The sequence below is a fragment of the Vibrio sp. Y51_MX_L26 genome, from assembly GCF_024181935.1.
Lineage (GTDB): Bacteria > Pseudomonadota > Gammaproteobacteria > Enterobacterales > Vibrionaceae > Vibrio > Vibrio diabolicus.
Genome location: NZ_JAMZAS010000001.1, coordinates 824,399 through 939,741 on the forward strand (window position 1 = coordinate 824,399; position 115,343 = coordinate 939,741).

Consider the following 115,343-nt stretch of genomic DNA (forward strand, 5'->3'; position numbering starts at 1 on the left):
GCTAACTCGCTGTAGTGCTGAGGAAGCACCCCCTGCTCACCCGTTAGGCCTATTAAATTGGTTTCAATTGCTAGCTTGTGGCTATCAATATGTTTTAGATCGCAAAGCTGCGCATTTTCAAAACCTAACGATGGATTGACCTTTAAGTTTAGTTTTTCATGCTTCGGTAGAGCATCTGTCCCTATTTGTGCCTCGGCTTGCAAGATCTCGTGTTCGATAAGGTGAATTGCTTCAAACAACGAATGTTGCTTTAGATCTCGATAAAATTGCTCCGCGATCATAGCAACACCTTATCGCCAGTTAATGCAGGCCATAAGTGGAAGGGTTTTCCCGTTGACTTAAGTCTTATTTCTAGCTGCGTAAAAATGTTAATTTCAGCATATTGTGCAAAGTAAACGGATAAAACACTACCTAGGAGGAAGATTTGCTCTTTAGGTAAAATTTGATCAGAAACCGTCAAAATGATTTTTATACCGTGCGCAAAACCAACTTTACCTTTCTGACTGACTCTGCCGGTAGTCGGCTCGAACTCTAACTTCGCTAAAGCATCAATTACCGCTTTCGTTTCTGCGGTCCCAGAAAATGCATAGAGATTCAGAGTTTGCTTCAAAGTTGTTAATCCATCTTCTTCGGTAAAGTGGTTTAAAGTTAGAAGCTTAGTTAACTGCCATCGTGTACTTTCATCCATTTCTGGCCGGAGGGTTTCTGATATAGAAACTAAACAACGAACTGACTCGAAGTTGTCATTTACTTCCGGCAAAGAGACTTTTGGAAGACCACCTCCAAATGGAAGCTTCTGCGCTAAATTACGATTGCAGCACTCAGCTTCAACGTACATTAACCAGTTTTCTCGGCTCTCTGGACTGAACAATTGATGCCTTTTATCAACAAAAGAAATGTAAGTTTCCCTGCCCGGTTCATCGTATCCACCAGCCCAATTTTTATCCTCACGTCTCATCAACCAATAAATTTCACTCGCGTTCATATAATGCGTGTGCTCACCAGCGTGATAACATGGCAGGTTGTGATACGTTTTGTTCCAGTTTCTCAACGTTACGTCAGAGATAGAGACAACCTCGTTACTCTCGGCTTCCTGGTATTGCGGTGATAAGTGGTAATCGTACTCGGTTGGTAGAATACGCTTTGGCTCCATAACACTTTTAAATAAGTTTACGACTGGCACACAACCAACCATCAAGCTCTCTTCATCCACTTGCTTAGGAAGCCAATCATCATTGGTATCAAAGTAAAAATACAGCTCAACTTGCTCTCCAAGAGCTAGTTCTGATAATCCGAGTTCAGTGATATCAAAGAACATGAACTTCTCAGGAAAGTGCAGATACTCAACAAGTAATCTTGCTCCCGAAAAGCTTCTCTTACTGTATGGAACAACCTTCTCATCTTCTGAAAATCCCACTTCAATAAGATGCCTTTTCGTTAAAGAACGAACTTCTTTGCCACCCGCAACGACAGATAAACCAATTAGATTTTGAAATAGCATTTGGTAAAGTTTAAACGTCAACTGAGATTGCCCGTTTAAATAAAAGCGCAACCGTTCTAATCCCATGTCACTCAGAGATGTCTCTTCATCTTGGGCGGTGAGCTGGATTTTCAAAACTGAATGAGCATGGCTTTCCCATTGGGAGCCCACCGATTTAAGCGGTGCATTTTTGAAAGCACCAGAGGTCACATCAACAGGGTACATTCTGACCGGATAACAGGTTCTAAACTCGCATTCGTGGTATCCAGGAGCACCGATAACGACTCGCTCACCTTCTTCTACGTCAAAAAAAGAGGAAGTGGAGCTAGAGCAGTTCATCTTAATGACGGACATTGATGGAATTGGTGCGTGAAAATCCGGATATAACTGCCCCATCAAAGATTCAGTGAACTGAGGATAACTATTGTCTAAACTTTGTCTAATCCTTGCCGTTAGAAATGCACAGCCTTCTAGCAATCTTTCTACATGTGGATCGTCAACCTGCTCCTCACTGATACGGAGTCTCGCAGCGATCTTAGGATACTGCTCCCCAAACTCTTGTCCTTTGTGACGTAAATAAGCTAACTCGCGATTATAGTATTTGAGAAACTCTTCACTCATTTCGCTCTACTCAGTTTCATACCTAAATTTACCGGCTCTACTTCAGAATTGAATCGCACTTCATGAATGCTGTTATCAATTAAGCAAGTGGCGCTGATTTGTAACCTCAACACCCTATCAATAGCGTTTTTCTCGTCCGAAATCTGGACATAAGGATTCCTTAACCTCGGCTCGAACTCTTTAATTGCATCATGAACAATGTCACAGAGCTGATTCTGCCCCTCTTGGCTGCTATAAGGCATCGAGGAAAAATCTGGCAGACCATAATTCAATATTGAGTAGCGAACCTCTAAAAGGTCATCAGGAATGTTTTTCCATCCGATACGACTATTTAACATAGACTCCAGATCTCTAAGCAAGCTGTTCAACATCTGTTGTTGGCTCGTAGGGAAATCTTTTTCATCTCTAGTTGAAGGATCACTATCCATCAATTTGTCCAGCAGAGAAACGGTTAATGACATGTTCTTGTTACGCTATTTGTTTCGATTCTAACAATGTAGTCAAGTCACAGATTGGGAGGGCTGAATCACCAACTAGCCAACATTTTTGGCCTAAACCCACGAAGGATTCTTGCTCACCAAGCTGCTTCCAATCCGTTTCTCGACCTAGCTTTTGTGCGTCAGTTTCTGAGTCAACATAGGTCAATGGCATATGACCTTCTCCTTCGCCAAGTCCGTCAATATCAAACTCTACAGGTCGCCAAATACTTTCTAATAAAGAGGTAGGTGCTTTTATTTCTAGCGCTTGAATGCTAGAAATTGGAACAAGAAAATAGTTACCCGCGGTGGAAAGCAGTTCAATGTAACCACCTAAACGATCATCAATATCCCTAGCATCTTCATAGTTTGTACCGTTTATGTTAAAGCCTTTAATAGTACGATGCTCTTCAATGCTATGCGCTAGGTGTGACGCTTCTGCATAGTCTTGATTTTTGAGAGCGAGGTTAAAGCGAACAAGCTCTTTAGTGAATTCCTCGTCACCTAATACCTTGGCACTAGCCGCACCGTCGATAAAATCTTTTCTAGCCTGGGCCGCTTTCACTAAATGTCGCAACTGACTTGCACCAGGTAGATACTCAGGAAACAATTTGATCGATTGCATAAGTTGCTCATCCGCACGCTCGAAGTCTCCATCAATGCAAAGCAGCTCAATGAACGAGCTTCTCAAGCTTGCATCTTTAGGCGCCGCTTTAATTTCATCAATTAATAGCTCTAGAGCTTGTTGCAATTGGCCTTGGGACAAAGCATTTTTCCATTGGGTCATTGTTATTTCCTTACACCAAGTGCTCTGGTGATAATTCAGTAATTAATTTAATGCTAGATACCATTTGATCGAGCTGGAAGTGCGGTCGCAAATGGATAACAGAGTAATAGTGTCCTGGAGTTTCTCTTTTCTCTCGAACCGTAATTTTCGCTTCATTTAAGGGATACTTCGCCCTAAGTTCATCAGATGCTTCATCCGACGCGGTAGTGTACTGATGCAACCATCGTTGAAAGTCTCGCTCTAGGCTTTCTGCATCTTGATACCCACCAATCTTGTCACGCCCCATAACCTTGAGATAATGTGCAACTCGCGACACACACAACGTGTATTGCAACATCGACGTGAGCTTTGCATTCGTTGAAATGTGTTTTTCTGCATATTGCTTAGGCTTGTAGAGAGATACATTCGAGGTCATCCCTACCATATCGGTTTCAGGTACAGGAGAAATAGAAATGAAACCGCATTCAGACAACTCTTGTTCTTTTCTCTCAGAGATCTTTAAGTTTAAAGGACATCTTTCACGGTCATTCTTGCCATTAACACGCATTTTGTTCCTAGTAGGAGCGACGATAATGCCCTGACTATAATCCCCTTGCTTAATGCCTCGCATGTGCGTAAACCACCCATGCTCCTGAAACGCTCTAATTGATACGGCCGCAAAACAATACGCACTACTCCCCCATAGCAAATCGCGATTAGAGTCGTAGACATGCTCTTGAAAGTCGAACTGATCGTTGCGTGAACCATCACTTTTATATGGCTGACGGAATAAAACATTCGGCGCAGTCAGGCCAATAAATTTGGTATCATCGTTGTCTCTCAAACTGCGCCATTTTGCGTAATCTGCCTGTTCAAATTGGGCCGCAATATCTCTTATCGCAGAGAGCTGTGAAAAACTGTCAACACCAAACATCTCCGGCGATGCTGACATAATGAACGGGCTGAATGCTGCCGCTGCAGACTGAGAGATCTTGCTGAGCACAGACAGATCTCTATCAAAATAATTTTTACTCGCATCACAACGAAGTTGATAATCGCCAACTACCACGCCAAAGGGTTCTCCCCCGGCCATGCCATATTCATTTTGATAGAGCAGCTTAAATAGTGCTGATTGGTCAAACTCGATGGCTTTTAGTGCATCTTTACTGACTTCATTCCATGTTGCCGCCAACACCTTGACTTTGACGGAGTCTGATGAGCGAGTGTCGACCTGTTCGCATAAATACCTCACGCCGATCCAACCTCTTTCGAGTTGTTGAAACTCAGGATGATGTATCATTTCGTTTAATTGAGATTCTAATAGCTCATCAATTCGGTTTATCGTGTTCATCACACTATGACGAAAACTGTCCAAATCTCTTGAACGCGTACCTTCTAGCCAAATTCGAGCTGCCTCTACAAGATCAGAAGATTCATTGAATCGAGTCAACCAAGGGCTATCAAGCTCAGCATGGCCTCCTGTGCTGAATTCATGCTTTAGCTTACTGGGATCGCGAAAGTTAAGTGACACTGCTATTTCCATCTAGAACATAACGATTTGGTATGGCTGGCCTTACGACCAGCCAATTCATTTCTTATCCACCCGACTGAGGGATCTTTGCAACAAGTCGCAAAGATGTCGTCAATTCTTCCATTTGCAGCCAAGGCTTAAGCCATGCTACAGCATTGTAAGAACCTGGTGCGCCAGGGATTTCCTTAACCTGGACACGAGCATCTGCTAGAGGGTATTTCGCTCGGATCTCTTGACCACCACCCTCTGAAGCATTTACATAGCCTAGAATCCAGCGGTTCAACCAAGACTCAACGTCTTCTGCTTCCATAAAGCTACCGATTTTATCTCGAGCCATTACCTTCAAATAATGCGCAAAACGAGATGTCGCCATCATGTAAGGTAGACGTGCTGAAATCGCCGCATTAGCCGTTGCTTCTGGAGATTCGTGGTTCGCCGGTTTTTGACAGGTTTGCGCACCAAAGAAAACCGCATAGTTGGTGTTTTTGTAGTGACAAAGCGGTAAGAAACCAAGTTTACCCAGCTCTGCCTCACGTCGGTCGGTAATACCAATCTCTGTTGGACACTTCATATCAGGATCGCCATCATCACTCATGAAGAAATGTGTTGGCAAATTATCCACTCGACCACCACCTTCTGCACCACGGATAGCTGTACAGAATCCATATTTTGAGAAGGCGTCTGTTAACTTAACACCAAGAACGTACGAAGAGTTCATCCAACAGTAGTCATTATGCTCAGCATTGACAGCAATACCTGACACTGGATCTACTTCGAACTCTTCAAATCCAAATTCCTCAACTGGAGCAGTGGCTTGTCCGTATGGTAAACGAGCCAGAACTTTCGGCATAGTCAGGCTAACAAACCGTGAATCAGCACTCTCACGGAACGAACGCCATTGAGCGTATTCTAGCGACTCAAAGACCTTGTCTAGATCGCGTGGTTTTGACAGTTCAGTCCACTCATCAAAACCAAATAGTGCTGGTGAGGCCGCGGACAAGAATGGGGAGAAGCCTGAAGCGGCTACATTTGACATTAGGCGCAGCGACTCAATATCCTCTGGGTGGTTGGTAAACTCATAGTCACCAATTAATGCACCATAAGGTTCACCACCTGCACTGCCAAACTCAGACTCGTAAACTTTCTTAAAGATCTGGCTTTGGTCAAATTCAACCGCTTTACTCAAGTCTTTATGTAACTCTTTCTTAGTCATACTCATCATGCGAATTTTCAGAGTAGAGCTCGTCTCTGAGTTCATCACTAGATAATTTAAACCACGCCAAGAACCTTCAAGTTTCTGTAATTCAGGATGATGCATTACTTCAGACAACTGATCAGAAATCTGTTTATCAAGTAAATTAATCGCTTCACGAAAAGTTACCGTTAGGTTTTTGTTCCAAGTAACCGTCCCTTTCATCGCTTCTTCAGTGAGCGTTTTAATTAGCTCTTCAGCACGAGAGGCTTCTGTCTGCTTAGTTGCACCAATAGCTTGATCTAAAAATGAAGTTGTTTGTTCATTAACAGTTGGATCTAACTGCTTTTCAGCTTCAGTCGTCATTATTCCGCTCCTTCAGTACTGTCTGACTTCGCTTTCTTGCCAAGATCTAACTCGCCCGCAAGTTTTGCCAGATTGTCTGTGTTGTTCAAAACATCCTCTAAGATGTTTTCAAGCTCTTCAGAACGGTCAACTTTTGTCATCAAATCACGCAGTTTATTACGCGTTTCCATCAGTTGGCGCAGTGGATCAACTTGATTTACGATCGCAGCGGGCTCAAAGTCTTGCATTGATTTAAAGTTCAAATCCACCTCAAACTGTGAATCGTCGTTCGCAAGCTTGTTCGCAACTTTGAACTTAACCGATGGGTTCATCTTTTTGAGCACATCATCGAAGTTGTCTCGATCGATCTGAATAAAACGGCGGTCTTTCAATGGCTTCAACGCTTCAGTGTTTTGACCAGCGAAGTCACCCATTACACCTACAACAAAAGGTAGCTCTTTCTTAAGAGTTGTACCTTCAGTTTCAACATCATAGGTAATGTGGACACGAGGCTTCCGTACTCGTGACAGTTTCGAGTGGATACTCGTCATACCATTCTCCCTTTATTAATTTTCATTTTGTTCTGCTATGCCAACCAAACGGAAGTAGCTTTTCTTTGCATCTCCGTCGGAGATAAGTTCCGCCAGTAACTCCGGCAGAGGCATTCCACACCAACGAATGATCTGTTCGATGGAGTAAGAAACTGGTGAGTGAGGCTCACTCTCTCTGAAGAAATCAGCCACTTGCTGCAATTGTCTAATCGCCTGCTCTCGTGATTTCATGTTTGTCGCTAATAGTGCATCAGAACTTTGTGAACTCACTTGTTGTTCCGAAGAAGAAGATTCATCCACCTCCTCCAGTTCTTCAAACACAGCTTGTGGTTGATTAAAACGCTCTCCAAGGAGATGCTTTAATGCCGAGTGTATTGATTCAAGCCTTTTTGATATATAAGAGCTAGGAGTAACATCACCTACCGCTTCATCTAATCGCTGACTGAATTCATTAAATGACTCTGTGGCGAACTCCAGATCAGCGATTAGCTCACGATAAAAGGCATCAGAGGTAGATTTAACTGTAGTTGTAATATCAGATAGCTCTGTAGCGCCAAGATCGACTCGATTTCGGCGCTTATCTTCATCTAAACGCTCCAACTCAATAGCTTGCTGATATTCCCAGTAGGCATACGCTTGCTCAACGCCTACGTCAGTAAGCGGGATACAAGCAATAGGGAAAATAAGTGTTCCTTCGCTATCGATACCATTGAGGCCAGTAATCGCCGATATTCTTGTTTCAATGCCATCCTCATCAGGCATTGGATAGAGATCATCCCAAAACTTCTCGATGAACTCGGTTGCGAGTTTGTACCCAACGCCCATACCGCGAAAACCATACAATCGAGTTAGAGCCTCTATAAGCCAAGCCACAAACTCTAAATCTTTAGATTGATTCGTAAGTATCTCTGGTACTTCTTCTATAAATACCCGCCATAAGTTACTGTGGGTATAAATACTTTCTTCTTCTATAAGTGCATTGCGCTCTGCATTTCGCGCAGCCATACGCTGATCTTTTAATCGGTAATAAGCGGACTGTGGCGATACATCTTCTCTAGGATCAACACCTGTGGGATTCTCTTGAGATATAGGAGCCAACGCTTGTTCATACCAATCGAACATCTCACTATTCATAAGACCTCCCTCTAAGAAAAACGGGGATCGTCGCGTCTTCTCTCGTTACTGCTTCAAATTCTGTCTGCGCTTGGCGAACTTTGACTAACGCACAAGTAACGTTATCACTTGCACCTCTCACTAACGCCGAATGCATGAGCGCTAATCCTGCTTGATTTACTGAGTCCGCATACAATGTCCGGTGAATTTCATCACTCGTTAATTCTTTAGAAAGCCCATCACTACACAGAAGAAATTGATCTCCGTCAGCCAACTGCCCCGAAACTTGATCAATAGTGATACTCTCATCTACCCCAACAGCTCTGGTAATAACATTTGCGAGAGGATGTGACTCAGCATCTTCAAATGCCAATAACCCTTGATCGACTAAATCCATAACTTGACTATGATCGCGTGTTTTTTGAGAAAAATGACCATTTCTAAGCTGGTAAATTCGGCTATCACCGACCCAAAGACAGTGGTAATACCCGTCCTGGATAAACAACAAAACGAGAGTTGTTCCCATCGTTTTACCGTCTAAGTGATTTTGTGCGTATTGATAAATTTCTAAATTCGCGGCTTGAACCACACTCCGGATATCATCGATATTGGTATTTGGGACATCCTGCATATGGCGCGCGATTCTATCCACTAGCATCTGGCTTGCTATGTCGCCAGCACTATGCCCACCCATTCCATCGGCTACAACCCAAATATGCTGCTCTGTCATATCTAAAAGAGCATCCTCGTTATAAGGGCGTACTTTTCCTGCGTGCGATTTAGCAAAGGTAAAATAGTTCCAATTCATTCTTCTATCCTACCAATTCCACTTTTTCCAACCGCCATCAAGCATGGCAGAAAATTGACCAATAGAAGGGAAACCGCTGGTCATAAACATACATGGTTCAACTAGAGTCGAGCCTTCAGTCCACCAAAAGCATGGCTTACTCAATTTTTCTTTAATGAGGTAATTCAAAAGTGCGCTTTGATCTGCTCCACCTTGATCATGAAAAATCGTAGATATTTGGCTTTGATAAAGAAACTTAAGAGGCCGCACTTCACTTTTTACATTCGCCACTAAATCGTTTTTTTCTTGCATGCTCTTATGCCAAACATCAAATACAAAGTCGTCCTCAAGTACTGCTAGGGCAAGAGATGCACTGTCCTCGGTCCAAGCTTTGTCCTCCCAATATTGCGCAGCTTCACCTTTTACGGCACGAGCTATAGTAAAGAAAAAGTATCTACCGCATGCATCTACACTAGGAATCATGCTACCAATGTATGTCGAGTCTTCTAAGTAACTAACATCCAGAGCAAAGTGCCACACAGGCGCGGTTAAAAAGTGCTCATTCCAACTTTCACCCAATTGTTCTCTGCTGACTGCAATAACAGCCTGCTGCCAGTCATGCCAGCGCTCTGAAAAATCTTGTGATAAGCCATCTTTCACAAAGTCTCCTTTTGCAGGCATTTTACCGATATAACCCCAGGCTGATGTTACAAGGTTCGTGGACATCTGAACCTCTCCATTTCATTTGACCAAAACGGATTAATGGCACTAGACGGAATAAGCTCTAGTTGCACCTTATTTCCCTTTAAATCAATCATAACTATGTTGTCTTTACGCGATTCTGGTCTTGCTTTAAGTGATTGATCTAACAGTTTGAATATGCCCCACTCACCTTCATAAGTATGGGCAATCTCACGTTTAGATTCTGGTGGTGTGAACACTATTCGAGTCTGGTCTTGACCCGCAGGCCAGCTCAAGGATTTAGCTCGTGCTGGTCCATGCTTATAAACCAAATCTTGCTTACCTAACTCTAGAACAAACCGAGTAATGTGCTGATCCAGATACACTGGTTTCATACCGAACTCTACGCGCAATGAATTATCAGATTCAAAGAAAGACTGCCTGATACGCTTCGCTCTTTGAAAGACCATCAGCGTTTCTGGACGAACTCCAATTTCCTTTTCTAATCGCCAACGACTTTTCGACGTATCGACAAACGGTTCAAGATACTCTTGGAAGAATGAGTCAAGCGTACCTCCATAACCAAAGAAACGTTTGAAGTCCTTCAGCCTTACTTCTCTGCTCGCATTTGGCTCGAATGGGTATCTACCCGCAATAGTCCGCTGATAAGGGCGCACCACTTGCGTAACCCAAAGCTGATTTAGATGATCTTTCGACCCGCTCTCCGCAAACTTAACTGACTCTTGAGAAAGTTCACCTAGCCATTGATTAAATGGCCTAGGCAAAAGTTCTTTAGCGCGAGCAAAGGAAGCAGCCACATCTTGTGTAACGGTCCCATCTAAAATACTTTTGTAAGCAATTTTCTGATTATTACCTGAGCTTGATAAATCGCTTAAATACGAGCGCAAGTTAACCATAGCTTGTTGAATATCATCAAAGTCTTGTTCGCCGAGACGTAAGATCTCAGAAAAATGAGATTCGACTTCTTTACCTGGCAGTGCAACATTGAAACCATTTTCTTCAGGCAAGTACATGTCTAGTCTATCTGCCGTATTCGAAAATTTAACTTTGGCAACCTTACCTGCGACTTCAGAAGTGGCCTTCTGATTTTCTGACAATGATACTTTCGACAAACCAACTTCTTTTTGGATTGCCCTCAACAACGATTCGATTGGCCTTTCAACTCCAGATAGAACTCTAGCTTGTTCTGTTGCAAGCTCTAGGCTCGGAGCCTGCTTAAGTTGAATATCTTCGATCAGAGTTTTCCATTCATTCACATAATCTTGATAGTATCGAGATTGGACTCCTTGAATAGCGCTATCTTGATCAATTTCATGAGCCTTAAGATCGTCACCATAAACCCAGTTCTCTTCCATTAGGCTTTTTACTGTACGGTTGATCTGAATCTGAAAAATGCTATGAAAGCCATTATACGTATAAAAGCCCGAAATGCCTTGTGATAACGGCTTTCCACTCGCTCGTTCAAACTGCTCAAGCCCTTTAGGCCCCAAGACATCAGTCAAACGAAATGAAGGAACATGACTCTTCGAAAATTGTATCTTCATTCGCTGATAAGCACGTTCTGGTAGAGACATTTGTGTCAAAACCTCGCGAGCATTAGTCACGGCAGCAGTATTATAAGAAAAGCCTTGTCCATTATTCTCTAATAAATTTTGAGTGTGCTGTAACAGACCTATTCTTAAGTCTATATTTAGTTCACCCGGATATTGACGTTCAAAATAGAAGTTAAACCAAGCCAACACTTCATCTTGTTGGTATTTGTCTGGATTAAACAACATCAAATAAGTTTTCAACGTTTCATACAAATACTCTCGATGCTGTTGATTACTTTCCATTTCCGTCACCAAGCTATCAAGAAGCAAGGGAGCGTAATATTGGGTCAACGCATCAGAATATGCATTGTTTGCCGCCTGTGAGACTTTATCTCCTTGATAGAGACCAAACCTTTTTACGGAATCAGCATCGCCGTAGTTGCTTTGCTTTCCTAGAGGAAGCGTCATCAATCGGTCTAATGTCTCTACGGCTGAGATAATATCCGCCTCAAAATCTAGGCTCTCAGCACCAATCATTGCTTCAATATGGCCGGCTTGCTCATTGGTATCGACAATCAACTGAGAATTCCACTTGTAGCTCATAAGCCAAAGTGCAGACGCACCTAACAGTAGAGAAGCACAGCCAATGTAAACACCTCGGCGCATCCATCCTGACTGCTTTTGATAGTGACGATTAACCGTTCCTAACAGTTGTTCCTTGAAAATAACCTTATCAAACAAGTTCTTCACGAAATAACTATGAGACCCTGTTGGGCTCTTTGCTAGAGCGAGGCGATTTAGTCCAAGTCCATTGGTCGATTCATTCATTAACTTATCGACTGGTAAGCCTTCTTGGACCGAGCTCAACATAAACACACCACGAATCAAGGCTGGCTCTTCAAAACTATTTTGTGCAAATATTTCCGCTAAAAATTCATCAAGGTTAGCTTGCAATACCCTTAGCTGTTTAGGAAACTCAAAAATAAGTGCTCGCTTCTCTAAATCATCTTCAGTTTCAAGGATTCTCAGCATTCGCGCATCAAGGCGCTCCAACATGCCATGAAATTCTTTATTGAATAAAGAAATAACCCCTCTTTCATCAGCCACTTCACGCGGAAACATGAAACCGAACAATTCCTCACGCTCTTCCTTACTTAGATCAGAGAAGAACTCATTGAAACCCGCAACTAAATCCATTTTGGTCAGTAGTACGTAAATAGGAAATTGCATCCCTAACTGATTCTTCAGTTCTTGAAGGCGCGACTTGATAGCTCGAGCATGAAGGCTTCGCTCGGTTCTTGTCTGCGACATCACACTGGCTAAACTGATCGTGACAATTGCACCATTAATTGGCCTTTGCGTTCTATATTTTTTCAACAACCCTAAGAAGCCGTGCCATGCTTTAGAGTCGACTTTTTCTTGACTGTCTTGTGTCGTGTATCGACCGGCCGTATCAATCAGAACGGCTTTATTTGCAAACCACCAATCACAATGACGAGTTCCACCGACACCAGCAATAGAGTCAGAACCAAGGCTATCCGCTAACGGAAACTCTAGCCCTGACTGCTTTAACACTGTTGTTTTCCCTGTCCCTGGAGGGCCGATCAACACATACCAAGGCAAGTCATATAAGCTTCGCTTTCCTTTATGTGTTTTCGTTACTACTTTGACAGCTTGCTCAATACGCTCGCGCATTAAGTCAATTTCACTCGCCGCTTCTTTATCTGATTGACTATCAACCTCAAGTAACGTTTGAATACTTTCGTCTTCTTTAACTTTTTGCTTGTGCTGCTTAGTCACGTTGAATAAAGCCCAGACAAACACCAGCACCAAAATCGTGACGAGTCGTTGGAAGTCGCTCTTTAGTGGCTCATATCCCGCTATCGTGATAAGTGGACCAACAACCCAAATAAAAATTGAACAAGCAGCGACACCGATAAGACCGAGAAACCACCTTTGAGTAAATATTCTGCCAATTTCTTTAATACGCATCTCTATCTACCTGTTATTAATTCGCGACAAGGAGGTCGATTTCAATTCGACGGTTAATAGCTCGGTTTTCGTCACTATTGTTTTCAACCAATGGTCTTGCATCACCCAGCCCTTCTGGTATGACTCGACCTTCTAGTGCGCTATTCGAGATAAGTTGTTCAGACATAGCAGTAGCTCGAGCTAATGATAGATGCCAGTTCGAAGGATATTTACTCGTGAAAATTGGCCTATCATCGGTATGACCTGTCACAATGATCTTGCCTTGGGTCGACTCCAACGTTCTAGCGAGTTTAGAAATTACGGGTTGGATATACGCAACAACATCAGCACTACCTGATTCAAATAGATCTTGCGACTTTAACGAAATTCTTACCCTGTCTTGCAACGGCTCGACGTTAATTAGCCCCTTCCCGATCTCAGTTGCCAGATACATAGAGATCCTTTCTGCAATTGGCGCTGATTTTGATTCTGACGTTGTATCTTGATTAAGCTGTTGCGGTTGAACCAAATTGACTAATTGAGAAAAGGTGCGGTTGGAAGCCTTGTTTAGCTCATAGCTAAAATACATAAATATACAAACCAATAATGCAGCCGTTACGGAGCACACAACCCAGAGAGGAGCTCTGTCGGAAGCCTTAGAGCCATTCAAAATGTGTTGTTCGATACTATTGCTTAGCTCTTGAGGTATCCCTCTTCCGTAAGACTTAAGAATAGCGATAATCTGCCTTCTCAGTTTTCGGTGAGACTCCAGTCCGTTTTTTTCCAAACGATATTGGCCGAGAAACCCAAGCGATAGGCACACGTACATCAATTCAAGCAAATCTAAATTTGTATCTGGTTGCGCCATGCACTTATCAAGGTACTTAAAGAACGCTTCCCCACCCTGGCTGCTGGCATAGAAAGAACTAAGCAATGAGTCATGGCTCCAAAATGAATGCCCCCCCCAATTAGTATTGAGCACCGCTTCATCTAACGAGCAACACAAACAGTAACGAGCCGTATCAATAGTGTCCAAATCAACGTCGTGGTGACGTAGTCGGTTCTCATAATCTCTAAGTTTTTGTGCCAACGTCTCTTTTAGAAACAACGGGTCAGAATGAGTCGCTGTCGCTCGAATTTGACCAATAATGGATAAAAGACCATTCGCTTCTGCCAATAAAGGGTTGTTCCCATAAGCAACCACTGAATCGTTATTCACCAATTCAGGACTTTTTGAGATAACTACCGTATTATCTGCTGACTTTTCTGATTGTGGTTTCGGTGCGGGCGCTCTTCCACCCGGTGTTGGTTTTACGATCGTTTGTTCCATACTGAGCACACCTATTGACTAATACTCCACAGCTCAAGGTCAGCATTCGGAAAATGCCCCGATAAATGCAGCGCAATACCACCACTGTCTTTCAGCCTCATCCAAAACGGGCCTTTCTTGACTACTTCGAAGTAGACATAACCCGTTTGGTAAGGGATCTGCCTCGGTACTACACTCAATGGCGCTACGTTTATTCCATTAATCTGATTGTTGATCAGATCACGAATCTGCTCCGCTGGTCCAAACTTGAGCTGCGCCGGGACTAAACGTCTGATTTCATCTGTTGTCGTATCAGCTTTGACCGCAAGCACAAACTGGCATGATTCAAGTAAACGCTTATCTGGAAGTGGCGTCACTTGAATTCCATATTGTCGTGGCTCCAAAGGAAGTTTGCTTGCTGTTTGATCAAGGACAACGCTCAGATATTGACTCAGAACTTGATTCAATTCGCTATAAACACTTGATACATCTAAGTGATCGTATGTAAGTAAGCTTGGCATCCTCTTAGTTTTGTCAGAAAACGTAGCTAATTCACCAATATAACCTTTCAGGGTCGTCGCTAATTCCAATGGATGTAGCCTGTCTAGGTCACTAAAGTGCTTTAACATCGCCTCATACCTGTTCAACATTTGTAGCATGATGAAATCAACAGCAGATGCAGATGCGGCTTTGCCCTTAATCAATCGCTGCGCAATAACGTCGGCACGCATCTTTGTCATCGCAATAACGTTACGCAAGTAAGCCGACATAACTTTGTCGCTAAGTAAATTGATAAGCGGTGGAACATACGAATCGTCTAGTATTACTTCGCCTTCTGCCGTTACCTCTTTTATTTTCAATATCGGTAACTCAACATAACCCGCTAATTTGTCATTGCTGGCTTTCAGTTCCAGGTTTAGGGCTGCGACTTGAATCGTTTCTTCATCCTGCCCAGTGAGATTATCTATAACGTCAACGTCTTTAAGTACATAACGAGAAACGATCGCCTCACTTACATCAGAAACATTTTTACCTTTGACATTTGAAAGGGGAAGAGTGATTTTTACTAACGTATTTTCTACGTCTTTATCAATAAATAAAGGCACAACCGAATCGCTGGCTGTTAAGGTATTAACCAGAGTCATATCTGGCAAAACTGCCTCAAAGTGATCTAATTCAATCAGACCATCTTTTAATGCATGTTCTTTTACTCGACATTTCCAAACCCCCCAATTATAAGCCCCACCAAACTGATGTAAGCCTTTGAATTCTTGAGAGGTTGCGCGTTCATGTTGTTGAAAGTGCTGGGGACGTAAAAACATCCCTTCGCACCAAGCCGTCTTGGAGTATTGCGTCATTTATAATTAGCCAACTAAACGTTATTTTACGACCAAAGACAGATCTTCTAACAGAATTTGATAGGTGTTGTAACCGGTCTTATCCACTTCAATGACTTGTCGCCAATTTGAATTTTCAATATCTCGAAACGCTGCGACAATGCCTAAGTATTCAGTCTTTGGAGACATACTTGCCTGATATGTTTCTTTCTGACCTGGAGTTAATGATATTTCATATTTATTCACTAAATCAGGGCCTAAGACTTTTTCACTTTCTTCATAAATTGAAAAAAAATCCTGACTTTCAAAAAGGGTATTTGATGTTAATTCAAAAACATACACGACTACAGGGGATGGCCTACCATTGGAGTCAGGATTAATATTGTGATTTGCTGTTATTTCTAAATCTGAATATGGGTCAACAACTAAATTGGCTGCTGAGCATCCAAATAAAACCATTGAAATTAATAACAAAATGTACTGATAAACTCTTTTCATCACCCTATTTCCTAGCTTTTATTTTTTAATGCTAACTCATAGTGTTTAGCGAAATCTTCTAAATAAAATGGAGATTCTTTATTGATAATGTCATCGGATAGCTTTTCATGAATATCCTCAAACCGCTTCCAACTTTGAGCATATTTTCTTGCTGGAATAACCTTATTAATAACCGTGTCTTTAGCTAAAGCTTCTGAGTATATCGACGTAGGCTCAACAAGCGACATAACACTTGAAACCGTACCCTCAACACCTTTCATTAACGCTTGTTCATGATTTTCTATATCACTAAACGCTTCTTTAATGGCTGCACTTGGTTTTAGGAAACTTGCAGTTTGACGGTTATATAAGTTATGAATTGCATCTTCTAAATTCGCAGAGAACTTCAGAGGATTATTTTCTGACTTCCGAAACGCAGTATGACTTAGTCGATTTGTTTGTTTAAATACCGCTCGATTGTGCAGCGTTTCCATTAAACCAACTAACATCAAAGAAAATGATTCCCCCAGTTGTTCAAACCATTGCTCTCTGTTATCGCTGGGAATCATCGTTGGATCAATACCCGCCCCTTTAATGAACGCCGCAAGCTCGCTCCCTTTACTATCAAATTTGGGAGTTGATTGACGTTCTAGCTGTCGTGGGGTTTCCGGTACAGGTGTAGGATCTACACTCTGTTTTTCTGGTTTGGGGATATCAATAAAATCATCGACTAAGCCAATATCTAGTTGAAAGTCCGAAGGAACACTCTCATTCAAAAGCTCACTGGCACTAAGGCCGAGGTCTACAAACTCTGCTTCAGATGAACTCGAGAATGCTTCAGGTTCTGAACTGGAACGAAAGTTACTTTCCTGATTATTGAATGCCTCAGTGCTCGTTTGAATACTTACTGAAATTTGGTAATCCCCTAAACTAACCGTATCGTCGTCACTTAGTGCAATCTCATTTCCTTGGCCCACAGGTGTCACAGCGTTATTAACAAACGTGCCATTAGTTGATAAGTCTTTTATCAAGTATTTATCACCAAACTTGATGAGCTCTCCGTGAGTTCCGGATACTACTCTTTCAGGGTCTGGCAGTGTCCAATCACATTGCTCAGACCGACCAAACGTAACTTTGGCATGCTCATCACTTGATTCAAACACAAACTCACTCTCAATCTCTGGAGTAAATTTGTGAAAACTTGTTATGGTTAAAACCAACTTCATGTAAACCTCGCCAAAGACCTGCTAAATATTATTTTTAATTTTATTATTAGTCACTTTCTTATTAACAGTAAGATTAATAAAAACCTTAAACCTGCCATTGAAAATCATGCACGGAATAATGAATCATTTTTTTATCAAAGCAATCACGTAATGTTCAACAATTTTAATTATCCAACCAAGTTCAAATTTTTGACACTTAGACTTTCATCAATAAAAAAACGAATGTTAGTTTGGCCGCGAAATTCTAACATAATGACTTTTCATTGAGCAGAAAGGTATATATTCCCCCATCATTTATACGGAGTTCTTGTGATGGAAGACAGCAATAAAAACAATTCTATAAATAATAAAGATAGCGGAGACAAAACTAAAATTGTAAAGACTCAAAAACGAGACAATGCAATTCAATCAAATAAAGTTGCTAGCAATGAAGGCTCCGTTCAAAATAAAAATGAAACAAATACAAAACTGTCTCAAAAAGAAAACACTCCGTTAGTTAATAAGAAAACAAACAATAAAAATAACACATCAAATAATGACAAAGATGTTATTAATGAGAATTTAATAGGCACAACTGTCAAAAATCGATATGAAATCGAGTCGGTTCTTGGCCATGGCGGACTTTGTGATGTTTATTTGGCTAAAGATAAGATATTAGAATCTTCAGGTTCAGAAACCCCTTACGTAGCATTAAAGATTTTACAAAAAGAGTTTGCATCTCAACCAGAGACTGCACGCATGTTGATACGTGAAGCTCAGCAAACACAAAGATTAAGTCACCCTAATATTATTAGGGTTTTTGATTTTGGTGTCGATGGCGAAATATATTTCTTAGTGATGGAATATATTAATGGGGAAACATTAGAGAATTTAATACAACGATCTAGGCCGCATGGGCTGAAGTTTAATGCAACTTTATCGATTCTAAATCAGGTACTTGACGCCCTGTCTTACGCCCATTCACTTGGTGTCGTGCATGCCGATTTAAAGCCCGCTAACGTCATTTTAACGTCTGAAGGTAATGTTAAATTACTCGACTTTGGTGTATCTAAAACTCATCAATTAAAGCAAGATCAATACGCAGCTAAACGTAAATCCGAAAATGTGGAGACTCTTGGTTATACTCCAAACTACGCATCGCTCAACTTGTTGTCGGGTAAAGAGCCAAACTTAAGCGACGATATGTTTGCGCTATTTTGTATTGCTTACGAGTTATTGAGTTGCAAGCATCCTTATTCAAGAACTCCTGTCAATGAAGCTCTCAAAAAGAAAATGAAGGTCTCGAAACCTGCTAATATGCCAGCATCTAAGTGGCCTATCTTTGCACGCGTTTTTTCAACTGGCATCATCCCCAAAGACCTTACCCCAGAGCAGTTAAAACAAAAGTTGAACATGCGATATTGGCCTATCGTTAGCGGTGTAGCTGCAAGCGTACTATTGGTTACCGGAATCGTATTTGGCTATCAACAACAACAAGAAACCATCTCTGATTTAGAAATAGCTATTAACAAGCAAAATGATCAGATTAATGGGCAGGAATGGTTGCTTGATACACCGCCAGAAAAAAGCTTGTCACTGATTAATAGTGAGAAAAACTTACACCCGGTGATTAAAGCTGGCTTACTACGACAGCACAAGAGCTACCTTCTAAGTGAGTTTGAATCTGAGATTGATCAGGTTCTGAATTCTGATGCTAACAACTATCCAAATTATGATGAAATCGAGTCTGTACTAAACAAAGCAAAAGCCTACTACCCTGACTCACATAAAATTGAAGTTCTGGCGTTAGATATTCAATCAAGCAAGCACTCCACATTGCTTTCGATAGCGAGACAAATCAATAGCCAACTGGAAAAGTCTCGATACAGTAAAGAAGAAGACAGTAAGTCCATCTATGAACTGAAAGATGAGTTAAATCAAATTCATCAGGATTACCCATTTACACCAAGCTCATTATCTAGCGATGTTTTTGGTAAACACCTAACTGAAGCACTCAAAAATAAAGATGCTGCAGCACTTGTTGCGCTAATTAAGGTTGGGAATACTTTCTTCTCAAACGTTGAAGAGCATCAAGACAACTTAAAAATAAGCAACGCGATGAAAGATGCAGTTCTCGAAATGAAACTGTATGAGACCGCGCTAGACTCTAACGATCCTCTACCATTTCCGGACGAGGCTGCTCGAATTTTGTTCCAAGAGGAATTTGAAAACTTCTATTACCGCCTAGAAAAGGCAAGAACAACAACTCACCTCGATAACTTAGTGAAAGATGTTGATCAATTTTCGAAGAACTTTCCTATCGGTTTTCAAGATATTAACGATTTGAGATTCAAAACTGCAGATAAATACCTGCGCTTCTCCGACATACTACTCAATAAGAGAAGGACCACAAGCGCAAGACGTGCAATGAAGAAGGCGAACGAGTTAATGAGGCAGGTAGAACAGGACTCCAAGCAAAGCTAATTGTACAAAAGGGGCGCAAGGCCCCTTTTTTGCGTCAATCTACTTGCCATTATGCAACTAGGTTGCTAGCTTGTATTTGTACTCGATTAGGAGAGTTGACCTTGACTGAAGGAATAGTCAAAGTTGGCGAGCGCTTGGCTTACTTGTTTGATGATTGCTTTAAACCAGGTAGACAAGACTGTTCCCAACCCAGCATTTTATTTGTAACCCACTATCACGTAACTTGTGTTGCCACGACACGAGTGCAAAATGCTTTGCACAAAAGATTAGATCATAGACACTTGTATATAAGTCAAAGTGTACCGAACAATAACTTTGTTTTTATGAGTCTAGCTCAAGTGATAAGCACACTGTTCAGCGCTCAACTCCCCCCACTTCAACGTTCCTATCCGATACATTTTTCTACCTCGCGGTTAGTCAGAGGTAAACATGATTAATTTTGATGTTCTCAATAAATACATGGAGAACGACGTAGATCTTATCGTCACCGTTTTTTCCACATACTTAGAAGACCACGCCAATGACATACAGCGTATCAATGAGTTATACGCAAACAAATGTTGGCCGGAACTCTACTTATTGGCTCACAGTCTAAAGGGCATTCTAGAAAGCTTTGGTGAAGAAACCGCTGTCATTGTTTTCACAAAAATAGAAGCAGAAACAAGAAACGATAACGAGCCAGATAGCTCAGATATAGCTATAGTTACTAAAGAGCTAGCTGCCATTAATCAACAAATCTTTGCTTACTTGAAGAATATGCAATAAAACAAATTAAGGCTTAACTGGGGGAAATATGGCAATGAACAATAGCAATTTCAAGGAGCTGATTGAGTCTCTCAAAGACTTAACGCCAACTCAAAAGAGGTACTTGCTTAGTCGTACAAAGATGGCGTTAGATGATGAGAGCAATATGCTAAACATCAGTGATATACTGACACCAGAAGAGTTGGAAGCATTATTGTCGCCTGCACCAACCACAAATACAAAATAACAATAACATACAACGTAACCGTCAGATTAACGCTAGGGACCAGGTGGGGTGAATAGATCTTGCTTGGTTGTTAGTTTTTCGCCGTTCCTCTTCACTAAAACAAACGTGTTTTTTCCAATCTCTTTTTCTAACTTGAACTGATCAGATAATTGAGCGACTAACATCAGTCCACGACCTGAAGCAGACCAACTATCATCATCCATTAAGTTAGGAGCCTCAATCTGTTTATTTTTATGTTGGTTGAATGTCATTTCATTGATTGACGCTCCGTAGTCAGAAACCCTAAGTTCAATGAAATCTGACATTGGGTCACATCTAACCCTACACTCCACGTCTATCGGCTTACCTTCAATTTCACTGTAAGAATGGATGTAAGCATTGTTCATAAGCTCAACAACACAAAGCTCCAACGACTGAGCCGTACTTAACGATACTTGATTATCCATTAAAAACTTAGCAACCTCTTTGCTCGCACTTCGAGAGCGAGTAAGGGATCCACCGTAAGTTCGTTTAAACTCGCTCTGGAACATTCTTTTCCTTTATCCCTAGGCTATCAGCCACGCCACCTTACTTGTAAAAGACTCGCATCATCATCAAACTCATCTTTGTTCTGCCAAGATTGTACTTGTTCAAAGACACATCTAGCCTGCACTTCTGCTTCTAATTGCGAAGTACAAACAGCTTTTATACTTGATGCCAACCTTTGTACTGAAAACATCGCCTCGCCTCGCCTCGCTTCTATCAAACCATCCGAATAAAGCCATACTACATCCCCCTCACTCAGAATAATTTGATTACCAACGTACTCCATCGGCTGCAAAGCGCCAATCATAAAGTTGTCTTCACCCGCCAGCTCTGTAGTTTCGGTGCTCGCTCGCCAAACAAGGAACTTAGGATGACCAGCAGTACAATAGCGAAGTTGTCCTGATTCTGTATTAAGAATGGCATAAACCATGGTGAAATAAAGCTGACTGTTCCTAGTTTGCTGATACCGTCGGTTTAGCCGATCAATAACGGCTGCTGGTTCACTGATACAGTAGTCGCCATCTCTTAGCTCCATGGTTATCGAATCAGGTCCCAGATTTTGAGATAACGTCTGTTGGATAGAAAAAGCCATCAAAGCAGACGAAACACCATGACCTGAAACATCGAAAACATAAAATGCGACATGTTGTTCATCAAGCTCAAAATACCCCAACATGTCACCACCAATCTGGGAGCACGGTTTGTAGGCGTAACTAAATTGCATGTTCTGGATAGACGACTCCGCTGGGAGTAGTTGCTCCATCAGGTGACTAGCAGACTGTAAATCTTGATGGATCATTCGATAGGCTGCATCTAACTCTTTATTTCTCTCAACGAGTTTGTTGTGCAGTTCTAAAGTACGAAACCCCGCACGGATTCTGGCCTGAAGCTCCTCTACAGACGTTTTCTTATCCACAAAGTCATCTGCGCCAGCATCGATGCCTTTCACGATCGAGCTCTGGTCATTTCTAGAGGACAATAAAACAAAGAAAATGTAACGTTCGCTAACTTGCGATTTTAATTGCCGACACAGCTCAATACCATTAATGCCAGGCATCATTAAGTCACTCAGTACAAACTGAATATCTTTGCGATAAGTCAGCACTTCAAGTGCGGATTGTCCGTCTTCAACAGCAATAACTTCATATCCCTGCTTTTCTAATGCACTGCTGATATAAAGTAGTACTGTTTTACTGTCATCGACCAAAAGAATGGATTTCATTCGCCTCCTTAAGACGGTAGTCGGGCACGCTAACGCAGAACACTAGTCACTGATTGCTCATTTCTAAAACGACTATAATCTTCAGCTAATAACTGGTGTTGATATCGAGTGTAAGAAAGCGCCTCATTGGAGATTAATATCTGATGCTCTTTCTCTATTAACTGACTTTGCAGTTTTTCAATCTGTTCATTCTGCTGTGTGTTATTGAGATACAGCGCGACGAGACCAAAGACCGAAACCATTAAAAGAGCAATAAGAACATTATTGATAGTTTTAACTTGAATACGCATGACCTCTCCTTGTCTATTAATAGACTTCCCACTATGAAAAGAACGTCTACAGACTAAGAGCGCTAGGCTCTAAAACGCATTGAAGCCCATTGAGGTTGTTTTTCCAATTATAGGCGATAGGAGACAAAATAAGAAAAAAGCTGAAGAATTTGAATATCCTTGTGAATTCGAAAGGCAATAGCAGCGAGCAATGATCTACTCGCTGCTGGTACATCAACTTAGAAATGCAGGCCGAGCTGAAACTTGCTCATACCAACGCGCAATGTTTGGTGCAGTAGTAAGCACATCGATTTCTAGGCCTTTAATTGCAAAACCAATCAAAATAAAGCCTGTAATATCGACGATAGTAAAATGGTCAGCGGCAATGAACTCGCTTTCACCAAGTCGCTTATCTAACAACGGTAAAAACTCTTGCACGCGTTGCTTGGACTCTTCACCCCACTCTTTAACACAACGCTCTCTATCTTCATAGATAGCTGTGATGTTTCTAAATGCTTGAAAAGCAGCATACAGACCTTGAAACTCCACCACGCGATGCCACATTTCCACTTGCGCGCGCTCAAGTTGGTTTGCCCCAAACAGAGCTAAATTATTTTCAAACGCTTCATCCAGATAACGACAAATTGCGACGCTCTCACAAATCGTCGTGCCATCTTCAAGCTCAAGCAATGGCACTTTTCCATTGACGCTTTTTTTCTTGAAATCTTCCGCTAGATTTTCGCCGTCACGCACATTTAAAGCGATGCGTTCAACATCGCCACCAATTTCCTTTAAAAAAATGCTAACTCGCTTACAACTTGGAGTTATCGAGGTTTCGTAGAGCTTCATTTTATATCCTTTCTTCTTTTTCTAACCGATTGGTTAGGATATACTGTAGCCAGTTTATAAACGATCAGTCAAGAACTTCATTTCCCAAAAGTTGTTCAATAAGTTTAGGAGTGGTTTGAGAAAAACCGCTCAGGTAGGTACGCATATGGCAAGAAAAGCCAACTTCGATCGAGAAGAAAAACTATTAGTCGCTATGGACGTTTTTTGGCGCAAAGGTTTCGCTAATACATCCATTTCTGATCTCACCGACGAGTTGAACATTAACCGCTTCAGTCTTTACAACACCTACGGTGATAAGCAGCAGCTTTACTACGAAGCACTGGATGCTTATCTAAAAAAAGTCTCGTTGCCCTCACTCACCGACTTAGAGAAAGACGGCGCATCCCTGCCAGAACTTGAGTCTTTCCTTAAGTCCTTTGCAGAGCTGCAACGCAAGCGAAGTTGTGGGTGTTTTATTCAAAATGCGTTGATTGAGCACGCTGGTGAAGACGATGACGTACTGCGCAAAGGGCATTTTTTGTTTGACCATCTTATCGACATCATTGCGGATGCGCTGACTAATGCGCAGAAAGAAACCTTAGTGCCGAAAACGCTGAAACCAGAAGAACTCGCTCGTTTTGTTCTCAACAACATGCAAGGTATGCGCGTACTTGGCAAAGCCAAACGCTATGCCGACTTGGATACGGCGCTTTCCTGCTTACTGGTTTTGATTAGGAAGTAATATGTCGATTGAAGTGATAGCAGTACGTCTTACCAAAGGCATGGACTTAAAGCTGAGCCTAGCGAAATTGGTCGAGCAGCATCGTATCAAAGCAGGCTCGATTGCTTCATGCGTTGGTTGTGTCTCTCACCTCAACCTTCGTTTGGCAGGTGCAGAGAGTACGTTAACCAAACAAGAGCCATTTGAAATCGTCTCTGTGATGGGAACACTAACGCCTGAACATCAACACGTTCATCTCTCAGCGTCTGATCGTGAAGGACGAGTCTGGGGCGGGCATTTAATGGAAGGCACAGTGATTGATACTACCGCAGAATTGATCATCCATTCTTACTCAAAACTTGAGTTTACCAGAGCGATGGACGACTCGACTGGCTATACCGAACTGCAAGTGAATCCTTCCAAATAGTAAAAAGCTCCAGAGCCATACTGTGCTGTCTCTGGAACTTTATTCGCTTATCGCTTACGCTAAGAATTTACTCATATCGAGCAAGCTAATTTCGAGGATCATTCTTCGACTAAGTAACAAACCTGATTATCGTCGACCGTTATTTGCCACGTTTTTAGACAGTGCGCTTCGTCTTCCAAACATTGCCCACTCTTTAAACTGAAGTGTTGTTTGTATAGAGGCGATGCAACACACATCTCACCATCGATATCACCGACAATCCCTCGACTCATCACATAAGCCTTACCAATTGGGTCCCAATCCTGAACAGCGTAAACACCGCTATCAGGAATGTAGAATAACGCGACGTGCTCGCCTTCAATCAATACAGTGGCACCGATAAACGGCATTAGGTCATCAAGCTGACACAGTTTCACTTTGGTTAAAGCTGCCATTTATACCTCCTGTTTCACCGGAATACGCTGACCGCGCACACGTTGGTACGGCAAGACTTTGCTGCCCGACGTGCTGTTCAAGAAAGGACGGAAGCGTTGCAGTTTCTGAGGATTATCCAGTGTACTCTTCCACTCACATTGATAGGTATCTACGACTCGCGCCATTTGTTCATCCAAAGAGTCACATAAGTTGAGAGAGTCATCCAGAATCACTTGTTTAAGGTAATCTAGGCCCCCTTCCATGTTCTCCATCCACACCGACGTGCGCTGCAAGCGATCTGCAGTGCTGACGTAGAACATCAATACTCGGTCGATCATGGTGATCAACTCTGATTTAGATAAGTCGGATGCAAACAAATCAGCGTGTCTTGGTCTCATGCCGCCATTACCGCAAACGTATAGATTCCAGCCGTTTTCAGTGGCGATCACCCCAATGTCTTTACTTTGCGCTTCTGCACACTCACGAGTACAGCCCGATACGGCAAACTTAAGCTTATGGGGCGCTCGCAATCCTTTGTAGCGGTTCTCTAACTCAATGGCTAATCCGACCGAGTCATCAACACCATAACGACACCAAGTAGAACCCACGCACGATTTCACGGTGCGCACCGATTTACCGTAGGCGTGCCCTGTTTCAAAACCAGCATCAATTAAGGTTTGCCAGATTTCAGGAAGCTGTTCTAACTGCGCGCCAAATAAATCCACGCGCTGACCGCCAGTGATCTTGGTGTACAGATCGTATTGCTGAGCGACTTCACCAAGTACGATGAGTTTGTCTGGTGTAATTTCGCCCCCCGGAACACGAGGTACAATCGAGTAAGAGCCGTCTTTTTGCAGGTTAGCCATAAAGGCATCGTTAGAATCTTGCAGAGATTGATGCTGTGGCTCCATGATGTGTTCATTCCACAAAGAAGCAAACACAGATGCTGCTGTCGGCTTACAGATATCACACCCATGCCCTTTGCCATGCAGTGCGATTAAGGTGTCGAAGTCTTTGATCTGTTCCACTTGGCAAATATGGAACATCTCTTGGCGACTTAACTCAAAGTGCTCACAAAGGTGGTTGTTAACCTCTACCCCCATGGCTGCCAATTGCGTATCCAATACCGACTTCACCATATTGCTACAGCCACCACAGCCAGTACCGGCTTTGGTGCTAGTTTTAAGGTCCGTCAGGTTGGTAGTGCCAGCTTGAATCTCGGCAACTAAGTCGCCTTTTGTGACGTTGTGACAAGAACAGATGATGGCACTGTCTGGCATCTCTCCGTCCAGCATTCCGGTATCAAACAGCAGGTTCGCCGCGTGGTCTGGCAGGACCGTTTTGTTCAAATAACACTGTAAGAGCGCATCGTAGTCGCTGTTGTCACCAACGAGAATCGCACCGAGCAATTGGGTGCCGCTCGCATCAACCACCAGCTTTTTGTAGATGCCTGCAACCGCATCTTGCAATACCATTTCTTGTGCGCCTTCGGTTTGCATTTGTGCATCGCCGATAGACGCCACATCCACCCCAAGTAGTTTGAGCTTGGTGCTCATGTCCGCACCTTTAAAACCTTCACTCGGCATTCCAGTCAAGACATCGGCAGTGGTTCTCGCCATGGTGTAACCGGGAGCGACCAAACCAAAGATCTTCTGCTCCCACAACGCACATTCGCCAATCGCGTAAATATTCTCATCGCTGGTTTGGCATTGGTTATTAATCACAATGCCGCCTCGCTCGCCGACTTCTAGCTCAGCCAACCTTGCCAACTCATCTTGAGGGCGAATCCCTGCGGAAAAGACAATCACATCCACTTCGAGAGGATCTTTGTCTTTAAACACCATACGATGCTTAGCCGTTTCACCATCGCAGATTCGCTCCGTCCCCGTTGAGGTATGCACGGTTAGCCCTAGCGCTTCAATCTTCTCTTTTAGCACTAAGCCAGCACCATCGTCTAACTGCACGGGCATCAGGCGGGGTGCAAATTCAATAACGTGAGTTTCTAACCCCAATAGTTTGAGTGCGTTTGCCGCTTCTAAACCCAACAAGCCACCACCAATCACTGCGCCTGTTCTTGCGCCTTCACATGCCTTCTTGATTTGTGAAAGGTCATCAAGCGTGCGGTAGACAAACACGTTGTCGCGGTCTTTACCTTCAATTGGCGGCACAAATGGATACGAACCGGTCGCGAACACGAGTTGGTCGTAACCCAGCACATCTTCACCATCAAGCAGAATGCGCTTTTGCTCTCTGTCGATGCCTGTTACTTGGCTGCCAAGTACGAGTTGGATGCCATGCAGGTCGTACCATTCTTGGTTACTCAGCATCAAATCATCATGAGACTTACCCGCAAACAAAGAGGACAACTGTACACGGTCATACGCGATAAAACGCTCTGCACCAATCACGGTAATTCGGTTCTCCAAATGCGCGTTTTTCTGCACTAACTGCTCGACGAGGTGTTGCCCGACCATACCGTTACCTACCACAACAATGTGGCTCAATGCGTTCTTTACTGGGATCGTTAAAGAACTGTTCATCGCTGCCTCCTTATGCCGTTTGCGCTGCAGTTTTGGGTTTGTCTTCTTTCGAAGCAGGAATCTCGACTTTGGATTGCTTCTCGTAAAGGAACTTCAACACCGCTTGTCGACACTTCTGATACTGCGCATCATCTGCCAGTGCGACACGCTCGCGAGGACGCGGTAGATTCACTTCTAACACTTCGCCTATGGTTGCTGCCGGTCCGTTGGTCATCATCACGATTTTGTCGGATAGCAGCACCGCTTCATCCACGTCGTGGGTAATCATTATCACGGTATTGTTTAGCTCGGCTTGAATCTTCATCAGTGCATCCTGCAAATGCGCACGAGTTAGCGCATCCAACGCACCAAATGGTTCATCCATCAATAAAACCTTTGGTTGAAGTGCCAGTGCTCTCGCAATGCCGACTCGCTGCTTCATACCCCCAGAGATTTCATCCGGCTTTTTGTGCGCGGCATGCTGCATTTGAATCAACTCTAAATAGTGATTCACTTGCTCCTGAATCCACGCTTTGCCCTTTTTACCAGCAATTTGCTTTACTGCGAGCTCAACGTTTTGATATACGGTGAGCCAAGGCAATAATGAATGGTTTTGGAACACCACTGCGCGGTCAGGCCCCGGCCCTGCCACCTCTCGCCCATCGACGATCACGCCGCCGTCTGTTGGCATGTGCAGACCCGCAACTAAGTTCAATACCGTTGATTTTCCGCAACCAGAGTGGCCAATCAGCGATACAAACTCGCCTTTATTGATTTGTAAATCGACGTTCTTCAGCGCGATGAACTCGCCATCTGGCGTTGGGAATCGCATCCCTAAACGCGTTAGATCTAATAATGCTTTTTCCATGATCTTTTCCCTTATCTCAACGCTTGTTGTTTATTCCAAGACAGCCACTTTTGAATTTGCAGCATGCCTCTATCGAGCATCAAACCGATAAAGCCAATGGTGATGACCGCGACCATGATGCGACCCAATGATGCCGAGCTGCCGTTCTGGAATTCATCCCAAACGAACTTGCCTAACCCTGGGTTCTGAGCGAGCATTTCTGCCGCAATCAATACCATCCAAGCGATACCTAAAGAGAGACGTAAACCTGTGAAGATCATTGGAATGGCAGAAGGTAAAACGATGGTGCGAATGTGCTGCCACCACGAAAGTTGAAGCACTTTACTCACGTTGATTAAGTCTTTATCAACGCTCGTTACACCCACTGCGGTGTTAATCAGCGTCGGCCATAAGCTACACAGCGCCACAGTGATTAGAGAGTTAATGAACGACTTAGCAAACATCGGGTCATCACTCACATAGGTGGCACTTACAACCATGGTAACGATAGGCAGCCAAGCCAAAGGTGATACAGGCTTGAGCAATTGAATGATTGGGTTGAACGCTTGATACAGCCCTTGATTAAGACCAAGCACGATGCCAAGTGGAATCGCGATAACCGTCGCCAGCAGAAAGCCCGCTGTCACAGTCACTAAGCTCGTCACGATTTGGTCGAAGAACGTCGGCTTACCTGTGTAAGGACGAATCTTCACTTCCGCGTCTGGATTCTTGGCTAACTTCGCAGCATTTCGTTTTTCCTGGCGTTCGATAAACGCTTGTTCTTTTTCTCGCTCTTGCCAATGGTCATCGACAAGGTTGCTGAACTGCTGAAAAGTTTGCACAGGTCCCGGTAGCGTACCTAATGAAGTTTGCACTTCTCTCGCTGCTAAGTGCCACATTGCCAAAAAGATCAGCAAGCCAATGACGGGCAAAAGCACCAACCGACTTCGGTTCACTACCTGCTTAGCAGGAAACAGGGAAATGACATTACTAGACATACTCACTCCTAAGAAATTTACATCCTTGTTATTGCGGGCAGACTCACCTGCCCGCTGTATTTTTTGTAGGACTGCTCATCCTAAACTTTGTCTTTTCCTTTAAGCCCGATAGAGAACTTCTCTAGATATTTATTTGGCTCGCGACCGTCATAAACGATGTTGTCGATAAAGTGTGTTTGTGGCGCACGGAAACCATCTTCAGCACTGAAATCTGGGAAGTCTTTTTTGCTCAACACACCATCTTCAATTAGCGCTTGAGCCGCTTGTTGGTAGATATCTGGACGGTAAACCTCTTTTGCCACATCCATGTACCAATCATCGGATTTCTCGCTTGAGATCTGTCCCCAGCGACGCATTTGGGTCAGGTACCAAATCGCATCGCTGTAATACGGATACGTGGCGTTATGACGGAAGAACACGTTGAAGTCTGGCACGTCTCGTTTGTCGCCTTTCTCGTATTCAAACGTGCCGGTCATTGAGTTGGCGATAACTTCGGCATCGGCTCCGACGTACTCGCTCTTTGATAGCATCTTCACTGCTTCTTGGCGGTTGGCATTGTCGTTTTCATCCAACCAATGTGCCGCTCGAATCAAGGCTTTCACTACGCGAATGTGCGTGTTTGGATACTTCTCAGCCCAAGCTTTAGAAACACCAAATACTTTCTCTGGGTTGTTCTTCCAGATCTCGTAATCGGTCACGACGGGCGTACCAATGCCTTTGAATACTGCTTGTTGGTTCCATGGTTCGCCGACGCAGTAGCCTTTGATCGTGCCCGCTTCCATCGTCGCTGGCATTTGTGGTGGCGGTGTAACACTCAAAAGAACGTCAGCATCCAATTGGCCACTGTTATCGCCTGAGTCTGGTGCGTAAAAGCCAGGATGAATCCCACCTGCCGCTAACCAGTATCGCAACTCGTAGTTGTGCGTCGATACTGGGAACACCATACCCATGTTGAACGGTTTGCCTTTATCCAGATAGCTGTCGACCACAGGCTTCAGTGCATCCGCTTTGATTGGGTGAACAGGTTTGCCATCTAGTTGTTTTGGAATGTACTGCTTCATCTGTTCCCAAGTATCATTGGAAACCGTGATTGCATTACCGTTCAAATCCATACTGAACGCGGTAATCACTTCTGCTTTTGTGCCGACACCAATCGTTGCGCCCAATGGCTGACCAGCAAGCATGTGCGCGCCAGCAAGCTCACCATCGATGACTCGGTCTAATAGCACCTTCCAGTTTGCTTGTGCTTCTAAAGTGACGTATAAGCCTTCGTCTTCAAAAAAGCCTTTCTCATAAGCAACCGCCAGCGGTGCCATATCGGTTAACTTAATAAAACCAAACTTCAGGTCTTCAATTTCTGGCTCCCCCAACTCTGCATTTACGCTGGTTGTGATGAATACCGATAACGAAATTGCTGACACTTTCAGCATCGAACTCCATTTCATTGGTTTGCTCCCATAAAAAAAGCGCCACTACTCCGAAGAGCAGTAGCGCCGTTGCTAAGTCTACAATTACCGCCGTTGATAATTGAGATAAGCGATTCAACAATAAACCCGTTTTAACTAATCCAAGTACTGTGCCAACTTATTTTCTACTTTAAATACAGCACATTAGAGTCTACCCTCGTAACCAAGCAACTGTTTTTGCTTGCTGTTAGTGCAACACGCACCACGGTAGAATTTCTGCCATAACCCCAAAGTAGTAGAGAAGTTAATCCATTAACTGCAATGCCGTAATCAGATTCTTCGCCACTTGTGAGAGCGTTTGGCTCGATTGCATGGCTGAATTTCTAAGCGCTTTATAAGCCTGATCTTCATCAACACTGTGCATCTTCATCAGCAGACCTTTGGCTTTTTCCACCAGCTTGCGCTCTTCAATCTTATGGGTCAGCGATTCAATTTCCGATTGCATACTTTCGAATTTCGCTCTCACTAATGTCGCATGTTCAATCCAGGGTTGAAGTGCAAACTCACTATCATGTGGCATGAGAACATAATCCATTTTTTCTGATAACCGATTGATATCATTGGATGATAGTTGCTTCAGCACGATAAGGAGTGGTGCCGATTTTCTGCGACAGAAATCGACAATCAAACGCAGTTCCGCCGTCGGCTGCTGCCATCCAACAACAACGCGTGCCGATGGTTCTCGCTGCATCAAATTTTCTAGTTGTGCCAATTGGCAGCCAACTATGTTGTCGTAATCTTTGCTCAACAAGCCGGACAGTCGAGCCTGCTCTTGGAGGCTATCACAGCATACTATGATGGGTGTTTTTGACGTTGATTGAGTCATGCACATTCCTTGTTTATATCTCACTCACTAAGAGAGACATAACAAGGAATGTGCCAATTAAAGTTGAAGCGTTTTAACTAGAGGCGAGATGTTCTTTGAAGAAACCTAGTGTGCGTTCCCACGCGAGCGCCGCTTCTTCTGGTGCGTAGCGAGCCGTTGAGTCGTTATGGAAGCCATGGTTGACGTTTTCATACATTAACGCCTGATATTGCGCATCGTTCGCGATCAATTGCTGCTCATAGGCAGGCCATGTGTCGTTGACGCGCTTATCGAGCCCTGCGAAGTGAATCATCAACGGCCCTTTGACCTGCTTTTGAATCTCTTGCGCCGCCGGTGTTCCGTAGAAAGGCACACCTGCATCCAGCTCTTCTGGCATTACCGCTGCAAGCATATTAACGATGTATCCACCGAAACAGAACCCAACAGCGCCTAATTTACCGTTCCCACCCTCGTAGTGTTTAATGAAATTAGCAGCAGCAATAAAATCTTGTTCGATCTTGGCTCTGTCCATCTCTTTCTGCATGGCGCGACCTTCATCATCGTTCCCCGGATAGCCACCGAGTGGATAAAGCGCGTCAGGAGCGAAAGCAATAAAGCCGTCTTTCGCGAGTCGTCTGGCGACATCTTTGATGTATGGGTTTAGACCTCGATTTTCATGAATCACCAACACTGTCGGCGATTTTAAGGTCTTCTTTTGTGGCACAACCAAATAGCCGCGACCTTCCCCATGTCCATTGGGCGAAGCAAAGGTTTCATAGGTTGCTTTGATCTCAGGATCATTAAAGGAAACTTGCTCTGCGAGTGCATAATTTGGAGTCAGAGCATCAACCAGGGCCGTCATACTAAAACCTAAAACAGCGAGGCCACCAAGACGGTTGAGAAACTCTCGACGAGAGATTTTGCCATGTGCGTATTCGTCATACCAATCGAAAGCTTCTTGTGGAATGGGATGTGACGCCTTGTTGTTAGAATTTGAGTGCTTTAGAACCATTATCCTTGTCCTCATTTCTTATCGAAAAGTAAACTCATCAGGCCTCACTGATGTTTGCCCCAATCAGCTGTGAGACACTTCAAGTGATAAATACATCACTGACAAGCTTACACAAACAATAGATAAAGGATTCCGATCCAACAACGTTTCGCGGTTAGCTCGTCACAGGATTAACTGCCACAACAATAGTTTTCCCAATAAGTAAACGCACGTTCAAAGGCCTGTTCCCTATCGTGCACTTGAGCAAAGAGTACAACTGTCATCGTTGCCAAAACCGTATTCGCCATTTGGTTCATGTCATCTTCTGACGTCCCAAACGGACAGTTCGTAGGCATTGGCACCTCAGACAGCATTTGCTCCGTCCAGTAGTGCGATGTCACGCCGCTTGTTTGGCTTAACCATACCGTTTGGCTTACTTTCGGGTTGTATTCTGATTCGCCCGATTGCCCTTTGAATGACACAACGGCGTGAGCGGTTTGACCGATTTCATATTCGACTTCTGCATGAAGTTGTTGGAAACCAGGATGGAAGCTACCACGAATACCAACCGTTGCCTGCCCCGGATTCAATGCACGAACCACGGTATTAATCGGCGTTCTCAGCCCATAACGATTCTTCCAACCGATCATGGTTTCTGCTTGTGGAGCAAATGCGCTGAGCGGTAGATACACGATGTTTTGTGTTTCTAAGACACGCTTTGCTTCTTCTGCTGATTCCACTTTCTCGATAGCAAACTTGTCGAGGTAATCTTCTGCGTGTAAACGTCCAGATTGACGGTCGTGATAGCCATGCATCAGCACTTTATGACCATTATCGGCAAGGATCTTCGCTGCCAACAGGTGCCAAGGCTGACCTGCCGCTTCACGTTTGCCTGCGTAACATGGCCAGTCGATGTCTGCACCAATAGCAGGCATGCGGGATTGGAATGCTTTTACAAAGCCAGCGATTTCTTGTTGAGTCTCGTTTTGTACGCGGATCAGCATCAGCAGCATTGCCATTTGATCATCATCGCACTCTCCGTTTAGGTATTCATCCATAACTCGAAACGCTTGATCAAAGTTCAGTGGTTTTCTACCACGTTCGCCACGACCGACTGTTCTGATACATTCCAAAATGCTGCTCATATTCCCTCGTATTCCGTCACTGACTGTACGGTTTCTATTAGTTGTTCGCGCAGTTTGACAACTTCTCCCATCACAATCAATGCTGGGCTGATGCCTTTAAGTGTAATCGATAACTCATTGAGCTGATTGAGTTGGGTAACATGAACTTGCTGCTGAGGGCTGCAACCATGAGTGATGACCGCAACAGGGAAATCTTGGTTCAAACCAGCGCCGACTAAACCGATTTGTATGTCTGCCGATTTTTCTAATCCCATGTAGAACACCAATGTTTGTCCGCTTTGCATCAGTTGGCTCCACGCTTCAAATGCGCCTGTTACCACTTGCCCCGTCACAAAGGTAACGCTGCGAGCAACGCCGCGATGAGTCAGCGGAATCAAGCTGTTTGCTGAACATCCAATCGCAGCAGTAATACCGGGGATGACTTCGTAAGCGATAGAGTGTTTGACGAGCGCTAACGCCTCTTCGCCTCCACGACCAAATACAAAAGGATCTCCCCCTTTTAAGCGCACAACTCGCTTTCCTTGCTGAGCGAGCGACACCATCAAATTACAGACTTCTTCCTGATCAATACTAGGTTGCCCACATCGTTTGCCCACGTAAATCCAATCGGCTTGTGGCGAAGTCAACTCCAAAATATCTTTGTTAACCAAACGGTCGTATAGCAATACCTCTGCCGATATAATCGCTTTCACTGCCTTCACGGTTAACAAGTCTGGATCGTGCGGTCCTGCTCCGACAATCGACACAAAACCTTTGTGGTTCGCGTCGAGGTCTACTGAGTGGTCTTCTAAAAGTTGGTTCAGTTTGCTTGCTTTGTCATGCTTAGAAAAGCGAGACGAGCGATCTTGATTCTGGTCCGCTTGTCCTTTCTTAAACCAAGACTTTTGATAAGGCGCTTCCATGTGCTTATCCTCTTTATGATTTACTTTATTTGCATCGCCAGACTTTGCTGGCTCGCTTGCTGTTTGCCCTTTTGATGCTGATGGCTGTCGACCATTTGTTTGATTTGAGAGACGCACGAGCCACAGTTGGTACCGCATTTTAGTTTGTTTTGAAGTTGGGTCAGTGAAGTGCAGTCTTGTTTCTCCATCGCGTCATGTATCTGTTTATCAGTAACACGGAAACAACTACAGACCAGTTTGGCACTGCTTTGCGATTGAGTGATGGTAAGCAGTTGCGATAGCTCCTTCGGCTTACCAATCAAGCCGGTAAAGTTGGTGTAGTCGGTTTGAATCGGTTCACTAGACACCACCAAAACAGAACGAATGATACGAACGTCTCCAACAAGGTCGTAATCCACCGCTAGCCAACCTAGGGCAATATCTATCGTAATCCTGCGACTCTTTTCCGTTCGACAAAAACTCTGCTTTTTTGGTCGTTTATCGTGTGCAAAGCGCCAGATGCCCAAATTACTTTCTGCTTGAAATGCGCTGTAGAGAAACTTGCCAGAATCAAACTGTGTCCCGATGAACATACCGTAGGTTTTTACCGCCGCGTCTTGCACTTCAACATAAGACGACTTAAACGCAGGCTGCCCAGAAATAGGGTCTTTTACGCTGTTTACTATCGCGTTAACACTGCTTTCACCTCCATATCGACCAGCCCAGTGCATTGACATAAACAGCTCCTGAAACCCCAAACCTTCATCAATGGCAACTTTGGCATAAATACCAGTGTTTGAAGTAGGCTGGAACAGCTTGATGAGCTGTCCGGATTTTAAGCGATTTTGAGTGGCGGAGAGTGTGTTCATGTACACGGTTGGCTCTAACTCAGAGGCGGCAAGGTGTGCGATATGCCCTGTACGCGTCATTGTATGCCATTGGTCGCGTTGTCTACCCGTATTGAGCCACCAGCCTTTTGCTCTCTCTAAGCGTTGAGGCAATTCACTGGTCACGACAAAACGCGCTTTACCATCTGGGTGCGAATAGATTCCATCAGCAAAAGGACGCCCTCCTCCCCATTGTGTCGGCACCCACTCTTCGTATTCTTGCTCGGTTAAGTTGGCGTATTGAGAAAGATCTAGCTTCAATGGCGAATCGGCATTCATGCCTGTCATCGCCGCATATTCCCTGAATACCGCCCGCTCAGAAGTAAATGCAAAGCCATTTTGTGTCTTTTCCAATGCACACAGAGCTTGTCCGACTTGGCTTATCGCCCACCAATCTGATTTTGCTTCACCCGGAGGTGTTTGAAACTGGCGCTGACTTGAAAGTCGACGCTCAGAGTTGGTCACCATGCCTTGCTTTTCACCCCAACCAGCCGCTGGCAATAAAACATCTGCATATTTAGCAACGTCCGACTCCGCGGTAATATCAGACACAATCACAAAAGGACAAGCCTCTAACGCGCGCTTAACCATCTGATTATCAGGCAAAGAAACCACGGGATTGGTTGCCATGATCCACAGAACTTTAATCTCACCACGTTCTACCGCCTCAAACAGCTCGACGGCTTTTAATCCAGGCTTAGTGGCAATTTCGGGTGAATCCCAAAACGCTTGGACTTGCTTTATAGAATCTGCGTCAAAAGCGCGATGAACCGCTAGTTGGTTTGCCAAACCACCGACTTCTCGCCCACCCATCGCATTCGGCTGACCTGTAATAGAAAACGGCCCACAACCTGACTTAGCAATTTTACCTGTCGCCAAGTGTGCATTAATGATTGCATTGCCTTTATCGACACCATTTTCGGCTTGGTTAACCCCTTGGCAAAACAGCGTGATTGCGGTTGGGCTTTGTGCGAACCATTGGAAGAATGTCGTGATTTTTTCTTCTGAAATACCAATGGAAGACGTTAAGTTAGTGACATCGTAACGCAAATCAGAAACTTCTTCTACAAGCGCATCAAACCCGTCGGTATGGGAATTTATGTATTCAGAATCAATACATTGCTGCTCGATAAGAAACTTGATCAGCCCATTAAAAAGTGACACATCACCATCGTTTTTAATCGGTAAATGCAAATCCGCTTGTTGTGCTGTGACCGTTTCACGAGGGTCAATGACCACCAGCTTGAGATTAGGGTTGTTCTCTCTCGCTTGTTGAATACGTCGAAATAAAACAGGATGCGTCCAAGCAGTATTCGCACCGCAGATGATCAATAGCTCAGTCTTATCAATGTCGTCGTAATTAACAGGAACCACATCTTCGCCAAATGCTCGTACATGAGCCGCAACCGCCGAAGACATACACAAACGAGAATTGGTATCGATGTTCGCGCTACCCACATAACCTTTCATGAGTTTATTCGCGACGTAGTAATCTTCAGTAAGCAACTGCCCTGAAACATACATCGCGACAGAATCTGGTCCAAACTCCGCTTTCGTTTGATGGATCTCTTGTGCAATTAAGTCTGTGACCGACTGCCATGACACTTCTTTTTCCCTTAGCTTGGGGTAGAGCAATCTTGAAGGCATTTGTAAGCTTTCTGCTAATGCGACACCCTTTACACACAGTGAACCGGAATTGGCCGGATGAAGCGCATCTCCAATAATCTTGTTATTGCTGATTTCAATTCCGCAGCCTACTCCGCAATACGGACAAGTTGTCTTTCTACACCCTTGTGACATAACGCCTCCTGCGCGACTAATCCTAAATTACAGGCAAAAAAAAGCCTCTCCCGAATCGAGAGAGGCAGCAATGCCTTTAACGCTGTTAGTACATTTTCAAAAGTAATACCCTATCCCGCTCTCGCCTGCTATAGAGAGCGGCGCATCGAGTTAACGATGAACATTTATATCAAAGCAAACGAGGTGCCAAGATTGAAAATCTTTAATTTACAAAACGTTAGAATGAAAACAACTATTGCAAAGTAATACCGCGCACTGATTGAGTGCAAGTTTCGTTCATTATCGTGCAGGGTTACTTTACTAATTCCATGACCAATCTAGACTCTTCGTCACCGAAATAATGAGCTTCTTCTTTTAATACTTTGAAGCCAAGGGAGAGGTACAAAGACAATGCAGGCTGATTATTCGGATCGACCGTCAACTTCACACTTGAGCCCAACTTCAACGGCGCGATGGCACTTTCAATCAGAGAACGCGCAATACCCTTACCACGATGCTGAGTATCGACAGCCAGTGACATGATCCAATATTGCTGCGCATTTGTGCTCGTCGTCAGCAAAATATACCCTGCGACTTGCTCCCCCTCTTTCGCCACTAGTAAGCTTTCCCCCCAACAATCAAAAGCTTGCCGAAAGAAAAATTGAGGATAGGCATGTTCTCCAAATAAAGTATTTTCAAGCGTATACACAGCCAATAAGTCGTCTTTATGTGCAGACAGAATGTCCATTCAATAATTCCTCCTTTAACATTTGTGGCGGCAGTATATACCTAAAACTCATCTAAATGCAGGACTCATAGACCTGACACTTGCTAACTCTCCAATATGCACCATGGCACATTAAGTAAGAGCACGCTTCTTTAGCATATACATCCATGATTAAGTTTTAACCACGAAATCAAAAACCATCCATCAGTAAAAATTTGAAATATAACACCAATTTATTACTTAATTTTTAGATTAAAACTCTAGTTTTTAAAAAAATTCATAGTTTGATAAGTTACAACCACCCCTTATATTCAGCATGATTCACCACACTTCCGATGTGATAACAAACACCAAAACCTATACCATTCTCCGCATTATTATTTTTATAAAAGCGAGTTTTAAGTGAAAGAATCTCGAAATGCGTTAAATTCCAGTGAATTAAACACAACAACATCTTGGTCAAAACACGACACACATTGGGTCCTTAGTCTGTTTGGAACAGCCGTTGGTGCAGGCATTCTATTTCTGCCGATCAACCTTGGTATTGGCGGGTTTTGGCCGTTAGTCGCAATGGCTGTGCTTGCTTTCCCAATGACTTATCTTGCCCACCGTGGTTTAGCTCGCTTTGTACTGTCTTCCAAGATCAAAAATGCAGACTTTACTGATGTAGTGGAAGAGCACTTTGGCGCAAAAGCGGGTCGCTCTATTTCACTGCTGTATTTTCTTTCGATCTTCCCGATCCTGTTAATTTACGGTGTCGGTATTACCAATACCGTAGACAGTTTTATGGTTAACCAAGCTGATATGGCTTCTTTGCCTCGCCCTCTGCTTTCAGGTGTACTAGTGTTTGCATTAATTGCCATTATGATGGCGGGCGAAAAAGTCATGCTACGGGCTTTTGCCATTATGGTTTACCCATTAGTGGCTATTCTTGCCTTTCTTTCATTTTACTTGATACCAAACTGGACCATGCCAATCATGGACGCCCCTGAAGCGTCTGCTTTTGCTAGCACTATGTGGTTAGCGGTTCCTGTGGTTATTTTCTCGTTTAGTCACGCAGCTGCGATTTCAAGCTTTGCAAATGTGCAACGTCGCCATTATGGCGATCAAGCGGATGCGAAATCCGAAGTAATTCTTCGACGCACTAGCATCATGTTAATTGCGTTTGTGCTTATTTTTGTCTTTTCGTGTGTATTAGCGCTGTCACCAGAGCAATTGGCTCAAGCTAAAGAACAAAACGTGTCGGTGCTGTCTTATTTAGCCAATGCAACAGACAACCCATTTATCGCAACGCTTGGTCCTTTGGTGGCTTTTGTTGCTATCACTTCCTCTTTTCTTGGACACTTTTTAGGTGCACGCGAAAGCTTAAATGGTTTAATTACCAAACACTCTAAACTGTCTGAAAAGCGGGTTGATCGTATCAGCGTTGCAGTACTTTTCTTTTCAATCTGGGCAGCAGCGATCATGAACCCAAGTATTCTTGGTATGATGGAAGCGTTGTCAGGGCCTGTTATCGCGATGATCTTATTTATTATGCCAATGTTAGCGGTATACAAAATCGATGCATTGAAACAATATCGTGGAAATGGCTCAACTTACTTTGTTTTAACTGCGGGCATTGTAGCGGTAAGTGCATTGATTTTTAGCTTCTTCAGCTAAAAAGTAGTTATTAGGTTGGATTTTCAGGGGAATACCTTATACGAGATTAAGGTGATTCCCTGAATTTTCTTACTCTTAAGCGGGTAACCATCGTTACCATTGACTCTTAAATAAGAGCAAAAACGCCCGCAATCATAAGTACTGAAGCGATACAAGTGCGGCCAATAATACCGAAGTGTGAAGGTTGAATCATTTCATTATGCATAGTTAATCTCCTGTTTATTATAAAAGCCATTTTTTATTGGCTTAATAACACTATGTCTAATATCGAGTTTTTTAACAACCCATACAAACATTAAATATTTATGACAGAAAGATAATTTTTTAGCGAACCAGCCATCTTTCGAGATGCGAATCGCACCGACTAAATGATGAAACTTACACCACTAACAATGTTCGACACACTAGATTCGTCGTACTGTTTATCTTGTCGTTAAATCAATCTTTCCACTTTTGAACAGATTTATCATTATAAATCATAATATTAGCCTCACCTTTCGCGAAACTTTCTTCACAAGCCGTTTGTAACTCGGAATCCATCCGCACTTAGCCAATAAGAAGTGATAGACTTACCTAGTATTAGGGTTAAACGAGATCACATTTTATTAATAAGCTCATGCACTTTCCGATTAAAACGCTAACTTGCGCGCTGTTCTCAGTACTTGGATTCTTCTTCCATCCAACCCATGTACTTGCCAACACAGAAAAACAGAGCTACCTGGAAGAACACATTTCTCCTCAAAGCAGCTCCATGCTCAATCTCTATTTTCGTTCAATGGGTAAGCCGCGCTCAATTGAAGAAGATGAATTAGTTGCGCCACAGAATGCGTCAGCGGAATCTCTTGCGCTTTATTACTTTGCGCGCCTATACCTAAAGCGCTACGAAGGCGTTCCGCTGCCCAAAGATATGCCTGATTTAATTGAGTTTGGGACAGAGCATAATTTACCGTGGGTAGTCGCTGAAGCACAGCTTAATAAAGCGGTAACCATGATTGAACTAGACGACAATTGGAATGCAGAACTTGTACTCCATGACATCATCGCTGAAGCCCGCGATCTCGGCTATTTAGCGCTAGAAGGAAGAGCATATCGCTGGCTAGGGAACTTAGAGGTTTCACGGAGTCAACTACGTAGCGGACTCAAGTATTACCGAACCGCCTATGAGTTGTTAGAGAGAACCGTATTTGAAATGCAAGTTGCCATGACGCTGAATAACATCGGTACCGTCTATATCGATGCATCCGATTGGGCTCGCGCCAGTAGCTACCTTACGCAAGCACTCGATACCTATTTAAACAGCGAATATCAATATGACAACAGCCTTTTCATTGGGGTTATCTACGCAAACTTAAGTATTGTTCACTTAAGCAGTGGAGATAGCGAAAAGGCAGAATACTATTTTAATGAAGCAATCCGACTCTCAATGCAAACGGGGTCAGACGTCATCAAACACTATTCATTATCCAGCTTCTCACAAATGTTAAGTTCGATAGGGAAAATTGATGAAGCGTTGATGGTTGCACAGCGTTGCGTAGCTCTCCCTATCACGGGAAACGTAGAGGCGAAGAAAATGCCTTGTTATGAAGCATATGCAGAAGCATACCTCGCAGATGAACAATACGATAAAGCTATTTCGACAGCTATCAACGTACTTGAGCAAACTAAATCAACCGATGAGCTAGAAATACGACAGCGCATTGATATGCTGTCGGTCCTAGTAAACGCGAATCAAACCCTTAATAATTTTGAAGCGGCTTTTCGTTACTTGACTCAGTTAAGAGAGCTAGAAGCTGAATTTTCTCATCATATTCACGGCGAAGAGATGATTAATATTAAGTTTGACCTCGAAGCTAAGTTAGCTCAGAAAGAACTCAAGCTACTAGAAACTAAAAATGCGTTGCAAGCTTCAGAGCTGCGTTCACAACGCTATAGAGAAATGTTCTACTTTATCGCTATCGCAGCGATTGGTGTCGTTGGCTTTCGTTACGTACTGCGCGTTAGGAGTATTAATAAAGCACTCACTCAAGAAAATACTACCGATCCATTAACTCAACTGCACAACCGTCGCTACCTTCCCATTTGGCTGGATAAAATGGCTCGTAGAAGCCCAGATAGAACGTTTGCCTTAGCCGTATTAGATATCGATCATTTTAAAACGTTTAACGATGAATATGGGCATGATATTGGCGACAAGATGTTAATGCATATTGCCAGGTTATTTAATGAATCGACTCGCTCTGGTGACCTACTCATCCGTTGGGGTGGAGAGGAGTTTGTCTTATTATTTGAAGTAAACAGAACTGAAGATTGCGCTAAATTCTTGGATCGATTGAGATATATCGTGGAAAACACGCCACTAGTGGTTGACTCTAAGTCATTAAACGCGACAATTTCTCTCGGGGCTGTCGACAGACTGTCCGTAAAAACTATTCAACAAGAATGGGATCAATGGTTTTTCTTCGCAGATCAAGCTTTGTATGACGCAAAGCAAGCAGGAAGAAATCGCTTCGTTATTCACCCGACGTCATAAGAGCAAAATGAAAAAAATCCTAACCATCGCTATTTTTGCGCCTGCACTTCTCACTGCGTGTAGTAACCATCAAGCCTCTCAACTGGGAATGCGCAGCAGCAGTGTTAACGTATATGCCCAGCAAATGAGTAACACTCAGTTGTGCGAGACCCTCTACTACAACCGTGCAACCAACCAAACCAAAGTTGCGATTGGCGCTGAGTTTAACCGACGTGGTTTAAACAAGAAGTGGTGTGATAGTGAGTTCAATAAGCTATACATCAAAAAGTGGATTGATAACGTGTTACCCAAAGAAAAGGCCAAACCGAAGAAACCAATGGCGACAATTCAACCAGCTTCAACTAAATAATCCTTCCTCTCAAAGCAGACAGTACGACCGTATTTTCTGCTTTTTACTTTTCATGCATGCGCTATTCGACATTAAAAAACCCTATAATTTCAGTGAATTAACACTGACTCATGTTGTTCGTCGAACTTTTGACGTAAACAAGTTGTAAATGGTTTTCGTCCTTATTCTTTGTCGTTAGCTTTGTTTATTCCTGTTAGAGGAATATGAAACAGGAGCTAAAAAATTCCAAACAAAGACATGAGGTCAAAAATGGAAATACGCATTAACCGCCTATTTGCTGCTATGTTGGCAGTAGGCATTGCACCTGCCGTCACGGCGTTTGATCCACTCTATTCTGAACAATGGCACTTAGACAACACAGGGCAAACTGCTTTTGCAGCTAACCCAGCTGTTGCTGGGAACGACCTAAACACCAAGCTCACTCAAGCAATGGGTATTGCGGGTATTGGTGTAAAAGTCGCGGTCATTGATTCTGGAGTGCAGATCGATCACCCAGATCTTGCAGGTAATATAGTTACAGGTAGCAGAAACTTCGTCGAAGACTCTTCTTTCCCATTAAGTTATCCGGTTGATACCAATGGTCACGGCACTGCTGTCGCCGGTTTGATCAGCGCAGTCGGCAACAATGGTGAAGGTGGACGCGGTGTTGCTTCTCACTCTTCTCTTATTGGTTTTAACTGGTTAGCCAACCAGACATTAGAAGGCTGGCTAATCTCTCACGGCATGGACCCAGCCACACGCGATGTTCGTGTATTTAACCAAAGCTATGGTTTCAGCCCGATCAACCCAATAACTTTTGATGAAAGCGATCCTCAACTTAAACTTGAAATGGACGTGATAAAAAATGTCAGCGAGAGTAACTCATGGGGACGCGGTGCTGTATTTGTTAAGTCAGCCGGCAATGGTTATCGCTATTTCAATGCGGGAAGATTCTTCGTATTACCAAGTAACTTCTTTGCTGGTGGAGACAACCAAGGCTTGCCGATGCACAACTCCGCTCAGTCTTATGACAACGCCAACTATTTTAATTTAATCACCAGTGCACTACGTGCGGATGGCACGCGAGCGAGTTACTCATCGGTGGGGTCTAACGTGTGGGTTGCCGCACCAGCAGGTGAATATGGGCAAGACTTCCCTGCCATGGTCACCACCGATTTGATGGGTTGTGAAGAAGGGCAAAATACCAGCGACGGACTTGGTATCAATGGCTTACACGGCGGAACGGAGCTAGACCCGAACTGTAACTATACCAGTACAATGAACGGAACCTCGTCTGCTGCGCCAAACACGTCCGGTGCCATCGCGGCAATCATGTCCACGAATCATGCACTTTCTGCTCGTGATGTACGTGCTTTGCTAGCAGAGACAGCAAAAGTAACGGATAAAACGCATCCAGGCGTACAACTTGAATTTACTAACCACAAAGGTGAACAGGTTAGCTACGAGGCCATTTCTCCTTGGCAGAAAAACGCCGCAGGCGTAGATTTCCATACTTTTTATGGCTTCGGCGCTGTCGATTTGGATGAAGCAATGCAACGTGCTCGCATGACGAATCGTGTTTTACCGCCTCAAGTTATTACGCCTTGGGTTAATAATGCTAAAGAAGTCAGTGTACCCGATGCGAGTCTGGCTGGCGGTTCATCAAGTATAGCTATTGCCGATGATCTGAAGGTAGAATCCGTTCAAGTGAAATTGACATTAGACCACTCTCGCCTGCCCGACTTAGCTATCGAGCTCGTTTCGCCATCAGGGACTCGTTCCGTTTTGCAAACACCACGTAATGGTCTTGTTGGTCAATCTCTTGACCCAACGATTACTGGCTACAAAGACCAATTAATGTTGTCTAACCAGTTCTATGGCGAAGATGCAAAAGGCGAATGGACATTACGAGCAATCGATACGAATGGCGACGAAGTCTTTTCTTACATTGCATATTTTAACTCTTCAACCATCTATGATGTTCCGATGGCAAACAACACTCAGCCAGGTGTTATTAAGAACTGGTCGATGCGCATCTTTGGACACTAAGGAGTCAATTACATGAAATACATATCATTTTCTATGCTGGCTCTTTCTATGATGACGGCTAGCGCATACGCTGAGCAACAACTCTCTCAACAACCCGCACCTGAACTGTTCGTGCCTTCAGAAGTGGTTGAGATTAATGGCCAAGATTATCGCAAGGTGCAAACGGGTACAGCTAGGAGCCTATCCGAAGAAGTAAAGCTTCAAGCCGGTGATGAAGTGTTTAAGAATGCATTTAGCAATGTATCCAAGGCCACTGGACTGGTTTACATCACGGTAAACAACCCTAACGAAGCGAAAGCGGTCGCCAAAGAGCTAAAGCTGGAAGTTGTCTTCGCAGAGGGAGAATCTGCGGTGTTAAAAGCATCTCAAGATCAAGATCTACTGAGCATTAGCGACTATCTAAACGCAGACAGCCGGGTAAAAGCGTCTAAAATTGAACTAAACAGCGGTAAGTACCGTGCACAATAATTCTCTAGCAAGAGAAGTTGACTGATAAAACCATGCCTCGGCAATTGCTGAGGCATTTTTATAGGTGGGTATAGAAACCCTCTTTTTTTGTAGATTACTACGGAACTAGCATGATATTTAGGGGAGCGTGTCCGGCAATGCCTGTCATTTCTTAAATAAAATAACTTCGGTTCTTAGTTTATCCTGCGTGGTTTCTTGCGGGTTATCTAAGTAGCGCTCAATCCCTAATGGACTGGTTTTGGCTTTCATACCACTCTGGCGAACCAAGTTCATCGCTAAAGCCCACGCATTTCCCAAAAACTGATATTCTCCACGGTGCTCGACGACAAATGTTTCACTCTCAGGTATGGTACCAGTAACCGCCCCCTCTGGCGCAGTTACCGCGTTATCAAGTGGCAAGCAAGTGATAAACTCAAACGTGCCTGTCTGCATATCCATCGACTGGTAATAACAAAATAACTCGCCGTTCACAGATAAGCCCTTGTCATCAACTATCTGCTTTAACTTGTGAACTTGTTCTTCTATTACCGGACCTAATTCTGGAATGCTGGCCTCGCCTTTTATTCCGATGTAATGAACCTGAGGCAGGGTTCGATTACCAATTTCAACCAAGTCTGAGAGCACTTGTCCGGTTTCAAGTTTGCTTTTGAGCATGCGTAGCCCACGTTGATAATCCATCTCTATCATCGACTTAAACATACTTTTCAAAAAGAACAGATACCAAGGAACACGTGATTGCATTTGCCATTCGACTAAACAACCATCTTGTGACGGCGTCACTATTAAAGTCACCTTTCCGTGACTCTTGATTGGGCGAAAGAAATGAAGCTCCATATCTAACCGATGTTCTTGAGTGCTTTCCAATACAATGGCACCAGTCCCAATACGCTGACCATTCCATTGGTAACCGGCTCCAACGTGACCTTGATTATCGCTGAATGTCAGCTCGCAGCTCGGTTCAAGAATGATCCAAGGTGACCAATCAGGCCAGTTATTAAAATCCTTGAGATAGCCAATAATCTCGCTTTGATTCTTATTAATTTCAATACTTCTGCTGACCTGATAAGAAAGCATAACGGTTCCTCAAATTTCCGCGTCACTAACTTCAGTCTAATTCAAATTCCAGTTTTTTCTTGTTTGACTGTGGGTTAGACGCACAAAGCTAGGAACAGAATTCCACTTTCGCACTAAATCGAACACCATCATCGTCCAGTATTAACGCCCATCCCATCCGTTCACATATGCGTTGTACGATAACAAGCCCACAACCGTAGCCGGCGTTGTACGTCTCGTTACCATCGTGACGATTCAGGATCTTGAGAGCATGACCTTTCAACTCAATTTCAATATCCCCTACACTATAGCTAAAGGCGTTTTTAATCAGATTGTTGATAACAATGGTCACAAAACTCTCTGGAGCCGTCACTACACCACTATGTTGTTCGTGCAAAGCGTAATTCGAATCTTGCTTGGCAAATAAAGGGGCCAGCTCTTCCAACTGTTTTTGTAGACAAGTGAGAAGCTGATGCTCTCCGTAATGCTGAGGCTCTATTTTCTCTTTACCGAGCAAGAGAAACGCTTCTGTCAGTACGCGCATGTCTTCACAAGCTGACTGCATTCTCGCGATGGCTTTTTGCGCGACTCGAGGTTGTTCTGGAATACGCGTTAGAATGTCTGTTGAGCCTTTGATCACCATGATTGGCGTTCTCAACTCATGCGATGCAAAACGACTAAATTCTTGTTCTCGTTTGAAATAGCCCGCGATATCGTTTTTATTATCCAGCAAAGTTTGCTCTATCTGGCGTGTCTCGCTGAACTTTGTTTCAACTTGGAAAGCGGGTTGATCCGGTGACATTTGGCTGATTTTGTCTTCTATTTGCGCTAGTGGTCGAGACAATATTCGCACCATATAAATGCCATACCCGACCATAACAAATGAAAATAAGCCACCGAGCAGTAGCGTAAACTGATGCAGCGAACTTTCGTATTCGTCGAGGTAATCATCGGAGTCATCTTGAAACACAATGTACATAAGCCCCTTCCCTGAGGGGTGTTTCAATACGACAAAGTGTTTGTCTTCTTCACCAAGCAGATATTCGTAAAAACCGGGCGAAGTAAAAGAGAGCAACCAATCCGGTGTCGGTGCTTCACTCCAATATGAGTTGAACTCCAATACGTTTGGCAATGGCGCATCCCAGCCCTGTTTCTCGAAATTCTCACTATAAAGTGCAGCTTCAGTATCAAGCCAGTGATGTAAACTCAGCACTTCAAGTTTGTTTTCTGCCACATAAATCAGCGACCAAAAAAGAGTAAACATCACAAGCGTCATCACCCCAAAACCCCAACGGATCTTGCGATAAATACTTGGATATTCGTTATGCTTTAAGTCGGTAACCTTGTCCATGAATAGTCTCTAATCGTGATTCTTCAAAACCTTTGTCTAACGCGGTTCTTAAACCATAAATATGGCTACGAAGTGCATCACTTCCGGGTGGTTCGTCTCCCCACACACTATCGATCACTTCTGTGCGCGAAACCGATGCTGGAGCACGTTGGAGAAGTAACTTTAAAATCTTGGTTTGAATTCGGCTCAGCTTAATTTCTTTGTCTTTTCTCGTCACTTTGCCTGTGCGCGCATCTAAACAAATGTCCGCAAACTTGAGCGTGCCAATATCTTGCCTTGGACCGCGATTAGCCAAAGCATGAACACGCAAACTAAGCTCTTCCATCGCAAATGGCTTCATTAAATAGTCATCGCCTCCCGCTTTAAATGCCGCGATTTTGTCATCTAACGTATCTTTTGCGGTTAGGAAGAGGATTGGCGTTCCACAGAGCTGATCTTGTCGAAGTTTCTGTACCGTACTAATGCCATCGAGCTTAGGCATCATGATATCCATGATGATTACATCGTAATGATTATCCTCGATTAGCTTCAGTGCGGCCTCACCATGATACGCACAATCGATAATCATGCCTTCAAGCTCAAGATAGTCCGCAATCGTCTCCGAGACATTGTGGTTGTCATCTACAATTAAAATTTTCATAAAAATCACATTTCTTCACGATCTCTTCACGATATGCCCAATAAGATACAGGCAATTTCCTAAACTAGCTCGTAAATTGAGGTTAATACAATGAAAAAACTCGCTCTTATTTCTGTAGTAGGTTTGGCATTGTCTGGTTGTGGTGGTTCAGGTGGTGGCAGCAATAGCGATAGCACACCAACTCAACCAGTAGTGAAACCAAGTGTAGCGATTGGCTCTGTTGAAGCGGTCAACGCTGAAGAAAACACGTTAACCGTCAATGGATATACATACCATGTGTCTGGGGTGGTTTATAGCGATACATCAATGCAATTGGCCGATGTAGAACCCAAAATGATGGTTCAAGTAGGAACAGATGTTCGTAAAGCGTCTGACGATGGCTTCTTAGTAACACTTGAGCCAACCATTACCGGACGTGTTACAGCAATTGATTATGTGAAGAAAGCATTTACGGTAAACGGCGTAGATCTGCAGTTTGACGGTTTAAGTGATGATATAGAGATCAACGACTGGGTGATGGTGTCATCCTTGCCGACTGCTGATGCGGGTTATCGAGTGTTGTCTGTGGTCGAAATCGACGTAGATAACGATTACCCAACTCTTGAAAGCTACTACGAACTGGAAGGTCGCATTACTAGTATCGATGAAAATGCTGGCACGTTTAAGCTTGGTACAAATATAACCGTATCTTACGACAACATTAGCCAACTTAGCATCGGCCAATGGGTGGAAGTAGAAGGTGAAATGCAAAACGGCGTCTTCATGGCAAATGAGGTAGAAGTTGAAGGCTACGACGTCATAAGCAATGACAGCGATGTGGAAGGCATCGTGACTTGGGTTGCAAATGATTACAGTGAGTTTTCATTAAACTACCGAGGTGCATTCTTCATCGATAACGCAACACGATTTGAAGATGGCAGCAAAGCGAACCTAAAACAAGGTCAAGAAGTGGAAGTAACGTCTGTCATGAAAAATGGCAAACGCATCGCTACCGTTATTGAGTTTGAGCAACCAGACTTTGACGATAACAACCAATGGCACGGTAAAGAATTTGAATGTGAAGGATACGTATCAAACTACGATGCTGAAGCAAGAACATTTAACATCGAGCGTTGCGAAAACGACGCAGATCAATTGCTAAACAACACTACCGTTGTGATTGATGTACAAACACGCTTCCAAGGCATCGAAGAACTTAACCTAAATGGTGCTCGTGTCGAAGTCGATGGTGTAATCATCAACGACCAAAATATTGCCCGTGAAGTGGAGTTGGACGTTTACGACAACTGATACCTTCTACGCTAAAGAAAAAGTGTCACTTCGGTGGCACTTTTTTGTTTTCACCTTACTATGCCTCCCTAGACTCAAACTAGCAAATTTCCGCGTAACTCTTTTCTCCAAATTACACTTTACCTATGTTCCACAATATTGGTGACTACTATGAAAAACGTTATCTCACTCTGCTTATCTTACTTTTAGCTTCATCCACCAGCTTAGCTAACGTGACTCCCCCTGACTGCGATGCAGAAAAAACAACCAAAACCGTTGCGAAAAAAACCGTGGTTGGTATTGGCAGTTGTTGTACACCTAAAGAAACATTGAAAGATACCGCGATTGATCCAAGAAAAGACAAACTGCCAGATGAAAGGGTGGCGGGCAAAGCTGTTGATACAACGACACAAGAAAAAAGAGAGGAAAACGGTGAAAAGACGTGACAAAAAAGCTCAATAAAAATTAACGTCTACACCATAGAGTTTGAGCGTAGAAAGCATGTTGCCGAAATAAACTGATTACTTACCTGTTGTTTGATGCCCAAGTTCAACCTTGTTTTCTCATATTCCAATACAGGACTTTGACCTCGTACTATTTTTACTACACAAGTCAATTAATTAGTAATAGTTTCTCTTAACTATGAGACTTTGAGCCTAATGAAAAGTGCCACAACTTGCATACAAATCACTTGTCTATATTGTACACATACAATATATGAAAAAAGGAGGTCTAACGATGGTTAGAGGTTATAGTGAGCAGACGCTAAAAACCGAACCTGTAGTTCAGTTGGCGATACTGACAGGCTTAGATGCAGATTTGAGTTTTATCAGAAACAACAGAGAAAAGGTTTTGCCTGTAATAACAGGTGTCATTTTGTATCGACAGCTCAATCGACTCGACCAAAGAAAAGTCCTTGAACAAGCACAGTTTAGGGAATCCGAAATTTTTCGGTAAGGTTCAAATGCTGATAGCGCAAAGTATTGCTAAGCCCATGTGGAACCCTTGGAGTCTATCAGATGGTGAGTTGCGCCAGTATTTCGATACTCATCAGGCAGTCGCAGACTTCCTTTCTACATGGTTTATCACCATCGATATTAAACTTGAGGTCGGCTTTGCAGCAGCTGTTATATACGGGCTATCAAAAGGTCAAGGGGCTGCATTGATTAAAGAAATGGCTTCTGTGCACATCGCTGAAGAGACTTTCAAGAAACTCAGCCTCTCATCAACTGCGCAACGAGCTGGCGCGAGAGCATTTTTTGTAGCGGTTATTCTCGCGAGTGTACTCAAAGGCTTTAACGAGGCTGATGCGCTAGCTGCAAAGCAAGAGTTATTACGACGTAACATGCTTAGAATAGAGGATTTGTAAGCTATGTTTTGGATACTGGGTCTTTTTATCTCGTTGTTTATCATGTACTCGGATTATGCGCATTATTTCTATACCAAGCGGCACGGAAAGAAATCTAAGGTTTCTCGCTTATTAAGCTTGCTGATCACGGTAACGCTTCCTATGATTGCTACTACCGAGATTTTGAACGATCTTGGGGCAGGGAAAGTCACCTACCAAGTGTGTGTAATTTTCGTTTCGGCTTTAGTTGGTCTTCTGGTCTGTTTGTCGGAACAGTATCGTTTTAAGGCAGAAAGAGATTAGTCGTATCATGTTGTGTAGCTATCAACAAAGGCACCAAATTAGCGCCTCTTTCATTCTTGGTGTATTAATAACCGATTCGGGCGGGTAAGTTTGGAGCAAATGTTTCCTCACGTGTATCCTCGATCACGCGACCGCTATTATGACTTCCTGAATGAAGCAAAATGTATCTTTCGGCTAATTTTTAACTCGCTGACTTAGAACCTTTAATCACCTGAATACGCATAGTTCATGCCCACCATTGAGCCGTCTGAACTATTCGCTGTACCATGATAGAAAATAGTTTCTGTATTGAAACATATATCCCTTGCGCGTGAATATTTAGCTGACTCGGACATATCAAATCTAGCCTCAACTGATATCCAAGTGAACTTTCAATTTGCAAGACCAGTTGTTCATAATTTATTTAAAAGTTAAAAACTAGTTAATGGCGAGCTAATACAAAAAAGAGCGCCGATTGACGCTCTTTCCGATCTCTAATTGATAACCAATTATGCGGCCTCTGTCTGACCTATCCAATGATAATGGTGGTTGGCTTTTTTACCCACTAAACCGAGCTCTGCCAATTCCTCAAACACCTTGTCTACCTCTTCCGCAGATAGCCTAAATTGTTTTGCAACGGCTTTTTTAGTGCACGTAATTTGATGCGTTTTAAGTGCATCGCTCACTTGCTCTAACAAAGTTTTCGGTTCTTTTGGCTCTTCAGGCTCCGGCGTTACTGGTATTTCTTGCTCTTCCTCCTCTTTGATATGAGGAAGATACCCCGCTGGCTCTGGATCGATATCGCGAACCGTTTTCAGTATCATGCCCTCATTTCGGCGATAGAAATGTCTGAACCGTTGCTCTTCACCAATCAGGCCGACAAAAAATGCAGCAAAGAAATCCAACAGAATCGAAAGAAATACAACCAAGCCAAGCTGAGCTTGCTGAGAGGTGGTACCAAATGCGTTGGCCAGGCTATCAATCAAACCAATAACTGAGCCTTGCGTGACCGGTGGCAAACTATCACGTTCCATAGCCAAGCGTTGCTGCTCTTCGCGTAAGGTTTTGTTTTGCTCCTGAATGCGAGTTACACCAGTCGCGATACGCTCCATCTCGATGTATTTCTGCGCTGCCATATTGTTGAGCTCAATCTGTTTATCGATTGCCGCAATCTGGCGATTAAACGCTTCCACTTTCGCCTGCTCTACCGAAATATGGCTTTGTGCGCTGTTTGTTGCACTGTTAATGCCACCAATACTACCGCCAATGGAGATCGCAGCTAAGACTAAATAAAACACGAGAGCGGTTGCCGCCCCTGTATAGTTGCGATGGGCTCGGCGCTCACCGTATTCATACCAAGCGTAGAACTTACCCGCTTCAAAAATAATCGCTAAACCACCAAATAAGGTTTGCATCATCGGGTTTTCGTCGATCGACAAAAACAGCAATAGAGAAAAAATAGTCGATGCTAAAATCGCAGCACCAGTGAATGCGTATACACTCACCATGGCAAATCGACCTTTAGGGTATCGATATCCAATCTGTTGTTCGTATTTCATTTGAGAAATTTCTTAAGATTAATCGCCCCTCCGACTAAGTAGGACGGACGTTCTGGCATGTACAAAGGAGCGCAGAATACCGTATCCTTTATTAAATTACTGTCATAATTCCGTTAATGGAAAACAAGTGAAGATTCGGTGTGCACTTTGAATCGATATCAGCCAAATCTAGCACGTAAGAACACCACCACGACACCCACTAACCGAAGCTTCAGTGACATATAAGAGAGATTTATTCAATATCTTCAAAAGCGACTAGGCAAGACAGACAAGCTGAATTGGAGGTTATGAATTCCAGCCTAATCAAGACATGCCATCTGCCGTAACACGTTGCTTTAAATCGTAAAGAGCCAAGCTATTAAAGCGTTAAAAATAGGCAATAAAACAAATAATGCACACTTGCATCACCTTTTAGTAAACTGATAATTACATTGTTTGGTTAATTTGTTAGTATCCCGCGCCGAAGAAGATAAGCACTCAATTGTATGGAAAACACTCTAATACAGCATAAACACCATCGCTTGCACGCTATTGCGGTTATTATCGCGGTGTTGTTTCAGTTGTATTTAGCGTCCACAGCGACTCTTAACCCAACACAAGTTCACAGCACAACCTGGCTTAACAAAGTTCAAAGTGAAAAGGTCTTACTGTGTACCGCAGATGGTTTCAAATGGGTGGATATCAATACGCTGATTGAAGCTAACGCTCAACCTTCTTCTACGCTCATTCAAGATCTTAATTTACATGAAGGCTTTCAGTTTGAGTGTCCGCTTCTTCAAGCGGTTCAATTCTTTCTTTTGGTTGCGATTGGGCTATACCTGACTACCATCCATTGGCTGCGCCGAGTCAAGAAAGCTCTGACGCCTTACCGATTTTCAAAATGCGATAGGCTCGTTTACAAACACATCGCGCCTAAGCACTCTCCGCCGAGTGTTTTTCCTGCCTAATAGGCATCTAATCATTGACAACTTTATTCAAAAATAACGATGACTCTGTTTGTTGTCCATTCAGAGAAGCTATTCATTCAAAAGGAAAAACACATGCTTAAATCATTGAAAACCGCCGCTATCGCGCTTATTGCTGTCATCGCTAGCCCACTGAGTTTAGCGCACGATTATGAAGCAGGAAAAATTCATATCGACCATCCATGGAGCCGCGAAGCGCCACCAAACGCACCTGTTATCGGTGGTTTTTTTCAATTAACCAACCACGGTGACAGTGAAGATGCATTGATCGCAGCAGAAAGCCCAATCGCAGGACATGTCGAAATTCACACGCATAAGAAAGAAGATGGTGTGATGAAAATGATTAAGATTGACGAAGTGCGCGTTCCAGCCAATGACTCAGTGTTGTTTAAGCCAGGCAGCTTCCATTTAATGATTTTCAATCCAACACAAGCGCTCAAAGAAGGTGACCGCTTCCCTATGACGTTAACATTCAAAAACGCGGGTAAAGTGGAAGTAGAAATGGCGGTTGAAAAACAAGGTCACATGGAAAAACACATGCACCATTAATGACGTAAACAAAAATGCCCGCTGATTTAGCGGGCATTTTTATTTCAGCTTAGTAAAAATCATTATTCCGATAGATCATAACCCGATTCTTCAGAATAATGGCAGCTAGTAGCGCTTAGCGAGACGAAGTCATATACATAACAGCATGCTCGGACAATAGATTCTGAATCACGCTCGTCCCTCATTGTTCAGAATGATATTGAAAGATTTAAGAACCCTAACAAGGTTCCCTACTCGCATGAAACTCAATCTCTCAGCGAAGTCTTCCAACCATTATTTGATAAGCCTAAGCGAAGTCATAAATTTGGTAACAATGCGCCCATAGCGCAATTAGTTTTCTTTCTACTTGAAACAGACCTCAGCCCAACGAGCTAGGCCAGCAGTTACCGAGCCAAAATAATTTCCACTGACAACCGGAATATTTGGCAGTACGGTTTGCACCGCATCGCGCAAAATTGGCGAGCGTGCCGAACCACCAGTCATAAAGATAGCATCGGGTTTCACCCCAGCTTGCTCTACCGCTTCTGTCACCAACGCAGTCATTTTATTCTTCGGCGACTGAATCGCTTCGATCATTTCGTCTCGTTGCACATCGACTTCAATCAGTTCTGACAGTAAGTTGATGCCAGTTCGGTAAGATGCTTGCTCTGAAAGCGCCACTTTCGCTTCTTCGGCACGGCGAACAATGTTGTAGCCTAAAGACTCATGATACACCTCTAGCAAACGAGCAAGCTTTTCTGGCTCTTGAGCCTGCTTTTGAAGCAACTTCAACGCGGATAGATTCTCTCGAGAATAGAAATCACTCTGCGCTTCTACATTGTTGATTGCTATCGGGTTCCAGAATTGGGTGGTCGGCATCACAATACCTGACTCCATTTTGCTTTCCATGCCAAACGGGAACATGAGCTGCTTAAATGCTAACGCGATATCAAGATCATTCCCGCCGACGCGCTGGCCACTATGAGCCAACAAGCTTGCGGCCCTATCCGCTTTGCCACGCCAAGACGGCCCCATTTGAATCAACGAGCAGTCCGTTGTACCACCGCCAATATCGACCACTAGAATGGTTTTGTCTTCACTGAGTGTCGCTTCATACTCTAGGCCCGCCGCGACAGGCTCAAACTGAAACTCCACATTTTGGAAGCCCGCACGTTTCGCTGCCCGCAACAAAATGCGTTCAGCCTGAATGTTAGCCGTTTCACCGCCACGCCCATGGAAGTTAATTGGCCGGCCGATAACAGCATCGGTAGTACTTTGCTGCGCATCGTTTTCGGCTTGCGACTTAATATTGTCCATCATCGCGCAGACAAGATCTTCAAAGAAAGCCAATTGCACGTCACGCAAGCCAGAAGCGCCAAGAAAAGACTTCGGCGACTTTACGTAATAGATATCACGAGGATCTTCCAAATAGAGATTAAGCGCCGCCTGACCAAATGCAATGTCGTCAGATTCGAGATCAATACTTTCTTCTCGGTTTAAATTGATTGCCCGGCGTAAAACCTGCTCACCAACTTGATCTAATGGTTTAATATCTCGATGGCGAAATAAGTGCTCGGATACCGATTCACGAGTCGGTGCAGCAAGGGTGGAAGGAATAAATGGACTGCTCCCTTCTAGGTTAAGCATTACTGGCTCACCCGATTCCATTTTTGCCACTGAACAGTTTGCAGTGCCATAGTCAAAGCCGATAAACATAGTTCCTCCCACTAATAAGGGCCTGTAGACCGTTAAAAAGCCGGCAATGCTAACTTAATGGCATAGGAATTACTATCCTAAAATCGTGTGTAATTTAACGTGGCAAGTCTATCTAACGTTTATTGCTCTCTTTTTTCATAGATGGCAAAACAACCGCAACCAATAACGCTAATAATAAGAATACAGGAGTAAGCGTTAACCCGTGCCAGATCGAATAACCGTCATGGAACAACCAGAAAATACCAACAGTCAAGAGATACGCAAAGTAACTGCAAAACACTAAGCTAATCGCAACAAAGCGCGTTCGATTGATAATAAGAATCCGCACTAGATACTGACTGAGAATACCAGAACAGTGCATGGCAAGCTGCCAATTGATGATAAAGAAAGCAAGCGCAATAAACCCTGCAACCACTAGTGAATCGTGAGTATTTAAAATAAAGTAGCTACCAAATCGGCTTATGATGATCGGGTAATCCCCTTCATATACTGTTGACCAAGATATCGCATTTGCTGCTGCAATATAATTCGCAAAATAAGCGATGGCGTAAAAAGTCGTTTGAGAACTGAACGGCTGAAATACATCCGTACAATATCCTCGCCATTCTTCTTTGTTGGCTGTAGGTCCAACCCAGTTACGTTTTTGATGAGCGACGCGCTCGGCGAATGCAGGTCCGTTGCGAAACAACAACCAAAATATATACAGTGAAAGTATGACCAAGAGTATCGAAAACATACCCTTCCCCCTCAGAAATTATCGGCTCCACTGCCAATGGCGTTGGGGTCGTAAACTGCACTTCCCTGCTATACCTATTTCATTTATCTGAACTTATTATTTTATTGCTGCCAAAACTTATTTAACGACATGCTAAACAGAAACATGGTCTCACTGATGCTTAAGCTCAAAAACCTACTTGTAGGTTTAGCACACAAAAACAGGGCCTGCAGAATGGAGAAAAGGAAATCGCGACTTATTAACGAACATGAAAACGCTAACTTGCTACGGTGACCGCGATGAGGGGAGAAGCATTCAAAGCGGTCATACATGCGGGAAGAACAGCTATTTCTCTAGCTTCTCTTCAAATACACCAATCTCTCTACCCAGCCAAATCGCGCGTTCCGTATGATCGAGCAACTCTTCTTCACTCACAGGATGGATAAGCACAGAAAAATCACCTCGAATCGTATCGAGCCAAGCTAAAAACTCTTCACTCAATGACTCTAGGTGAATTTCAAACATCGGCATTTTATGTGGGCCAACCAATCTTCCAACCAAAGGAAACACACGCAGCACATCTTGACGCTCTTGACGGATGATCTCGTTCAAGGCTTGCGCTTTATCTTGTTCTCTTAAAGGAAAATAAACATGAGCGTGATACATAATTTCTCCATAATCACTTCGACTTGAGCACCATCTACTGTTGATAAGCTCAAGGACCGCCGAGGGTATACATTTGTAATGCCGTCACCCTACCCTGATTCCACTCTGTTGGGAAGAAGTTATGTATTCTCATAAGGCCGGAGTTTCGGGCACAACAAAAAATCTCAATACAACACATAACAACTACTTGAGTTCATTCATTAATAATGACTCACTTTGTCAAATTTTACAGCCAAATTTTGTTGCAAATATGTTTCATTCAATAGCAATTAAATTCGAGTTTAAAAATGCCAACAATTAAAAATTAGCATATTACTCTACAAAATCAGGGTGTAAGCAAAACTTTACTACTGATCAAAAGTCAAAATGAAGCACAATTTAACAATTTGTTTACACTTATTGTATCTGGCTATACCACGATTTAGTTAGAGGGTTAGATGCAGAAAAAATGTTTCTCTGTGTCTTGCGATGAAATAGCCGCAGCGGTGTTATCGGAAAATAGTTTAAAGGACGTACAGATGCCTACAGCTATAGAAAACACAAGCAACCTTAGGTATGGCCTTTGCGCTGATATCAGAGTTTGAGTACCCATACAAACTCTGGTTTGATATGAACAGCTGCAGTCCAAAAGACACGCAGCGTCAAAAGGAGCTTGAGATGAACGTTCAGGCATTACCCATGCATCGGTTTATCGACCATCATGGGGACCTAGTCGGCCAACTACCCAACTGGGCTGACACTGAAACTTTGGTCGGGTTTTACCGAGATATGGTATTAACTCGCACTTACGACAACAAAGCCGTTGCATTGCAACGCACCGGCAAGTTAGGGACCTACCCTTCGCACCTAGGTGCTGAAGCCATCGGCATTGCGGTCGGCAGAGCGCTGAAAGCCGATGATGTATTTGTCCCTTATTATCGCGATATGCCTGCAATGTGGTGTCGTGGTATTGGCATGGAGAAGAATCTTCAATACTGGGGCGGTGATGAGCGCGGTAGTGATTTTGCTCCAGAGGGCAGCCCAATTCCTAGCCGAGATCTTCCATTCTGTGTCCCCATTGCGACGCAATGTACGCACGCTGTCGGGGTGGCTTCCGCATTGAAAATTCAAGGTAACCATGAAGCTGCGCTAGTCATGTGTGGCGATGGCGGTACATCCAAAGGGGATTTTCTAGAGTCAATAAACTGTGCGGGTGCTTGGAATATTCCACTTGTTTTCGTTGTGAATAACAACCAGTGGGCAATTTCAGTGCCGCGTAGCCTTCAATGTGCTGCTGATTTCTTATCAGAAAAAGCGCAAGGCGCTGGCATCCCGGGCATTACGGTAGATGGTAACGATGTCGTCGCCGTTTATGATGCAACTAAGACCGCACTTGAGAGGGCGAGAAAAGGGAAAGGCGCAACACTCATCGAAGCGGTCAGTTACCGATTAAGTGACCACACTACTGCCGATGATGCGACTCGTTATCGTAAAGAGGACGATGTTCAAACCGCATGGCAATACGAACCTATTGCACGTCTTAAAACGTATCTCCTTAATCAAGGAGCTTGGAGCGATGAACAAGAGCAACAATGGCTAGAATACTGCAAGGAACAGGTGGAACTGGCAGTTGAGCGCTACCTCAGCTTACCGTCACAAGCACCAGAAACTGGGTTCGATTATTTGTATGAATCGCTTCCCCAAGAGCTTCACGCACAAAGAGATGAGCTCATCAACAAAGCAATGCGAATGCAGGGAGGCAAACATGGCTGAACTAACGTTAGTTGAAGCAGTAAACCTCGCTCTGCACCACGAAATGCAACAAGACCAAAATGTTGTCGTGTTAGGTGAGGACGTAGGTGATAATGGTGGCGTATTCCGTGCCACCGTAGGGCTCAAACAAGAGTTTGGTCTCAAACGAGTGATCGATACGCCCCTCGCTGAAGCGTTAATCGGCGGTGTTGCGGTCGGTATGGCAACGCAAGGATTACGACCTGTCGCCGAATTTCAATTTCAAGGTTTTGTTTTTCCGGCAATGGAGCACTTAATGTGCCACGCGGCACGCATGCGTAACCGAACTCGCGGTCGCCTCACTTGCCCCGCAGTTTTTCGTGCGCCATTTGGTGGCGGTATTCACGCTCCAGAGCACCACTCAGAAAGTGTAGAGGCGCTATTTGCGCACACTGCTGGCTTTAAAGTAGTGATTCCTTCTTCACCTCAACGCGCATACGGCCTGCTTCTCGCCGCGATTCGAAGTAATGATCCTGTCATGTTCTTCGAACCGAAACGCATTTATCGAACCGTAAAATCTGAAGTCGTTGATAATGGCGAAGCACTTCCACTAGACACCTGCTTCACCTTACGTAAGGGGCGAGATATCACGCTTGTTACTTGGGGCGCATGCGTCGTAGAGTCACTTCAAGCCGCACAGACCTTATCTAGTCAAGGGATTGAAGTCGAGGTGATTGATTTGGCGAGCATTAAGCCAATTGATACCGCGACAATTTTCAGCTCACTAGAAAAAACCGGACGTTTACTCGTTGTTCATGAAGCGAGTAAAACTTGTGGTGTGGGCTCTGAGCTTTTAGCTCGAACAGCCGAACACGCCATGTGCTTACTAAAAGCCCCACCTAAACGAGTAACTGGAATGGACACCATTATGCCTTATTACCGTAACGAAGATTATTTCATGGTTCAGGAAGAAGACATTGTGACCGCAGCGCGCGAACTCGTGGAGGATTGGAAATGAAGACGTTTAACTTACCCGATCTCGGCGAAGGCCTCGCTGAATCAGAAATTGTAAAATGGCACGTTAATGTCGGTGACATGGTTAAGTTGGATCAAGTGATCTTAACTGTCGAGACAGCAAAAGCGACGGTCGACGTTCCCGCCCCCTACTCGGGCCGTGTAGTCAGCCGCCATGGGGAAGAAGGTGATATCGTCAATATTGGCGCATTGCTACTCGAAATTGACGAAACTGGCGCAGAGCGCGGGGCAACGGTAGAGAAAAAAGAGACCGCTGACGCCGCAACCGTTGTCGGCAATGTTTCTCATCAAGCACATCACGTTAACGTCGATGACTTCTGGATTGGAGGCAATCACAACACGACTGAGAGTAATCTAGTTACTGCTCTACCGTCGGCTCGTCTATTGGCACAAAAACTTGGGGTAGATCTTAATCTCGTGTCAGGCAGTGGTCCAAACGGTCTTATCGTTGATGCCGACATTTACGACGAAGCCGGAAAACAGCGTCCGGGCACAGAAGTATTGAAAGGTGCTCGACGCACCATGGTGTCCTCGATGACTGAGTCACACGAGCACGTTGCTGCCGTGACCATTACAGAAGAAGCGTTGCTGGAAGACTGGCTGCCGAACGAAGACATCAGTATCCGCCTGGTTCAAGCGATTGTTCATGCGTGTCAGGAAGAGCCCGCTTTAAATGCTTGGTTTGATGCAGAAACCATGACGCGTTGCGTGCACAATACAGTTAACCTTGGTATTGCTGTAGATAGCCGTCATGGCTTGTACGTACCCGTATTGCGCCACGCAGATGAATACGAGCCACAAGATGTTCGTCGTTGGCTCGATCAAACTGTTGAAGGGATCAGAGAGAGAAAAATCGGTCGAGAGCAATTACAGCACGCGACGATTACGCTTTCCAACTTCGGAGCGATTGCCGGCATTTACGCGACACCTGTCGTCACACCTCCACAAGTCGCTATTGTTGGTGCTGGTCGAATACTCGACCGAGTGGTGATAAGAAATGGTCAAGCAATTTCGGTGAAAGCAATGCCGCTATCCGTAACGTTTGATCATCGCGCTTGTACTGGTGGTGAAGCAGCAAGGTTTACTAAAGTGCTTGCAGAACACCTGCAACGCCCGAGCGAAAAGTAACTGGTAAAAACCAAATGATAAAGGCTTCCAGTTCGGAAGCCTTTTGTTTGAGGAAGCTGATTATATCTACAGCTTCTCTAGCAACTCCGGCATCACCTCAAATAAATCGCCGACCAACCCATAGTCAGCGATGTCAAAAATAGGCGCATCGGGATCGCTGTTAATTGCGACAATCACCTTTGAGTCTTTCATTCCCGCTAAATGTTGAATAGCACCAGAAATTCCGACGGCAATGTATAATTCAGGTGCAACAATTTTACCAGTTTGCCCGACTTGATGGTCATTAGACACATAACCCGCATCAACCGCCGCTCGGGACGCTCCTACCGCTCCACCTAGCTTATCAGCCAATTGTTCGACTAAAGCAAACTTCTCTTTACTCCCGAATGCACGACCACCCGATACCACCACTCTAGCCGCTGGCAATTCTGGTCGCTCACTTTCTGGCGTTTGCTGCGAAATAAACTCACTAAGTTTGTTGATAATCACCGTATCGACTTGAGTAACCTTAGGGACAACTGGCGTATCTGACAGCTCTTGGGCATCAAAAGCCGTACTTCGTATGGTCATCACTTTAAAGGGGTCGTTCGACGTGACTCTCGCCAATGCATTCCCGGCATATATTGGACGAATCACCGTATCGATAGACTCGATTGTCATCACGTCCGAAAGTTGCCCTACATCGAGTAACGCCGCCACGCGAGGCATCACATTCTTACCAAATGTACTGGCAGGAGAAAGAATGTGTGAGTAATTTTTGGCTACTTGTGAGATCAAAGGCGCAATGTTTTCCGCTAACCCATGCTCGTATTCCTTCGCGTCAACCCAGATAATTTCTGCAACGCCCTTAACACACTTCAACTCATCCAAAACCGATTGGCACTGATAACCAATAAGCAATACAGACACAGGAAGCGATTTATCACCATCCTTGATATCAAATGCCGCTTTAATTGCACACAGCGTCCCTACAGCCAACGATTGGTTGTCATGTTCCGCAATGGCAAGTGTTGCTAATGGTCGGTCATCCATGGTCATGCCTCGTATAACACGTCAGATCCATTACTTGAGCTTAGTTCACTTCACGTTAACGTCAACTGAGCTATAGTTTTCTGTATAGAAACCAAAAACCTGTCACGCAGATGACGATAATAGAAAGGAAGCATAGAGATGGAACGAGAATGCATGGAGTTTGATGTCGTGATCGTGGGAGCCGGACCTGCGGGCTTAAGTGCCGCTTGTCGCCTAGCTCAACTTAGCCAAGATAGTGAAGGTGACGCACTTTCAATTTGCGTTGTAGAAAAAGGCTCAGAAGTGGGCGCACATATTTTATCTGGCGCTGTTTTTGAAACTAATGCCTTGGATGAACTTTTCCCCGATTGGAAAGAAATGGACGCCCCGCTATCAGCCTCAGTTCAGCAAGACCATTTCCTTTATCTTACTACTGAGCAAAACCATATTCGCGTCCCTCATTTCCTTACGCCACGTCCAATGATAAATGGCGAAAATAATTATGTAATTAGCCTTGCCAACCTTTGCCGTTGGCTCGCTAACCAAGCAGAAAGCCTTGGGGTGGAAGTTTTTCCTGGCTTTGCCGCTGCAAGCATCAATTATGATCAGACTGGCGCCGTGACAGGCATTAATACGAGCGATATGGGACTAGATAAGAACGGCCAAGCCAAACCTAACTTTGAGCCAGGTATCGAGCTAAAGGCAAAATACACCCTTTTTGCTGAAGGTTGTCGCGGACATCTGGGTATAGAACTTATTCAAAGGTTCGACCTAGACGCAGGCAAGCAACCTCAGCACTACGCGCTTGGCTTAAAAGAGATATGGGAATTACCCTCTGACAGCAAGGATGTATCTGGCAGTGTTATCCACTCCGCTGGCTGGCCTTTGAGCGAGACAAATACCACTGGCGGCGGTTTTCTCTATCATATGGAAAACAACCAAATCGCGGTCGGTTTGATCGTAGATTTAAACTACAGCAACCCTTACTTAAGCCCGTTTGACGAGTTTCAACGCTTTAAGCATCATCCAGCTATCAAGCAACATCTTAAAGGTGCCCAACGTATCGCATATGGTGCAAGAGCCATTGCGAAAGGTGGGCTTTCCTCTCTGCCGAGACAACAATTCCCCGGCGGTTTATTGATTGGTTGTGATGCAGGAACTTTGAATGTCGCTAAAATTAAAGGCAGCCACACAGCCATGAAGTCCGGAATCATTGCAGCAGAAGCAGTACATACTGCCCTACAAACTGGGGCTTCTGAGCCAAACTACCAGTCATTGTTTGAATCATCATGGTTGTATGACGAGCTCGCCGAAACACGTAACTTTGGTGCGAACATCCACAAGTTTGGCAGCATACTGGGCGGTGCACTTTCGACCTTTGAGCATAACCTATGGCAACCACTGGTTAAGAAGCCGTTACCTTGGACTGTCAAGGACTATTCGTACGATCACGAACAGTTAAAACCTAAACAAGAGTGCCAACCAATTACATACCCAAAACCAGATGGTGAAATCAGTTTTGATAAGCCTTCGTCGGTATTTTTGTCGGGAACACAGCACGAAGAGAACCAACCTTGCCACCTTGTTCTGACTTATCCTCACATTCCAATTGATGTGAATTTGGGTATGTATGACGAGCCGAGCCAGCGCTATTGCCCCGCTGGGGTTTACGAAGTGGTGGAAGTTGAGAGTAAGTTGAAGTTTCAGATAAATGCCGCCAACTGCGTGCATTGCAAAACCTGTGACATCAAAGATCCTTCACAAAACATCACATGGAAAGCGCCAGAAGGTGGTGGCGGACCAAGCTATCAAAACATGTAACCAAAGAACCACTTAAAGTGCGAAGCAGTGCATTTACTACTGCTAATTTTTGAAGTGGTTAAGCAAAAAGTCGGTAGCTAGCCGCGGCAGAAATAAAAAATAGCACCTGATGATTCAATCAGGTGCTATTTACTAAAATAACTTTATCTTCAGGTAATATTAATCCACGCTAAAAACTTGGTGATGGAACAGCTGATCAACGATTTCATGAGATGTCGCTGACGACCCTAGCTCCAACCCTGATAAATCAAAGTTCTCTAATGCCACGGACATTGTGTTGCTGTCTTCTCCAGTAATCGTCAAGTTCAGAGTATCTTGGGCACTATCGTAGTCTGCGCTTACGTGTTCCAACAAGTTATCCATATCCGTTGTGTCGTCACCGACAAACTCAAGAATGTCACTCAAATCCAACTTGTCTTCATCCAGCCTAAAGTCTTTAATCACATCTCTTGATGACGTCATGTCCAGTGATTCTTGAGTAAAGGTGAAGGTGTCAATACCCTCTCCACCTGTCAAGATGTCACTGCCTAGGCCTCCCATCAGGATATCGTTTCCAAGCCCACCAACCAGAATGTCATTGCCTGCGCCACCATTCAACGTATCTTCACCTGCTTGACCTAGCAAAATATCAATGCTTTCGCCACCAGTGATGCTATTCGCAAACTCATCTCCCACCGACGCATGGCGCTCAGTTTGGGTAATATCGGTACCAGAATCGTTTAATGTAAGTGTAAAGACGTTTTCACTTATGCCACCTTTACCATCAGACACTTTAAACAAGAAATGCAAATCCGCCTGCTGGTCCCCCTGTAGAGTAAGTTCATCGCTTTGAGTAAAGCTATAACTGCCATTGGATGACACTTCCAAAGTACCGAACGCTGTCTGGATATGAAGTTGACCATCTACGTCACTGTTTGAAGAAACTAACGGCTGATTTACGCTTACACCGTGCAGATCTGCGCCCAACAGAGTGAAATCGCCTTCTGCCAAAGAAATGGTCATGCTATCACCATCAGCGTCCTGGCTTCCCGCCAGCAACTCACCGGCAATTGGATCGGGAGAGAACTGGTTTAGGTACTGCCCCAAGTCTTCACCTGAGTCGATAAACACCACTTTGTCGCTAAGCTCATCTAGAGCCTCTGCTGCTTTGACATTATCAGAGAGAGCAATACCAATCCCATATACCTTGGCGTCATGAGTCTGTTTGTAATCTTCCCAGCGCTCGGCTAGATCAGGAGAAGTAACAGCGCCCTCGCTAGGGTTGGGTTCGCCATCTGAGATAAAGAATATGGTGTCCTTACTCTCAGACGGTTTTTCTGGACCGAAATAGTCCCAACCATCCTGCCAAGGGTAAACGGCATTACTTGCCTCACCAGGCTCCATTACAGCCTCTAAAGCTTTATCGTAATCCGTATTGGTACCGTATTCTACGTCACACCAGTTGCGCACATATTCTGACACTTCATTTTGGAAACTTAAATCGTTTGGATCACGGCCATTCATCTCTGGTGGGCGTGTCATCAACTCAACTTCACTCAAGGTCAGCCAGCTATGTGTGGATGTATCTCCGTCGAAACGTACCAGGCGGATATAGGTATTTGATTCTCCTCCATCGGCAATCATGTTTTCAACCATGGAATGTAACGCTGCTGCTGCTTTGTAAGCTCTCGATTCAGTTTTCGGTGCGGTTGCCTCACGACCCACGGTATTTTCACCGTCAAAGGTGCGGGTCATGCTGTTCGAGTGGTCGAACACTACCGTCACTTTATTGATCGGTAAGTCTTCCATCTGAGCAAAGCCCTGAACTGGAGATGAGGTTGGGGCATGGTTCTCAGTGACATTCAGGATAACCTGAGTTGTATCGGTATCCACACCATCGCTTGCAGACACTTCCAACTGATACGTTTGCTGAGTCGAGTGATCCAGTTTTACACCATCTTTCAGCCAAATCTCACCACTATTAGAGTCAACACGGAATAGATCAGCATCACCACCACTCAATTCATACTTTATGGTGTCACTGCCATCCGGATCAAACGCTTCCACCTGGCCGACTAATACCCCAACTTCTTGCTCAGCGACGTCAAAGCTTGCTGTATCTTCTGTTGGCATACCGTTGGCATCGGTGCCATGGGTTTGGTCTGTATCACCGACACTGATGAATTCTGGTGCGCGATCTCGGATATCAATGGTAACTTCGCTATTTGTAGTATCACCGTCAGCATCGATAACCGTAACGTCAAGCTTCTCTTGTTGATGACCTACAACATTGCTCGCTTGATAGTCGTAGTGACCATTTTCAAAGTTAATGGTCAGCTTGCCGTGGTTGGTATCAATCTGCGCCAGAGAATGATCCGATATTTTCGTGCCATCGCTGTTAGTGACATCACCGTTTACTTTGTTGTAGTAATATATCTCGCCATCGATAGTGATGTGATCTACCCACTGAGCATCACCGCCATTGTCATCCAGAAGGTTGCCTTGCAACTGGCCTGAGACCGTTTTACTAAGCAAATCCCCAATCTGAGAATCATCTACAACGACAATAGCACTGCCTTTATCTGTCGCGATCGACTCCAGATGTTCCAGAGACGCACCATTACCGATACCGACAGACCAGATATTTTCAACATCCTGACCGCTGCTGCTGATGCCATTTTCCATCGCATTTTGCAGAATGATGCCCTCTTCTTCAGAAGTAGGCTGAACCCGACCATTCACTATGTCCTGATAACGCTGTTCACTTTCAAAATCATCTGATGTTGACCACTTAATCAAGTTTTCACGGGTTTGAATTTCTCCCACGTTCGTTTGATTTGTCCAATAGGTAAAATCGGAAGGTCGACCATCTGAGATAAAGTAAAGCTGGGTATCGGTATTACTAAGCAATGCGTCATCTTCTGGGTCACTAAGTATTTCATTTATTTGGTCAACGGCCTGGTTATATGGCGTCGATGCATATGGATGTATACCAGAGATAAAGGCATCAATGGCCTCGGCAGAATCTAGCCACTCAGAAATCTGGCCAGATGGTTGTCCGCTGTAAGTTGCAATTCTAAAACTTACTGGACCCAAATCTTGGTATTGCTCAAACATTGACTTAATAGAGTCTTGAGCAAGTTGCCAGCGAGTAACATATTGTCCGTCTGCATCTGTTACCCAGTCGAGCATTGATTCTGACGCATCAAGTGCAATCACAACACTATTACTTTGTGAATCAACATCATTTATTTCGTAGTGAGCTGAAGACGATGACGGTAATGAATCCGTTACATTCAGATGCAAGGTGGCACTCTCAGACTGACCTCCGGCATCCACCTCGACGCTAGCGCGGATATCCAGCATGTCCGCCCCCTGCTCCGCATGATCAAGAGGCATATGTTGATCAACTGTGAAATGACCCGTTTTGCTATCTATGTTGGCTTGAACCACTTTGATGCGGTCGGCGCCTGTTCCAGTATAACCAGTTAGAGTGCTCTGATCTGCACTCACTTCAAACACGACCTCTTTACCATCGCTGGTGAAACCACCTAGGTTTTGATCGGCGTTGAAGTGATATTCAGCCTCCGTTGCAGACCCGAGGTTTGCGATAAAGTTGCCTTCAGCATGTACGCCAGTATCCGTACCAACTTGAGATTCATCCAATGCTGCGTGCGCATCACTGAGCGACATAGGCTCACCCATCACACTAACGGTAACTTCTGCTTTATCAGTCAGACCATCGTCATCACGGATGGTGTATTCGAAGGTATAATCTTTCACTTCACCCGTTTTCAGGGTTTGTTGATCAGCTGGCAGTGACTCTAGGTACTTGGCCGCATCAAAGACCAATTTACCATCTTGCAGACTAAGGAAGCTTTCTGATGGATAGTCGATAATAGTCAGAGCGTCACCATCCGGGTCGCTGTCATTCGCTAGAACATCCAGCTCTAAAGTGCCTGAGCCGTTGGTCTGGTAAGCTTCATCAAAGGTCGTCAGGTCCGCTGATACCTGAGTAATAAAGTACTCTGAGCCTTTAGGATCAATGACACCGTCTTTATAGCTGGTAGTAGACATTTCAATACTATCGAAGAAACGCCCATCTGCATTGATGTTGACTACTTGATTACCACCAAGGGTACCTTCAAACACACCTGTCGCAACCAAGTCACCTTTGTAGTAAGCCTTCCAAACACCGCGCTCAATACCAGGCTCCCAGCTACCGTTCGAAGTGTCTGTCCATAGGTTTTTCACTTCAACTTCAGCATGATCGGCAACCTGACCATTAGCGAAGGAGAAGCGCATTGCTTCACTTTGTCCAGTTGCATCATCATATCGAATCTGACCATCTTGAACCCGGTCTGAGCCGCTGTCTAGCGCAGAACTAACGCCATATTTGTGGTCGCCGTCACCAACATAATCAGCTTTCGATGCATCAGAAACCTTGTTTCCAGATCGAGTATCAATCACATAATAATCAACTGTGATATCAGTGCTATCATCCCAGTTGCTCTGGTCAAGTGTCTTGGTTGTTTTTTCAATGCCCTTATCATCTTCAGCAATAGGGGCTTCATTAATATCACGAACCAACACTTCGACCTGAGCGGTGTCTTTACCGCCAAACTGGTCACGAGCTTCCACTTCTAGCTGGTAGTTATCGATAGATTCATGGTCCAGATTTGCACCATTTTTGACACTGATCTCACCAGTAAGACTGTTGATTTCAAACAGTTCGCTATGACCGTTTAAGTGATACGTTATCTGACTGTCCTGATCGACATCGAATGCATTTACTTTTCCAATTACACCCGATTGACTGTTTTCATCAACGCTAAACTGGTAACTATCGATGTCGGTTTTACCTTGAGCATCCAGACCAAAGTTGTCATTACTCCCACTAACAAATTCAGGAGCATCATTAGTGCCCGTAATATCAATCACGATCTTTTGTTGGGTGCCATCGGTCGCCGTGAGAGTGATGATGTCTTGCACCTGGTCACCCTCGTCCAACTGTTGAACCTGGCTTTGATCCAGCGTATACGTCCACTTTCCATCCGCCAATACTAGCTCACCGTAGGTGCCCGTAACGGTAGTGTTGCTGAACACTGGCTCATCGCCATTATCAACATCAGAGATAGTGATGGTGCCTGTTGCAGTCGCGACATCGCCGAGGTTGCCTTCGCTCACCTTGCCAGTAAACGTACCGTCAACAATAGGCGTGTCTTCGGTGCCCGTAATATCAATCACGATCTTTTGTTGGGTGCCATCGGTTGCCGTCAGGGTGATGGTGTCTTGCACCTGCTCACCCTCGTCCAGCTGTTGAACCTGGCTTTGGTCCAGCGTATACGTCCACTTCCCATCCACCAATGCTAGCTCACCATAGGTGCCCGTAACGGTAGTGTTGCTGAACACTGGCTCATCACCATTATCAACATCAGAGATAGCAAGGGTGCCGGTTGCGGTCGCGACATCACCGAGATTGCCTTCGATCACCTTGCCGGTGAACGTACCCGTCACGACTGGCTTGTCTTCGGTGCCCGTAATATCAATCACGATGTTTTGTTGGGTGCCATCGGTCGCCGTGAGAATGATGATGTCTTGCACCTGCTCACCCTCGTCCAGCTGTTGAACCTGGCTTTGGTCCAGCGTATACGTCCACTTTCCATCCGCCAATACTAGCTCACCGTAGGTGCCCGTAACGGTAGTGTTGCTGAACACTGGCTCATCGCCGTTATCAACATCAGAGATAGTGATGGTGCCTGTTGCGGTCGCGACATCACCGAGGTTGCCTTCGCTCATCTTGCCAGTAAACGTACCGTCAACAATAGGCGTGTCTTCGGTGCCCGTAATATCAATCACGATCTTTTGTTGGGTGCCATCGGTTGCCGTCAGGGTGATGGTGTCTTGCACCTGCTCACCCTCATCTAACTCTTGAACCAGACTTTGGTCCAGCGTATACGTCCACTGCCCATCCACCAATACTAGCTCACCATAGGTGCCCGTAACGGTAGTGTTGCTGAACACTGGCTCATCGCCATTATCAACATCAGTAATAGTAATGGTACCTGTTGCGGTCGCGACATCACCGAGGTTGCCTTCGGTCACCTTACCCGTGAATGTGCCCGTCACGACTGGCGCATCTTCGGTGCCCGTAATATCAATCACGATGTTTTGTTGGGTACCATCGGTCGCCGTGAGAATGATGATGTCTTGCACCTGCTCACCCTCGTCCAGCTGTTGAACCTGGCTTTGGTCCAGCGTATACGTCCACTTCCCGTCCACCAATGCTAGCTCACCATAGGTGCCCGTAACGGTGGTGTTTGCAAAAATCGGATCGTCGCCGTTATCAACATCAGAGATAGTAATGGTACCTGCTGCGGTCACAACATCACCGAGATTGCCTTCGGTCACCTTGCCCGTGAATGTGCCCGTCACGACTGGCGCGTCTTCGGTGCCCGTAATAGAGATCACAACTTCATGCTCAGTGCCATCTACAGATAAAACGGTAATACTTCTGATGACTGGGTCACTGTCATGATCCAAAGCCTGCACTTCTTCGTGCTCATTATTCAGCTGATAATTCCAGTTACCGAAAGCATCAATTGAGAAGACGCCCCAATAACTATCTTGAACCTCATTCTGTGATTGGAATAACGCTTCACCTGTATTTGGATCAGTAACACTGAGGTTGCCAGAAGTTCCAAGCGTCACGTCTTCTTGAACGGCACCTCTATCTTCACCATCAATCAACGCTTCAGTTTCACCAAGCTCTGAGGTTGTGAATCGAGAAATATTAAATAGCGTTGTACTTTGCTCTGTCGTCACGCCGGCGGTTTCAAAAAAAGTACTTGCTAGTACTTCTGCCCCCGTTCGTTCAACAGTACCAGAGGCCGTCAAACTTGAACCCGTAACTTCACCAGCTTCAGTAGCATATTCATCACCTAGTTCGCTCGGGTCTTGTCCTTTTTCGATGGCCTCTAATATTTTCGCAAGCTTGTCGGTAGAATCAGTTTGAGCTTCACCTTCTGTGTCAGCAATATATACATGCTGAGGTTGGATCTTCCCCTCTACTAATTCAACGACCACTTCTCCCGGTAACAAGTTTTCTTTAGACGCAAAAGCTTTAATTTGACCATCTAGGCCGATTACAACATAGGTTTGTGCGGTTAATTTTGATGGTCCAACCAAGAGCTTATACCTCATTTAGTAAATACAAAAATCTCAAAGTCCATAAAACTAAAAAAGTAATAAGACTTATTTTCAAGAAGCGATATACACAATTGGGCGTAAGCTAGCATCAATTAACCCATCTAAAACACGCAATTATCCTATCAATAATTTTCATGTTTTAAATTTGTTTTATTTTGCACCGTAAAAACATATGTTATGCGACCTATTTTTAATATTCTTTAAACTTGTCATTAAATTTTCATTGAAATAGCAGCTTACATTCCGAAAAAGCAAGCAAAGGGAAACGTTTGCCTTGGGTAACATTAGTAATCTTTAATATTTATTTTTGAAAAATAACTGGCGTTAAATTATTTGGGGAGATTTTAGTGAAGCTAAGTAATATTAGTATCGCGTGTTTTGGTTTGCTAATACCACTGGTTTCTAGCGCACAAACTTTAGAACAAGCAATAGCGACAACATTTGCAACGAACCCTGATATCAAAAGTGCGTTTAATGAGTATATGAGTAGTCGTTATATTATCGATAAATCACGTGGAGCATATAAACCTAGTCTCGATATTGACGCGGGTATCGGTTACGAGAGCATTCACCCTTCCGACTCTACTGGTAAGAGTGATACCGAGATGACCCGTAAAGATATGGCAATTACTCTTACCCAGTTGATCTGGGATGGTTCAAAAACCCTATATGACATTGATCGTACCTCTGCAGATGCAGAGTCTGTGCGTTATCAGTTGCTTGCAGATGCCCAAAATGTTGCGTTAGAAGTCATCAAAGCTTATTTGGATGTAGTAAAAACACAAAAGCTGACTGCGCTTTCCACTAGCAACCTAAACACACATAAGCGAATTTATACTGATATTAAAAAGCGTACAGAGTCAGGAATTGGCTCAGTTGCCGACCTTAACCAGGTTAAAGCTCGTTTAGCAAAAGCTCAGAGTAATGTTTTAGCTGCACAAAATAACCATAAAGACGCTCAAACAGCATTCTTTCGCTTAGTTGGTGAAGCACCAACTAACCTTATTTTTCCGCACGCAGACCAAAACTTTATCCCCAATTCTCTAGACGAGGCCCAATCGCAGGCTTTTGACAATCATCCTGTCATAAAAATAGCACTCGCAGATGTCGATTCTGCCAGGTTCCAATATAAACAAGCAGATGCAAACTATTTCCCAGTCATCTCATTTGAAGCGAAACAAAGCTGGAACGATGATGTAGGAGGAGTAAATGGTCTCAACTCTGAAACACAAGCAATGCTCCGTGTCCGATACAACCTTTACAACGGTGGCCGAGACTCTGCAAACAGTGACAGTATGGCCTACCAACTCAATAAAGCGAAAGACCTCAGAGAGCGAGCATACCGAAGTGTGGAGCAAGAGCTCCGCCTTTCTTGGAGCGCTCTTGAGCTGACTAAACAACAAAAGTCTTTTTTAATACAACACGTTGATTCCATGTCAAACACCGTTATTGCATACCAAAAACAATATCGTATTGGAAAGCGCACCCTACTTGATCTGCTGAACACTGAAAACGAGTTGTTTGAATCACGCAAAAACTACTTAGAAACACAATTTGCGCAGCAATACGCACAATATCGGACCCTGACTTCAACCGGGCAGCTTTTAGACGCATTGCGCGTCGACATACCGGAAGCGTGGACTCAATCGGTGGAGTACTAAATACAATGAAAAAGAACCTTCTAATCACTCTGGCTTTAATCATAATTAGTCATCATAGTGCGTACGCACAAGATGAGCTGACGTACATTCCTATACCAAAGGCGAATCAGATTGCTGACCTAAACGACTTGGACCAAGATGGTGTGATAAACGCTCGTGATCTTTGCGCAGGTACTCCAATAGGGGCAGAAGTGGACAATGATGGTTGTGAAACCTATTTGCATAAAGAAGAGCAATACCAACTTAAGATTTTGTTTGATAATGACTCTGCTCTTATTAACCAAATTTTTAAAAACAAGATAGATGAGTTGGCTGCATTTCTTAAAAAGTATCCAACCACTTCTATAGAGATACAAGGATACGCAAGTAAGGTAGGACGCGCAGAATACAATTTAAACCTATCTCGCCATCGTGCAGAGAATGTACGCGATCTATTGATAGAAAAAGGAATCCCGGGTGACCGCCTCGCAATTATTGCTTTTGGCGACACACAGTTAGCAGAGCCGGGTATGGATCGTGTCAGCCACGCATTAAACCGCCGCGTTACTGCCACTGTTGTCGGCCAGCAAGGGATGGTTAAAGATGAGTGGACGATATTCACTACCTTCCCAGAAGTAAAATAAACTTATACCCCTGCTTATTTACATAGATGAGTGGGGGTATTTTCATGTCATTACGCCCAACTAATTAGACACAACTAATAAAACAAACACTAACATTAATCATAACTCACTAATATTATAGTAAAAATTAAAAGTGAGCCTTTGCTCTCTATTAGTAGTAATATATTAGAGTCAAAATGAAAACCACCAATACTTTTAAATGGGAAGAAGATAAGCCAATCAATAACACTGAGGGGTTTAAGCAATCATCTTTCTTCACCACAATATGAAATCAATTTATTATATAGCTTTAATAAATCAATCATCTATTGAGGAAACATAATAAAACATGACAGAAACATGTCTTCGTAGATTGAGCCAGTTATTAAAACATTACAAACACTCTCAAACGTATCAGGTAAACCTCGACGATTTAGAACTGGTTTTTTCAACTTCTAGACGCAACATATCTAATATACTGAGAATACTTGACAGCTACAATTGGATCCATTGGGAGCCAGGTCGTGGTCGTGGGAAAGCCAGCACACTAAAAGTGACGGTAACAATACATCAAGCCCTCTACTTTACGATTCGTAATGAAATCAACAATGGTAGCTTTGACGTCATCTCGAGGTTACTTGAGCATTACCGTAGCACCGCTGTAAGCGCACTTAGCCAAGCACTCGCAGAAGTTTCAGAAGAAAACAAAGATTCAAATACACTCATCGTCAGCCAGTATCCTTGGGTAGATGAGCTAACCCCTTCACTGACTTATCGCTTTTCAGAACTGCAGGTAATACGCAGCTTGTATGACACCCTATTTACCGTTGATCACTACGGTCAATTAAAAAATCACCTCGCTTGTGAGTACAAAAATGAAGGCAGTTGTATATATATTTGGCTCCGCCCTGATATCTACTGTCACGATGGGCTAACATTACAAGCAGAAGATGTCGTACACTCTTTAAATAAGCTCATTACAACCGATGGCCCCGTCCAAAAATTACTTCAGCAAGTCACTCGTATCAGCTTCGATAATGCCAAACAAGCTATACGTATTGACTTAAAGCAGCCTAATAACTTATTCATTTACTGCTTAGCAACCGCAAATGCGTCTATCACTACTCGACGTCAGAAGAGCTTTAAAGGTCGCAGTATCACAATAGGTACTGGCCCATTTGTACTTAGGCATTGGGATACCGACAAAATAGTACTGAAGAAACATCATAACTATTTCGCAAAAAAGGCATTATTGGAGCAAATAACGCTCTCTCATCAAGGGACTGAGCTGGATCAATACATCAGTTATAATCAGGAAACTGACGATACCGAATGTTATATGATTCAGGCATTTTCTTTTTTAGCACGTAATCGTCGAGCCGAGTGCTCAATAAGCGAGCAAACTTGGCAGCGCCTATTTTCTTTTATCGAGAGTCGTAGATTTGAATTTGCCAAAGCGAATGGCTTGGAAACGATGCACATTCTCGATGATAACTCTCACAACGAGATTGTTCCTCAGCTTGAGGGAACGTTAGTCATAACCCATCCAAAGTGGACGATTGATTATTTAAGTAAAGCGAACCAATGGATCGTAGATTTAATCCGTCAAACTGGGTTGCATGTAGAATTTGTGGAGCTAACTGACGCTAGCAATCCTCAACTTGTAAAAGAACAAGCCGACTTACTCTTTGTCGAAGATGTCATTGAGCCACCTTTAACCTATGGAATTTATGAGTGGCTATTAACAGGTACTGGTATTCGATTTGCTCTTCACTCTGATGAATTTGAGCAGCACGTTAATCACGTACACGATGCAGTCTCAGATCCCACGCCTGAAAAACGTTTGGAGGGAATACTCTCGGAGCTCAGAGCTGATACAACAATCTTGCCATTGTTCTGGGGGCAAGAAAAAATCACCAGAGCGAAAGGTGTAAGCGGTGTTCAACTCCGTAAATCTGGGTACAGTGATTTCTACAAACTAAGAGTCAGAGCCGGACAAGACTAATCTGTTAGAAGCTTCTGTTTGCTAATTACTTTTGTAATCTACGATGTGAGTTTTCAAAATAATGCTTAATCGCATTAAGCGAGCACAAAATTGAACTCACCGACGACACGACCATCAATGTTGACAGGCTCAAACTGCAAATAATCACGGGCTTTTCCGCCCCACCACTCGTTACCAGTTCGCCCTTTCAAATAAAGCTGAGTCGTTAACAGCTCTTTCTCTCCACGCCACAATTTTACGTGGATGTGGGGAGGTCGAGAGCTATATGGAACCGGAAATAACGTTTGAAAAAGGTAATTCCCATCTTCGTCAGTTAAAACTGCACCAAAGCCTGCGAAGTGAGGATCAAACTTATTATTGTTAGGTTGATTCGGGTGTTCATAGATGCCTTGTCCATCACATTGCCATATTTCTATTTTCATTCCAGACAATGGATTCCCTGCTGTATCCATTACCTTACCCTGAAGAAAAATGGGCTCACCAATAAGACCTTTCGACTGCAAAATCAAATTTTGACGAAATGGCACTGGAACCACGGGATAGAATGGTCCTTCCGTTTGAGGCGGTGTCGGCTTCATTGGGCTAGCGGATTTTAGCGAAGGCGCAAATATTAGCGACCATAAAGCTAAGAAGTGTCGACGTTCCATATCATCACCAGTGATTGTTTGCCTTACTTAAGTTTGGTGATTCTTGATGATTTTTCCAGCGTAGCAGTACACTAAAACAAACATGCCTCTGTTCAGGGCAACGCTGAACAGAGGCATTTACAAATTAGCTACTAATAATTAAACGGCTTCAAAGGCTAGTGCTTTCTTCTCTACCTGGCGGAAGATAAGAGTGAGCACACCATTTACGGTTAAATAAAATGCGCCTGCAATACCAAACACCGTCAACGTATCGTAGGTTTGTGCGTTAATGCGCTGCGCGTAACCCATCAGATCCATGATCGTGATCGTGCTTGCTAGTGAAGTACCTTTGAAGACCAAAATCACTTCGTTCGAATAAGCCGGAACGGCACGACGAATAGCGTATGGCAGCAGCACTTTTAGCGTTGCGGCTTTGTTCATCCCTAGAGCACGACACGCTTGCCATTGACCAGAAGGAATCGCGTTAAACGCGCCTTTAAACAGCTGAGTGCTGTATGCAGCGGTATTCAGTGCTAACGCTAACATCGCACAAAACCAAGGTTGGCTTAACCATGTCCAAAAAACACTTTCTCTCACTACATCAAACTGACCCGGACCGTAGTAAACCAAGAAGATCTGTACCAACAAAGGCGTACCAGTAAACAAGGTGATGATGCCACGGCTTACCCAATGCAAACCCGGAGTACGTAGGATCAGAGTCAGCGTCATCATCAAAGCTAAGAGGCAGCCGACAACCAAGGAAGCGGCGGTTAATTGAAGGCTAGTACCTAAGCCATCCAGCATTTGCCAAGCGTGTTGTTCGTTCATGCGGTAGCCTCCTGTCCCATACTCATGCCTTGAATTGAGAACTTCTTATCAATCAGTTTTACGGCACGTTGCGTAATCAAAGTAATGCCTAAGTAAATCGCCGCAGCAGTTGCGTACCATGTAAAGGCTTCATGAGTTGCTGCCGACGTTAGCTGCGCTTGTTTCAACAAATCTGTTACGCCGATCAGTGATACAAGTGCGGTATCTTTCAACAGAACCAACCATTGGTTAGTTAAACCTGGTAGCGCGTGTCTTACTGCTTGTGGCAAAACAATGCGAACAAAAGCATGTGCCTGACTGACGCCGAGTGCACTTGCTGCTTCTCTCTGCCCTCTTCCAACGGCTTTTAACGCGCCACGTAGAGTTTGAGAAGCATAAGAAGCGAAGATTAACGACAACGCCACCACGCCAGACAAAAACGGGCTAACTTCAATAAAGTCGCCGGTGATTAAAAACAGAACCTGCGTCGAACCAAAATAGATGAACAACACGACAAGGATTTCTGGCAAGCCACGGACAATCGTCACAAATGCCGTCATTGGCCATTTAACGAAAACGCGGCGAGACATTTCACCACTGGCGAATACCACTGCCAGAATCAAACCGACTAAAAGGCTTGTGAAGGCTAGCTGGACAGTCATCCAACTAGCTTGAACAAGCGATAAAGAGTAACCCGTTAGTGCCATATTACTTACCGAAGTACTTGTTGTAGATTACGTCGTATTCGCCGTTCGCTTTCACTGTTTTCAGTGCCGTGTTCAGCTTGTTCACTAGCTCATCGTTACCTTTGTTTACTGCGATACCGAAACCGTTACCGAAATATTTAGGGTTAGTAACGTGCTCACCCACGTACGCTAGGTTGTCTTCTTTCTTGAACCATTCAGCTACGACTGCTGTATCACCAAATACAGAATCAATACGACCGTTTTTCATATCGATGAATGCGTCTTGGTAGCTAGAGTAAGGAACCGCGGTTACGCCCGGCATTTGCTCAATCAGGTAACTTTGGTGTGTTGAACCGTTTTGAACACCAACGCGCTTACCTTCTAGTGCTTTTTGATCAGCAACTTTTTCTTTGATAGAAACAAACGCTGCTGAGTTCTCATAGTATGCATTCGTAAAATTCACTTGCTCCAAACGCGCCTCAGTAATATCCATTGCAGAGATAGCCGCATCGTAACGTTTGAATTTTAATGCAGGGATCAGGCTGTCAAAAGATTGGTTATGGAAGGTACATTTGGCTTCCATTTCTTTACATAGTGCGTTCGCCAGATCCACGTCAAAACCTTGGATTTGGTTATTTTCATCCATGTATTCGAATGGTGCGTACGTCGCTTCCATCGCGAATTTGATCTCTTCTTGTGCTGCTGCGTTTGCTGCCATAGTTGCAGAAGAAAGGCCGATTAGTGAAGCTAGTAGAATCTTTTTCATTGCAATACTCCGTGTGTACTTAGTGGGCTGACACTCGCAATGACAGCCGAGCTTATCTGTTAAATAGACTGAACTTTAAAAACGTAATTTAGTGATTTAGGTAGTCAGCAAACTGGGCGGTTTGCGGGTTAGAAAACGAATCATTTGTGCCGTGCTCGACGATGTGTCCTTTTTCTAGATACAGTACGTGGCTAGCGATTTTCTTAGCAAAATCGACCTCATGCGTTACTACGACTTGGGTGATGCCAGTTTCGCTTAAATCTTTAATAATCTTAACGACTTGGTTAGTAATTTCCGGATCAAGCGCTGCGGTCGGTTCATCAAAAAGCAAGACTTCCGGTTTCATCATCAATGCACGAGCAATCGCCACACGTTGTTGCTGACCACCAGAAAGCTGCATCGGCCATGCATCCGCTTTGTCTGCCAAATGCAGTGTTGCGAGAATTTGCATTGCTTGGTTCTTCGCTTCTTCTTTATCCATGCCAGATACTTTTACCGGAGCCTCAATCAGGTTCTCCATTACTGTCATATGCGGCCATAAGTTGTACTGCTGGAACACCATGCCTACTTTACGACGAAGTGCTAAACCTTGTTTCTCTTTGATTTCAGTAGAGAAATCAAAAACATCATTTGCGATGTTTAGCTTGCCGTTATCCGCCCCTTCAAGAAGGTTAAGAACACGCAGTAGAGAGCTCTTACCTGCGCCACTTGGACCAAGTAACACCAATGTTTCCCCGCTTTCACACTTAAAGCTGACATCGTGAAGCACTTGTGTCTCACCGTAGGATTTATTGATTCCGCTTACCTGAATAGTCATGCTGACATACCGCATTAATTGTCACTTGGTATTTATATTACTCAACTGGACTTTTTATGCAATAAAAATGTATAAAAATTTAATTTGTTAATTTTTTGTATGATCTGCAACCACCAAGACAGAGTATCTGACTGGTTTGAAGAGTTAGTTTTAACTGAATTTGTTGAAAAAAACCCAACAACATGGTGACGACCGAAACAAGGTTAAAATGGTGGTTATTTTTGTGCTGACGTGTAGAGGAAGTTTTGAGTCTATGAGGATGATCTATTCCAAGTACACCCGCTCATTTTTGCACAGCATCCCCTGTTAGTTTTCCTGTAAAGTCCTCTATGGCAGGGTCCTGATTACGACTTCGCGAATGGACTATAATTTCTTTTTGTATCTGACTCTTAATTTGAGTCATCTAAGTATTAATGGGATAACTCCATGTTGAAGTCGCATTGTTTTTCTCTCGTTACACTCATTTCTTTGAGCTTGCTTTCTGTACCCAACGTTTGGAGTAGAACAGCAATCGTGTTACCTGGGTTGCATGAACAGGGTATTGATCTTCAAGATAAGCCTATCTCTGCTGCCGCTGCACTTGAATGGGAGTTGGATAATGCCGATATCGTGTTTGGAGCTTACGAAAATAAGAGTGATAACGAGCGTGTAAAAGCGCTTGGTTACATGTACAACCAAAAGCTGGAACTTAACTCAGGTTGGCTGGAAAACGATATACGTAACCAAGCAGAAATAAATAACATCGATTATGAGGACTTTTTTCTTCATTTTTCGGAAGACACTATCCTAGCTGAAGTCGACTCAAGCCATGGTGAAAATACCTTACTCAATCGAAAACCGATGATTGTTGGTTATACGGCTAGTGCTGACCACGCCGGTTTTTGGCTATATCAACCACCGCCATGGGATGCTGATGTATTCGGTCAGGCGAATAATGGTGGTGCCCTCTATGTTTATCACTCAGAGAAGTTCGACCGCTTAACCCTTACGTTTTCCCAGTTTGCTCAAGGTGGCAACTTCATAATTGAATACCCTTCTGCCATCGATTCATTCGGTCTGGTAACAGAATGGAAAAGCTTCGCAATTAAAAAAGACAAGACTGAGAACATGACTAAAAACCAAACGGTAAACTGGTCTGTTCCTTCGGATTGGGTTCGCGCTACGACACACGATGGTAGCGGACAAACCTATGGTGGCGGTCAGTATTTTGGGTCCACTTTTTTACGCGACGGCGGCCGCCTTTACGTTGCGAAAATTACTTGGCATGACGACAACATAGAAAACCGCCCACGCCTCGAAAACATTCAACTCAAAGATAGCTTCCCTGTCGTCAATGTCTTAGGAGCACCAACGGAGACACCTGAAGGTCAAACCATTCAGCGCTGGCGACAAATTCGAGGTTTTGACGAATCAGCTGATCGAAACCAAGATAATTATCTTTCTTGGCAAGAGTTCAAGAACCGCTCAAATAAGAATGCAACAGCACGATTTCGTTGGGAGTCACGCGTTATTCCATTTGGTCGCATGTGGAATCAAACCTCTTCTTGGGCATTGACTAATCTCGGCAATCCCGATTTTGCCAATACAATGCGCCACTATTATCAAGCTGAATGGGCAAAACAAGGTTTAAACGGTGCGTACAACGACGATACGAATAAGTTACTCGGAGAAAATCAGTTCTACGTTTATTCCGGTGGTACGGTGGATGAGCTTGGTTTGGTGGCGGGAAGCCAAGCCGCTGATGATGCATACAAAGCGCAATTCTCGGCGTTCTTAAACAAATTGGCGACGCTGGATGCGGATGCGTTAATTGGCCTCAACATAGGCACGGCCAACTTATTCGGTCGTAACGGCCAAAACCACTTGGTTGGTGCTGGCTCCTTGTACTTGCGCGAGCATTACCTTTTCCCTTCTACCGGCTTTAGTGGCTATGCTGGCTTGGCTAAGTTTTGGGACAACTCTTCTCTCGCCAAAGTTGACCAGAAAGTGATTTATCAAGCAACAACGCGTTATGGTCGCGTTCAATACTTTGGTAACACAGAAAACAATTGGAAGCAGGACCAATATTCTGCACTAGCGGTGTTCTACTTAAACTATCACCCTGAGCGCAGTTACTTTAATCAGTGGAACAATGGCTACTTATATGGAAGTAATAACACAACAGGTGATAACTTCTGGAAGGCAGGCGTACCAAAGAATATTGCTTATCAACCTAGCACCTTGCTTGCCGTTGATTTAGGTACACCAGCCAATCAAATCCCAGATGGGTATCAGGCGACTCCGCTAATGATGTCCACCAGCACGCCCTATTCCGCCGATTACACGGTGATTGGAGATGCTTCTATGAGCAAAGTGGCTCATCCTGACTTGCCTAATGGCGCTATCGATTTGTTACCAACCCATACGTACTTTGCGTATCGCTCAGAAGATACGGTAGTGATGCATGGCCCTACGGAGATGGTGTTAGCCCGCGAATTCACCAAAGGCCGAGTGCTGTATCGGACTGATTTCTTTGGCAAGAATATCGATTATTTCTCCTCACCGAAGATAACTATCGCACTTCCAGAACCTATGCGACCTGTAGATCAAGACGGTAACATCGGCGACTATGTTTCTCACATTGAGATCGGCGGCTACGAAGGGGTGTTCTTGCTGTATTAACTCCCTTTCAAACACTCTCACTCAACGCTTCATAAATCGCCGTTTTTATGCTTAACGTCACTGAAAAAACCTTGTTCACTGAATCTTTGTAAACCGATGTATATACTGAAGCAAATGACAACGACAAGGAAATTCAGTCACATGAAGACGACACCTTCAATGCTCTCTGTTCTGCTGCTATCAGCATTATCAACTCATGCAAATGCGGATGAATGTGGAAAAATAACAATCGCGGATATGAATTGGAATTCGGCAAGCTTAATGGCGCACATCGACCAATTTGTCTTAAATGAAGGCTACCAGTGCGATGCGGAATTGATCCCTGGTGATAGCGTTCCTACAGGCACCTCTATGATTGAAAAGGGACAACCTGACGTTGCGCCAGAGTTATGGACAAACGGTATTAAAGAAGCACTTGATAAAGGGATTGCGGATAAACGCTTGCGCATCGCTGGTGAGTCGCTTGTCAATGGTGGTGAAGAAGGGTTTTGGGTTCCTGCCTATCTGGTAAAACAGTATCCAGAGCTCGCGACGATAGAAGGCGTCATTAAACACGCCAAGCTGTTTGAACACCCTGAGGATGATGACAAGTTCGCCTTTTATAGCTGCCCTGCTGGTTGGACATGCCAAATCACCTCCGGTCACTTGTTTAATGCATTAGGGTTAAGTGAGCACGGCTTTGAGATGGTTGACCCAGGCTCTGGCGCAGCATTAGCTGGCACCATCGCCAAAGCCTATGATCGCAAAATGCCTTGGTTTGGTTACTACTGGTCACCAACACCCGTATTGGGCAAGTATGATATGGTCAAAGTGGATTTTGGTAGCGGAACAGATTTGGAAGAGTATCGCAACTGTACCACCCAGCCCGATTGTGCTTCACCAAAAGTAACAATGTACCCACCTTCTCCAGTTCGCACGGTAACAACTGAGGCATTTGCGAACAAAGAACCCCAAGCATTCGCGTACTTGCAGAAACGCGGATTTACCAACGAGCAAATGAGTGAAATGCTGGCCTGGATGGAAGATAACTACGCAGATGGTGAAGAAGCGATGTTTTACTTCTTTAATACCTACCCTGACTTATGGAAAGGTTGGGTATCTGAAGACGTAGCGATGAAGATCGAAAAAGCGCTCTAGTGATTGACGTCTAACTCGTACCAAATAATTTGGCCTCCCATACCGTTTGAATAAATAGTATTGGAGGCTAATCAACGGTTCGTTAATACATGGTGTGACCATTCAGTGTTTCTTTAGGAATCTCTTGCAGAGCGTCCCAATGTTCGACGATTTTCCCATTATGATCAAAACGAAAGAAATCCATCGTCACGTATTCAATATCATTAGGCCATGTTTGGTGAGTGTGTAGTGCCACCAAATTCCCCTCAGCAATGGCTCGCACAAACGTAATGTCTTTATTGGGATACTCGTTTTGCATCCGCTCAAAATACTCGATAAAAGCCTCGGGGCCATTTCCAACTAATGGATTGTGCTGAATGTACTCATCGCCAACGTAGTCTTCAACTGCCTTTTTTGGATTACCTCGATAGGCGGTTTCGTAAAACGCAATGGCATTTCTTTTGTTCTCTTGCAGGTCCATTTTTCTTCCCTATGTCGCTCTACTTGGTATTTAACGATAATCATAGCCTTAGAACCTAAGAAGTGACCGAACATCGCGCACAAAAAAGGCCGCTAAACCGCAGCCTTCATCACTTGAAACTTGGAATCACTGTCCCTTCAGAGCTTAAACCACACCACCAGCGCCCTGCATGGAACGCTCACTGTTCTCCACCAGCAACGCGGTTGCGGTTTGTTTCAGTGTTTCCCACTCTTGGTCTTCGACAAAAATACCATTTTGCCAAGAGGCTTGTTGCGTGTTGCTTAACTCATCGCCTTCAATGTGAATGGTGTATCCTTGTGCGCTTTTCTCGATATCGAAATCGTTCACAGAGAGTTCGATAACCATACTATGCAAATCCGTATCATGTCCATCAAACTGATCCGAGAAAAAGACTTCTGGCGCGATTCGTCCACGATTTAACACATAAAGCGTTCGTTTTGGACTAGAGCCATTGACCCATTGTGCACGGCACGCAATGCCTTTTGCAGAGAGCTTCAACAACTCACTAAAACCTAGCCAACGGTTATGACACTGTTTCAACGTGATAGTAATCGACTTACTGTTGATCATTTTCTCAAGTGCGAAATCCAACACGGCGGGTAAGTGGCACGCCACACTGCCATTGTGCAAATCCATCTCGATACTCGCTGACGTGTTGTTGGTCACCGATACGGCGCAGTCCGAATCTAACCCAAGAAACAGGCTGGCGTTATTAAAGTGACGCACCCCGTGCAAGCCAACCATTTGCAAGTCCGCCACCATGTTCGCAATGACATCCGCCTCACCACAGTGACGGCGCATGCCAAGAAATGCCTTATTAACCGCGGCCACCAATTCGTTGTGAGAGACGATCATAATGCAAATCCTCCGTTGATTTTTAGATTGTCACTTTGCGCAATTTCTTCTCGTTCCGGCATGCTTGGGAAAATCCATGTGTCCGCCAGTTTTGGATCGTGAATTTCATCTAACAGCGGCGCACCTTGGAAGAAAGTTACTCGAACCCAACGATCCGAGCGCGGATCAAACTTAGTCGCACCAAAGATCGCCAACTTACAGCGCAATAAGTGCATTGGCAGTGCATCTTGGCGCAGCACGTTCATTTGAATATCACCCATTGCTCGGTTACCTAACGTCCATACACGACGTGTGATCGAACGATAAGTCGGGTTCTGCAACAAAAACTCCGCTACGGACATTTCTTCATCACAACCAAGCAAGGCGTGGTACAAGCGATTCACTTGTCTGCCGATATCAAGCGGCAATTCTTTTTCTTCTCCTGCCTCTTCCCCACGAACACCAAGCCTTGGCTCTTCTTTGTCTTGTGAGCGATACCAGAACCAGTAGTTGTTCTCGGCTAGTGAGTAATCCGCATTAATCGCCCAGCGGTATTTGCTTTGCAGCACCTCAAGTAAGTCATGGATCTTTTTCCCGCCCGGAATCGATAACGTTTCATCCGTATTCATTTGGCTGGCAAATTCGTCCACCAAAGATGGGTAGAGTTCAATCAAGCAAGAGGTGAGGATTTCTTGGGCTTCCACACTCATTGTTTTCTTATGCTCGACCAAACTCGCCCAGTTCGGATGTGATGCCATTAACGTTGTTAGCTCCGATAGCAGTTGTTTGATGTCTGCTATCGCTTGATGATTGAGCCTGTCTTGATGTTCATTGATGGTGATGACTTGCTCTAAATGACGCTGTGCTTTTTGAAGCAATCCTTGCAAAGGAGCATGGAACGACGCTTCACACGGCATCGCAAAGACTCGCGCTACCGCACGTTCGCGAGAGGTCATCCATTGGTCAACGATGCACGGGTGATTAATCAAGTATGGAGCCATGCCCAAGCCAGTCGCATTGCCGACACCAAGGTAGCGCTGCAAGCCACGATGCAAAGCCACCGCGTTGTCGCCTCCTTGCTGAAGTGCCAGGTAGTGCACCCAATCCAGGCTGAATTCACGCAACATATATACGGCACACATTTGCGCACTAAAAGACTGGCTGAAATCTGGGTTATTCTCTAACAGTTTGAAATCGGCGATACCAAACTTTCCGTTACCATACACAGCAGTGGTACGAAGGATATACCCCACTTCCGCCAACTCTTTTGGCTCGGGCTGCTTGCCTTGAGAAAGAGCGCTAACAATGTGCTCAAACACGCGCACGCTTTTGTTTGCGCGAGCCAGAACAAGTACGTTGTTTGGATTACGTCCCGCTTCTTGCAGCGGTACATTTGCTCGCAATCTTTCCAACAAAGTAACATCAACATCGCCTTGAACCAGTGCGAATGTGACGTCCCACTTTTCAGCAATGACGCGGTCATTACGCTCGTCATCAGCAATTTCATCACAGAACACCACCAAATGATAAACGTGCTCTAGCGTGGTCAATTTGTAAATAACGTGACCATAACCACGCGGACAAAGTTGCCACTCATGCTTGGTTACTTGCCAATTTTGGCTTGCCATATTACGAATCAGACTACGAACAAAGCTGATTCGGTTTTGGTGCATTGCGCCAAGCCTTTCGGCTGCCATGACAATCGCTGCATCGCGCATAGTTGCTTCCGTATAAGTAGAACGATGTGCATCCATTTTGCTCACCACCTATTTGTTATTGTAAGAATACTAGGGTTTGTGCGGATGCAGGAGGAAAACACCCGCACAAGCTCCACGTTGTTTGAATTAGATAATTGTTAAAGCCCTTGCTCTTTCGCCATTTTGATTGCGATTTGCGGCGCATTCCAAAGTGATGGCAACAAAATCAGCGACACCGGAACCGCGGTTATCACAATGAAAGATTGCAGTGCAGAGATGCCACCAGAGCCAAGAGAAATCAGAATCAGTGCCGTGACACCCATCATTACCCCCCAAAAGGTACGAATGATCGCGTTTGGCTCCGTTTCACCACTTATCACGACACTGATGGTGTATGTCATAGAGTCGCCCGTCGTCACGATGAAGATCGTGGTTAGAATCAGAAATAGGATCGAAGTCAACATCGGCATTGGCAGTTGTTGAGTAACTGCAAGCAAAGCTCCTGGTAGGTTGAAGCCTTCGAATGCCGTACTCACACTACCTGGGTCTGCAATTTCAAACGCAAGACCAGAACCACCAACAATTGTGAACCAAAAGCATGTTGTTAGCGGAGCCACAATACTGATTGTTGAAATGACTTGGCGGATAGTGCGACCACGAGAGATTCGAGCAATGAAGATTGCCATCATTGGCCCGTAACCAAGGAACCAGCCCCAGAAAAACACCGTCCACCAACTTAACCAACCTTCATCACCGCGGTACGTCGCCATCGGGATGAAGTTGTCCAACATCGTTCCTACCCCTTGAATGTATCCGTTAAAGATAAAGTTCGTAGGGCCAAAAAACAGAATGTAAACCATCAACGCCATAGCCAGAATTACGTTGTAACGGCTGAGCAGTTGCATGCCTCGGTTTAAGCCACTAAGAGCCGACAGGGTGTAGAGCGCAATCGCAAACAAAATGATAATAAGCTGAGTAGTAAAGCCATCAGGAATCTCAAATAGAGCATTTAACGCGTAGCTAACCTGCAATCCCAGAAACCCGATTGGCCCTATGGTGCCAGCCGCCACGGCGATTATGCAGCACGCATCAATCAACGCCCCGACTTGCCCTTTAAGCGCTCGTTCACCCAATACTGGGTAAAGCAAAATACGCGGCTTCAATTGTAAGCCTTTGTCATAATGCAAGTGCATCACCACAATTGAAGTTAAGCTGCCCACAATCGCCCAAGCCAAGAAGCCCCAGTGCATAAAAGATTGCGACAACGCATTTACCGCTCCTTGTTGCGGGTTATCTTGCGCACCATACAAAGGTGGCGGGCTAACATAGTGAGCGATAGGCTCAGCCGCAGCCCAGAAAACACCACCGCCAGCAAGTAAGGTGCAGAATATAATTGCCATCCAACGGAAAGAGTCCATTTCTGGCTTTGCCATTCCACCCAACTTCACCTTGCCTGTTCGCCCTGCTGCTAACCCAAGACCAATAAGAAAAGTGAGAAGAAGTAGTAACTGCCAATAAGGACCAAACACTTGCACTGCCCAGCCAAACCCGGCGTTAACGAGCGTTGATAACAGTTCACCATCATAAAGAGCGATAGCGACGAACAGCGCGATAAAGCCACCGCTATACCAAAACGCAGGGTTATTCAGCCCTAATTTATCCGTCGTATTTTCCGCAGTTGGTGTGTTGTATTTTGCTTTTGACTTGCCCGATGACACGCTCATCGTGGAAGCTTTCATGCTATTGGTTAAATCAGACATACTCTGGCTCCAGAGGTTCTTTGCAGCTGTCAAAGACTGGCCACAAATGTGAGTTTTACGCCTGCCGTATTGTTGTTATTTTGACAGGCGGTTCCTAATTTGGGGAATGCTATGAAATAGGCTCTAATCCTTCTTTGAGGAAGTGGAACCAGTTTTCACCCAATATTTTTCCTGCCTCAGATTCACTAAATCCGTGACGCATTAATCCGTTGTAGATGTTCTCCATTCCTGCACTGCCGCAGAACCATGGCAGCGCATCTGGCCAGCCCGAGTTGCTTGCTGAACCTTCACCGTAGTCCATCGCTTTTGACCAACGGCCGTTGCGCATCCATTCCAATACCTGTTGCGGTTGGTTTAAACACAGATCGCTACCGATGCCTAAATGGTCGACGCCAAACATGTCAGCGGTTTTCGCTACCATCTGGCAGAAATCATCCAAGGAGCATTGGCTGCCATTTGGTAAATGGAACGGGTATAAGCTAAATCCAATCAAACCACCGCGTTCAGTCAGCGCTTTAATCACCGTATTGGATTTATTACGCAGTGCGTCATGCGCAAACGTCGGGTTGGCGTGGCTGATACAAATTGGACGCGAAGAAAGGTCGATGGCTTCAAGTGTTGAGCGTTCCGCACTGTGGGACATATCAATGATCATCCCGACTCGGTTCATCTCTTCAATCGCTTGCTTACCAAAGCGAGTTACGCCGGAATCGTTTTGTTCGTAACAACCTGTCGCCAGTAAGCTTTGGTTGTTGTAGGTCAGTTGCATGATCAGCAGACCTTGGCGGCGCATCACTTCAATCAAGCCAATTTCATCATCAATTGGTGAGCAATTTTGCGCGCCGAAGAAGATGCCGACTTTGCCTTCTGCTTTGGCTTTTTCTACATCTGCCATTGAATAAATAGGCATGATGAGGTCCGCATTTTGCTCGAAGCGCAAGTTCCACTCAGCAAAACGCGTTAAGGTTTCGCGCGCAGTTTCGTGGTAGACGATGGTGGCATGAACGGCGGTAATGCCACTCGCCTTAAGCGTTTGGAAATACTCTCGATCCCAATTGCAGTACTGCAATCCGTCAATCACAATCCGTTGTTGGTACATAACCACTCCTTAAACAATTTCTTAGCCTTTCAGTGCGGGTAACTGACACCATCAGCTACCCTGCTGTTCTTAGTAAGGGCGCTGATAAGCGGTTTTCACCACGGTGTAGAACTCTTTGGCGTACTGGCCTTGCTCACGAGGGCCAAAGCTAGATTCTTTACGGCCACCAAATGGGACGTGATAATCTGTACCCGCAGTTGGCAAGTTAACCATGACGCAGCCCGTTTGGACTTGCTGTTTAAAGATCGCACTATTGCGCAAGCTTTGCGTGATAATGCCGCCTGTCAGGCCAAAGCGCGTATCGTTCGCGACTGCAATTGCCTCATCCAGATCAGAAACGCGAATCACGCTTGCCATTGGTGCAAAGACTTCTTCTTGGTTCACTTCCCAGCTGTTTTGTGTGTTCAAGAACAGGGTTGGTGACATGTAGTAACCGTCATGCTCTAGGCTCAGGCGCTCGCCACCGAAAGCCAGCTCTGCGCCTGCTTGGCGTGCGTTTTCAATCCACTCAAAGTTCGCATTCAGCTGGTTACCATCAACAACAGGGCCCATGAATACGCCCTCTTCCAGTGCGTGACCCACTTTAAGTTCGCTCATGCGTTTGATTAGCGCTTCAACATACGCGTCGTGAATTCCGTCCATAACCACAAGACGAGAAGACGCGGTACATTTTTGACCAGCACCCGAGAATGAGCCTGCGATTGTGGCTTCAACGGCAATTTGAATGTCTGCATCATCTGCCACTACGAGCGCGTTTTTACTGCCCATCTCTAGCTGACAACGCACAAAGTTTGGTGCCGTAGCCGCTGCAACTTTACGGCCAGTGTCCACAGAACCAGTGAAGCTCACGCCGTTCACGTCTTTCGAATTGATAAGGGTATTACCAACTTGCGAACCGCTACCCAAAACGAGGTTAAACGTGCCAGCAGGTAAACCTTGGCGATGGATAATCTCAGTCAGCGCAACGGCACTTGCTGGAGTTAGGTTGGCAGGCTTCCAGACGACACTGTTGCCAAACGCAAGTGCTGGCGCGATTTTCCAAGCCGCTGTTGCTGTTGGGAAGTTCCAAGGAGAGATAATGGCGATAACGCCGACGGCTTCGCGAGTAACTTCAACGGAGACACCTGGACGGACGGAAGCAGCGTTATCGCCAATTTGACGCAGTACCTCAGCAGCAAAGTATTGGAAGAATTGGCCAGCACGGTAAATCTCACCTCGACCTTCAGCAAATGGTTTACCTTCTTCACGCGAAAGCAAGGTGCCCAATTCGTCACATCGTGCAATGAGCTCATCACCAATCGCTTGCAGCACTGCCTGTTTTCGCTCGATTGGTGTACTTTCCCACTCTGGCTGCGCTGATTTAGCCGCTTGAATCGCTTGCTCTACTTGCGACACACTCGCTTGTGCGAAATCACCAATGTTTTCGCTGATATCAGAAGGGTTAATATTGGCGATGGTGTCCATGCCCGATTGCCATTCACCTGCTATATAGAGGGATTTTTCTGCTTGAACATTGTTAATAAAAGTCATGGTTCTTTCCTTGTTCTTCCGATTTGTGATGGCAAGCCACCCACTCACTGATCTCAATTATTCTTGTTGGATTTATTCTGGTTGGCTTGCCGACGCATAGACGACAAACTCCACCAACATTTCTTCTCGTGCTAACCCTGCAACCACCATGGCGGCGCGATTTGGGTACGGCGCTTCAAAATATTCCGCGTACACTTGGTTAACAGTTTTTAAGTATTCTCTGTCGGTCACGTAAATCAGGACCTGCAATACAGAGTCCAAAGACTCCCCTGCACACTCCAGGGTGTGAATGAGATTGTTAAAGGTTTGACGTGTTTGTGCTTCGATACCGCCTTCCACAACCGCACCTGTGTCATCAATAGGAATTTGAGCCGTATACAGGGTTCCGTTGTTGACTATCGCCCATTCAAGCGGCGCTTTAGAAGCAAATAGACTGGTTTTAACTGGGTGTTTTTTAGTAGGAGTATTCACGTGCCTTTCAACCTTTGTAACAGTTTTGTTTTAATATGGTTAAATGATGCACATTGACAGGCGATAAATCTAACGGTAAATTTTTTACATTTGATAAATAAAACTTATCACCTCATTGAGAATAACGTAAATAAAGGGATTAAGAGGTATTAGGGATGAGTATTAAGCTTCAACAATTAATGCATTTTGTGATGGTAGTCGAGGAAGGTGGGTTTCGAGCCGCTTCACATCGTGCAAATCGATCTCAGGCTGCGCTCTCCACGTCGATAAAAGAGCTAGAGAAAATGCTAGGACAAACGCTGTTTGAGCCCGGCAACAAAACCAAATTAACGCCTTTTGGTGAGATTTGTTTGCCCAAGGTGGTTCAGTTTCTCAATATCTACAGTGCGCTGGACAACGATCTCAAAGCTGCCGCGGCCGGACAGCAAGGGAGAGTGCGAATTGCGAGCGTTCCTTCTGTTGCAGCGAAACTCATCCCGAGCGTGTTGGGTGCCTTTTGCGAGCAGTATCCAAATGTAGAAGTAAGCTTGATCGATGATAACGCGGCGGGCGTCGAGGCTCGCTTACTCTCTGGTGAAGTCGACTTGGCGCTCGGTAACCCCTCTCACCTTGATGAGGGCGGTATTGACTTTACGCCGCTGCTATCTGATCCAATTGGTGTGGTGTGTTTAAAAGATAACCCTATTGCCAATCAAACAGAGGGAATCGAGTGGCAAACCTTGCTCGAACAACCTTTTATTCGTAACGGCACCTGTACGCTTCTCGATCCAACCCCAGCCAGAGCACTGAGTGAGCAAGCGCTCTATTCGGTCGAGAATATCACTTCGCTGTTTTCTGTCTTAGAACTTGGGATTGGTGTCACGACCCTACCGAAGCTTGCTTTCCCAACCAATGAAACACGCTTGGTTTGGATCCCGCTTATCGATCCACCGCTTGAAAGGCAAATTGGTATCTTTACGTTGACCGACCGCACGATCTCGCCTCAAGCAAAAGCGTTTCATGATTTGTGTGTACGTTATCTAAACTATCAAGATGAAGAGACGTAGTTCGAAGGTTTTAGCTAACAGTGGCTCCATTAGATTTTAGAGCCACTGTTATTTGATATTAAGTGACAGATCCGGTCATATGAAATGACGACGCTCTTATTGCACTTATTCTGGCTTGATATTCTGATTCATTCTGAACAAGTTATTTGGATCAAACTTCTTCTTCACTGCTTGTAAACGCGCAAAGGTTGGACCGTAGGCAGACTCTGTACGTTCAGCTTCGTCTTGTGTAAGGAAATTGATATACGCTCCGCCACTTGCATAGGGCTTAGTCTTGGCAAAAAATTCCCTTGCCCAGCTGATGCAAGCTTCATCATCTTCTGCTAAATCCCATCTTCCATGCACATTTAATACATAGTTTGCATCACGGCTAGAATAAGCCATAGACTCGGGCTCAGGTCTAGAGGCAGCGCAGCCAAGAGAGGCGATAAAAATCTCACACTGAGGCGATGGTAACTTACCTGCGTATTCTATCGCTGCATCAATCACACCTTCGCTTAGCGAGTTAAAATTGTGCGATTTCCAATAGTTACGTGCGCCCGGAGTAAGCAATGGATCAAACGCTTGCTGCCACGCCGCAAATGGCTGTACACCAACATGCTCACCATGTGCATCACCAAACTCTCTCAACGGTGCAATTAACTTCTCACCTTCAGCCGGGTCACCCGCATAACATATCGCGAGTACAACCACTTCTTTACCGTGAACGCTTTCAGGTAAGAATGGGAGTGGCGGCGCTTTCCGACTCACCATCCAGACACTTAGGTCATCAGGGGCCGACTCAGTGAATTTCGCAAACTGGGTGATAATGGATTTCGCTTGCTCAAATGGAAAGACAATGAGACCACTAAACACCTCTGGACCGACAGGATGTAGCTGGAATTCAAAACGCGTAACGATACCAAAGTTACCGCCGCCCCCACGTAACGCCCAGAACAAATCGGCATTTTCTGTCTCATTCGCGAGCAGTTGACGACCATCTGCAGTTACGACATTTGCAGAGACCAAGTTGTCAATCGTCATACCATATTTTCGGCTCAACCAACCAAAACCACCACCAAGCGTTAACCCCGCAATTCCCGTGGTTGAATTAATGCCGACAGGCGTTGCTAATCCATATTTTTGTGTGGCCTCATCGACATCAGCCAACGTACAGCCAGGTTCAACGAAAGCCCTTCTTTCGCTTTCATCCACTTGAACATGATTCAAAAGCGACAAGTCGATCATCACACCATGATCGCAAACCGCATTGCCCGCAATATTATGCCCGCCACCTCGGACCGAAAGTAGCTGATTGTTATCCCGAGCAAAGTTAACCGCCATCACGACATCATCGGCAGACTTGCAGCGAGCGATAACACCGGGACTTCGATCTATCATGCCATTCCAGATTTGACGAACTTCGTCGTACGTAGGATCTCCGGGCAAAACAACATCACCCTGAAATTGATTTTTGAAGTGTTCAATGGTTGCATTTTCTAGACTATTCATATTAGTTGCCTCTCACGTTTTACATGAGGCTTGCAAAGCACAATGCAACGACAAGCTAATACAAGTCCCTCACAATTAAACGTGACGTTTGAGTAGCTATTTTCAGCAAATAAACAAGGCCCCACAGTAACGATACCGTAGGGTCACAAATTCCCTTACTCTCTTGGGTTCGATAAAGCTGAAACACAGTTATAAAAATCAGATAGTTATAGCAATGATACCGCACCTCAAAGCACCTTCTGTATTCTTTACCCTGCGTGACACTCGCACCTAATTATTAATAAGTTCATTGTAAGTTTAGAATGCAATTTAGTTTCAGATATGAAACTTTGTCTTATAATTAATATTTTTAATAATTAATTATATTACCTTTATTTATCAATTAAATAGGATTATAAAAATATTTCGGACTGCGAATAGTGAATAGCCGTTAGAGGCAGTGATATTGAACTAAATTGAATAGCCTTCTTAGTGTTTTAGAAGACTATTACACTATTTATCAGTGAAATACCGCCACTTAAGGTGGGTTATTTACGACGATTTCGGTTCTTATACACTACGCAAAAGTTACCACGTTTGGTACGGCATTTTGAGCAACGCTCGCAATCCACTGGCGCTCGATTACCCTCTTTCCAGCGTTTTATTAACTGAGGTTCAGCTAATAAAGGACGTGACACAGCAAAAAATTGGATATCTGTGTTTTCTGCAATTTTCTCAATCGCATCAATCTCACTCAACCCGCCGACAGTAATCACCGGTATGTTAACGTCCTGACTGATCACGTGCCCATATTCGTGAAAGTAACCTTCTTCTTGTAGTGTATAACCATCGAACGTTTCACCAACAAGTTCGTTTGCTTTGCCGTGAACATTGCCAGATACGATGATCGCATCAACGCCTACTTCTTCAAGTTTCTTACAGACGACGCGAGTTTCATCGAACGTTAAACCGCCGTCAAAGAACTCTGTTGCCGTCAGTTTAACGAGGATGGGAAATTCGCTCCCAACCAGCTTTCTGGTTTCAGAAAAGATTTCTAAAAGGAAACGCATGCGATTTTCTAAGCTACCACCGTATTCGTCTTCGCGACGATTATAGTACGGGCTTAAAAACTGGTTAATTAAGTAAGTGTGTGCCGCATGAATCTCTACGCCGTCAAAACCAGCGTCTTGAGCACGTTTACTCGCCAATGCGAATGCCTTTACGATGTAATCGATCTCGTCCTTAGTCATCGCTTTGCCTTGCGTATTCGTGCCACGCTCAGGCACGTCACTCGGAGCGAAGATGACACGCTCACCGACGTTGTAGGTGGTTTTGGTTCCGCCGTAAGCAATTTGCATTACGATTTTAGAATCGTGTTGATGTACTAGCTCTGTTAGCTTTTTGTATTCTTCAATAAAAGAGTCGTTGTAGATCCCCATCATCCCAGCGTTGGGTTTCTCTTCTTCCACGATATTGGCATAACCAGTAACAATTAAACCCACTTCACCTTTCGCCAACTCTTCGTAAATATCGTAAAGCTTATCCGTCATGTGGCCATTTTCAGTCGCCATGTTTTCCCACGTTGCGCTGCGCACAAAACGGTTCTTTATGGTCATGTTGCCAATGCGGGCTTCGGAAAACAAAATGCTCAAAACCAGTCCTCTTAATGTTGTCTTTATGGTTCTATCTTTTCCCAAGTAACCAAGAACAAAAAAGGAACAGCGATACACAACGTATGGCTGTTCCTTCTCTGAATCCGTGAGACCTGCAAACTACAGGCGCACCTTAATGCCTCGTGGGTGACAAAACTTTAATCTGGATTAAGGTTTAGTAAGATAAGCTTGTAAGCAAAGCAACTCGGCCGATTTCTCAGTTTACCTTCACCCTACATTCTGGGGGTAAGATCTTCTCTTTTTCGAATGAGACTTCACAATCCACAAGAACGCTTCCTCCCCCATGTAGGTAAACGTAATCAAGCACGAAAAATACTTTATTATCACGCTCTCCATACTCTTCTACAAAAACGCCAGCACTATTGTTGAAATCCAGTTTTTCATTATCTAGAGAAATGGAGGCAACTCGAAATACATCATTTATTTCATAATCTGAACGATTAATTGTATCGACTTCAATCACTGGATTAATCTCCATGTTGTGGATAATAAGCCTGACAAGAATATCTCCAACGCGATAAGTTTCCACGGAGCTAACCGAGGACGGAACTTGGGCTAATACGCATGAAGACATTGCAACAATTGAAAGAAGAGTAAAACGACGAAACATGAACCAAGACCATAGTAAAAAGGGATAATCATATTATCTCTTTTAGGCATGAATTCGAGTCTAGCAAAGCATGTAGCTCTCAGAATGGGAGCTACATAGAAGTGATATTAAAGAATTTCAAACTCAATAAATAAATGGCAACGGAATAAGCTCTAATCCTAGTACACCACTGATCCCCATCACCACTAGCAGTGAGACTTTAAACACCGACTTTGACCAAGCGATGTAGTTGCTGTCATCAATGCTGCGAAAGGTCACTTTCGTCCACATAAAGCAAACGACCGCTGCAACCGCTAAGTATTCATACCCGGCTTCACCAAGTAAAAATAACCCCAACGATACTGCTCCAAACGCCACGACATACGCTTTCATGTGTCGATGCGCTTTATGAATGCCTTCTTTAACTGGCAATACGGGAATCCCGGCTTCTCGGTAGTCTTGCATGCGGAACATGGCAATCGCGTACGAGTGCGGCATTTGCCAGAGACAGAACATGGTAAAGAGTAAAATCGCTTCCAAGCTAATGAAGTTTGTTACCGCCAGGTAACCCACCAATGGCGGGACTGCGCCTGAAATACTTCCCACTAAGGTTCCATACACCGAGTTACGTTTGTACCACATCGTGTAAAAGAACACGTAATACACGTAGCCAAGCAAAACGACGACAGCGGATAGTGGGTTCACTCGGATAAATAACAGTGCGGTCCCTACCAGCAATAAAGCAAGCGCATAAACAAACGCAATATCGATATTGATGTTACCTTTCACTGTTTCACGATTTCGTGTACGTGCCATCTTTTGGTCGATATCACGATCGAAAATATTATTCACCACACAACCTGAAGCGATGACTAACCCCACACCAACTAACGTTGTAACGAACAACATTAGACTAGCTGGTTCTGTTTTTGCGGCGAGGAAGAACCCCGCCGCAACAGAAATCAGGTTGCCGAAAATAATGCCCGGTTTGGTGATAGACAAATAACTTTTCAGCATACCTTGGCCTACAACTTCATGTTGACGTTCATGTTGTAGATGATCCATACCGAGCCAGCGATAAGGATAAGTACAACAATGGCGGTAAACATCAGTGATACAAGGTTCCAACGTCCGTCGGATGTTTTTGTTTCCATGTGCAAGAAGTATTTAAAGTGAACAAATATCTGCACTAATGCACATCCAAATAGAATCGCATAGGTCGTTGTATCTGGTAATGATTTCGTCCAAACAAAGTAGAACGGAATTACCGTCAGAATCAGTGAGGCAATAAAGCCTTTCACGTAATCTGACGCACTGGTTTCTACATGTTGATCCATTACATTACCCCCAGTAAGTAAACGATGGTAAAGACACAAATCCAAACGATATCTAGAAAGTGCCAGAATAGGCTTAAGCAGTTAAAGCGCATTGCCATATTGTAGTTCAGACCTTTCGTCGACAGTTGGTGATATGCTACCGCCAACCAAATCAGACCAAAGGTTACGTGCAGGCCGTGCGTACCAACCAACGTAAAGAATGCCGATAGGAATGCACTTGTTTGTGGGCCATAACCTTCTTCAATCAGGTGATGGAACTCATAGACCTCCATACAGATAAAGCCAAGACCAAGCGCGAACGTTACTAACATCCAACGTTTGAGACCAGCAACGTTGTTGCGCTTCATCGCGATAATGCCAAAACCAAATGTGATACTGCTAAACAGCAGCAGCATGGTTTCGACAAACACGAATGGCAGTTCGAAAATGTCTTTACCTGTTGGGCCCGCAATTGAATTGCTCGACAGCACAGCGTATGTCGCGAACAAGGTCGCAAACAGTACGCAGTCACTCATCAGGTAAACCCAGAAACCAAATAGCTTGTTGCCATTCGTGTCATGGTGGTGATCATGGTCGTGATGTGCTGCGATATTAGTTTGCATACGTCACCTCCAGATCATCTTTACTTTCGCTGTCTTTCACTGAGTTTTTCTTCGCTTCTTCAAGCTGAGCTCGACGCTCGGCCTCAATTGCTTTGATCTCTTCAACTTCCACGTAGTAATCCACGTCATCGTTGTAGCTGTGCTGAATACACGTCACGATAATACCGACCAAACTTGCCGCCGCTAGCCACCAGATGTACCAAATCATGCCGAAGCCAAATAGGAGCGACCAAGCCGACACGTAGATGCCTGTTGCCGTGTTTTTTGGCATATGAATACGTTCGTATTCCACTTCTTTAGTTGGATCGAACTCGCCACTTTGTTTCTGGTACCAGAAGGCATCCAGCACATCACCTTTTGGCAGGTGTGCAAAGTTGTAGAACGGCGGTGGAGACGATGTTGCCCACTCAAGAGTACGACCACCCCACGGATCACCAGTTAGGTCACGGTTTTGCTCGCGGTCACGGATACTCACGTAAATTTGGATGAACTGAGACAATACGCCCAGCGCAATCACAACCGTACCTGCTGCGGCAATCGATAACAGTGGGAAGTATTCAGGGTTGATGTCTTGGCTTAAACGACGAGTCATACCCATAAAGCCCAGCGCGTAAAGCGGTAGGAACGCCATTAAGAAACCAATAATCCAAAGATAGAACGCACGTTTGCCCCAAGTTTCATTCATGGTGAAACCTGTCGCTTTCGGGAACCAGTAAGTGATCGCAGCGAAACATCCAAACACCACACCACCGATGATAACGTTGTGGAAGTGAGCAATCAGGAATACTGAGTTATGCAGAACGAAATCTGCGCCCGGAACAGCCATTAGTACGCCTGTCATACCACCAACAGTAAAGGTGATCAGGAAGCCCACCGTCCACATCATTGGCGTCGTAAAGCGGATGCGGCCTTTGTACATGGTGAATAGCCAGTTGAAGATCTTCACCCCTGTTGGGATAGAAATAATCATCGTGGCAATACCGAAGAAGGCATTTACGTTCGCGCCAGATCCCATCGTAAAGAAGTGGTGTAGCCAAACGACAAACGCAAGAATCGTGATAACTACGGTAGCCCAAACTAGCGATGTGTAACCGAACAACTTTTTACGTGAGAAGGTTGCGGTGACCTCTGAGAACACACCAAAAATTGGCAAGATCAAAATGTACACTTCTGGGTGGCCCCAAGCCCAAATCAGGTTGACGTACATCATTACGTTGCCGCCAAGATCATTGGTAAAGAAGTGCATGCCTAGGTATCTATCCAGCGTTAGCAGAGCGATAGTCACCGTTAGGATTGGGAATGAAATGATGATCAAAATGTTTGCACACAGAGACGCCCAAGTGAAAACTGGCATCTTCATCATTGGCATAGACGGTGTACGCATACGCAAAATGGTCGCGAAGAAGTTCACGCCTGTTAACGTCGTACCGACACCTGATATCTGCAGCGCCCAAATCCAATAGTCGACCCCGACTCCTGGGCTGGCCTCAATACCTGAAAGCGGCGGATACGCTAGCCAGCCGGTGCGACCAAATTCACCTAAGCCGAGAGACATGTTTGTTAGAATGACACCAACAACAAACAGCCAAAAGCTCAAGTTATTCAGATACGGGAAAGCTACGTCACGCGCACCAATCTGTAATGGCACGATGATGTTCATCAGACCAATAACCAATGGCATCGCTACGAAGAAGATCATGATCACGCCATGGGCAGTAAAAATTTGATCGTAGTGATGCGGTGGCAAGTAACCTGCTTCACCCGCAGAAGAAAGGAGTTGCTGACTACGCATCATGACTGCGTCAGCAAAACCACGAACAAGCATCACCATCGCTACTGCGATGTACATGAAGCCAAGTTTTTTATGGTCTACTGAAGTAAACCATTCATTCCACAAATATTGCCACTTTCCGGCTTTAGTTACCGCGTAAACTACGGCTAAACCAACCAGCGCCACAACCGCTAAGGTGATGACGATAATAGGTTCGTGGAATGGAACTGAATCAAGAGTTAATCTTCCAAACATTACGATTATCCTTGGTTTTCAGGCAAACAGTTCATTGAACCAGGATGCTGAGTCACAACGTCGGTGAACAAGAACGGAGGAACGCTAGAGAACAAAGTGACTGGCTCTGCGATACTTGGCGCTGCCAGTGAGCTGTATTGCTCCCAATCTTCAATACGATCAGGGCTCGCCTTCACTTTCTGCACCCAATTTAGGAACGCAGCACGATCAGACATTGCTGAAGCTGTGAACTTCATTTGCGAAAAGCCTTCGCCGCTGTAGTTCGATGCAAAACCCTTGTAGTCACCTTCGTGGTTCGCTATCAGGTTGAGCTTGGTTACCATTCCTGGCATCGCGTAGATCTGTGTACCTAAACGAGGGATGAAAAACGCGTTCATGATGTTGTCCGAAGTCAGTTTGAACTGCACTGGCACGTCTTTCGGGAACGCCACATAGTTCACCGTCGCAATGTTTTCCTCTGGATAGATGAACAACCATTTCCAATCGAGTGACACCACTTCGATGGTCATTGGTTTAACATCACTTTCCAATGGTTTGGAGGGCTCTAGTTCATGAGTCGAACGCCATGTGATCGTCGCAAGAATCGCAATGATGATGATTGGAATTGTCCATACCACCACTTCGATTTTGGTCGAGTGTGACCACTCGGGAGCGTACTCTTCTTCAGTGTTAGAGGCGCGGTATCGGTAAGCGAAGTAAATCGTCATTAAAATCACAGGGATTACAACGATCAACATCAGCAAAAGAGCAGTAATAATTAGCTCTTTTTCCTGCACACCAATGGCACCTTTGGGGTCAAGTAAAGCTGAATTACATCCTGAGAGCATAAGTATGACGGACGCCAAACTTCCCCTCGACAAGATGCGTTTATATCTTGAGGCTTCCATTAACTTTCTCGATGGTTGTCTGGTTTCAAAACAAATGCCAATCACAGTAAATAAGAGCTCAGAAACAGCGCAGGGGAATGTTTGATAAAAAGGCAAAAATTTTGATAAGTAGTTATTCTACTTACAAATTTTTCAGCGCCGTTATCAAGCATCTTAACCAGCTAGAATGAACAATTACTTGCTACGATTGGTATCAAGCTAAGAACCAGTTGTTATAGTCATTAGAATGTTTATGTGTTGAGCATGAGTAACGTCGGGATCAGAGCGAAACAAAACGGAATTGAGTGGAGATCAAAACCACACTATTAGTGTGAGTTTATTGTTACACTTTGAAACACAATGTTACATTTGGCGCATTATGAGGAGTAAAAAGTTAAAGCTCATTAGCCACAACTGGAAACTAACCTTCCATTAATGAAACTCACACTCTTTAAATAGGAGATTAACCTCAACACGAATTTCACGTACTTCAAAGTTAATGTCTTTTGAAACAGACAGTTGCAAATTCATTTTGATGAGACTGACTATCAACTGCATTTACATAGATAGCTTGAGTACGAAGGGGAAATTAAAAGTGGAAAATTGTGATCAATATCAAATTAATGATTTCACTTAGTATTTGAGTGGTATTTACTTCTCATTATTTACTTTTGACAAACCATTCGCAGGGCGAATCCAAATATGAGTAATAAACACTTACGTTACCCAGAACTGGCTCTCGGAAAAATAGGAAATGTTGAAAGGGAAAGAAGCTTGTCATTCCGGTCTGTGGGGCCTAACCCTAGGGCTTTACATACGAATGCCTCCATCCACTTCTAAAACTCTGCCAGTAAAGTAATCACTCTCAAGAATGTATTTTACTGCATGCGCGATTTCACTTGTTTCACCCATCCTTCCAATTGGGATCATCTTTTCTAGCCGTTCTATGGCTTCTGGTTTCATTTGCTCTGCCATCGCGGTGTGTACCACACCTGGTGCAATCGCCGCCGCGCGGATACCGTATCTTGCTAACTCACGGGCCCACGTTGTCGCCATGGTTGCGACCGCCGCTTTAGATGCAGAATAATTGGTTTGACCGATATTCCCTGCTCTCGCGACACTAGAAATATTGATGATAACGCCTTGTGAGCCGCTCTCAATCATCTTAACGGCAGCTTCACGCCCACACAAAAATGTCCCCGTAACGTTGACGTTCATGACCAAATTGAATTGATCCAAAGACATCTTACTGATCACGCCGTCTTTTGATTTTACAAGTAACCCATCTCTTAGCACGCCAGCGTTATTGACTAGCCCATTGAGTTGGCCAAAATCTTGGATAACCGCGTCAAACGTGGTTTCAACGTCGATTTCGCTCGTTACATCCACTTGATAAGTCAAAGCTTTCGCACTCAGCATTCGGCACTGCTCTTGTGTTTCCATTAAACCGCTAGCGTTTACATCTAATAACGCTAAATCTGCACCGGCTTGAGCAAGCGTAATTGCCATCATTTGCCCAAGTCCTTGCCCTGCACCTGTAATGGCAATGACACTATTTTTAATATCCATAGTTACTGCACTCCATCGCTAATAATGTTCCCTATTTCAAACCTGTTTAGGTGGTCCGAAATGATGAGTTTTACTTCACCATTTCAGACGGTTTTGTAGCAAAACTCAGTCTAGCCCTTCTTACTCTTGTAAAACTCAAACAAGCTTGAGAAGTCGAGCTCGCCATGACCGCTCGCGTTGTGGAAAGAATATAAATTACGCGCCAGTGAGCCCATCGGAACCGAAGAGTGTGTTTGTAACGCCGCATCTAACCCCAAACCGAGATCTTTCAACATGAGTTTGCTCATAAAGCCCGGTTGGTAATCGTTGCTGGCTGGTGCACTGTCCATCACTCCTGGGCAAGGATTGTAAAGCTCCAATGCCCAATTTCGGCCAGAGCTTTGCAGCATGATGTTTGATAACACTTTGGGATCGAGCCCATGATCGATACCTAGATTTAGCGCCTCGCACGTACCAGACATTAAAATGCCGAGCATCAGATTATTACAGATTTTCGCCATTTGACCATCGCCCGCTTTACCGGCATGGAAAACATTTTTCCCCATGTACTGCAAAATGGCATTGGCTTTAGAAAACGCTTCATCCGAGCCACCAACAATAAAGGTTAATGTCGCCGCTTTAGCGCCGGCAACACCACCCGAAACGGGCGCGTCGACAAACAGCACGCGTTTATTTGCCGCTTCATTGGCGACTAATCGCGCAGAGTCCGGATCAATGGTTGAACAATCAATCATCAAGGTACTTGGCGAGACAAGATTGAGGACACCTACGCCGCCGTGTAAGTCACCAAGATACACGGAACGAACGTGAGAACCTGCTGGTAGCATCGTGATGACCGTGCTTGCACCATCCACGACTTCCTCGATAGAGCTCGCCACCACCGCACCAAAAGGTGCAAGTTGCTTTGCCGCTTCGCTATCGACATCGAATACTTGAACGTTAAATCCAGACGCTAATAAGTTTTGCGCCATCGGATGCCCCATTCTTCCTAAACCGATAAATGCGATGGTACTCATGATCATTCTCCTTATTGACCTAGTGTTTGTTCACCCAAATCAGCAAGCGGATGTTCGTCATCCGGCCAAAGTGAGGTAAACAAGGTATCGATGACATCTTCATCGACTTCACTGACACTGTTAAACATCCAATTAGGTTCGCCATCCCGGTCAATAAGCCGAGAACGGACGCCCTCTTTAAACTCACCTAATAAGGCGCTGCGAACCGATAAACTCAGTTCCAAACGGAAGCAATCTGCAAGTGGTAAGCTGTGGTATTCTTTCACTTGTCTGAAGCAAATATGCGCGGTGATCGGACTGCCCGCGGCGAACGTTTGTTTCGCGTTTTCTATCCACTGACTGTTCCCTTCGATAGCCATGACTCGCTGTGCTATCGCATTAAGATCAAAGCCTTTGCACGCTTCCTCTATCTGATCTAAGTATGGACAAATTTGCGTGGTTGGTTTGCTATCAATAACCTGTTCTTCCATTAATTGTAGTAGCGCAGTTACCAACTCTTTCGCATCCTCTTTGCCCCACTGGAGTCGCTTTAGCTCATCCAGTAAGGTGGGATACTGCTCTTCCAACAGTAACCAATCGGCCAAACCAATAGTGACAGCGTCACTTGAATTCACCATTGAACCTGTCAATCCGAGGAATAAACCCACTTGCGGATCTATCTGGCTTAAAAACCATGTACCTCCGACATCGGGATACAGTCCAATATTAATTTCTGGCATAGCAAGGCGTGATGTTGTTGTCACAACTTTGTGGCTGGTTCCCATAAAAAGTCCCATTCCACCGCCCATGACAATACCTTCTCCCCAACCGATAATAGGCTTGTTGTAAGTGTGAATGAGATAGTCACACTCATACTCCAACGAGAAATAGTCCGTACAGAACTCTACGATTTTTTCTTTACTCTCGTTATGCATGACGTGATACATAGCTCGAACATCGCCACCAGCACAGAATGCTTTTTCTCCAGCGCCAGTGAGTACCACACAAGTCACATGCGGATCGTCTTGCCACTTGATAAGCTGATCGTTGAGTTGGACCAACATGTCATACGTCAATGCATTCAATGAAGCGGTGTTGTCTAACGTTGCGATACCAATGCGGTGCACGCCATCTAAGCACTCTATTTCACTGATGGTTACCATCCCTGCCATGTGGCCTCCTATCGGTTTTTCCATTGCGGTGGGCGTTTTTCTAAAAAGGCGCGAACACCCTCAACTTGATCTTCCGTATCAAAAAGATTCAGAAACAACTCTCGCTCTTTCATTAAGCCGTGCTTAAGTGGCGCAGAGCGCATATTTTGAATGAGCGCCTTACATGCGGCGACAGAAGATGGTGACTGGTTCGCAACAGATTCAGCAAGCTCCAACGCTTTACTTAACGCTTCGCCTTTGGGAACCAACTCCTCAGCCAAGCCTAGTTCTTTTGCTTTGTCAGCGCTAACTTGTTCTCCACATAAAATGATGCGCTTTGCCCAGCCTTCTCCTACTAACGCTGTGAGGTTTTGGGTACCGCCAGCGCAGGGCAAAAGTCCGACTTTGGCTTCAGGTAAAGCAAGTACCGCTTGCTCTTCAACTACTCGAATATCACAAGCTAATGCCACTTCTAAACCTCCGCCCATGGCGTAACCATTAATGGCGGCAATGGAAACACCACGGAATTCCGAGAGTGTTTCAAACGCTTCACCAAAGCATCGCGCCATGTCTAACGCAACCGCTTTGTCACCATCAGAAAATAGCTTGAGATCCGCACCAGCAGAGAAAAACTTTTCTCCACTGCCGGTTAAAACCAGTGCGTAGACCTGCTTATCATCGTTAAGTGTGAGTATCAGCGACTTCAGTGCCTTGAGGCTCTCTGCTGTCCACGTATTGGCTGGCGGGTTGTTCATCGTCACCACCGCAACGTGATTAGCGATCGTATGTTGAATGGCTTCTTGGGTTAATGGCATATATGAATCCTTTCTCAATGAACAAATCCAATACTTCGCTACAGCAAGGTCGACTCCTCAGAGAGCAAACGGCGCGCGATGATTAAACGCATAATTTCGTTCGTTCCCTCCAGAATTTGATGCACACGCACATCTCTGAAATGACGTTCCATTGGATACTCTTTGATATAACCATAGCCGCCATAAAGCTGCAGCGCTTGGTCGCAAACATGAAAGCCCACATCGGTTGCGAACCGTTTTGCCATCGCGCAATAAGCAGTGGCATCTGGGTCATTTCGGTCGAGCTTACTGGCGGCATAGCGCACCAACTGCCGCGCAGCCACTAGCTCTGTCGCCATGTCTGCCAATTTGAATTGTAAGGCTTGAAACTGCGCAAGCGGCTTGCCGAACTGCTTACGTTCTTGAATATACCGTGCCGCCTGATTAAGGGCCTGTTGCGCCGTACCGACGGAGCAGGTCGCAATATTTATACGCCCTCCATCAAGCCCTTTCATCGCAAAGACAAAACCTTGCCCTTCTTCGCCCAGTATATGGCTAGCTGGAATAACGACATTTTCAAAAGTAACCGCTCGTGTTGGTTGGCTGTTCCAACCCATTTTGGGTTCTTTGCGCCCATAGCTGATACCATCTGTTTGAGCAGGAACAACAAATGCAGACACGCCTTTGGCACCCGCTTCTCCAGTTCTCGCCATCACGACCAAAACATCTGTCTCTCCTGCGCCAGAGATAAAGGTTTTGCCACCGTTGAGCACATACTTATCCCCCTTTTTTGTAGCGGAAGTGGTCAGTGCAGCGGCGTCTGATCCTGCGTTGGGCTCGGTTAAGCAATAGGAGCCTAACCATTCCCCCGTAACTAACTTCGGGCAGAACTGCGTTTTGGCTTCATCGGTAGCAAAACTGGCTATCATCCAACTGACCATGTTGTGAATCGTCATAAACGCCGTAGTGGACGTACATCCCATGGCCAGTTGTTCAAAGATAATTGAAGCATCTAAGCGACTCAGCCCTAGGCCACCTTGCGCTTCTGGAGTGTAGAGGCTGAGAAACCCCAGTTCTCCCGCCTCTCTCAATACGTCTTTGGGGAAGATCTGTTTTTCATCCCACTCCGCCGCCATCGGCGCTAAACGCTCATCGGCAAATTGCTGAGCGGTATCGGCAAATGCACGTTGATCTTCATTAAGTTCAAAGTCCATAAAAGCTCCTTCTATTCACTCAGCGCAGTTGGATGGTCAGATTAGGCCCCGTTGGAATATCGTCATCAAACCAACGTGCCGTCACCGTTTTAGTCTCGGTATAAAAACGTACCGCTTGTTTACCATACGCATGCAAATCGCCATAGAAACTGCCTCTCCAGCCTGTAAAAGAGAAAAATGGCAAAGGTACCGGAATAGGCACATTGATCCCGACCTGACCAACTTGAATGTCATGCTGATATTTTCTTGCAGCAGCGCCATTAGCCGTAAAAATGGAAGTGCCGTTCCCGTATGGGTTGCGATTCACTAACTCAATGGCTTCTTGTAACGTATCCACTTCCATGCAAACTAAAACAGGGCCAAATATCTCTTGCGTGTAAATCGACATATTCGTTGTTACACCGCTAAACAAGGTTGGGCCAATCCAGTTTCCATCGGGAAAGCCTTCCACTTCACACTGACTGCCATCCAGTTCACACACTGCGCCTTGTTGCTTGCCATCTTCAATTAGGTCCAATACGCGTTGTTTAGCCTGCTCACTGATCAGTGGGCCATAAGCAGCTTGCTCATCGTCCCAAGGCCCTGGGTGTACTTTCGCCATTGCCTGTTTGATGTCTTTAATCCATTGTTTTGAATCGCCGACAAATACCGCAACAGAAATCGCCATACAGCGTTGCCCCGCCGCCCCAACGGAGGACCCCACTAGATTATTCACCACTTGTTCTTTGTTCGCATCAGGCATGATCACCATGTGATTTTTAGCACCAGCAAAAGCTTGAACGCGTTTAAAGTGTTTCGTACCCGTGGTGTAGATATAACGGGCAACAGGAACCGAGCCAACAAATGACACCGCTCGAATGTCAGGATGAGCCAGCAGAAAATCGACTTGGTCTTTGCAACCGTGAACGATTTGCAACACTCCTTTCGGCGCGCCAGCTTGCTCAAATAGTTCGGCTAAACGAATAGAGGTCAACGGCACTTGTTCGGAGGGTTTAAGCACAAACGTATTGCCCGCCGCGATAGCGATTGGGAACATCCACAACGGAATCATGGCAGGAAAGTTAAACGGCGTAATGCCGCAACACACACCTAGGGGCTGAATCATTGAGTAACTATCAATATCCGTGGCAACATTTTCGACGGTTTCGCCCATCATATTGCTGGCAATGTTTGCAGCCTGCTCAACAACCTCTATACCTCGCCACACATCGCCTTTAGCATCCGCTAAAATCTTACCCGTTTCATGAGAAAGCAGAGTGGCAAGCTCATCATGATGTTCTTTGAGAAGGTGCTGATAACGAAGCATGACTCTGGCACGCTCGGATACTGCCACTTCCTTCCAGGATTGGAATGTCTCTTTCGCATTATCAATGGCGGCTTCCATCTCGTGATCCGTTGAGCAGGGAACGTACGCAATGACATCATTAGTGGCAGGATTGGTCACCTCAACCCAATCCGAAGTTTGAGATTCACGAAACTCTCCACCAATAAACAAGGGAACCAAACGAGTCATCATTTACTCCTTTCTGATTTCAATTAAAGCGGTATTTCAATGCCTATCGCCGTTGCCTCTCCGCCACCGATACAAAGTGTCGCAACGCCTCGCATCACTTTTTTGGCGTCTAGATCACCGTCGGTACCTAAAGCTTGTAGCTGACGCAAACTATGAATCAATGTCACCAGAATTCGTGCGCCACTTGCGCCTATCGGATGCCCGAGTGCACACGCTCCGCCTTTAATATTGACTTTGCTCATATCAAGCCCAAGTTCTGCTACCGCGATTTGTGTCACGACAGCAAAGGCTTCATTTATCTCCCACAGATCCACTTCGTCAATTGACCAATCCAACTGGGACAACAACTGTTCAATCGCATAAACGGGAGCCAAAGTATATTCAGCAGGTTTTCTGGCGTGTGTGGCGTGAGACTTGATAACGGCGTGTGGCTCAAGACCTTGGTGGATCGCAGTCTCTTCATCCATTAGAACAAGCGCTGCAGCGCCATCGGAAATCGCACTCGAATTAGCCGCGGTCACCGTGCCTTTTTTATCGAATGCAGGTTTGAGTTGAGGGATTTTATCCAGAACAATCGAGCGCGGGTGCTCATCGTAATCCAACGTTCCTTGTTCAGACTTGGTGTTGAATTCAATCGGTGAGAGCTCGTCTGCAAATAAGCCTCGCTCTTGAGCTTCCAACGCACGTTTTGCCGACATCACTGCCCATTCGTCCATTTGCTCTCTGGTAAACTTAAGCCTGTCTGCGACGTGCTGAGCATAAACACCCATTAAGTGCCCTTCGTACGCATCTTGCAATCCATCGAGAAACATGTGGTCATACGTCGACTGGTGGCCCATGCGCATTCCCTTTCTCGCCTCTTTCAATAAATACGGCGCATTGGTCATACTCTCCATACCACCAGCAATGGCCGTTCGAATCGTTCCAGCTTTGATAAGATCGTGCGCCAACATGACGCTCTTCATGCCGGAACCACACACTTTATTGATAGTCGTGCACCCTACACTCATGGGTAAATCCGCACCAATTGCCGCTTGTCTCGCCGGGGCTTGCCCACAACCCGCAGGGAGCACACATCCCATGAAGACTTCATCTACAGATGTCACATTCACTTCGTGCATTGCCGCCTTGATCGCCAGTGCGCCTAATTGGGGAGCGGAGTAAGTTTGCAACTTTCCTTGAAAGCGCCCGATCGGCGTTCTCTTCGCGCTGACAATCCAGATGTCTTTTTCCATGATTCGCATTCCCTTGAGGTATATGTGAACACTAGACTGACTGATGACGCCCCTGCATGACATTACTCACCAAGTGCTACGCCAGTCTTTGTCGCCCTTTCTCACTGACAAACTTTCATACTGCGATTTCTTGACGTTTACGTAAGCATAGCACTAGCCTTTACAATGAGATGAAAAAACACACCAAGTAGGCGTTTATCTTTCAAAATTTGCGTTCGGCCTTTCCGTTGAAGGTTCGATTTCCAGAAACTGGATTTTTATTCGAGGTAAGTATGTTATGGAAAAATACAAGATCAGTGACCTCGCCAAGGAGTTTGATATTACCACTCGTAGTATCCGGTTTTATGAGGACGTAGGTCTGATTGAACCAGAGCGAAAAGGCAACATGCGCGTTTATCAACGCAGAGATAAAATTCGTCTCAAACTGATTTTAAGAGGGAAACGGCTCGGTTTTTCACTGGCAGAAATTCGTGAACTTTTCGAGCTCTATGACATGCAACAAACCGAAGGACAGTTATTGAAAATGCTCAATATCATTGAAGAGAAACAAGCCGTCCTACAACAGCAACTCAATGACATCAGCGTCGTAATGGCAGAGTTGAATGCCGCTAAAGAACGCTGTATTCAAACACTCAAAAGCAAAGAGACATAACCGCTATACTCAAATAGCGACACTGCAATCGGCTTTTCCACCTTACCTCTGATATCGGGAGACGTTATGAAAAGCACCTACGCCCCACTCAATTTCGGACTTGGTGATACCATCGATATGCTCCGAGACCACGTTAATGCCTTTTCTACGGAACATATTGCTCCCATCGCCGCAGATATAGACCGCGATAACCAGTTTCCAAACCATTTGTGGCCTTTGTTTGGAGATATGGGGTTGCTCGGTGTCACCGTCGATGAAGAATTTGGTGGTGCAGGCATGGGATACCTCGCTCACGTTGTTGCAATGGAAGAAATCAGCCGTGCCTCTGCATCTGTCGCTTTAAGCTACGGCGCTCATTCTAACCTGTGCGTCAATCAGATCTTTCGCAATGGCACGCCTTCTCAACGCAAGAAATACCTTCCCAAACTCATCGATGGTACGCACGTTGGCGCCCTAGCTATGAGCGAGCCCAATGCCGGTTCAGACGTGATAAGCATGCAACTGAAAGCGGAGAACAAGGGTGACCATTTTGTACTGAATGGCAACAAAATGTGGATCACCAACGGTCCCGACGCTGACATAGTGGTGCTTTACGCTAAAACGGATGTCAATGCAGGTTCACGAGGTATTACCGCATTCATTGTTGAACGCAACGTCGAAGGTTTCAGCCATGCTCAAAAGCTGGACAAACTAGGCATGAGGGGCTCGAACACTTGCGAACTTGTATTTAACAATTGCGTAGTGCCGAAAGAGAATATTCTTGGCGAGCTGAATCAAGGCGTCGAGGTGTTAATGAGTGGACTAGATTACGAGCGCGTCGTCCTCGCTGCCGGACCACTCGGGATAATGCAAGCTTGCATGGACATTGTGGTCCCGTACGTACATGAACGAGAGCAGTTTGGAAAATCCATTGGCGAGTTTCAGTTAGTTCAGGGCAAGATCGCCGATATGTATTCTCGAATGAGTGCAGCAAAAGCGTATGTATATACCGTCGCAGCGGCTTGTGATCGAGGTAACGCAACACGCAAAGATGCCGCAGGAGCGATTCTGTACAGTGCAGAACTCGCCACACAAATGGCACTTGATGCAATACAGTTGCTCGGTGGGAATGGCTACATCAATGAATACCCTGCTGGTCGTTTGCTACGTGATGCAAAGCTTTATGAAATCGGCGCGGGTACCTCAGAGATTCGCCGCATGTTAATAGGCCGAGAACTGTTCGAAGAATCTCGCTAAAGGAACATACGACAAGGAAGTCATTATGGCCATTATCAAAAGTAAAACTAAGCCAACTGACGAGTTATTTCTTTCCAATAAAGCTGCGATGGAAACGTTGGTCACTCAACTGAATCAACACATCGAGACCATCAAACAGGGAGGCGGTGAAAAAGCCATTCAGCACCAGAGGCAAAAAGGAAAACTCCCCGCCCGAGAACGCATCGCGCGCTTGCTTGATGACAACACTGACTTTCTTGAAATCAGCCAGTTTGCCGCCTGGCAAGTGTATGACGAATCCATCCCCTGCGCTGGCGTTATCGCCGGCATTGGTTTCATAGCGGGGATTCAATGTATGGTCATCGCCAACGATGCTTCGGTAAAAGGCGGAACCTACTACCCACTCACGGTAAAAAAACACCTTAGAGCGCAAGAGATAGCCCAACGCTGCCAACTCCCCTGCGTATACTTGGTGGACTCCGGTGGCGCAAATCTCCCTCATCAGTCCGACGTCTTCCCCGACAAAGAACACTTTGGTCGCATTTTCTTTAACCAAGCGAGGATGTCAGCAAAAGGCATCCCTCAGGTTGCTGTTGTGATGGGGCTTTGCACTGCTGGGGGCGCATATGTTCCTGCCATGGCGGATGTGTCCATTATGGTCAAAGAGCAAGGCACCATATTTTTGGCGGGACCGCCTCTAGTTAAAGCGGCCACTGGCGAAGTCGTGACGGGTGAAGAGCTCGGCGGTGCAGACGTGCATTGTCGTAAATCTGGTGTTGCTGATTATTACGCTGAAAATGATGAGCATGCCCTAATGCTAGCTCGAGAAGCCATTGCCAATGCCAATAGAGCGAAATCGATTAAGCCGGAAAACACCGTGCTACCTCCCCGCTACGATGCTGAAGAAATCTACGGAATCGTGAATGCCAACTTACGACTATCATTCGACGTTCGAGAAATCATTGCCCGCATCGTCGATGATTCTGATTTTGACGAATTCAAAGCCTTGTACGGCAGAACGTTAGTGTGTGGCTTTGCTCGCATTCACGGACACTTGATCGGTATTGTGGCAAACAACGGTATCTTGTTTTCTGAATCGGCACAAAAAGGCGCGCACTTTATTGAACTTTGCGCCAAACGGAAAACACCGCTTCTCTTTCTCCAAAACATTACCGGATTTATGGTCGGGAAAAAGGTGGAAGAAGAAGGCATCGCAAAACATGGCGCCAAGCTGGTGATGGCCGTCGCTTGTGCTGACGTACCGAAGTTTACCGTGATCATCGGTGGGTCGTACGGCGCTGGCAATTATGGCATGTGCGGCCGAGCTTATGATCCAACCATGATGTGGATGTGGCCGAACGCTCGTATTTCTGTGATGGGCGGAGAACAAGCGGCAGGCGTCTTAACACAAGTTCGAAAAGACGCGAAGGAACGCCAGGGAGAAGCGTGGTCAGAGCAAGAAGAACACACTTTTAGAGAATCAATCATAGACTTGTATGAAACACAAGGACATCCCTATTTTGCGAGCGCTCGGCTATGGGATGACGGAATTATTGACCCCAAACAAACGCGTCAGGTGTTGAGTCAAGCGCTAACGGCAGCATTAAATGCCCCCATTCCTGATAGCGAGTTTGGCGTCTTCAGAATGTAAATATCCAGAGATAAATTAAGGAAGTAAGTATGCAGGAAATGCAACCAAGCATTATTCCCAACGCCCAAAGACAAGATGATGTTCTTTGGCATGTCGATGACAATGGCGTAGCGACCATCACTCTAAACAGAACAGCCAAACACAATGCTTTTGACGCTTGTACGATCGACTTGCTGATCCACCGCCTAGATTATCTCGCTTTACGAACGGATGTGCGATGCTTGGTATTAAAAAGTAACGGCAAGCACTTTTCATCCGGGGCCGACCTGAATTGGATGCAGTCGATGGCCGACAGCACGAGGCAAGATAATTTCGTTGATGCCCAAAACTTGGCAAGACTCATGGAAACCCTAGATTCGTTCCCTCAACCCACCATCGCGGTTGTACAAGGCTCCGCTTACGGCGGCGCGCTGGGATTGATTTGTTGCAGTGATATCGCCATCGCGAGCCAATGTGCTAACTTTTGCTTAAGTGAAGTTAAGCTTGGTTTAGTTCCGGCAACCATTGCGCCTTACGTCATGCGCGCGATGGGGAATCGACAAGCTAGACGCTATATCTTAAGTGGTGAAGTCATTTCAGCCGAGGATGCCGAACGGTTTGGTATTGTGCATGAAGTGAAAGAAGCCAAACAACTTGAAAGTGCGGTCGATAGCGTGATCAAGACGTTACTACTTAATAGCCCAGATGCGATGCGTAAAGCGAAAACGCTCTGTCACCAATGTCATCAAAACCCCATCGATCAACAACTGATTCACTATACTAGCAAGCTCATTGCGGACATTAGGGTATCGCCACAAGGCCAAGATGGCTTGCAAGCGTTTCTTGAAAAACGAAGCCCAAGTTGGGTAACCAAATCACAGGACAAGTAATGCTGCCTTCCAAAGTAAATATTGTCGAAGTAGGTCCACGAGATGGGTTGCAAAATGAGTCTCCTGTTGCGACCCAGACTAAAATCCGGTTGATCAACTTACTCTCTGATACTGGGCTAACGCATATTGAGGCGGGCTCTTTTGTTTCGCCCAAATGGGTGCCACAAATGGCGGACTCAACAGAGGTCATGAAAGCAATAACAAGGCGAAATCATGTTACTTATTCTGCCCTGACACCAAACCTAAAAGGCTTCGAACAAGCCTTGGAGGCTGGTGCCAATCAGGTCGCAATTTTCACTTCATCATCAGAAGGCTTCTGCCAACACAATATCAATTGCTCGATTGCAGAAAGTTTAACTCGCTTCGAGCCTGTAATGCGATTAGCCACCAAACACGGCATCCCTGTTCGAGGTTATCTATCCTGCGTTGCCGATTGCCCTTACGACGGTCCAACAGCCCCTAAACAGGTGGCGAGCGTGACCAAATCGCTCATCGATTTAGGGTGCTATGAAGTATCCCTAGGCGATACCATCGGCACAGGCACGCCAAATCGAATTGCAGCCATGCTGGAAGCCGTCATGTTGGTTACACCTCTCCCCCAGCTTGCTGTCCATTTCCACGATACATGGGGACAAGCGCTCGCCAACATTCATCAAGCCTTGAGTATGGGCATCAATACCATCGACAGCAGTGTCGCTGGGCTGGGTGGATGCCCATACGCTCATGGGGCCTCGGGGAATGTCGCGACGGAGGATGTACTGTATTTATGCCAAGGATTAGGGATCGAAACGGGGATCGACTTGGAGCTGTTAGCAAAAGCTGGCTGGATGATCAGCGAAGAGCTTAATCGAGAACCCACGTCAAAAGTATCGCTAGCTTTGCGTAACCGTATGACATCTCAAACGTAAGACGTTTATTAAACCTCGTAGTTTGCTTTAATACCAATATCAAAATGAAGTGGCATCCGCCACTTTGATATAGACAGGAAACCCATAATTAAGCCAGACAACCCTGTTGCAATATTCGCTACCGTCAGTATTTCGAAACAAAACGCAAAGGTTGCGATGGCAAGTAGCACTGGCACCGCTTTCAAGCCTGGAACTTTAAAACAAAAGGACTCTTTCAGCGCCACACCGGAAAAAGTGACAAAGACAAAACCAAGAGAAAGCCACACGCGGGATAAGTCTGGATCGCTCACCATGAAGAGCAGTCCCACCCAAGTTGACCAGCTGATGACAGTACGCACAGTTTTACTGTAGACATGGATATTTGCTGCAGTTAATACACCTGCAATGGCGATGATCAGCAACACATTTCGATCATAAAATGCCGAACCTTCAATAAGGTGCAAACCCGATATCGTCATCGCGATAAGTCCAAAGGCAAATACGCTAATTCCTAAACGATATAAACAGACACTTAAAATATCTAAAAAGTCTAGTGATTCCTGATGCTCAGTATTGGCCATGCTTCACTCCTAAATTGTTCCCTACCCACATTTCTTGAAGCTACCTAGGGATAGACAAACGAAATCGACCGCCAGTACGATAAATAATAAGAGAAAATAAGATAAGCACACAGCCAACTAGCTTATTTGCCGTTAGCACTTCGCCATACCACAGCACGCTCAGAATGACGGTCCAAACTGGCTCTAATATCATGATCAAGGCAGCATTACCTGCCTGAACAAATTTTTGACCCATGGTTTGCATTACGTAACGCAAGCTCGTCGCTAGCAAGGTGCTCAACGCGAACCACCACCAAATGGAGGAGTCAACCTCTGCCGGAAAAGACTCCATAAAGAAAGAAACCAACAAACCTAAACAACCAGCAGAAAAAAGCTGCACGCAAGTAAGCAGCAACACAGGTAGTTTTTGAGAGTATTTGCTGTTCACA

The 115,343-nt window shown here is 44.8% G+C and carries 99 protein-coding genes (2 of these 99 running past the window's edge); 31 read left to right on the forward strand and 68 right to left on the reverse strand.

Going from position 1 to position 115,343, the window contains the following annotated elements; translation table 11 throughout:
• The 15 genes in view from tssG to tagH are tightly spaced (at most 52 nt apart) and all read right to left on the reverse strand, a layout consistent with a single transcriptional unit that may run on beyond the window.
• Positions 1 to 281 carry the 5' end (the start) of a type VI secretion system baseplate subunit TssG gene (tssG, locus tag NL645_RS03490; protein WP_253651202.1) on the reverse strand. It extends 685 nt beyond the left edge of the window, so 281 of the gene's 966 nt are visible here — the first part of the coding sequence; the start codon lies at positions 279 to 281; the stop codon falls past the left edge of the window.
• Complete coding sequence (gene tssF, locus NL645_RS03495; protein ID WP_253651203.1) at positions 278 to 2,101, reverse strand: type VI secretion system baseplate subunit TssF; 1,824 nt, start codon at positions 2,099 to 2,101, stop codon at positions 278 to 280. Before tssF ends, tssG begins: the two co-directional genes overlap by 4 nt.
• The gene (gene tssE / locus NL645_RS03500) at positions 2,098 to 2,562 is read right to left on the reverse strand and encodes a type VI secretion system baseplate subunit TssE (RefSeq protein ID WP_012842186.1); all 465 of its coding nucleotides are present in this window, start codon (positions 2,560 to 2,562) and stop codon (positions 2,098 to 2,100) included. The genes tssF and tssE overlap by 4 nt, the downstream gene beginning before the upstream one ends.
• 7 nt (positions 2,563 to 2,569) lie before the next feature.
• Positions 2,570 to 3,364 (reverse strand): type VI secretion system accessory protein TagJ, encoded by a 795-nt coding sequence (locus NL645_RS03505; RefSeq protein WP_253651204.1) that lies wholly within the window; start codon positions 3,362 to 3,364, stop codon positions 2,570 to 2,572.
• Between the two features lie 10 nt (positions 3,365 to 3,374).
• Complete coding sequence (gene tssC, locus NL645_RS03510; protein ID WP_253651205.1) at positions 3,375 to 4,886, reverse strand: type VI secretion system contractile sheath large subunit; 1,512 nt, start codon at positions 4,884 to 4,886, stop codon at positions 3,375 to 3,377.
• 52 nt (positions 4,887 to 4,938) lie between these two features.
• Entirely contained in the window at positions 4,939 to 6,432 is a 1,494-nt protein-coding gene (gene tssC, locus NL645_RS03515) for a type VI secretion system contractile sheath large subunit (RefSeq protein WP_005396386.1), read from the reverse strand.
• Entirely contained in the window at positions 6,432 to 6,962 is a 531-nt protein-coding gene (tssB, locus tag NL645_RS03520; protein WP_005396385.1) for a type VI secretion system contractile sheath small subunit, read from the reverse strand. Before tssB ends, tssC (NL645_RS03515) begins: the two co-directional genes overlap by 1 nt.
• Positions 6,963 to 6,977: 15 nt before the next feature.
• A complete protein-coding gene (tssA, locus tag NL645_RS03525; protein ID WP_046875357.1) occupies positions 6,978 to 8,096 on the reverse strand; it encodes a type VI secretion system protein TssA in 1,119 nt (372 codons plus the stop codon).
• Positions 8,089 to 8,883: a PP2C family serine/threonine-protein phosphatase gene (locus tag NL645_RS03530; RefSeq protein WP_005398381.1), complete on the reverse strand. Its 795-nt coding sequence runs from the start codon at positions 8,881 to 8,883 to the stop codon at positions 8,089 to 8,091. Before NL645_RS03530 ends, tssA begins: the two co-directional genes overlap by 8 nt.
• Positions 8,884 to 8,892: 9 nt before the next feature.
• Positions 8,893 to 9,588 (reverse strand): type VI secretion system-associated protein TagF, encoded by a 696-nt coding sequence (tagF, locus tag NL645_RS03535; protein WP_046875356.1) that lies wholly within the window; start codon positions 9,586 to 9,588, stop codon positions 8,893 to 8,895.
• A complete protein-coding gene (gene tssM, locus NL645_RS03540) occupies positions 9,570 to 13,088 on the reverse strand; it encodes a type VI secretion system membrane subunit TssM (RefSeq protein WP_253651206.1) in 3,519 nt (1,172 codons plus the stop codon). The genes tagF and tssM overlap by 19 nt, the downstream gene beginning before the upstream one ends.
• Positions 13,089 to 13,104: 16 nt before the next feature.
• Positions 13,105 to 14,397, reverse strand: a complete 1,293-nt coding sequence (tssL, locus tag NL645_RS03545) for a type VI secretion system protein TssL, long form (RefSeq protein ID WP_046875354.1) — start codon at positions 14,395 to 14,397, stop codon at positions 13,105 to 13,107.
• 11 nt (positions 14,398 to 14,408) lie between these two features.
• Positions 14,409 to 15,734 (reverse strand): type VI secretion system baseplate subunit TssK, encoded by a 1,326-nt coding sequence (gene tssK / locus NL645_RS03550; RefSeq protein WP_081441242.1) that lies wholly within the window; start codon positions 15,732 to 15,734, stop codon positions 14,409 to 14,411.
• Between the two features lie 21 nt (positions 15,735 to 15,755).
• Positions 15,756 to 16,211 (reverse strand): type VI secretion system lipoprotein TssJ, encoded by a 456-nt coding sequence (gene tssJ / locus NL645_RS03555; RefSeq protein ID WP_005395676.1) that lies wholly within the window; start codon positions 16,209 to 16,211, stop codon positions 15,756 to 15,758.
• An 11-nt stretch (positions 16,212 to 16,222) separates the two neighbouring features.
• On the reverse strand, positions 16,223 to 17,416 hold the full coding sequence (tagH, locus tag NL645_RS03560) for a type VI secretion system-associated FHA domain protein TagH (RefSeq protein ID WP_012842177.1): 1,194 nt from the start codon (positions 17,414 to 17,416) through the stop codon (positions 16,223 to 16,225).
• Positions 17,417 to 17,728: 312 nt separating this feature from the next.
• Between tagH and NL645_RS03565 the strand changes: the two genes are divergently transcribed.
• The 3 genes from NL645_RS03565 (at position 17,729) to NL645_RS03575 (ending at position 20,870) form a co-directional block, all read left to right on the forward strand.
• Positions 17,729 to 19,879: a serine/threonine-protein kinase gene (locus tag NL645_RS03565; protein ID WP_253651207.1), complete on the forward strand. Its 2,151-nt coding sequence runs from the start codon at positions 17,729 to 17,731 to the stop codon at positions 19,877 to 19,879.
• A gap of 429 nt (positions 19,880 to 20,308) precedes the next feature.
• Positions 20,309 to 20,644, forward strand: a complete 336-nt coding sequence (locus NL645_RS03570) for an Hpt domain-containing protein (RefSeq protein WP_005395669.1) — start codon at positions 20,309 to 20,311, stop codon at positions 20,642 to 20,644.
• A 34-nt stretch (positions 20,645 to 20,678) separates the two neighbouring features.
• Positions 20,679 to 20,870 (forward strand): hypothetical protein, encoded by a 192-nt coding sequence (locus NL645_RS03575; protein WP_012842175.1) that lies wholly within the window; start codon positions 20,679 to 20,681, stop codon positions 20,868 to 20,870.
• Positions 20,871 to 20,902: 32 nt separating this feature from the next.
• Here NL645_RS03575 and NL645_RS03580 read toward each other — a convergent pair whose 3' ends face one another.
• The 4 genes from NL645_RS03580 to NL645_RS03595 form a co-directional block, all read right to left on the reverse strand.
• On the reverse strand, positions 20,903 to 21,400 hold the full coding sequence (locus NL645_RS03580) for an ATP-binding protein (RefSeq protein WP_253651208.1): 498 nt from the start codon (positions 21,398 to 21,400) through the stop codon (positions 20,903 to 20,905).
• A gap of 23 nt (positions 21,401 to 21,423) precedes the next feature.
• Positions 21,424 to 22,617: a PP2C family protein-serine/threonine phosphatase gene (locus NL645_RS03585; RefSeq protein WP_047009248.1), complete on the reverse strand. Its 1,194-nt coding sequence runs from the start codon at positions 22,615 to 22,617 to the stop codon at positions 21,424 to 21,426.
• Positions 22,618 to 22,646: 29 nt separating this feature from the next.
• Positions 22,647 to 22,907 (reverse strand): hypothetical protein, encoded by a 261-nt coding sequence (locus tag NL645_RS03590; RefSeq protein ID WP_005395662.1) that lies wholly within the window; start codon positions 22,905 to 22,907, stop codon positions 22,647 to 22,649.
• Between the two features lie 213 nt (positions 22,908 to 23,120).
• Positions 23,121 to 23,735: a glutathione S-transferase gene (locus tag NL645_RS03595; protein WP_253651209.1), complete on the reverse strand. Its 615-nt coding sequence runs from the start codon at positions 23,733 to 23,735 to the stop codon at positions 23,121 to 23,123.
• Between the two features lie 145 nt (positions 23,736 to 23,880).
• Here NL645_RS03595 and NL645_RS03600 point away from each other — a divergent pair, with 145 nt between their 5' ends.
• Positions 23,881 to 24,456 carry a TetR/AcrR family transcriptional regulator gene (locus NL645_RS03600; protein ID WP_017447463.1) on the forward strand — a complete coding sequence of 192 codons (576 nt, stop codon included), beginning with the start codon at positions 23,881 to 23,883 and terminating at the stop codon, positions 24,454 to 24,456.
• A 1-nt stretch (position 24,457) separates the two neighbouring features.
• Positions 24,458 to 24,862, forward strand: a complete 405-nt coding sequence (locus NL645_RS03605) for a PPC domain-containing DNA-binding protein (protein WP_253651210.1) — start codon at positions 24,458 to 24,460, stop codon at positions 24,860 to 24,862.
• A 98-nt stretch (positions 24,863 to 24,960) separates the two neighbouring features.
• Here NL645_RS03605 and nirD read toward each other — a convergent pair whose 3' ends face one another.
• From nirD to NL645_RS03660, 11 genes are all read right to left on the reverse strand, one after another.
• A complete protein-coding gene (gene nirD, locus NL645_RS03610) occupies positions 24,961 to 25,296 on the reverse strand; it encodes a nitrite reductase small subunit NirD (RefSeq protein WP_023585068.1) in 336 nt (111 codons plus the stop codon).
• Positions 25,297 to 27,816: a nitrite reductase large subunit NirB gene (gene nirB / locus NL645_RS03615; RefSeq protein ID WP_253651211.1), complete on the reverse strand. Its 2,520-nt coding sequence runs from the start codon at positions 27,814 to 27,816 to the stop codon at positions 25,297 to 25,299.
• 10 nt (positions 27,817 to 27,826) lie between these two features.
• A complete protein-coding gene (locus NL645_RS03620) occupies positions 27,827 to 28,663 on the reverse strand; it encodes an ABC transporter ATP-binding protein (RefSeq protein WP_005450080.1) in 837 nt (278 codons plus the stop codon).
• Positions 28,664 to 28,674: 11 nt separating this feature from the next.
• Entirely contained in the window at positions 28,675 to 29,640 is a 966-nt protein-coding gene (locus NL645_RS03625) for an ABC transporter permease (protein WP_253651212.1), read from the reverse strand.
• An 80-nt stretch (positions 29,641 to 29,720) separates the two neighbouring features.
• A complete protein-coding gene (locus NL645_RS03630; protein WP_253651213.1) occupies positions 29,721 to 31,085 on the reverse strand; it encodes a CmpA/NrtA family ABC transporter substrate-binding protein in 1,365 nt (454 codons plus the stop codon).
• 265 nt (positions 31,086 to 31,350) lie between these two features.
• Positions 31,351 to 31,932 (reverse strand): ANTAR domain-containing response regulator, encoded by a 582-nt coding sequence (locus NL645_RS03635; protein WP_253651214.1) that lies wholly within the window; start codon positions 31,930 to 31,932, stop codon positions 31,351 to 31,353.
• 73 nt (positions 31,933 to 32,005) lie between these two features.
• On the reverse strand, positions 32,006 to 32,923 hold the full coding sequence (locus NL645_RS03640; RefSeq protein WP_048625125.1) for a dienelactone hydrolase family protein: 918 nt from the start codon (positions 32,921 to 32,923) through the stop codon (positions 32,006 to 32,008).
• A gap of 170 nt (positions 32,924 to 33,093) precedes the next feature.
• The gene (locus NL645_RS03645) at positions 33,094 to 34,047 is read right to left on the reverse strand and encodes a glycosyl transferase family protein (RefSeq protein ID WP_253651215.1); all 954 of its coding nucleotides are present in this window, start codon (positions 34,045 to 34,047) and stop codon (positions 33,094 to 33,096) included.
• Complete coding sequence (cobA, locus tag NL645_RS03650) at positions 34,044 to 34,949, reverse strand: uroporphyrinogen-III C-methyltransferase (RefSeq protein ID WP_253651216.1); 906 nt, start codon at positions 34,947 to 34,949, stop codon at positions 34,044 to 34,046. The genes NL645_RS03645 and cobA overlap by 4 nt, the downstream gene beginning before the upstream one ends.
• Before the next feature lie 20 nt (positions 34,950 to 34,969).
• Positions 34,970 to 37,615, reverse strand: coding sequence for a nitrate reductase (locus NL645_RS03655; RefSeq protein WP_253651217.1), 2,646 nt, complete (start codon positions 37,613 to 37,615; stop codon positions 34,970 to 34,972).
• A 292-nt stretch (positions 37,616 to 37,907) separates the two neighbouring features.
• A complete protein-coding gene (locus tag NL645_RS03660) occupies positions 37,908 to 38,342 on the reverse strand; it encodes a GNAT family N-acetyltransferase (protein ID WP_005395641.1) in 435 nt (144 codons plus the stop codon).
• Positions 38,343 to 38,723: 381 nt separating this feature from the next.
• Between NL645_RS03660 and NL645_RS03665 the strand changes: the two genes are divergently transcribed.
• From NL645_RS03665 to NL645_RS03685, 5 genes are all read left to right on the forward strand, one after another.
• Positions 38,724 to 39,980 carry an aromatic amino acid transport family protein gene (locus tag NL645_RS03665; protein ID WP_012842510.1) on the forward strand — a complete coding sequence of 419 codons (1,257 nt, stop codon included), beginning with the start codon at positions 38,724 to 38,726 and terminating at the stop codon, positions 39,978 to 39,980.
• Positions 39,981 to 40,596: 616 nt separating this feature from the next.
• Positions 40,597 to 42,510, forward strand: coding sequence for a tetratricopeptide repeat-containing diguanylate cyclase (locus NL645_RS03670; protein WP_253651218.1), 1,914 nt, complete (start codon positions 40,597 to 40,599; stop codon positions 42,508 to 42,510).
• Positions 42,511 to 42,517: 7 nt separating this feature from the next.
• Entirely contained in the window at positions 42,518 to 42,859 is a 342-nt protein-coding gene (locus NL645_RS03675) for a hypothetical protein (RefSeq protein ID WP_012842508.1), read from the forward strand.
• Positions 42,860 to 43,108: 249 nt separating this feature from the next.
• Positions 43,109 to 44,887: a S8 family peptidase gene (locus tag NL645_RS03680; RefSeq protein ID WP_253651219.1), complete on the forward strand. Its 1,779-nt coding sequence runs from the start codon at positions 43,109 to 43,111 to the stop codon at positions 44,885 to 44,887.
• Between the two features lie 12 nt (positions 44,888 to 44,899).
• Positions 44,900 to 45,355, forward strand: coding sequence for a hypothetical protein (locus NL645_RS03685; RefSeq protein WP_253651220.1), 456 nt, complete (start codon positions 44,900 to 44,902; stop codon positions 45,353 to 45,355).
• A gap of 144 nt (positions 45,356 to 45,499) precedes the next feature.
• Here NL645_RS03685 and NL645_RS03690 read toward each other — a convergent pair whose 3' ends face one another.
• The 3 genes from NL645_RS03690 to NL645_RS03700 all read right to left on the reverse strand — a co-directional run bounded on the left by NL645_RS03690 (position 45,500) and on the right by NL645_RS03700 (position 48,399).
• Entirely contained in the window at positions 45,500 to 46,429 is a 930-nt protein-coding gene (locus NL645_RS03690; protein ID WP_176319552.1) for an SRPBCC family protein, read from the reverse strand.
• Positions 46,430 to 46,517: 88 nt separating this feature from the next.
• Positions 46,518 to 47,759, reverse strand: a complete 1,242-nt coding sequence (locus NL645_RS03695) for a HAMP domain-containing sensor histidine kinase (RefSeq protein ID WP_114322964.1) — start codon at positions 47,757 to 47,759, stop codon at positions 46,518 to 46,520.
• A complete protein-coding gene (locus tag NL645_RS03700) occupies positions 47,731 to 48,399 on the reverse strand; it encodes a response regulator transcription factor (RefSeq protein ID WP_005395631.1) in 669 nt (222 codons plus the stop codon). The genes NL645_RS03695 and NL645_RS03700 overlap by 29 nt, the downstream gene beginning before the upstream one ends.
• 90 nt (positions 48,400 to 48,489) lie before the next feature.
• On the opposite strand from NL645_RS03700, the gene NL645_RS03705 reads away from it, so the two are divergent.
• The 4 genes from NL645_RS03705 (at position 48,490) to NL645_RS03720 (ending at position 51,319) form a co-directional block, all read left to right on the forward strand.
• Positions 48,490 to 49,689 carry a DUF5666 domain-containing protein gene (locus NL645_RS03705; RefSeq protein WP_253651221.1) on the forward strand — a complete coding sequence of 400 codons (1,200 nt, stop codon included), beginning with the start codon at positions 48,490 to 48,492 and terminating at the stop codon, positions 49,687 to 49,689.
• A 125-nt stretch (positions 49,690 to 49,814) separates the two neighbouring features.
• Positions 49,815 to 50,114 (forward strand): hypothetical protein, encoded by a 300-nt coding sequence (locus NL645_RS03710; RefSeq protein WP_145472013.1) that lies wholly within the window; start codon positions 49,815 to 49,817, stop codon positions 50,112 to 50,114.
• A 470-nt stretch (positions 50,115 to 50,584) separates the two neighbouring features.
• Positions 50,585 to 51,037 (forward strand): hypothetical protein, encoded by a 453-nt coding sequence (locus NL645_RS03715; protein WP_253651222.1) that lies wholly within the window; start codon positions 50,585 to 50,587, stop codon positions 51,035 to 51,037.
• Between the two features lie 3 nt (positions 51,038 to 51,040).
• A complete protein-coding gene (locus tag NL645_RS03720) occupies positions 51,041 to 51,319 on the forward strand; it encodes a hypothetical protein (protein ID WP_046875328.1) in 279 nt (92 codons plus the stop codon).
• Positions 51,320 to 51,807: 488 nt separating this feature from the next.
• Here NL645_RS03720 and NL645_RS03725 read toward each other — a convergent pair whose 3' ends face one another.
• Positions 51,808 to 52,857, reverse strand: coding sequence for a hypothetical protein (locus NL645_RS03725; protein ID WP_047009268.1), 1,050 nt, complete (start codon positions 52,855 to 52,857; stop codon positions 51,808 to 51,810).
• A gap of 485 nt (positions 52,858 to 53,342) precedes the next feature.
• On the opposite strand from NL645_RS03725, the gene NL645_RS03730 reads away from it, so the two are divergent.
• Complete coding sequence (locus tag NL645_RS03730) at positions 53,343 to 53,804, forward strand: hypothetical protein (protein ID WP_253651223.1); 462 nt, start codon at positions 53,343 to 53,345, stop codon at positions 53,802 to 53,804.
• 93 nt (positions 53,805 to 53,897) lie between these two features.
• Positions 53,898 to 54,371 (forward strand): copper chaperone PCu(A)C, encoded by a 474-nt coding sequence (locus tag NL645_RS03735; protein ID WP_046875325.1) that lies wholly within the window; start codon positions 53,898 to 53,900, stop codon positions 54,369 to 54,371.
• Between the two features lie 342 nt (positions 54,372 to 54,713).
• Here the strand turns inward: NL645_RS03735 and yegD are convergent, their stop codons facing one another.
• From yegD to NL645_RS03750, 3 genes are all read right to left on the reverse strand, one after another.
• Positions 54,714 to 56,066 carry a molecular chaperone gene (gene yegD / locus NL645_RS03740; protein ID WP_253651224.1) on the reverse strand — a complete coding sequence of 451 codons (1,353 nt, stop codon included), beginning with the start codon at positions 56,064 to 56,066 and terminating at the stop codon, positions 54,714 to 54,716.
• 112 nt (positions 56,067 to 56,178) lie between these two features.
• Positions 56,179 to 56,802: a hypothetical protein gene (locus tag NL645_RS03745; protein ID WP_253645101.1), complete on the reverse strand. Its 624-nt coding sequence runs from the start codon at positions 56,800 to 56,802 to the stop codon at positions 56,179 to 56,181.
• Positions 56,803 to 57,126: 324 nt separating this feature from the next.
• Positions 57,127 to 57,447: a DOPA 4,5-dioxygenase family protein gene (locus NL645_RS03750; RefSeq protein ID WP_005375836.1), complete on the reverse strand. Its 321-nt coding sequence runs from the start codon at positions 57,445 to 57,447 to the stop codon at positions 57,127 to 57,129.
• A gap of 657 nt (positions 57,448 to 58,104) precedes the next feature.
• Here NL645_RS03750 and pdhA point away from each other — a divergent pair.
• From pdhA to NL645_RS03765, 3 genes are read left to right on the forward strand one after another with little or no spacing between them, the layout of a single operon-like run.
• A complete protein-coding gene (gene pdhA, locus NL645_RS03755) occupies positions 58,105 to 59,199 on the forward strand; it encodes a pyruvate dehydrogenase (acetyl-transferring) E1 component subunit alpha (RefSeq protein WP_012842500.1) in 1,095 nt (364 codons plus the stop codon).
• On the forward strand, positions 59,192 to 60,175 hold the full coding sequence (locus NL645_RS03760) for an alpha-ketoacid dehydrogenase subunit beta (protein WP_005395620.1): 984 nt from the start codon (positions 59,192 to 59,194) through the stop codon (positions 60,173 to 60,175). The genes pdhA and NL645_RS03760 overlap by 8 nt, the downstream gene beginning before the upstream one ends.
• Positions 60,172 to 61,320, forward strand: a complete 1,149-nt coding sequence (locus NL645_RS03765; RefSeq protein ID WP_047009272.1) for a dihydrolipoamide acetyltransferase family protein — start codon at positions 60,172 to 60,174, stop codon at positions 61,318 to 61,320. The genes NL645_RS03760 and NL645_RS03765 overlap by 4 nt, the downstream gene beginning before the upstream one ends.
• A 66-nt stretch (positions 61,321 to 61,386) precedes the next feature.
• On the opposite strand, the gene NL645_RS03770 is transcribed toward NL645_RS03765, so the two are convergent.
• Positions 61,387 to 62,352, reverse strand: a complete 966-nt coding sequence (locus tag NL645_RS03770; protein ID WP_182033540.1) for an electron transfer flavoprotein subunit alpha/FixB family protein — start codon at positions 62,350 to 62,352, stop codon at positions 61,387 to 61,389.
• Between the two features lie 138 nt (positions 62,353 to 62,490).
• Between NL645_RS03770 and NL645_RS03775 the strand changes: the two genes are divergently transcribed.
• Positions 62,491 to 64,152, forward strand: a complete 1,662-nt coding sequence (locus NL645_RS03775) for an electron transfer flavoprotein-ubiquinone oxidoreductase (protein WP_253651225.1) — start codon at positions 62,491 to 62,493, stop codon at positions 64,150 to 64,152.
• 159 nt (positions 64,153 to 64,311) lie between these two features.
• Here the strand turns inward: NL645_RS03775 and NL645_RS03780 are convergent, their stop codons facing one another.
• Positions 64,312 to 71,319 carry a VCBS domain-containing protein gene (locus tag NL645_RS03780; protein ID WP_253651226.1) on the reverse strand — a complete coding sequence of 2,336 codons (7,008 nt, stop codon included), beginning with the start codon at positions 71,317 to 71,319 and terminating at the stop codon, positions 64,312 to 64,314.
• Positions 71,320 to 71,687: 368 nt separating this feature from the next.
• Between NL645_RS03780 and NL645_RS03785 the strand changes: the two genes are divergently transcribed.
• The 3 genes from NL645_RS03785 (at position 71,688) to NL645_RS03795 (ending at position 75,608) form a co-directional block, all read left to right on the forward strand.
• Positions 71,688 to 73,001: a TolC family outer membrane protein gene (locus NL645_RS03785; RefSeq protein ID WP_005390923.1), complete on the forward strand. Its 1,314-nt coding sequence runs from the start codon at positions 71,688 to 71,690 to the stop codon at positions 72,999 to 73,001.
• Between the two features lie 5 nt (positions 73,002 to 73,006).
• Positions 73,007 to 73,624, forward strand: coding sequence for an OmpA family protein (locus tag NL645_RS03790; RefSeq protein WP_253651227.1), 618 nt, complete (start codon positions 73,007 to 73,009; stop codon positions 73,622 to 73,624).
• Positions 73,625 to 73,952: 328 nt separating this feature from the next.
• A complete protein-coding gene (locus NL645_RS03795) occupies positions 73,953 to 75,608 on the forward strand; it encodes an ABC transporter substrate-binding protein (protein WP_253651228.1) in 1,656 nt (551 codons plus the stop codon).
• A 74-nt stretch (positions 75,609 to 75,682) separates the two neighbouring features.
• Here NL645_RS03795 and NL645_RS03800 read toward each other — a convergent pair whose 3' ends face one another.
• The 5 genes from NL645_RS03800 to artP form a co-directional block, all read right to left on the reverse strand.
• On the reverse strand, positions 75,683 to 76,255 hold the full coding sequence (locus NL645_RS03800; RefSeq protein ID WP_253651229.1) for a protocatechuate 3,4-dioxygenase: 573 nt from the start codon (positions 76,253 to 76,255) through the stop codon (positions 75,683 to 75,685).
• A gap of 138 nt (positions 76,256 to 76,393) precedes the next feature.
• On the reverse strand, positions 76,394 to 77,062 hold the full coding sequence (artM, locus tag NL645_RS03805) for an arginine ABC transporter permease ArtM (RefSeq protein ID WP_253651230.1): 669 nt from the start codon (positions 77,060 to 77,062) through the stop codon (positions 76,394 to 76,396).
• Positions 77,059 to 77,748: an arginine ABC transporter permease ArtQ gene (artQ, locus tag NL645_RS03810; protein ID WP_053808019.1), complete on the reverse strand. Its 690-nt coding sequence runs from the start codon at positions 77,746 to 77,748 to the stop codon at positions 77,059 to 77,061. The genes artM and artQ overlap by 4 nt, the downstream gene beginning before the upstream one ends.
• A gap of 1 nt (position 77,749) precedes the next feature.
• A complete protein-coding gene (locus NL645_RS03815; protein ID WP_005390934.1) occupies positions 77,750 to 78,493 on the reverse strand; it encodes an arginine ABC transporter substrate-binding protein in 744 nt (247 codons plus the stop codon).
• Positions 78,494 to 78,581: 88 nt separating this feature from the next.
• Positions 78,582 to 79,310 (reverse strand): arginine ABC transporter ATP-binding protein ArtP, encoded by a 729-nt coding sequence (artP, locus tag NL645_RS03820; protein ID WP_104970792.1) that lies wholly within the window; start codon positions 79,308 to 79,310, stop codon positions 78,582 to 78,584.
• A 426-nt stretch (positions 79,311 to 79,736) separates the two neighbouring features.
• Here artP and NL645_RS03825 point away from each other — a divergent pair, with 426 nt between their 5' ends.
• Positions 79,737 to 81,971: a hypothetical protein gene (locus tag NL645_RS03825; protein WP_253651231.1), complete on the forward strand. Its 2,235-nt coding sequence runs from the start codon at positions 79,737 to 79,739 to the stop codon at positions 81,969 to 81,971.
• A gap of 141 nt (positions 81,972 to 82,112) precedes the next feature.
• Positions 82,113 to 83,108 carry an ABC transporter substrate-binding protein gene (locus tag NL645_RS03830; protein WP_145535292.1) on the forward strand — a complete coding sequence of 332 codons (996 nt, stop codon included), beginning with the start codon at positions 82,113 to 82,115 and terminating at the stop codon, positions 83,106 to 83,108.
• Between the two features lie 82 nt (positions 83,109 to 83,190).
• Here NL645_RS03830 and NL645_RS03835 read toward each other — a convergent pair whose 3' ends face one another.
• From NL645_RS03835 to NL645_RS03865, 7 genes are all read right to left on the reverse strand, one after another.
• Positions 83,191 to 83,568 (reverse strand): nuclear transport factor 2 family protein, encoded by a 378-nt coding sequence (locus tag NL645_RS03835; RefSeq protein ID WP_048625191.1) that lies wholly within the window; start codon positions 83,566 to 83,568, stop codon positions 83,191 to 83,193.
• A gap of 144 nt (positions 83,569 to 83,712) precedes the next feature.
• The gene (locus NL645_RS03840) at positions 83,713 to 84,444 is read right to left on the reverse strand and encodes a DUF3726 domain-containing protein (RefSeq protein ID WP_047009283.1); all 732 of its coding nucleotides are present in this window, start codon (positions 84,442 to 84,444) and stop codon (positions 83,713 to 83,715) included.
• The gene (locus NL645_RS03845; RefSeq protein WP_006742453.1) at positions 84,441 to 86,177 is read right to left on the reverse strand and encodes a hypothetical protein; all 1,737 of its coding nucleotides are present in this window, start codon (positions 86,175 to 86,177) and stop codon (positions 84,441 to 84,443) included. The genes NL645_RS03840 and NL645_RS03845 overlap by 4 nt, the downstream gene beginning before the upstream one ends.
• Before the next feature lie 101 nt (positions 86,178 to 86,278).
• Positions 86,279 to 87,880 (reverse strand): BCCT family transporter, encoded by a 1,602-nt coding sequence (locus tag NL645_RS03850; protein WP_253651232.1) that lies wholly within the window; start codon positions 87,878 to 87,880, stop codon positions 86,279 to 86,281.
• Between the two features lie 109 nt (positions 87,881 to 87,989).
• Entirely contained in the window at positions 87,990 to 88,979 is a 990-nt protein-coding gene (locus NL645_RS03855; RefSeq protein WP_253651233.1) for a membrane dipeptidase, read from the reverse strand.
• Positions 88,980 to 89,048: 69 nt separating this feature from the next.
• Positions 89,049 to 90,509, reverse strand: a complete 1,461-nt coding sequence (locus NL645_RS03860; protein WP_139059843.1) for an aldehyde dehydrogenase family protein — start codon at positions 90,507 to 90,509, stop codon at positions 89,049 to 89,051.
• 72 nt (positions 90,510 to 90,581) lie between these two features.
• A complete protein-coding gene (locus NL645_RS03865) occupies positions 90,582 to 90,980 on the reverse strand; it encodes a RidA family protein (protein ID WP_005375789.1) in 399 nt (132 codons plus the stop codon).
• A gap of 155 nt (positions 90,981 to 91,135) precedes the next feature.
• On the opposite strand from NL645_RS03865, the gene NL645_RS03870 reads away from it, so the two are divergent.
• Positions 91,136 to 92,026 carry a LysR family transcriptional regulator gene (locus NL645_RS03870; RefSeq protein ID WP_139059842.1) on the forward strand — a complete coding sequence of 297 codons (891 nt, stop codon included), beginning with the start codon at positions 91,136 to 91,138 and terminating at the stop codon, positions 92,024 to 92,026.
• 105 nt (positions 92,027 to 92,131) lie between these two features.
• Here NL645_RS03870 and NL645_RS03875 read toward each other — a convergent pair whose 3' ends face one another.
• From NL645_RS03875 to NL645_RS03945, 15 genes are all read right to left on the reverse strand, one after another.
• Positions 92,132 to 93,517, reverse strand: a complete 1,386-nt coding sequence (locus tag NL645_RS03875; protein ID WP_253651234.1) for an FAD-binding oxidoreductase — start codon at positions 93,515 to 93,517, stop codon at positions 92,132 to 92,134.
• 527 nt (positions 93,518 to 94,044) lie between these two features.
• Positions 94,045 to 95,148, reverse strand: coding sequence for an NADH:flavin oxidoreductase (locus NL645_RS03880; RefSeq protein ID WP_114322945.1), 1,104 nt, complete (start codon positions 95,146 to 95,148; stop codon positions 94,045 to 94,047).
• Positions 95,149 to 95,365: 217 nt separating this feature from the next.
• Entirely contained in the window at positions 95,366 to 95,779 is a 414-nt protein-coding gene (locus tag NL645_RS03885; protein ID WP_253651235.1) for a hypothetical protein, read from the reverse strand.
• Between the two features lie 123 nt (positions 95,780 to 95,902).
• Positions 95,903 to 96,823 (reverse strand): heme o synthase, encoded by a 921-nt coding sequence (gene cyoE / locus NL645_RS03890; protein WP_031780178.1) that lies wholly within the window; start codon positions 96,821 to 96,823, stop codon positions 95,903 to 95,905.
• Positions 96,784 to 97,095: a cytochrome o ubiquinol oxidase subunit IV gene (gene cyoD / locus NL645_RS03895; RefSeq protein WP_012842490.1), complete on the reverse strand. Its 312-nt coding sequence runs from the start codon at positions 97,093 to 97,095 to the stop codon at positions 96,784 to 96,786. The genes cyoE and cyoD overlap by 40 nt, the downstream gene beginning before the upstream one ends.
• Positions 97,095 to 97,697: a cytochrome o ubiquinol oxidase subunit III gene (cyoC, locus tag NL645_RS03900; RefSeq protein ID WP_253651236.1), complete on the reverse strand. Its 603-nt coding sequence runs from the start codon at positions 97,695 to 97,697 to the stop codon at positions 97,095 to 97,097. Before cyoC ends, cyoD begins: the two co-directional genes overlap by 1 nt.
• Positions 97,687 to 99,723 carry a cytochrome o ubiquinol oxidase subunit I gene (gene cyoB / locus NL645_RS03905; protein WP_005375781.1) on the reverse strand — a complete coding sequence of 679 codons (2,037 nt, stop codon included), beginning with the start codon at positions 99,721 to 99,723 and terminating at the stop codon, positions 97,687 to 97,689. Before cyoB ends, cyoC begins: the two co-directional genes overlap by 11 nt.
• A 5-nt stretch (positions 99,724 to 99,728) precedes the next feature.
• Complete coding sequence (gene cyoA / locus NL645_RS03910) at positions 99,729 to 100,610, reverse strand: ubiquinol oxidase subunit II (RefSeq protein ID WP_005388604.1); 882 nt, start codon at positions 100,608 to 100,610, stop codon at positions 99,729 to 99,731.
• A gap of 789 nt (positions 100,611 to 101,399) precedes the next feature.
• Positions 101,400 to 102,158: an SDR family oxidoreductase gene (locus NL645_RS03915; RefSeq protein ID WP_065646176.1), complete on the reverse strand. Its 759-nt coding sequence runs from the start codon at positions 102,156 to 102,158 to the stop codon at positions 101,400 to 101,402.
• A gap of 110 nt (positions 102,159 to 102,268) precedes the next feature.
• A complete protein-coding gene (mmsB, locus tag NL645_RS03920; RefSeq protein WP_005390978.1) occupies positions 102,269 to 103,174 on the reverse strand; it encodes a 3-hydroxyisobutyrate dehydrogenase in 906 nt (301 codons plus the stop codon).
• An 11-nt stretch (positions 103,175 to 103,185) separates the two neighbouring features.
• Positions 103,186 to 104,325, reverse strand: a complete 1,140-nt coding sequence (locus NL645_RS03925) for an enoyl-CoA hydratase/isomerase family protein (RefSeq protein ID WP_193447497.1) — start codon at positions 104,323 to 104,325, stop codon at positions 103,186 to 103,188.
• An 8-nt stretch (positions 104,326 to 104,333) separates the two neighbouring features.
• Positions 104,334 to 105,119 (reverse strand): enoyl-CoA hydratase, encoded by a 786-nt coding sequence (locus NL645_RS03930; protein WP_006742441.1) that lies wholly within the window; start codon positions 105,117 to 105,119, stop codon positions 104,334 to 104,336.
• Between the two features lie 38 nt (positions 105,120 to 105,157).
• Positions 105,158 to 106,312: an acyl-CoA dehydrogenase family protein gene (locus tag NL645_RS03935; RefSeq protein WP_253651237.1), complete on the reverse strand. Its 1,155-nt coding sequence runs from the start codon at positions 106,310 to 106,312 to the stop codon at positions 105,158 to 105,160.
• 19 nt (positions 106,313 to 106,331) lie between these two features.
• Positions 106,332 to 107,825 (reverse strand): CoA-acylating methylmalonate-semialdehyde dehydrogenase, encoded by a 1,494-nt coding sequence (locus NL645_RS03940; protein WP_182035709.1) that lies wholly within the window; start codon positions 107,823 to 107,825, stop codon positions 106,332 to 106,334.
• Between the two features lie 23 nt (positions 107,826 to 107,848).
• Positions 107,849 to 109,060, reverse strand: a complete 1,212-nt coding sequence (locus NL645_RS03945; protein ID WP_253651238.1) for a thiolase family protein — start codon at positions 109,058 to 109,060, stop codon at positions 107,849 to 107,851.
• A 277-nt stretch (positions 109,061 to 109,337) separates the two neighbouring features.
• On the opposite strand from NL645_RS03945, the gene NL645_RS03950 reads away from it, so the two are divergent.
• From NL645_RS03950 to NL645_RS03970, 5 genes are all read left to right on the forward strand, one after another.
• Positions 109,338 to 109,712 carry a MerR family DNA-binding transcriptional regulator gene (locus NL645_RS03950; protein WP_012842485.1) on the forward strand — a complete coding sequence of 125 codons (375 nt, stop codon included), beginning with the start codon at positions 109,338 to 109,340 and terminating at the stop codon, positions 109,710 to 109,712.
• Between the two features lie 66 nt (positions 109,713 to 109,778).
• Entirely contained in the window at positions 109,779 to 110,948 is a 1,170-nt protein-coding gene (locus NL645_RS03955; protein WP_164665717.1) for an isovaleryl-CoA dehydrogenase, read from the forward strand.
• Positions 110,949 to 110,973: 25 nt separating this feature from the next.
• Positions 110,974 to 112,578, forward strand: a complete 1,605-nt coding sequence (locus tag NL645_RS03960) for a carboxyl transferase domain-containing protein (protein WP_253651239.1) — start codon at positions 110,974 to 110,976, stop codon at positions 112,576 to 112,578.
• A gap of 29 nt (positions 112,579 to 112,607) precedes the next feature.
• Positions 112,608 to 113,447 (forward strand): enoyl-CoA hydratase-related protein, encoded by an 840-nt coding sequence (locus tag NL645_RS03965; RefSeq protein WP_005390997.1) that lies wholly within the window; start codon positions 112,608 to 112,610, stop codon positions 113,445 to 113,447.
• On the forward strand, positions 113,447 to 114,355 hold the full coding sequence (locus tag NL645_RS03970; protein WP_253651423.1) for a hydroxymethylglutaryl-CoA lyase: 909 nt from the start codon (positions 113,447 to 113,449) through the stop codon (positions 114,353 to 114,355). Before NL645_RS03965 ends, NL645_RS03970 begins: the two co-directional genes overlap by 1 nt.
• Before the next feature lie 8 nt (positions 114,356 to 114,363).
• Here NL645_RS03970 and NL645_RS03975 read toward each other — a convergent pair whose 3' ends face one another.
• Positions 114,364 to 114,915: a DUF2301 domain-containing membrane protein gene (locus NL645_RS03975; protein WP_253651240.1), complete on the reverse strand. Its 552-nt coding sequence runs from the start codon at positions 114,913 to 114,915 to the stop codon at positions 114,364 to 114,366.
• A 40-nt stretch (positions 114,916 to 114,955) separates the two neighbouring features.
• A protein-coding gene (locus NL645_RS03980) for a DMT family transporter (protein WP_253651241.1) crosses the window boundary here: on the reverse strand, positions 114,956 to 115,343 show its end. It continues 491 nt past the right edge of the window; 388 of the gene's 879 nt are visible here — the last part of the coding sequence; the start codon falls outside the window, past its right edge; the stop codon is at positions 114,956 to 114,958.

What these genes read in the sequence shown, in the direction of transcription:
- NL645_RS03955 (WP_164665717.1), top strand. Translation starts at nt 109,779, where the DNA reads ATGAAAAGCACCTACGCCCCACTCAATTTCGGACTTGGTGATACCATC.
- cyoE (WP_031780178.1), bottom strand. Translation starts at nt 96,823, where the DNA reads ATGGATCATCTACAACATGAACGTCAACATGAAGTTGTAGGCCAAGGT.
- tagF (WP_046875356.1), bottom strand. Translation starts at nt 9,588, where the DNA reads ATGTCCACGAACCTTGTAACATCAGCCTGGGGTTATATCGGTAAAATG.
- NL645_RS03580 (WP_253651208.1), bottom strand. Translation starts at nt 21,400, where the DNA reads ATGTTCCAGAGCGAGTTTAAACGAACTTACGGTGGATCCCTTACTCGC.
- NL645_RS03655 (WP_253651217.1), bottom strand. Translation starts at nt 37,615, where the DNA reads ATGTCACAAGGGTGTAGAAAGACAACTTGTCCGTATTGCGGAGTAGGC.
- tssC (WP_253651205.1), bottom strand. Translation starts at nt 4,886, where the DNA reads ATGGAAATAGCAGTGTCACTTAACTTTCGCGATCCCAGTAAGCTAAAG.
- tssF (WP_253651203.1), bottom strand. Translation starts at nt 2,101, where the DNA reads ATGAGTGAAGAGTTTCTCAAATACTATAATCGCGAGTTAGCTTATTTA.
- NL645_RS03795 (WP_253651228.1), top strand. Translation starts at nt 73,953, where the DNA reads ATGACAGAAACATGTCTTCGTAGATTGAGCCAGTTATTAAAACATTAC.
- NL645_RS03505 (WP_253651204.1), bottom strand. Translation starts at nt 3,364, where the DNA reads ATGACCCAATGGAAAAATGCTTTGTCCCAAGGCCAATTGCAACAAGCT.
- NL645_RS03760 (WP_005395620.1), top strand. Translation starts at nt 59,192, where the DNA reads ATGGCTGAACTAACGTTAGTTGAAGCAGTAAACCTCGCTCTGCACCAC.
- NL645_RS03850 (WP_253651232.1), bottom strand. Translation starts at nt 87,880, where the DNA reads ATGTCTGATTTAACCAATAGCATGAAAGCTTCCACGATGAGCGTGTCA.
- NL645_RS03935 (WP_253651237.1), bottom strand. Translation starts at nt 106,312, where the DNA reads ATGGACTTTGAACTTAATGAAGATCAACGTGCATTTGCCGATACCGCT.
- NL645_RS03800 (WP_253651229.1), bottom strand. Translation starts at nt 76,255, where the DNA reads ATGGAACGTCGACACTTCTTAGCTTTATGGTCGCTAATATTTGCGCCT.
- NL645_RS03815 (WP_005390934.1), bottom strand. Translation starts at nt 78,493, where the DNA reads ATGAAAAAGATTCTACTAGCTTCACTAATCGGCCTTTCTTCTGCAACT.
- NL645_RS03950 (WP_012842485.1), top strand. Translation starts at nt 109,338, where the DNA reads ATGGAAAAATACAAGATCAGTGACCTCGCCAAGGAGTTTGATATTACC.
- NL645_RS03695 (WP_114322964.1), bottom strand. Translation starts at nt 47,759, where the DNA reads ATGGACAAGGTTACCGACTTAAAGCATAACGAATATCCAAGTATTTAT.
- NL645_RS03590 (WP_005395662.1), bottom strand. Translation starts at nt 22,907, where the DNA reads ATGCGTATTCAAGTTAAAACTATCAATAATGTTCTTATTGCTCTTTTA.
- NL645_RS03600 (WP_017447463.1), top strand. Translation starts at nt 23,881, where the DNA reads ATGGCAAGAAAAGCCAACTTCGATCGAGAAGAAAAACTATTAGTCGCT.
- tssJ (WP_005395676.1), bottom strand. Translation starts at nt 16,211, where the DNA reads ATGAAAAGAGTTTATCAGTACATTTTGTTATTAATTTCAATGGTTTTA.
- NL645_RS03845 (WP_006742453.1), bottom strand. Translation starts at nt 86,177, where the DNA reads ATGGATGCACATCGTTCTACTTATACGGAAGCAACTATGCGCGATGCA.
- NL645_RS03710 (WP_145472013.1), top strand. Translation starts at nt 49,815, where the DNA reads ATGTTCCACAATATTGGTGACTACTATGAAAAACGTTATCTCACTCTG.
- NL645_RS03750 (WP_005375836.1), bottom strand. Translation starts at nt 57,447, where the DNA reads ATGTATCACGCTCATGTTTATTTTCCTTTAAGAGAACAAGATAAAGCG.
- pdhA (WP_012842500.1), top strand. Translation starts at nt 58,105, where the DNA reads ATGAACGTTCAGGCATTACCCATGCATCGGTTTATCGACCATCATGGG.
- NL645_RS03915 (WP_065646176.1), bottom strand. Translation starts at nt 102,158, where the DNA reads ATGGATATTAAAAATAGTGTCATTGCCATTACAGGTGCAGGGCAAGGA.
- tssE (WP_012842186.1), bottom strand. Translation starts at nt 2,562, where the DNA reads ATGTCATTAACCGTTTCTCTGCTGGACAAATTGATGGATAGTGATCCT.
- NL645_RS03825 (WP_253651231.1), top strand. Translation starts at nt 79,737, where the DNA reads ATGTTGAAGTCGCATTGTTTTTCTCTCGTTACACTCATTTCTTTGAGC.
- NL645_RS03635 (WP_253651214.1), bottom strand. Translation starts at nt 31,932, where the DNA reads ATGACTCAATCAACGTCAAAAACACCCATCATAGTATGCTGTGATAGC.
- NL645_RS03770 (WP_182033540.1), bottom strand. Translation starts at nt 62,352, where the DNA reads ATGGATGACCGACCATTAGCAACACTTGCCATTGCGGAACATGACAAC.
- NL645_RS03570 (WP_005395669.1), top strand. Translation starts at nt 20,309, where the DNA reads ATGATTAATTTTGATGTTCTCAATAAATACATGGAGAACGACGTAGAT.
- NL645_RS03970 (WP_253651423.1), top strand. Translation starts at nt 113,447, where the DNA reads ATGCTGCCTTCCAAAGTAAATATTGTCGAAGTAGGTCCACGAGATGGG.
- NL645_RS03690 (WP_176319552.1), bottom strand. Translation starts at nt 46,429, where the DNA reads ATGCTTTCTTATCAGGTCAGCAGAAGTATTGAAATTAATAAGAATCAA.
- NL645_RS03630 (WP_253651213.1), bottom strand. Translation starts at nt 31,085, where the DNA reads ATGAAATGGAGTTCGATGCTGAAAGTGTCAGCAATTTCGTTATCGGTA.
- nirD (WP_023585068.1), bottom strand. Translation starts at nt 25,296, where the DNA reads ATGGCAGCTTTAACCAAAGTGAAACTGTGTCAGCTTGATGACCTAATG.
- cyoB (WP_005375781.1), bottom strand. Translation starts at nt 99,723, where the DNA reads ATGTTTGGAAGATTAACTCTTGATTCAGTTCCATTCCACGAACCTATT.
- mmsB (WP_005390978.1), bottom strand. Translation starts at nt 103,174, where the DNA reads ATGAGTACCATCGCATTTATCGGTTTAGGAAGAATGGGGCATCCGATG.
- NL645_RS03940 (WP_182035709.1), bottom strand. Translation starts at nt 107,825, where the DNA reads ATGACTCGTTTGGTTCCCTTGTTTATTGGTGGAGAGTTTCGTGAATCT.
- NL645_RS03565 (WP_253651207.1), top strand. Translation starts at nt 17,729, where the DNA reads ATGGAAGACAGCAATAAAAACAATTCTATAAATAATAAAGATAGCGGA.
- tssB (WP_005396385.1), bottom strand. Translation starts at nt 6,962, where the DNA reads ATGACGAGTATCCACTCGAAACTGTCACGAGTACGGAAGCCTCGTGTC.
- artQ (WP_053808019.1), bottom strand. Translation starts at nt 77,748, where the DNA reads ATGGCACTAACGGGTTACTCTTTATCGCTTGTTCAAGCTAGTTGGATG.
- NL645_RS03625 (WP_253651212.1), bottom strand. Translation starts at nt 29,640, where the DNA reads ATGTCTAGTAATGTCATTTCCCTGTTTCCTGCTAAGCAGGTAGTGAAC.
- cyoA (WP_005388604.1), bottom strand. Translation starts at nt 100,610, where the DNA reads ATGGAAGCCTCAAGATATAAACGCATCTTGTCGAGGGGAAGTTTGGCG.
- artP (WP_104970792.1), bottom strand. Translation starts at nt 79,310, where the DNA reads ATGACTATTCAGGTAAGCGGAATCAATAAATCCTACGGTGAGACACAA.
- NL645_RS03840 (WP_047009283.1), bottom strand. Translation starts at nt 84,444, where the DNA reads ATGATCGTCTCTCACAACGAATTGGTGGCCGCGGTTAATAAGGCATTT.
- tagH (WP_012842177.1), bottom strand. Translation starts at nt 17,416, where the DNA reads ATGAAGTTGGTTTTAACCATAACAAGTTTTCACAAATTTACTCCAGAG.
- nirB (WP_253651211.1), bottom strand. Translation starts at nt 27,816, where the DNA reads ATGAACAGTTCTTTAACGATCCCAGTAAAGAACGCATTGAGCCACATT.
- NL645_RS03960 (WP_253651239.1), top strand. Translation starts at nt 110,974, where the DNA reads ATGGCCATTATCAAAAGTAAAACTAAGCCAACTGACGAGTTATTTCTT.
- tssM (WP_253651206.1), bottom strand. Translation starts at nt 13,088, where the DNA reads ATGCGTATTAAAGAAATTGGCAGAATATTTACTCAAAGGTGGTTTCTC.
- NL645_RS03790 (WP_253651227.1), top strand. Translation starts at nt 73,007, where the DNA reads ATGAAAAAGAACCTTCTAATCACTCTGGCTTTAATCATAATTAGTCAT.
- NL645_RS03670 (WP_253651218.1), top strand. Translation starts at nt 40,597, where the DNA reads ATGCACTTTCCGATTAAAACGCTAACTTGCGCGCTGTTCTCAGTACTT.
- cyoC (WP_253651236.1), bottom strand. Translation starts at nt 97,697, where the DNA reads ATGCAAACTAATATCGCAGCACATCACGACCATGATCACCACCATGAC.
- NL645_RS03680 (WP_253651219.1), top strand. Translation starts at nt 43,109, where the DNA reads ATGGAAATACGCATTAACCGCCTATTTGCTGCTATGTTGGCAGTAGGC.
- NL645_RS03925 (WP_193447497.1), bottom strand. Translation starts at nt 104,325, where the DNA reads ATGGCAGGGATGGTAACCATCAGTGAAATAGAGTGCTTAGATGGCGTG.
- NL645_RS03640 (WP_048625125.1), bottom strand. Translation starts at nt 32,923, where the DNA reads ATGGTTCTAAAGCACTCAAATTCTAACAACAAGGCGTCACATCCCATT.
- NL645_RS03620 (WP_005450080.1), bottom strand. Translation starts at nt 28,663, where the DNA reads ATGGAAAAAGCATTATTAGATCTAACGCGTTTAGGGATGCGATTCCCA.
- NL645_RS03870 (WP_139059842.1), top strand. Translation starts at nt 91,136, where the DNA reads ATGAGTATTAAGCTTCAACAATTAATGCATTTTGTGATGGTAGTCGAG.
- NL645_RS03885 (WP_253651235.1), bottom strand. Translation starts at nt 95,779, where the DNA reads ATGTTTCGTCGTTTTACTCTTCTTTCAATTGTTGCAATGTCTTCATGC.
- NL645_RS03595 (WP_253651209.1), bottom strand. Translation starts at nt 23,735, where the DNA reads ATGAAGCTCTACGAAACCTCGATAACTCCAAGTTGTAAGCGAGTTAGC.
- tssK (WP_081441242.1), bottom strand. Translation starts at nt 15,734, where the DNA reads ATGACGCAATACTCCAAGACGGCTTGGTGCGAAGGGATGTTTTTACGT.
- artM (WP_253651230.1), bottom strand. Translation starts at nt 77,062, where the DNA reads ATGAACGAACAACACGCTTGGCAAATGCTGGATGGCTTAGGTACTAGC.
- yegD (WP_253651224.1), bottom strand. Translation starts at nt 56,066, where the DNA reads ATGTTTATCGGCTTTGACTATGGCACTGCAAACTGTTCAGTGGCAAAA.
- NL645_RS03725 (WP_047009268.1), bottom strand. Translation starts at nt 52,857, where the DNA reads ATGAAATACGAACAACAGATTGGATATCGATACCCTAAAGGTCGATTT.
- NL645_RS03775 (WP_253651225.1), top strand. Translation starts at nt 62,491, where the DNA reads ATGGAACGAGAATGCATGGAGTTTGATGTCGTGATCGTGGGAGCCGGA.
- NL645_RS03585 (WP_047009248.1), bottom strand. Translation starts at nt 22,617, where the DNA reads ATGAAATCCATTCTTTTGGTCGATGACAGTAAAACAGTACTACTTTAT.
- NL645_RS03685 (WP_253651220.1), top strand. Translation starts at nt 44,900, where the DNA reads ATGAAATACATATCATTTTCTATGCTGGCTCTTTCTATGATGACGGCT.
- NL645_RS03660 (WP_005395641.1), bottom strand. Translation starts at nt 38,342, where the DNA reads ATGGACATTCTGTCTGCACATAAAGACGACTTATTGGCTGTGTATACG.
- NL645_RS03835 (WP_048625191.1), bottom strand. Translation starts at nt 83,568, where the DNA reads ATGGACCTGCAAGAGAACAAAAGAAATGCCATTGCGTTTTACGAAACC.
- NL645_RS03575 (WP_012842175.1), top strand. Translation starts at nt 20,679, where the DNA reads ATGAACAATAGCAATTTCAAGGAGCTGATTGAGTCTCTCAAAGACTTA.
- NL645_RS03745 (WP_253645101.1), bottom strand. Translation starts at nt 56,802, where the DNA reads ATGTTTTCGATACTCTTGGTCATACTTTCACTGTATATATTTTGGTTG.
- NL645_RS03720 (WP_046875328.1), top strand. Translation starts at nt 51,041, where the DNA reads ATGTTTTGGATACTGGGTCTTTTTATCTCGTTGTTTATCATGTACTCG.
- NL645_RS03730 (WP_253651223.1), top strand. Translation starts at nt 53,343, where the DNA reads ATGGAAAACACTCTAATACAGCATAAACACCATCGCTTGCACGCTATT.
- NL645_RS03875 (WP_253651234.1), bottom strand. Translation starts at nt 93,517, where the DNA reads ATGAATAGTCTAGAAAATGCAACCATTGAACACTTCAAAAATCAATTT.
- NL645_RS03530 (WP_005398381.1), bottom strand. Translation starts at nt 8,883, where the DNA reads ATGAATTGGAACTATTTTACCTTTGCTAAATCGCACGCAGGAAAAGTA.
- tssC (WP_005396386.1), bottom strand. Translation starts at nt 6,432, where the DNA reads ATGACGACTGAAGCTGAAAAGCAGTTAGATCCAACTGTTAATGAACAA.
- NL645_RS03975 (WP_253651240.1), bottom strand. Translation starts at nt 114,915, where the DNA reads ATGGCCAATACTGAGCATCAGGAATCACTAGACTTTTTAGATATTTTA.
- tssA (WP_046875357.1), bottom strand. Translation starts at nt 8,096, where the DNA reads ATGAATAGTGAGATGTTCGATTGGTATGAACAAGCGTTGGCTCCTATA.
- NL645_RS03765 (WP_047009272.1), top strand. Translation starts at nt 60,172, where the DNA reads ATGAAGACGTTTAACTTACCCGATCTCGGCGAAGGCCTCGCTGAATCA.
- NL645_RS03675 (WP_012842508.1), top strand. Translation starts at nt 42,518, where the DNA reads ATGAAAAAAATCCTAACCATCGCTATTTTTGCGCCTGCACTTCTCACT.
- NL645_RS03705 (WP_253651221.1), top strand. Translation starts at nt 48,490, where the DNA reads ATGAAAAAACTCGCTCTTATTTCTGTAGTAGGTTTGGCATTGTCTGGT.
- NL645_RS03605 (WP_253651210.1), top strand. Translation starts at nt 24,458, where the DNA reads ATGTCGATTGAAGTGATAGCAGTACGTCTTACCAAAGGCATGGACTTA.
- NL645_RS03945 (WP_253651238.1), bottom strand. Translation starts at nt 109,060, where the DNA reads ATGGAAAAAGACATCTGGATTGTCAGCGCGAAGAGAACGCCGATCGGG.
- cyoD (WP_012842490.1), bottom strand. Translation starts at nt 97,095, where the DNA reads ATGGATCAACATGTAGAAACCAGTGCGTCAGATTACGTGAAAGGCTTT.
- NL645_RS03855 (WP_253651233.1), bottom strand. Translation starts at nt 88,979, where the DNA reads ATGTACCAACAACGGATTGTGATTGACGGATTGCAGTACTGCAATTGG.
- NL645_RS03930 (WP_006742441.1), bottom strand. Translation starts at nt 105,119, where the DNA reads ATGCCATTAACCCAAGAAGCCATTCAACATACGATCGCTAATCACGTT.
- tssL (WP_046875354.1), bottom strand. Translation starts at nt 14,397, where the DNA reads ATGGAACAAACGATCGTAAAACCAACACCGGGTGGAAGAGCGCCCGCA.
- NL645_RS03965 (WP_005390997.1), top strand. Translation starts at nt 112,608, where the DNA reads ATGCAGGAAATGCAACCAAGCATTATTCCCAACGCCCAAAGACAAGAT.
- NL645_RS03735 (WP_046875325.1), top strand. Translation starts at nt 53,898, where the DNA reads ATGCTTAAATCATTGAAAACCGCCGCTATCGCGCTTATTGCTGTCATC.
- NL645_RS03860 (WP_139059843.1), bottom strand. Translation starts at nt 90,509, where the DNA reads ATGACTTTTATTAACAATGTTCAAGCAGAAAAATCCCTCTATATAGCA.
- cobA (WP_253651216.1), bottom strand. Translation starts at nt 34,949, where the DNA reads ATGGAAGCGCCTTATCAAAAGTCTTGGTTTAAGAAAGGACAAGCGGAC.
- NL645_RS03830 (WP_145535292.1), top strand. Translation starts at nt 82,113, where the DNA reads ATGAAGACGACACCTTCAATGCTCTCTGTTCTGCTGCTATCAGCATTA.
- NL645_RS03700 (WP_005395631.1), bottom strand. Translation starts at nt 48,399, where the DNA reads ATGAAAATTTTAATTGTAGATGACAACCACAATGTCTCGGAGACGATT.
- NL645_RS03645 (WP_253651215.1), bottom strand. Translation starts at nt 34,047, where the DNA reads ATGAGCAGCATTTTGGAATGTATCAGAACAGTCGGTCGTGGCGAACGT.